The organism is Lawsonella sp. (assembly GCF_011525565.1).
Classification (GTDB): Bacteria; Actinomycetota; Actinomycetes; order Mycobacteriales; family Mycobacteriaceae; genus Lawsonella; species Lawsonella clevelandensis_A.
Genome location: NZ_WVRS01000001.1, coordinates 403,699 through 490,776 on the forward strand (window position 1 = coordinate 403,699; position 87,078 = coordinate 490,776).

At 51.5% G+C, this 87,078-nt stretch carries 77 protein-coding genes, 4 tRNA genes and 2 pseudogenes (1 of these 83 only partly in view); 33 read left to right on the forward strand and 50 right to left on the reverse strand.

Annotated features, from left to right (window positions below):
* Together QZV76_RS01860 and QZV76_RS01865 are read left to right on the forward strand one after the other, a co-directional pair.
* Positions 1-296: the 3' end of a DNA recombination protein RmuC gene (locus QZV76_RS01860; RefSeq protein ID WP_290595529.1), read on the forward strand. The gene continues 814 nt to the left of window position 1, outside the view; the window shows 296 of its 1,110 coding nt (coding positions 815-1,110); its start codon lies beyond the left edge, outside the window; it ends in the stop codon at positions 294-296.
* A 9-nt stretch (positions 297-305) separates the two neighbouring features.
* On the forward strand, positions 306-1,601 hold the full coding sequence (locus QZV76_RS01865; protein WP_290595530.1) for a DUF6542 domain-containing protein: 1,296 nt from the start codon (positions 306-308) through the stop codon (positions 1,599-1,601).
* Positions 1,602-1,604: 3 nt separating this feature from the next.
* On the opposite strand, the gene QZV76_RS01870 is transcribed toward QZV76_RS01865, so the two are convergent.
* Positions 1,605-2,546 (reverse strand): 4-hydroxy-3-methylbut-2-enyl diphosphate reductase, encoded by a 942-nt coding sequence (locus QZV76_RS01870; protein WP_290595531.1) that lies wholly within the window; start codon positions 2,544-2,546, stop codon positions 1,605-1,607.
* A 159-nt stretch (positions 2,547-2,705) separates the two neighbouring features.
* On the opposite strand from QZV76_RS01870, the gene xseA reads away from it, so the two are divergent.
* The 3 genes from xseA (at position 2,706) to glpX (ending at position 5,559) form a co-directional block, all read left to right on the forward strand.
* Positions 2,706-3,953 carry an exodeoxyribonuclease VII large subunit gene (xseA, locus tag QZV76_RS01875; RefSeq protein ID WP_290595673.1) on the forward strand — a complete coding sequence of 416 codons (1,248 nt, stop codon included), beginning with the start codon at positions 2,706-2,708 and terminating at the stop codon, positions 3,951-3,953.
* Between the two features lie 37 nt (positions 3,954-3,990).
* On the forward strand, positions 3,991-4,266 hold the full coding sequence (locus QZV76_RS01880; protein ID WP_290595532.1) for an exodeoxyribonuclease VII small subunit: 276 nt from the start codon (positions 3,991-3,993) through the stop codon (positions 4,264-4,266).
* Between the two features lie 261 nt (positions 4,267-4,527).
* Positions 4,528-5,559, forward strand: a complete 1,032-nt coding sequence (gene glpX, locus QZV76_RS01885) for a class II fructose-bisphosphatase (protein WP_290595533.1) — start codon at positions 4,528-4,530, stop codon at positions 5,557-5,559.
* 20 nt (positions 5,560-5,579) lie between these two features.
* On the opposite strand, the gene QZV76_RS01890 is transcribed toward glpX, so the two are convergent.
* Together QZV76_RS01890 and glyA are read right to left on the reverse strand one after the other, a co-directional pair.
* Positions 5,580-6,536, reverse strand: a complete 957-nt coding sequence (locus QZV76_RS01890) for a LysR family transcriptional regulator substrate-binding protein (protein ID WP_290595534.1) — start codon at positions 6,534-6,536, stop codon at positions 5,580-5,582.
* Positions 6,529-7,839: a serine hydroxymethyltransferase gene (gene glyA, locus QZV76_RS01895; RefSeq protein WP_290595535.1), complete on the reverse strand. Its 1,311-nt coding sequence runs from the start codon at positions 7,837-7,839 to the stop codon at positions 6,529-6,531. Before glyA ends, QZV76_RS01890 begins: the two co-directional genes overlap by 8 nt.
* A 100-nt stretch (positions 7,840-7,939) precedes the next feature.
* Here glyA and coaA point away from each other — a divergent pair, with 100 nt between their 5' ends.
* Positions 7,940-8,872 carry a type I pantothenate kinase gene (gene coaA / locus QZV76_RS01900; RefSeq protein ID WP_290595536.1) on the forward strand — a complete coding sequence of 311 codons (933 nt, stop codon included), beginning with the start codon at positions 7,940-7,942 and terminating at the stop codon, positions 8,870-8,872.
* 12 nt (positions 8,873-8,884) lie between these two features.
* On the opposite strand, the gene QZV76_RS01905 is transcribed toward coaA, so the two are convergent.
* Together QZV76_RS01905 and mca are read right to left on the reverse strand one after the other, a co-directional pair.
* Positions 8,885-9,700, reverse strand: a complete 816-nt coding sequence (locus QZV76_RS01905; protein WP_290595537.1) for an isoprenyl transferase — start codon at positions 9,698-9,700, stop codon at positions 8,885-8,887.
* A gap of 83 nt (positions 9,701-9,783) precedes the next feature.
* The gene (gene mca, locus QZV76_RS01910) at positions 9,784-10,692 is read right to left on the reverse strand and encodes a mycothiol conjugate amidase Mca (protein WP_290595538.1); all 909 of its coding nucleotides are present in this window, start codon (positions 10,690-10,692) and stop codon (positions 9,784-9,786) included.
* A gap of 165 nt (positions 10,693-10,857) precedes the next feature.
* On the opposite strand from mca, the gene greA reads away from it, so the two are divergent.
* Entirely contained in the window at positions 10,858-11,355 is a 498-nt protein-coding gene (gene greA / locus QZV76_RS01915) for a transcription elongation factor GreA (RefSeq protein WP_290595539.1), read from the forward strand.
* Positions 11,356-11,470: 115 nt separating this feature from the next.
* Positions 11,471-13,321: an acyltransferase family protein gene (locus QZV76_RS01920; RefSeq protein ID WP_290595540.1), complete on the forward strand. Its 1,851-nt coding sequence runs from the start codon at positions 11,471-11,473 to the stop codon at positions 13,319-13,321.
* Positions 13,322-13,424: 103 nt separating this feature from the next.
* Here QZV76_RS01920 and QZV76_RS01925 read toward each other — a convergent pair whose 3' ends face one another.
* The 9 genes from QZV76_RS01925 to mfd all read right to left on the reverse strand — a co-directional run bounded on the left by QZV76_RS01925 (position 13,425) and on the right by mfd (position 24,014).
* Complete coding sequence (locus QZV76_RS01925; protein ID WP_290595541.1) at positions 13,425-14,273, reverse strand: Bax inhibitor-1/YccA family protein; 849 nt, start codon at positions 14,271-14,273, stop codon at positions 13,425-13,427.
* Positions 14,274-14,527: 254 nt separating this feature from the next.
* Positions 14,528-14,601: transfer RNA gene (locus QZV76_RS01930), tRNA-Leu, on the reverse strand.
* Positions 14,602-14,624: 23 nt separating this feature from the next.
* The gene (locus QZV76_RS01935; protein ID WP_290595542.1) at positions 14,625-15,626 is read right to left on the reverse strand and encodes a Ppx/GppA phosphatase family protein; all 1,002 of its coding nucleotides are present in this window, start codon (positions 15,624-15,626) and stop codon (positions 14,625-14,627) included.
* 33 nt (positions 15,627-15,659) lie between these two features.
* A complete protein-coding gene (locus QZV76_RS01940; RefSeq protein WP_290595543.1) occupies positions 15,660-16,220 on the reverse strand; it encodes a DUF501 domain-containing protein in 561 nt (186 codons plus the stop codon).
* A 47-nt stretch (positions 16,221-16,267) separates the two neighbouring features.
* Positions 16,268-16,795 carry a septum formation initiator family protein gene (locus QZV76_RS01945; protein WP_290595544.1) on the reverse strand — a complete coding sequence of 176 codons (528 nt, stop codon included), beginning with the start codon at positions 16,793-16,795 and terminating at the stop codon, positions 16,268-16,270.
* 224 nt (positions 16,796-17,019) lie between these two features.
* The gene (gene eno, locus QZV76_RS01950; RefSeq protein ID WP_290595545.1) at positions 17,020-18,297 is read right to left on the reverse strand and encodes a phosphopyruvate hydratase; all 1,278 of its coding nucleotides are present in this window, start codon (positions 18,295-18,297) and stop codon (positions 17,020-17,022) included.
* 206 nt (positions 18,298-18,503) lie between these two features.
* Positions 18,504-19,262, reverse strand: a complete 759-nt coding sequence (locus QZV76_RS01955; protein WP_290595546.1) for a lytic murein transglycosylase — start codon at positions 19,260-19,262, stop codon at positions 18,504-18,506.
* A 134-nt stretch (positions 19,263-19,396) separates the two neighbouring features.
* Positions 19,397-20,302, reverse strand: a complete 906-nt coding sequence (locus tag QZV76_RS01960; RefSeq protein WP_290595547.1) for a MazG nucleotide pyrophosphohydrolase domain-containing protein — start codon at positions 20,300-20,302, stop codon at positions 19,397-19,399.
* On the reverse strand, positions 20,295-24,014 hold the full coding sequence (gene mfd, locus QZV76_RS01965; RefSeq protein ID WP_290595675.1) for a transcription-repair coupling factor: 3,720 nt from the start codon (positions 24,012-24,014) through the stop codon (positions 20,295-20,297). The genes QZV76_RS01960 and mfd overlap by 8 nt, the downstream gene beginning before the upstream one ends.
* A gap of 127 nt (positions 24,015-24,141) precedes the next feature.
* On the opposite strand from mfd, the gene rfbA reads away from it, so the two are divergent.
* On the forward strand, positions 24,142-25,011 hold the full coding sequence (gene rfbA / locus QZV76_RS01970; protein WP_290595548.1) for a glucose-1-phosphate thymidylyltransferase RfbA: 870 nt from the start codon (positions 24,142-24,144) through the stop codon (positions 25,009-25,011).
* A gap of 107 nt (positions 25,012-25,118) precedes the next feature.
* Positions 25,119-25,190, forward strand: a tRNA-Gln gene (locus QZV76_RS01975).
* Between the two features lie 109 nt (positions 25,191-25,299).
* On the opposite strand, the gene epsC is transcribed toward QZV76_RS01975, so the two are convergent.
* Both epsC and cysK read right to left on the reverse strand, forming a co-directional pair.
* Positions 25,300-25,884 (reverse strand): serine O-acetyltransferase EpsC, encoded by a 585-nt coding sequence (gene epsC / locus QZV76_RS01980; protein ID WP_290595549.1) that lies wholly within the window; start codon positions 25,882-25,884, stop codon positions 25,300-25,302.
* A gap of 96 nt (positions 25,885-25,980) precedes the next feature.
* Complete coding sequence (cysK, locus tag QZV76_RS01985) at positions 25,981-26,913, reverse strand: cysteine synthase A (RefSeq protein ID WP_290595550.1); 933 nt, start codon at positions 26,911-26,913, stop codon at positions 25,981-25,983.
* Positions 26,914-27,077: 164 nt separating this feature from the next.
* Between cysK and glmU the strand changes: the two genes are divergently transcribed.
* Both glmU and QZV76_RS01995 read left to right on the forward strand, forming a co-directional pair.
* Complete coding sequence (glmU, locus tag QZV76_RS01990; RefSeq protein WP_290595551.1) at positions 27,078-28,604, forward strand: bifunctional UDP-N-acetylglucosamine diphosphorylase/glucosamine-1-phosphate N-acetyltransferase GlmU; 1,527 nt, start codon at positions 27,078-27,080, stop codon at positions 28,602-28,604.
* A 104-nt stretch (positions 28,605-28,708) separates the two neighbouring features.
* Positions 28,709-29,686: a ribose-phosphate diphosphokinase gene (locus QZV76_RS01995; RefSeq protein ID WP_290595552.1), complete on the forward strand. Its 978-nt coding sequence runs from the start codon at positions 28,709-28,711 to the stop codon at positions 29,684-29,686.
* An 88-nt stretch (positions 29,687-29,774) separates the two neighbouring features.
* On the opposite strand, the gene QZV76_RS02000 is transcribed toward QZV76_RS01995, so the two are convergent.
* Both QZV76_RS02000 and QZV76_RS02005 read right to left on the reverse strand, forming a co-directional pair.
* Entirely contained in the window at positions 29,775-29,969 is a 195-nt protein-coding gene (locus QZV76_RS02000) for a hypothetical protein (RefSeq protein WP_290595553.1), read from the reverse strand.
* Between the two features lie 2 nt (positions 29,970-29,971).
* Positions 29,972-30,166, reverse strand: a complete 195-nt coding sequence (locus QZV76_RS02005) for a hypothetical protein (protein ID WP_290595554.1) — start codon at positions 30,164-30,166, stop codon at positions 29,972-29,974.
* A gap of 264 nt (positions 30,167-30,430) precedes the next feature.
* Here QZV76_RS02005 and QZV76_RS02010 point away from each other — a divergent pair, with 264 nt between their 5' ends.
* The 3 genes from QZV76_RS02010 (at position 30,431) to QZV76_RS02020 (ending at position 33,601) form a co-directional block, all read left to right on the forward strand.
* Positions 30,431-31,063, forward strand: coding sequence for a 50S ribosomal protein L25/general stress protein Ctc (locus QZV76_RS02010; protein WP_290595555.1), 633 nt, complete (start codon positions 30,431-30,433; stop codon positions 31,061-31,063).
* A 183-nt stretch (positions 31,064-31,246) separates the two neighbouring features.
* On the forward strand, positions 31,247-31,867 hold the full coding sequence (pth, locus tag QZV76_RS02015) for an aminoacyl-tRNA hydrolase (protein ID WP_290595556.1): 621 nt from the start codon (positions 31,247-31,249) through the stop codon (positions 31,865-31,867).
* 108 nt (positions 31,868-31,975) lie between these two features.
* Complete coding sequence (locus QZV76_RS02020; RefSeq protein ID WP_290595557.1) at positions 31,976-33,601, forward strand: peptide chain release factor 3; 1,626 nt, start codon at positions 31,976-31,978, stop codon at positions 33,599-33,601.
* 129 nt (positions 33,602-33,730) lie between these two features.
* Here the strand turns inward: QZV76_RS02020 and QZV76_RS02025 are convergent, their stop codons facing one another.
* From QZV76_RS02025 to rsmI, 11 genes and pseudogenes are all read right to left on the reverse strand, one after another.
* Positions 33,731-35,320, reverse strand: coding sequence for an oligopeptide:H+ symporter (locus tag QZV76_RS02025; protein ID WP_290595558.1), 1,590 nt, complete (start codon positions 35,318-35,320; stop codon positions 33,731-33,733).
* A 19-nt stretch (positions 35,321-35,339) separates the two neighbouring features.
* Entirely contained in the window at positions 35,340-36,323 is a 984-nt protein-coding gene (locus QZV76_RS02030; protein ID WP_290595559.1) for a diaminopimelate dehydrogenase, read from the reverse strand.
* Between the two features lie 9 nt (positions 36,324-36,332).
* Positions 36,333-37,450, reverse strand: a pseudogene (locus tag QZV76_RS07490) (enoyl-CoA hydratase/isomerase family protein).
* 152 nt (positions 37,451-37,602) lie between these two features.
* Positions 37,603-39,060 carry an MFS transporter gene (locus QZV76_RS02045; protein WP_290595562.1) on the reverse strand — a complete coding sequence of 486 codons (1,458 nt, stop codon included), beginning with the start codon at positions 39,058-39,060 and terminating at the stop codon, positions 37,603-37,605.
* Positions 39,030-40,874 (reverse strand): ATP-binding cassette domain-containing protein, encoded by a 1,845-nt coding sequence (locus QZV76_RS02050; RefSeq protein WP_290595563.1) that lies wholly within the window; start codon positions 40,872-40,874, stop codon positions 39,030-39,032. Before QZV76_RS02050 ends, QZV76_RS02045 begins: the two co-directional genes overlap by 31 nt.
* A 1-nt stretch (position 40,875) precedes the next feature.
* Positions 40,876-41,817 carry a 4-(cytidine 5'-diphospho)-2-C-methyl-D-erythritol kinase gene (locus QZV76_RS02055; protein WP_290595564.1) on the reverse strand — a complete coding sequence of 314 codons (942 nt, stop codon included), beginning with the start codon at positions 41,815-41,817 and terminating at the stop codon, positions 40,876-40,878.
* Positions 41,818-41,920: 103 nt separating this feature from the next.
* Entirely contained in the window at positions 41,921-42,772 is an 852-nt protein-coding gene (gene rsmA, locus QZV76_RS02060) for a 16S rRNA (adenine(1518)-N(6)/adenine(1519)-N(6))-dimethyltransferase RsmA (protein WP_290595677.1), read from the reverse strand.
* 82 nt (positions 42,773-42,854) lie between these two features.
* The gene (locus QZV76_RS02065; protein ID WP_290595565.1) at positions 42,855-43,997 is read right to left on the reverse strand and encodes a resuscitation-promoting factor; all 1,143 of its coding nucleotides are present in this window, start codon (positions 43,995-43,997) and stop codon (positions 42,855-42,857) included.
* Between the two features lie 148 nt (positions 43,998-44,145).
* Complete coding sequence (locus QZV76_RS02070; RefSeq protein WP_290595566.1) at positions 44,146-44,991, reverse strand: TatD family hydrolase; 846 nt, start codon at positions 44,989-44,991, stop codon at positions 44,146-44,148.
* A gap of 22 nt (positions 44,992-45,013) precedes the next feature.
* Positions 45,014-46,870 carry a methionine--tRNA ligase gene (metG, locus tag QZV76_RS02075; protein WP_290595567.1) on the reverse strand — a complete coding sequence of 619 codons (1,857 nt, stop codon included), beginning with the start codon at positions 46,868-46,870 and terminating at the stop codon, positions 45,014-45,016.
* Positions 46,871-46,942: 72 nt separating this feature from the next.
* The gene (rsmI, locus tag QZV76_RS02080) at positions 46,943-47,824 is read right to left on the reverse strand and encodes a 16S rRNA (cytidine(1402)-2'-O)-methyltransferase (RefSeq protein WP_290595568.1); all 882 of its coding nucleotides are present in this window, start codon (positions 47,822-47,824) and stop codon (positions 46,943-46,945) included.
* 133 nt (positions 47,825-47,957) lie between these two features.
* Here rsmI and QZV76_RS02085 point away from each other — a divergent pair, with 133 nt between their 5' ends.
* Positions 47,958-49,697, forward strand: a complete 1,740-nt coding sequence (locus QZV76_RS02085) for a phospholipid carrier-dependent glycosyltransferase (protein WP_290595569.1) — start codon at positions 47,958-47,960, stop codon at positions 49,695-49,697.
* A 13-nt stretch (positions 49,698-49,710) separates the two neighbouring features.
* On the opposite strand, the gene QZV76_RS02090 is transcribed toward QZV76_RS02085, so the two are convergent.
* The 5 genes from QZV76_RS02090 to QZV76_RS02110 all read right to left on the reverse strand — a co-directional run bounded on the left by QZV76_RS02090 (position 49,711) and on the right by QZV76_RS02110 (position 55,356).
* Positions 49,711-51,060: a metallophosphoesterase gene (locus tag QZV76_RS02090; RefSeq protein ID WP_290595570.1), complete on the reverse strand. Its 1,350-nt coding sequence runs from the start codon at positions 51,058-51,060 to the stop codon at positions 49,711-49,713.
* A 249-nt stretch (positions 51,061-51,309) separates the two neighbouring features.
* Positions 51,310-51,382, reverse strand: a tRNA-Ala gene (locus QZV76_RS02095).
* 71 nt (positions 51,383-51,453) lie between these two features.
* Entirely contained in the window at positions 51,454-52,911 is a 1,458-nt protein-coding gene (gene glpR, locus QZV76_RS02100; RefSeq protein WP_290595571.1) for a gephyrin-like molybdotransferase receptor GlpR, read from the reverse strand.
* Between the two features lie 204 nt (positions 52,912-53,115).
* On the reverse strand, positions 53,116-54,366 hold the full coding sequence (gene glp / locus QZV76_RS02105; RefSeq protein ID WP_290595572.1) for a gephyrin-like molybdotransferase Glp: 1,251 nt from the start codon (positions 54,364-54,366) through the stop codon (positions 53,116-53,118).
* A gap of 54 nt (positions 54,367-54,420) precedes the next feature.
* On the reverse strand, positions 54,421-55,356 hold the full coding sequence (locus tag QZV76_RS02110; protein WP_290595573.1) for a UTP--glucose-1-phosphate uridylyltransferase: 936 nt from the start codon (positions 55,354-55,356) through the stop codon (positions 54,421-54,423).
* A gap of 110 nt (positions 55,357-55,466) precedes the next feature.
* On the opposite strand from QZV76_RS02110, the gene QZV76_RS02115 reads away from it, so the two are divergent.
* The 3 genes and pseudogenes from QZV76_RS02115 (at position 55,467) to QZV76_RS02125 (ending at position 57,428) form a co-directional block, all read left to right on the forward strand.
* Positions 55,467-56,111, forward strand: a complete 645-nt coding sequence (locus QZV76_RS02115) for a 5-formyltetrahydrofolate cyclo-ligase (protein ID WP_290595574.1) — start codon at positions 55,467-55,469, stop codon at positions 56,109-56,111.
* Positions 56,112-56,119: 8 nt separating this feature from the next.
* A pseudogene (locus QZV76_RS02120) lies at positions 56,120-56,296 on the forward strand (FmdB family zinc ribbon protein); the annotation flags it as partial.
* 226 nt (positions 56,297-56,522) lie between these two features.
* On the forward strand, positions 56,523-57,428 hold the full coding sequence (locus QZV76_RS02125) for an SAF domain-containing protein (protein WP_290595575.1): 906 nt from the start codon (positions 56,523-56,525) through the stop codon (positions 57,426-57,428).
* A gap of 28 nt (positions 57,429-57,456) precedes the next feature.
* On the opposite strand, the gene QZV76_RS02130 is transcribed toward QZV76_RS02125, so the two are convergent.
* The 7 genes from QZV76_RS02130 to QZV76_RS02160 form a co-directional block, all read right to left on the reverse strand.
* Positions 57,457-57,717: a hypothetical protein gene (locus QZV76_RS02130; RefSeq protein WP_290595576.1), complete on the reverse strand. Its 261-nt coding sequence runs from the start codon at positions 57,715-57,717 to the stop codon at positions 57,457-57,459.
* Entirely contained in the window at positions 57,717-58,169 is a 453-nt protein-coding gene (locus QZV76_RS02135) for a molybdopterin-binding protein (protein WP_290595679.1), read from the reverse strand. Before QZV76_RS02135 ends, QZV76_RS02130 begins: the two co-directional genes overlap by 1 nt.
* 71 nt (positions 58,170-58,240) lie before the next feature.
* Positions 58,241-59,431: a trypsin-like peptidase domain-containing protein gene (locus QZV76_RS02140; protein ID WP_290595578.1), complete on the reverse strand. Its 1,191-nt coding sequence runs from the start codon at positions 59,429-59,431 to the stop codon at positions 58,241-58,243.
* 79 nt (positions 59,432-59,510) lie between these two features.
* Positions 59,511-60,932 carry a HAMP domain-containing sensor histidine kinase gene (locus tag QZV76_RS02145; RefSeq protein WP_290595580.1) on the reverse strand — a complete coding sequence of 474 codons (1,422 nt, stop codon included), beginning with the start codon at positions 60,930-60,932 and terminating at the stop codon, positions 59,511-59,513.
* Positions 60,933-61,056: 124 nt separating this feature from the next.
* Positions 61,057-61,746, reverse strand: a complete 690-nt coding sequence (locus tag QZV76_RS02150) for a response regulator transcription factor (protein ID WP_290595582.1) — start codon at positions 61,744-61,746, stop codon at positions 61,057-61,059.
* 311 nt (positions 61,747-62,057) lie between these two features.
* Entirely contained in the window at positions 62,058-62,225 is a 168-nt protein-coding gene (gene rpmF / locus QZV76_RS02155) for a 50S ribosomal protein L32 (RefSeq protein ID WP_290595584.1), read from the reverse strand.
* Between the two features lie 33 nt (positions 62,226-62,258).
* Positions 62,259-62,525, reverse strand: a complete 267-nt coding sequence (locus QZV76_RS02160; protein ID WP_290595586.1) for a type B 50S ribosomal protein L31 — start codon at positions 62,523-62,525, stop codon at positions 62,259-62,261.
* Between the two features lie 496 nt (positions 62,526-63,021).
* Here QZV76_RS02160 and rpmB point away from each other — a divergent pair, with 496 nt between their 5' ends.
* From rpmB to QZV76_RS02185, 5 genes are all read left to right on the forward strand, one after another.
* Positions 63,022-63,258 (forward strand): 50S ribosomal protein L28, encoded by a 237-nt coding sequence (gene rpmB, locus QZV76_RS02165; RefSeq protein WP_053961625.1) that lies wholly within the window; start codon positions 63,022-63,024, stop codon positions 63,256-63,258.
* Positions 63,258-63,422: a 50S ribosomal protein L33 gene (gene rpmG / locus QZV76_RS02170; protein WP_290595591.1), complete on the forward strand. Its 165-nt coding sequence runs from the start codon at positions 63,258-63,260 to the stop codon at positions 63,420-63,422. Before rpmB ends, rpmG begins: the two co-directional genes overlap by 1 nt.
* A 2-nt stretch (positions 63,423-63,424) precedes the next feature.
* Positions 63,425-63,730 (forward strand): 30S ribosomal protein S14, encoded by a 306-nt coding sequence (rpsN, locus tag QZV76_RS02175; RefSeq protein WP_290595593.1) that lies wholly within the window; start codon positions 63,425-63,427, stop codon positions 63,728-63,730.
* An 8-nt stretch (positions 63,731-63,738) separates the two neighbouring features.
* Entirely contained in the window at positions 63,739-63,993 is a 255-nt protein-coding gene (gene rpsR, locus QZV76_RS02180; RefSeq protein ID WP_053961628.1) for a 30S ribosomal protein S18, read from the forward strand.
* Between the two features lie 191 nt (positions 63,994-64,184).
* Complete coding sequence (locus tag QZV76_RS02185; protein ID WP_290595595.1) at positions 64,185-65,120, forward strand: AEC family transporter; 936 nt, start codon at positions 64,185-64,187, stop codon at positions 65,118-65,120.
* A 154-nt stretch (positions 65,121-65,274) separates the two neighbouring features.
* Here QZV76_RS02185 and purH read toward each other — a convergent pair whose 3' ends face one another.
* The 5 genes from purH to sucC all read right to left on the reverse strand — a co-directional run bounded on the left by purH (position 65,275) and on the right by sucC (position 71,197).
* Positions 65,275-66,867, reverse strand: coding sequence for a bifunctional phosphoribosylaminoimidazolecarboxamide formyltransferase/IMP cyclohydrolase (purH, locus tag QZV76_RS02190; RefSeq protein WP_290595597.1), 1,593 nt, complete (start codon positions 66,865-66,867; stop codon positions 65,275-65,277).
* 13 nt (positions 66,868-66,880) lie between these two features.
* Positions 66,881-67,516: a phosphoribosylglycinamide formyltransferase gene (gene purN / locus QZV76_RS02195; RefSeq protein ID WP_290595598.1), complete on the reverse strand. Its 636-nt coding sequence runs from the start codon at positions 67,514-67,516 to the stop codon at positions 66,881-66,883.
* A 70-nt stretch (positions 67,517-67,586) separates the two neighbouring features.
* Positions 67,587-69,053 (reverse strand): DUF6350 family protein, encoded by a 1,467-nt coding sequence (locus QZV76_RS02200; protein ID WP_290595600.1) that lies wholly within the window; start codon positions 69,051-69,053, stop codon positions 67,587-67,589.
* Between the two features lie 34 nt (positions 69,054-69,087).
* Entirely contained in the window at positions 69,088-69,990 is a 903-nt protein-coding gene (gene sucD, locus QZV76_RS02205) for a succinate--CoA ligase subunit alpha (protein ID WP_290595602.1), read from the reverse strand.
* Positions 69,991-70,003: 13 nt separating this feature from the next.
* Positions 70,004-71,197, reverse strand: coding sequence for an ADP-forming succinate--CoA ligase subunit beta (gene sucC / locus QZV76_RS02210; RefSeq protein WP_290595604.1), 1,194 nt, complete (start codon positions 71,195-71,197; stop codon positions 70,004-70,006).
* 583 nt (positions 71,198-71,780) lie between these two features.
* Between sucC and QZV76_RS02215 the strand changes: the two genes are divergently transcribed.
* Positions 71,781-72,521: a M23 family metallopeptidase gene (locus QZV76_RS02215; RefSeq protein ID WP_290595607.1), complete on the forward strand. Its 741-nt coding sequence runs from the start codon at positions 71,781-71,783 to the stop codon at positions 72,519-72,521.
* 136 nt (positions 72,522-72,657) lie between these two features.
* Here the strand turns inward: QZV76_RS02215 and pcrA are convergent, their stop codons facing one another.
* Positions 72,658-75,297, reverse strand: a complete 2,640-nt coding sequence (gene pcrA, locus QZV76_RS02220; RefSeq protein WP_290595609.1) for a DNA helicase PcrA — start codon at positions 75,295-75,297, stop codon at positions 72,658-72,660.
* Positions 75,298-75,392: 95 nt separating this feature from the next.
* On the opposite strand from pcrA, the gene QZV76_RS02225 reads away from it, so the two are divergent.
* The 8 genes from QZV76_RS02225 (at position 75,393) to QZV76_RS02260 (ending at position 83,324) form a co-directional block, all read left to right on the forward strand.
* Positions 75,393-75,734, forward strand: a complete 342-nt coding sequence (locus QZV76_RS02225; protein ID WP_290595611.1) for a chorismate mutase — start codon at positions 75,393-75,395, stop codon at positions 75,732-75,734.
* Between the two features lie 86 nt (positions 75,735-75,820).
* A complete protein-coding gene (pgi, locus tag QZV76_RS02230) occupies positions 75,821-77,548 on the forward strand; it encodes a glucose-6-phosphate isomerase (RefSeq protein ID WP_290595613.1) in 1,728 nt (575 codons plus the stop codon).
* 57 nt (positions 77,549-77,605) lie between these two features.
* A complete protein-coding gene (locus tag QZV76_RS02235) occupies positions 77,606-78,361 on the forward strand; it encodes a 3'(2'),5'-bisphosphate nucleotidase CysQ (protein ID WP_290595615.1) in 756 nt (251 codons plus the stop codon).
* Entirely contained in the window at positions 78,358-79,155 is a 798-nt protein-coding gene (locus QZV76_RS02240; protein ID WP_290595617.1) for a thymidylate synthase, read from the forward strand. Before QZV76_RS02235 ends, QZV76_RS02240 begins: the two co-directional genes overlap by 4 nt.
* 2 nt (positions 79,156-79,157) lie before the next feature.
* Entirely contained in the window at positions 79,158-79,670 is a 513-nt protein-coding gene (locus QZV76_RS02245) for a dihydrofolate reductase (RefSeq protein ID WP_290595619.1), read from the forward strand.
* 543 nt (positions 79,671-80,213) lie between these two features.
* Entirely contained in the window at positions 80,214-80,933 is a 720-nt protein-coding gene (locus QZV76_RS02250; RefSeq protein ID WP_290595621.1) for an MspA family porin, read from the forward strand.
* Between the two features lie 94 nt (positions 80,934-81,027).
* The gene (locus tag QZV76_RS02255; protein WP_290595623.1) at positions 81,028-82,353 is read left to right on the forward strand and encodes an MspA family porin; all 1,326 of its coding nucleotides are present in this window, start codon (positions 81,028-81,030) and stop codon (positions 82,351-82,353) included.
* The gene (locus QZV76_RS02260; protein ID WP_290595625.1) at positions 82,350-83,324 is read left to right on the forward strand and encodes a hypothetical protein; all 975 of its coding nucleotides are present in this window, start codon (positions 82,350-82,352) and stop codon (positions 83,322-83,324) included. The genes QZV76_RS02255 and QZV76_RS02260 overlap by 4 nt, the downstream gene beginning before the upstream one ends.
* Positions 83,325-83,443: 119 nt before the next feature.
* On the opposite strand, the gene QZV76_RS02265 is transcribed toward QZV76_RS02260, so the two are convergent.
* The 3 genes from QZV76_RS02265 to QZV76_RS02275 all read right to left on the reverse strand — a co-directional run bounded on the left by QZV76_RS02265 (position 83,444) and on the right by QZV76_RS02275 (position 86,915).
* Entirely contained in the window at positions 83,444-84,025 is a 582-nt protein-coding gene (locus QZV76_RS02265; RefSeq protein WP_290595627.1) for a suppressor of fused domain protein, read from the reverse strand.
* Positions 84,026-84,069: 44 nt separating this feature from the next.
* Positions 84,070-84,142, reverse strand: a tRNA-Arg gene (locus tag QZV76_RS02270).
* Between the two features lie 58 nt (positions 84,143-84,200).
* Positions 84,201-86,915 carry an HAD-IC family P-type ATPase gene (locus tag QZV76_RS02275; protein ID WP_290595629.1) on the reverse strand — a complete coding sequence of 905 codons (2,715 nt, stop codon included), beginning with the start codon at positions 86,913-86,915 and terminating at the stop codon, positions 84,201-84,203.
* Positions 86,916-87,078: the final 163 nt, after the last annotated feature.

Below are 87,078 nucleotides of genomic sequence, written 5' to 3' on the forward strand. Positions count from 1 at the left end.
CACTGACGTGGCAGCACGACACCATCACACAAGAGGCAAAAGAGATTCAAAAACTTGGTTATGAGCTCTATCAGCGTTTAGGAACTGTCATACAACACTTCACTACCTTGGGAGCACAACTTGAGAAGGCCGTGGACTCCTATAATTCGGCACTCGGATCTGTGGAATCGCGACTTGTTGTTACTGCCCGAAAATTAGAAAACTATGGCATTTCTCCTGCTTCTGTAGTAATAAGTCCCGAAGAAATCGACTCTTCTCCGCGTGCAGTTTCGAACAAGTGGGTGTCTTCCCGGTAAAGTTGACCTGTGCTAGTTAACTACCATGCAGATACATCGACACCGGAGAGGAAACGATCACTCATCCGGTCAATTCGTGGTATTCCATGGTGGGGCGTTCTTATTGCCTATCTTGCTGCACTCGTTTTAGGCATGCTTCTCAGCCTTTTTACTAAAGAGCTGGGGATACCATTCGCAGTAGTGTTCATCCTGTGTTCCACAGCATGTGCAGTTTTCGCCGACTGTGATGCGCTGTTCACTGCGACAGTCATGCCGGTTCTTGGGTATGCCATTGCCTATATTGTCTTTTACTCCATCAGTATGCTGGCTTCTGGAGATAAAGGCGGTAGAGCAGCAATTATAAAGATTGGTTTACCGTTTATAAGCGATGTTCCCATTATGCTGGGAGCCTTATGCGTAGCAGCAGTAATTGTTATTACGCGCATAGTAATTACGGGTATTCAACGAGGATGGGACTCGCTGAAAATCGTTGCTTTTTTCACAAAGAAAAAAGACAAAAAGCACTCTGCCGAAACTACGAAATCTGAATCTGCGAAAAAGAAACACTCCCGCTCTACCAGTTCTTCTTCCTCTTCTTCCTTAGCACAGCCAACAACTGCAGCAGATTCAGTAGCTTCTTCACAAACACCCGCCACAGCTCTCGTTCATGAGCATCGTACGACTACTCCGCGCCCACGTCCTATTGCGCATAACCACGATGTCACACTTCCGAGGATTGCTCATTCCCACGGAAACGATCCGCGCATGTATCACCAGCAACCTCGCACCGAGGCTATTGACCGCACTAGCGATGCTGAAATGCGGCGTCGTGCCATACTCGCTGCTGAAGAGCGCCAACGAAAAGCCGTTATTATTGCTGCTAAACGGCAGGGCATAGATCCGCGTGATCCCCGCGTAAAACGCGAAATTGCGCGTCGTATTGCGGCAGTCCGAAGAAGGGCAGCCAATGATGCCTCCGCCCCCCGTCACCCAGTAGCAGGGATGCCCACTACCGGATCCCCTTATCCACGTAATGGTGCCCCACAGCCTTATCCCTCATCGTCTCCGCGAACGCAGCGACATACCCCGCAGCCTCATAGAGATTCCCGGCGCAATAATCCCCAGCGTAATAACTCTCAGTACAACACTCACCAGTACAGTGATCCTCGCCGGGATCCTTACAGCCGGTCCTCTCATAATCGGCCAGGCCACGACTACCCCACCCGCGAGCATCATTCCACCCGTGAACACCAGATGAAAACCCATCGTCATTACGATGGTCAGTACCCCCAGAATAATGGTGGACGGGGACACACCTCGCGTTAGATATTAATTCTGCGATACTTTTCGAATCTCCGGCGGTAGCTGGAAACTCATATCCTCACGTACTGTTTCTACTTCCTCCACCTGGGTGAATCCGCGTTCCTTTAAGGAACTGACAACCTCTTCAACTAATACTTCGGGGACAGAAGCCCCCGAGGTTACCCCTACTGTTTCTGCTTCTGTTAGCCAGGTATCGTCTATTTCATGGGCGTAGTCCACCAAATAGCAGTGCTTAACACCCGACTGTTCCGCAACTTCCCGTAAACGTACGGAGTTGGAAGAGTTTCGCGAACCCACCACAATAACAACATCGCACTGTTCCGCCATGGCTTTCACCGCTCCTTGACGATTCTGTGTGGCGTAGCAAATATCGTCAGATGGCGGATCTGTTATCTCGGGGAAAAGCTCATGGAGCATCGTCACCGTGTCTTTAGTTTCATCCACGCTAAGAGTGGTTTGGGAAAGCCAGACAAGGCTGCTGGGGTCTTTTACAGTGAGGTTTTTAACGTCTGTAGGACCTTCCACAACATAAGTTTGTGTGGGGGCTTCACCAGCGGTACCTTCTACTTCTTCGTGTCCACGGTGGCCGATAAGGATAATTTCTTTACCGTGTTTGGCGAAGCGTCGTGCTTCACCATGTACTTTCTTTACTAGTGGGCATGTTGCATTAATAGTTGTGAGATTTCGTTCCTGCGCTGCTGCCATTACCGATGGTGCAATTCCGTGGGCTGAAAATACGAGAACAGAGCCCTCCGGTACCTCATCCACTTCATTAACGAAGATGGCTCCGGCTTTAGTGAGAGTATCCACTACGTGTCGATTGTGGACAATTTCTTTACGAACATAGACGGGAGCTCCGTAGTGCTGTAGCGCTAATTCAACTGTGTGGACAGCACGATCAACTCCGGCACAGTAGCCGCGGGGCGAAGCAAGCAGAACCTTACGCATTCTTTTAGCCTACGGGTTTATCCCCTACTTTGACACGTTGCCTCACTACAATCGAGAGAAGACGGTAGTAAAGAAATTTTTTATAGACCATAACGCGCTGTTAGGAGATGGCAGATGAGCCAACAGTCAAGTGCTGTATCGGGAGGAAAACCCCAGGCCATGTCTGCTGATCATCCTTATCCGGTGCGGGAAGTTAGCGCTCTTGTAGCATCGTGGATAAACCGTTTGGGGGAAGCCTGGGTGGAGGGAGAAATCACTCAGCTGAAACTACGGCGGCAATCCTACTATTCCTATTTCTCGCTTCGGGATCTGGCAGAGACAGTGTCTTTGCAGGTAACATGCCCTTCTCGCTTGCTTGCGGAGGGAACTATAACGGAGGGTACCCGTGTTATCGTGCATGGCAATTTTGCCCTCTACAAGGGAAACGGCTCCCTTTCTCTACTGGCGAAGGATATTCGCCAGGCGGGCTTGGGGGAATTGTTGGCGCGATTGGAGCGTCTCCGCCAGCAGCTTGCTGCTGAGGGACTTTTTGATACGGAATTAAAACGTCCGCTTCCCTACTTACCGCGCAACATTGGTCTTATTACAGGGCGTAACTCGGCGGCGGAACGGGATGTTTTGTCAGTGGCGCATAGCCGCTGGCCGGAGGCTCATTTCACAGTTCGCTACGCCACAGTGCAGGGTGCGCGATGTGTTCCGGAAGTTGTGGAGCAACTTCGTCTTTTGGATGCGGACCCCTCCGTTGACGTCATCATTATTGCTCGCGGGGGCGGATCCATGGAGGATCTGCTTCCCTTCTCTGACGAGACACTGGTGCGGGCGGTATCACGTGCTACTACTCCCGTCGTTTCCGCCATTGGGCACGAGCCTGATATCCCACTGTTGGATTATGTAGCTGATCTTCGCGCAGCAACTCCCACGGATGCGGCAAAGAAAGTAGTTCCTGATGTGGTGTCTGAGCGAAGCCATATACGGGATTTGCGGGCACGGAATGCCCAAGCATTACGGCAGTGGGTAAGGCGTGAATCTGCGCTAGTGGAAAGTTTTACATCACGCCCGGTAATGGCTTCGCCGGTAACTCTTATTGAGCAGCGTTTGCAGGAAACTGAGCGCGCACGAGAAGAACTCTACCGGCAGATGACGCTCTTCCTCGCTAATGAAGATAATCGCATCGCTACAGCTACCACGCAGCTCACAGCATTGGGACCAATACATACTCTGGCGCGTGGTTACTCAATTGTGCAGATACAGCATCCCGACGGAACAACAGTAGTACTGAACTCTATTAAGGACGCCTCCCCTGGATCACAATTGCGGGTGCGGGCTACTGATGGGGTAGTTAATGCGGCAGTGTTGGGGACCCAGCCGTGTCCTAGTTCTTCCTCTAGTAAAGCTCAAGTCCGATAAGAACAAGTTAGTAAAAACCAGTTAAAGGAGGCTACTGATGGCACAACAGAATGATGATGTGAAGCCCGTTGCTGAACTTAATTATGAAGAAGCTCGGGATGAGTTAGTAGAAACGGTCCGCTGTTTGGAGCAAGGCGGATTGAGCTTAGACGATTCCCTTGCTTTATGGGAACGCGGTGAAGAACTTGGGCAACGTTGCGAGGAGCTTTTAGCAGGCGCGCATAAACGTATCGAGGAAGCACTTGCTACTCATACGGATACTGAGACCATCGGGGACGCTGAAGACACAGTAGACGGTAGCACCGACAACTGATACTGACTAGTGATAGTGACAGTAGTATCACCATTACCAGAAATCCTGATAAATGAGATTTTTACTGAGTTTTTATTAGTGAATACTCGCTCTTTATCGTTCTACTTTTAAGAATATTCTTTATATTCTCACCCTATTCTCGTTTTTTGCCCGAGCTAGTGAAATAATAGGTGTACACATAATTTCTGCTCGTTTTTCTCCCGGTCACTTTTCCGCAACCTTTCCGTGGAGTGAACATTCGCGAAGAAAGGGAACCTTCTTATGCTTTCCTCGTTCATCTCTGATCCCAACAGCCTTGACCGCAATCTCGGCATGGAACTTGTCCGCGTGACAGAAGCGGCCGCCTTGGCTGGAGGACTATGGGCGGGCCGTGGAGACAAGAATGGTGTTGACGGAGCCGCTGTTCGCGCTATGCGTGACACTCTTGACACCGTCAACCTCAGTGGAACTGTCATTATTGGGGAAGGCGAAAAAGATAAAGCCCCCATGCTGGCCAATGGCGAAAAAGTTGGTAATGGCCAAGGCCCCAAAGTTGATGTTGCCGTAGACCCCATCGACGGCACACGCCAATGCGCTGAAGGACGCCCCAATGCTATTTCTGTCATGGCTATTTCTGCAGCGGGAAGCATGTACGACCCCAGCGCCTTCTACTACATGAAGAAAATAGCTACTGACCCAGAAGCAGCAGATGTTATTGATGTCGATGCATCCGTAGAGGACAATATTAGAAACGTCGCACAGGCGAAACAGAAGAGTGTCCGCGACATTACTGTGGTTGTTCTCGACCGTCCCCGCCACGATGATCTACAGGCAGCTATTCGCGAAGCTGGGGCAAAGGTCCGCCTTATTGCCGATGGTGACGTTGCTGGCGCTGTAGCTGCCGCTAAACACGGTAACTCAGTAGACCTCATGATGGGGATTGGTGGAACCCCCGAAGGCGTTATCACCGCAGCCGCTATGCGTTGCCTCGGTGGTGCTATTCAAGGCCGACTATGGCCCAAGACTGATGAAGAGATCGCCCGCGCAGCAACCGGCGAATACGACACTGACAAAGTACTCTACACAAACGATCTCTGCTCCAGTAAAGACTGTTTCTTCTGCGCTACGGGAGTAACTAATGGAGACATGGTGGGAGGAGTATCCTTCCGCGCCCACGGAGCCTACACGCGTTCCCTCGTTATGCGCGGTACCTCGGGAACTATCCGTTTTATTGAAGGCTTCCACCGTTTAGAAAAACTCCAAGCTCTCTCCAGTGAATACGCTCGTGGTTTACCCCAGATTGGATCCCTCTAAATAGAGCGCTTTAACGTCCTTTAACGGCGCTTTCCACGTTTTTGAGCTGCCCGTTTGGCCGCATGACGCGCAGCGATACGCTGCTTACGCTGTTCTTGACTTTGTGCTCGGCTAGCTCGAATCTTTTCTTGGCGTGCCCGTTTACGCGCTTGCTTCGTCGATAGCCCCATATCGTCGCATGTATGCGACACCGCTTGTGTAGCGACACTGGATCGAGACGAATGAGCTCGGCGTCCTCTTAGCATTCCGATGAAATCCTGGATGAGCTCTTCCGAGCAGCCATCTGCACATCCGTCCGTACGATCCTTGAGCCACACTGCACACACCCGTGTGGTTGGTTCCATGTCCAGGAGGCGCACTGTTCCTTCCCCCTGCCCCACAACTTTCACCATGGACTCCGGTAGAACAGCGATACCTGCACCGGATTCTGCATAGGTGACAGCAACTTCTGGCTGTCCTACAGGAACGATGAGATCCCCTTTCCCAACACGCTTGTCAGGTAGATCTGCCAGATCCGCCAGCGTCACTTCGGACACTAGCCCGATATCGTGTCGTTTACGGCCCACGACAACCCAGCGTTCTTGGTAGAGCTCTACAACATGGGTTGTTTCTGTGAGGTCGGGGGGAAGAATAACGTCACCGGCACCGTACGACAGTAACGACAGTGAGGACTCTACTGAGCCCGCTGGCACAGTTGACTCTGCTGAGTCTACGGGCTCTGTTGTCTCTGACAGTACCGTCATGCGTGCGAGCACAATGGACCAGCGGCCGGAACGCAGCCCCTCCCATTGCACGCTAGAGTCCATAAAATCCCATGACGTGGAGACATCGGGACGGTTTTCTTGCCAACGACGCTGCCACTTGTCTGGCTGTACACCCAGGACGCAACCAATGCGCAGAAGCGCCGGGGAAAACTCAGTTTCCGACGGCGCCTCTCCGAGAGTCCTGGTAAAGGGGGATGGATCCTCCTTAGTCAAACATCTTCCAATCTTCTAGACCGTCATACAGCGGTACCTGTTCGCACAGTGCGGTGACGCGGGCGCGTAGTGCGGGCACGTCAGCGTCCTTGCCTTGGGCGAGAGCGGTACCGATAATATCGGCAACTTCCTCGAACTCGGCATCATCAAAACCGCGGGTAGCCAGGGCTGGAGTACCGATACGCAGGCCAGAGGTGACCATCGGCGGGCGGGGATCGAACGGAATAGCGTTGCGGTTGACGGTAATACCAGCTTCGTGCAGAAGATCCTCGGCTACCTGGCCATCCATATCGGATTTACGCAGGTCTACCAGTACGAGGTGGACATCCGTACCACCAGTGAGCACGTCCACACCATTGCTGCGGACATCATCAGCCATAAGGCGATCTGCCAAAATCTTTGCGCCGCGTAGTGTCCGCTCCTGCCGCTCTTTGAACTGTTCAGAAGCAGCAATCTTCAAAGCTGCAGCTTTCGCCGCAATCACATGCATGAGCGGCCCACCCTGCTGACCGGGGAATACATTGGAGTTGATCTTCTTGGCGTACTCCTGTTTGGCAAGAATCATGCCGGAACGCGGACCCGCAAGTGTCTTGTGAACAGTCGTGGAAACCACATCTGCATACGGTACGGGAGACGGGTGCAGCCCTGCTGCCACCAAACCTGCAAAGTGGGCCATATCAACCCACAGTTTGGCACCAACCTCATCGGCGATGGAACGGAATGCCGCAAAATCTTCATGGCGAGGATACGCGGACCAACCAGCCACAATAACCTGCGGACGGCATTCGAGTGCCTTCTCACGCACCTTATCCATGTCGATCATCATGGTGTCTTCTTCAACACCGTAGGAGTAAACGTCATACAACTTACCGGAGAAGTTGAGTTTCATACCGTGTGTCAGGTGGCCACCGTGTGCAAGGTCGAGGCCGAGGAGACGCTCACCGGGCTGCAGGAGCGTGGAAAGAACAGCGGCGTTGGCCTGTGCCCCAGAATGTGGCTGCACGTTCGCGAAATCGGCACCGAAAAGAGACTTGGCGCGGCTACGAGCAATGTCTTCAATAATGTCAACGTTTTCACAGCCACCGTAGTAGCGACGGCCCGGGTAGCCTTCCGCATACTTGTTGGTCAGGATGGAACCCTGCAACTGTAGTACAGCACGTGGAACAAAGTTTTCCGAGGCGATCATTTCAAGGGTGTTGCGCTGGCGGGACAATTCGCCCTGTACAGCATCCAATAGTTCTGGATCCAACTCACTGAGAGGAAGGTAACGCAGGTCCTTAGCCGCAAGATTCTGGTCACTCATTCGGTGGTTCACGCTCCAAAAAGGTGGTTCAGGTGCAGTCTGTTCAATGCACATCTCATTTCCCCAGTTTAGTGGGTTACCCCGACTATAGTTAATAGAGATGTTTCAAGATCATGTACCTAGTCCTTTCCACTGCTTCCCTCGTGAAGACTGGCGTAAACTCCGTAAATCATGGCCGATGGTGCTCACTGAAGATGAACTGGAGTCTATTCGTGGCCTAGGTGACCAGATAGATCTAGATGAGATCGCAAAGATTTATCTGCCACTGTCCCGTCTCCTTTATTTCCAGGTTCGCAATAAGAGCCATCTTTATAACACCTCACAGGAGTTTTTCGGCGATATTTACCAGCAGAAAGAATCCCCTTTCGTTATTGCCATTGCCGGTTCTGTCGCTGTTGGTAAGTCCACTACTGCCCGTGTTCTACAGATTCTTCTGTCCCGGTGGGAAACTCATCCGCGTGTCGATCTTGTTACCACTGATGGGTTCCTCTACCCCACTGCAGTTTTGCAACATCGCGGCATCATGGAGAGAAAAGGCTTCCCCGAATCCTACAATCGGCGTGCCCTCCTGGACTTTCTTTCTGCCGTTAAAAATGGGGAGGATGTAGCGTGTGCCCCTGTTTACGATCACGGAATCTATGACATCATTCCGGGGAAAAAGCAGGAAGTTCGCCAGCCCGATATCCTCATTATTGAGGGACTCAATGTTCTCCAGACTGGTCCGTCCATGATGGTGTCGGACTTCTTCGATTTCTCAATCTATGTTGATGCCGATACTGCAGATATTGAAAAATGGTTCCTCAACCGTATTTTCATGTTGCGCGATACGGCTTTCCAGGATCCTACGAGCTACTACAACCGCTTCACGCATATGCCCGATAGTGATCTGTATGACTACGCGCATGGTGTTTGGCTTCATACAAACCAGAAGAATCTAGAAGAAAACATATTGCCCACAAAGCTACGTGCGGACCTCATTCTTCGTAAGGATGTTAACCACAAGATTCAGCAGGTACTTCTGCGCAAGATCTAGCTATTGTTGGGCTTATTTTCCATAGCGACGGTGGCGGGATGCGAAATCGCGTAGTGCACGCAGGAAATCGACTCGTCGAAATTCTGGCCAGTAGGCGTCAGTAAACCAGATTTCTGAATAGGCGGTCTGCCACAGGAGGAAACCGGATAAACGCTGTTCCCCCGAGGTGCGAATAACAAGATCTGGATCTGGCTGGCCAGATGTATATAGGTGCTCTCCAATGGCTTCTACGGTTACCGCGTCTACAAGATCCTCGGGCTTAGCTCCGCGTGCTATCTCATCGGAGAGTAGAGCCCGCACAGCATCGCATATTTCTTGCCGTCCTCCGTACCCTACTGCCACGTTAACGGTAATCCCCGAGCGGTGTGCAGTGGAGGCCTCTGCATGACGAAGATCCTCCGCAATAGATGCCGGAAGAAGATCCATATGCCCCATCAGGTGAATCCGCCAATTGTGGCCCGGCGCGGCAATTTCTTCTACAACATCACGAATAATGGCGAGGAGTTCATCAAGTTCTTCCGCAGAACGACCAAGATTTTCTGTAGAGAGCAGATAGAGGGTGACGCAGTCGATGCCATCAATCTCACTGCACCACTCCAGCATTTCTACAATTTTCAGAGCACCTGCACGGTGTCCACTCGCAACGTCAGTGAAACCAGCTTCCCGTGCCCAGCGACGATTTCCATCGCACATAACGGCAATGTGGGCGGGCTTGGGTAAAGGCGCAATTGTACGGAGGAGGTGCTGTTCGTAGAGCGGATACAGTACCGCCGCTGCTGTATTCGCTAGGGGATGTCGTAACCAGCGTCGCAGAGCTTTGTTTTTCACTCTTACCAGAGTAACCAACTTCCGCTATATCGTCGCCTTTAGCGAAAGGAAAATATTCAGGCTAGTGCAACACAATATGTCCTTTACAGTAATTCTGGGCGAATTGTCGATGCGTCTATTTCTGTATTCTCGGGAAGTTGTGTAAAAAGTCCTTTTTCTGGCAGTGAAACAGGAACGCGTGTACTTGCTAGTTCAAAATGTTCCCACGGCCAGGCAACCCGTTGAATATCAAGGGGTGCAAAGAAGAAAACACTCGTTGGATCAATCTGTGTAGCATGCGCCTGTAGTGCTTTTTCCCGCTGCGCAAAATAGTCTCCACATTCCACGCAGGTAGTAGCGCGTTCAAAACCTCGTCCTTTATCCTTGCCCCACTTATCTAATAATTCACCGTAGGGGCTAGCAAGGTGACGACGTTGATATTCCTTATCAAAGGCTTTAAACCGTTCACGCGTGAGGTTGCGATCAAAATATATTTTGAATGCTTGCCACGGGCGTCCAGAATCTGGGAATGCTGCCGGATTACCGGCTTCATGCCACGCAATCATGGATACTCGATGTGCCTGAATATGGTCAGGATGCGGGTATCCACCATTTTCGTCATACGTAATAATGACGTGCGGGCGGAACTCGCGAATAAGCCGCACCAATGGTTCGGCAGCCGTGTAGGGGTCGAGGGAAGCGAATGATCCTTCGGGCAGATTAAGGAGTGGATCGCCCTCTGGTAGCCCAGAGTCAACGAATCCTAGCCACCGATGGTGAACACCAAGAATAGAGGCGGATGCTGCCATTTCTTGGATACGTACGTCGTGCAGATGTTCTCTAATGGCGGGATCGGTAATAGTGGGGTTCAGGACGTCACCACGCTCCCCACCCGTTAACGTTGCCACCATTACCGTATGCCCCTCATCGGCATAACGAGCTAGTGTAGCCGCCCCTTTAGATGCTTCATCGTCAGGGTGTGCGTGCACAGCAAGAAGCCGATATTTAGCCATCTTTCCTCTCCTTTAGAGCTAACAATTTCACCATAAGCGTTATTGCAATAATGTGCTCATTTTGCCTACTCCAAAGAAAAACTGCTGATCGCATGGTAGAATCAGGCTAATGCGCGGCCTCACACAGGCCGTGCTTGTTTATTTATTGGAGATGGAGGACCGACTATGACGGAACCCCAAGAGACCTGGCTTACGCAAAAAGCCTACGATCGCTTGCAAAGTGAGCTCAAGGGTCTAATCGAAAACCGCCCCATTCTTGCTGCCGAAATCAATGAACGGCGCGAGGAAGGCGACCTCAAGGAAAACGGTGGCTACCATGCCGCACGCGAACAACAAGGTCAGGAAGAGGCGCGTATTCGTCAGCTCCAAGAACTCCTCGCTAATGTCACTATTGGCGAAGCCCCCACTGAGTCTGGCGTTGCTAGTCTCGGTATGGTTGTCACGGTGTACTACGACGGCGATGAGGATGACGATGAGACTTTCCTGCTCGCTACGCGCGAAGAAGGCGGCCGAGATCCGAATCTGGAAACCTATTCCCCAGACTCTCCTCTTGGTAAAGCCCTCTTGGGTGCCAAGGCCGGCGACACTCGTACATACGATCTGCCCAATGGAAAAACCTGCGAGGTCACTTTAGTCTCAGCTGAGCCTTACCACGAGGATTAACTGAGAATTCTGTACACCACAGAATGACTGAAAGAGTCTGAAGAATACTCGATGATACGCGAAAGCGAGGAGGCCGTATGTCGGCTTTCCTCGCTTTCGCGTTACTATTGACAGCATGACAAAACGACCACAGTCAGCCCGGCTGCGCCGCGTCCCTGGAATTGATGGACTCCGCGGTCTCGCAGTAATAGCTGTGGTCTTGTACCATTTTTTCAAACCAGTATTCCATGGTGGTTTCCTCGGCGTAGATGTTTTCTTCGTCCTTTCTGGTTTCCTGATCACGTCACTACTTATCCGTGAGCAAGCCAGCACTGGCCGAGTCTCACTGAAATATTTTTGGGTGAGACGTGTCCGCCGCATTCTCCCTGCCGCATTTACCGTCATGGCTGTGGTAGCTGCCCTTACACTGTTCACCAAAGGTGATTCACGTGTCGGGCTAGGCTGGCAAATGCTGAGTATCCTCACGTTCTCTAATAACTGGGTACAAATTGCGCAGTCTCACAGTTACTTCGCGGATAGTGCTCCGCAGGTATTCTCCCACTACTGGTCGTTGGCGGTAGAAGAACAGTTCTATGTCATTTGGCCGCTTCTTTTTGTCGCACTGTGTGCGCTAGGCCTGCGACGTAAACACTGTTTGGTAGTAACGGGCTTCCTGGGGATTGTTTCTGCTGTTCTTATGGGAGTATTAGTCCATCCTGGTCTTGATCCCACACGCGTCTACTACGGTACGGATACTCACGCATTCGGCCTGCTTTTGGGCGCCTTTATGGCTTTCTGGATGTCGTCCCAAAATGCTTCACAACTTGCCGATTCATGGCCGAAGTATCAAACCTTTGCCAGATTCCCCCGCCTCATAAGTTTTAATTCTGTTATTGCTCTACTAGGCCTTTGTGTACTTTTTGTCGTTCTCCCCGATACCGGAATTTGGACATACCGCGGCGGAATTGTTCTAGCATCCCTTCTTAGTGGTGTTGTCCTCTACGCTATTGTGCAAGAAATTGGCCCCGCGAACTGGATCTTTAAAAGCCGTGTTCTGCGCTGGCTAGGTGAACGCTCTTTCAGCCTTTACCTTTGGCACTGGCCGCTTATTGTCATGATCTCGGAACCTTTCCGAATGCATGGGCAAAAGCATTCCCTCATCGCTGGGTTTATTGCACTAGCCATTACTGTGCCACTGTCTGCACTCTGGTACCGGTACATTGAGACTCCGTTCCGCCGTAAGGGAGTAGGAGAAACATTCCGTACTCTTTTCTCTCCGCTGGCACATCCTCGGGATGCCAAAGCGTTATTCTCTCGACGGCTCACTGATACAGCCATCATTCTTGCCGTTCTTGTTATGGCGGTAACGTCTGGTGCTACCGCACCGCATAAGACGCGGATTCAGCAGAATCTGGAAGCTATGCGTGTCCAAGGTACGCAGTCGAAGCCGCGGCCAGTACAGCAACGTCAGCATTTACAGCATCGTTCTTTCCCCCGCGGGGACGAGATTACGGCACTGGGAGATTCCGTTATGCTGGCCAGTCTCCATGGGCTCCAGCACGCTTTCCCCGGCATCTACGTTAACGCCGATATTTCCCGCGCATGGCCGTGGGCTCCAGGCTATATTGCCCAGATGAAACGAAACAATACTTTGGGTCATTTCGTTGTACTGGGACTAGGTACTAATGGTCTTGCAACCCCCGGAGAGATTGACCAGATTATTGATGAAATTGGCCCTGACCACATTGTTATTTTGGTAAGTCCTTATGGTGATCGCCCGTGGATGGAAGAATCTCGACAGCAAATCTATGCTGCTGTTCGGGCTCACAAGAATACTTATCTGGCGCGCTGGTATGAGGCTGTAGCAGCTAATCCAACAATTGTGCAGGAGGATGGCATACACCCCGGTGAAGCAGGCGGGAAACTCTACGCTCGGGAAGTCCGCAATGCACTAGAACGCTGGGCACATTACAAGTCCCGTCTATAAAAGGCGAAAGGCTTGCCCTCTAGACAGAGCGCTGCTAGACAGAGCACCCCTAGACAGAGCGCTGAAGGGTACGAGAGTAATAAACTACCGAGCCGGAATGAGATTAGTCTCGGAAGTAAGAGAGAAAACGCAGAATCTCGGTGTAGAGCCAGACAAGAGTGACGGTAAGTCCTAGTGCAATACCCCAGGCGTAGCTGGCTGGCATACCGGAGCGCACTGCTTGATCAGCTGAATCAAAATCACTGAGGAAAGAAGACGCTGCCAGAGCAATACAAATAAGCGAGAAGATTATGGCGACAGGGCCATGGTAAAGACCAAAGTAATCGGGGGTTTTCAGAATAAGGCTAATAAGCTGATTAACAATAATCACAGCGAGGATACCGAACATAGTTCCCGTGAGAATACGGGTGAACTTAGGGGTAACTCGGACAGCCCCAATACGGTACACCACTAGCATCCCAATAAAGACGCCAATTGTTCCGGCTATGGCTCCGAAAATAATACCCATAGCGGGCTGACCGCCCACTTTATACCCGGCGACTATCTGTGAGAAGGCGCCTAACCACATGCCTTCAAAAATAGCATACAGGATGGTGACGGGTGCGGACTGCATTTTTCTACCGAGGGTAGAGATAAGCACCAAAATAAAAGAGGCGACGATGCCGATAAAGGTGAGCGCTGCACTCGCCATTTGGCTCTGTAAGGATATGACAAAACTGATGATGGAGGTAACGACAAGAACGCCTAGTGTAATTCCGGTTTTGGTGACAACATCATCAATGGTGATGGCACGCTCGTATGTTGTCGGCATCTGGCCGGGAACCGAATACTGTTGTTGAAACGGTGCCTGTCCATACTGCGGAGGATAATACGCCTGCTGATTATTTGCTGCAGTATTCTGTTCTCCCCGCTTTACTGCTTCCAACACAGGGTTATTACTGCGTAGGGCCATCGTGTGGATCCTTTCCGGCAATTGCGCGCTGCAATGAGCCCGATTTATCTATCCTATATAACGCTTAATCGTCTTATATAGTTCCTCCCCACTACACAACAGTGAAGTAAATGGTCACTTCTATAGTTCTCTACGAAGGACTACTAAAGAGAAAACGGCACTGTTACACGTGCTTCTGTACTCCCTGGTGTATTAAAAATGACGTATCCAATGACGTATCAAGGGAAGAGAAGCCACGTCACCGCGGGTAAAAGTGCCCCCAGTGGGATTCGAACCCACACTGTGCCGGTTTTAAGCCGGGTGCCTCTGCCGATTGGGCTATGGGGGCAATACTCAGTTGTATGTACGGTTTTACGCACGACGATGAAGTAGACCGTACACCAAACCATCGAGAATGTCGCGTTCGCTAACGACAACCTCAGTAACACCACATACTGAATTCAGTTGTGATGCAAGCTCCTGCACTACAATAGCACCTCCACCGATAACATCCGCACGGCCTGGATGCATGGGGCCAAAATCCATGCGTTGTTCCGGCGTCATCCGAATGAGGTCATCGGTAATGCGCTGCAATTGTGCAAGAGAAAGACAAGAATGATGAATCCTTGCTGCATCATACTTATCTAAGTGTAAAGCCAGAGCCGCAATAGTCGTAAAAGTACCTGCTAAACCAACCCACGTGTGCACAGTATCAACCGCAAGACGGTTAAAAGCTATGTCTAGTTGTTCCCGCACGCATTGACGTGCCGCCGTAATTTCTTCCTCCGTGGGTGGCTGTGAATGCAGATAACGTTCCGTCAGTCTCACACATCCAATGTTGAGTGAGATCGCGTCATCGACATGCGGAAGACCAGAAGAAATATTCTGGGAAGAGGTACCCTGCTCAGTCTCACTCCCTCCTAGTGCGAGCTCTGTTGAACCGCCTCCTAAATCGACAACGAGGAAAGGACCACTACTGCTATGGAGATCTGCAACGGCACCTCCGAAGGAAAGCTGTGCTTCTTCTTCCCCAGAGATAACTTCTGCCTGGCTACCAGGAATAACACGGCTGAGTTCCCGCTGTGTCATAGCGAAGAAATCGTCCCTATTATCAGCATCACGGCTGGCAGAGGTTGCCACCATGCGAACGCATTCAACATTGTGCGTAAGCATAATATCGACGTACTTGGAAAGTGCTTGACGAGTCCGTTCAATAGCGTCTGCATCGAAAACACCATTTTTATCGACGCCCTCCCCCAACCGCACAATTTCCATGCGCCGAGCGACCTCATGAACACACCCATCCTTGTCCTGCTCAACAAGCAGTAGGCGAATAGCGTTCGTGCCACAATCAACGGCCGCAACAGAAGTCATAAGAAGTCCTTCCTACCAGGTGAAATGCCTAACCTAATTCACACCCATATCTGTAAGCGCATCTGTAATCCCCAAATCTGCAAGAGTGGGCCAATCTTTGGGAATAGCTGTACCACGCAGTCCACCCTCATCGGCAGCTCGCGCTACCGCTTCATCGCCAAGAAGGACTACCCCCGGCCCCTCAGAGAGAGCATAGGCCATAAGCACATGTATGCATTTCACACGATCCGGCATACCCCCACCGGAAAAATTTGTCCCCAAATCCTCCATACTATTTCGCTTATCCAAGTAGTGCTGGTGCGCCGCCTGATAATTAGCCTGCAGCTGAGGATCAGTATGGAGGCGCTCAGTCATGTCCTTCATAAGATGGGACGCTTCCATGCGGGAAGCCTGTGCCACTAGACGTGGTTCCGTCAAATAGTAGAGAGTGGGAAACGGGGTACCGTCTGGGAGACGAGGTACAGTCATCACTACAGCGGGTTCCCCATCGGGCGTGCGATAAGAAATAGCAACAACGCCTCGCGGAGTGCGACCCAATTGTTCAGCTACACGGTGCAAATCTGCTTCGCTTGGCAGTTGGGAATGAGTGCTCACTAATACGCCTTACTATAAAAGTTCTACTAATTGTTTTACTGAATGTTCTACTGCGAGTTTTTGTCAACAGGCTCGGGTACAGAGATGCTTCGCCACAGATCGTGATACCACGGACCCGTACCATTGAGGCTAAGGGGAGAAACATCCTCAACACGTTGTTGTGCGTTATCTTTCTCTTTCTTTCCAGGAAGAATAACGCGGAAACCAGTCTCTCCACGCGGTACTAAAAGAAGCCGTTGACGTGCCTGCTCTTCAATAGTTTTCGGGTCATTCTGTACAGCTAGTTGATCTTCTTTACGTTTTATTTCTTTTTCCAGTTGTGCATTCTCTGCCTGCAACGACGCTTTTTCCGTACGCTGCTGGAAATATGTTCGTACCGGAGTAACCAGAGAAACTGCCAGCACTACTATCACAATGCCAACAAGAAGAATGCGGGCTGGTCCCATCCGCGACTCCTGCCACTGTTGCAGGAAACTGCTGTGGCGGTTATCTGGTTCAGTGGACGATCGGGTACGCCAATGGCGGGTGGCAGACTCTGACTCTTTATAGGACTCTTTATAGGATGTGTGCGCCATCGGTCCTCCCTTCACCAGTCCGTAGGCTAGCTATTCAGTTGGCCATTAGCCGGTACTGTCGATAGAGCCAGTAGCCGGGGTCAATAGCCGGTACTCCTTCGTATGAACATTGTCCTATCTACATAGTACGCGGGCACCACCCAGGAATAGGTGATGCCCGCGTAAGATTATGCGTTCCTTCTGTTCTGCATTAGCTAGTGGCAGAACAGTCCGTTACACGATAATTAGGCGTTGAAACGGGGGAAGGCGGCAGCGCCAGCGTACTTGGCGGAGGCACCGAGGCGCTCTTCGATACGGAGGAGCTGGTTGTACTTGGCAACGCGCTCGGAACGAGCAGGAGCACCAGTCTTGATCTGTCCACAGGACAGAGCAACAGCGAGATCAGCAATGGTGGTGTCCTCGGTCTCACCGGAACGGTGGGACATCATGCAAGCGTACTTGGCGCAGTGAGCCATCTGTACAGCGTCGATGGTCTCGGTGAGGGAACCAATCTGGTTGACCTTCACGAGGAGTGCGTTAGCAACGTTCTTCTCAATGCCCTGGGCGAGGCGAGCTGGATTGGTGACGAAGAGGTCGTCGCCGACGAACTGGACCTTGTCGCCGAGTTCAGCGGTGAGCTCTGCCCAGTTATCCCAGTCGTTCTCATCCAGCGGATCCTCGATGGAGACGATCGGGTAGTTAGCGATGAGGTCTTCGTAAACCTTGGTCATCTCGGCAGCGGTGTGGACGCCACGCTCGAAGTGGTAGCCGTCATCCTCGCAGAATTCGGAGGAAGCAACGTCCATAGCAAGGGCAATGTCCTTACCAGCTTTGAAGCCAGCCTTCTCGATGGCGGCAACGATGAGGTCAAGAGCGTCCTTGGTGGAAGCGCAGTCAGGGGCGAAGCCGCCCTCGTCGCCGAGGCCGGTGGAAAGGCCCTTAGCCTTAATGGTGGACTTCAAGGAGTGGTACACCTCAGCACCCCACTGGAGGGATTCTTTGAAGGTGGAGGCACCGATCGGGGCAATCATGAATTCCTGAACGTCAACACCGGTGTCGGCGTGTGCGCCACCGTTGAGGATGTTCATCATTGGGACGGGGAGGAGGTTAGCGGTGGGGCCACCAATGTACTGGAAAAGTTCCAGATCGGCGGACTGGGCAGCAGCCTTGGCAGCGGCCAGGGACACACCGAGGATGGCGTTGGCGCCAACGCGACCCTTGTTAGGAGTGCCATCAACCTCAATCATGGCAGCGTCGATAGCACGCTGGTCAGCAGCATCCAGGGAGAGGACGGCCGGAGCCAGCTCAGAGTTCACAGCGTCGCAGGCCTTCTGGACACCAGCGCCGTTGTAACGGTCACCACCGTCACGGAGCTCTACAGCTTCGTGCTCACCAGTGGAGGCACCGGAAGGAACACCGGCGCGACCGAAAGCACCGTCTTCAAGAACAACTTCAGCTTCAACAGTGGGGTTACCACGGGAGTCGAGAATCTCGCGAGCAATTACTTCAACAATAGCCGCCATTACGGAGGCCCTCCTTTTGTTATGTCTTGATCAACCCGCTGGACTTCTGTGAAAATTTTTCTACGAAAATTCTTCTACACGTGCGGGTATCAGTATCCATTCTCTCACGAATGAACAATTATTACGCTACCCGGAAAACAAGTAATGAGAGAAAAACTACAACATTCTGTGATCTATCTCATTCAATATCTCAAACGGGCTGTTCACTAGAGCTTGCGCATCAGATAATTCCATCGTAAACCCCGCCCTTGCCCATAAGCAGAAGCGGCCCTATACACTGCACGAACATACTTCATAGAGCAGTTGTAACTAAGAATTGCCTGCTGCCACTGCTCGGGAACAGCCAGATCACGATCGTTATGACATAAATAACGCCCCGCGGTAACAGCAGCATCATCAATATTGTCGGGGTTAGCCACGCCGTCACCGTTAGCATCTACCCCAAAATGACGCCATGTTTCCGGAATGAACTGGAAGGGACCCATCGCCACGTCATACTGGCTATTCCCATCTAAGACACCTTTATCTGTGTCGCGAATGCGTTGCGTATCATGCTTCCCATCCAACTGCACCCCCCGAATTTTGTGCGACGTTGTGCCATCAGCACGCACCTGTGCGCCGCCATACGTACCATGCTGGCTTTCAATAAAGGCCAACCCTGCCAACGTTGTCCACTGCAGATGACATTCTGGCATAGTCTGTTTCAACGTTTGTTCAGCATTGCCGTAGGCTCGCAAAGCACGTGCAGAAAACCCAAGTCGAGGAGCCCATTCATGCGACCACTCTTCTAACTGGTCAGATGTTTGTCCAGCTTCATTAATCGCAACATACGGAGCAGGCGCACTCTCCCCCGGTACTTTTGTGTCCAAGTACTTCGTACTGTCCCAGTCCTGGTACACCCAAGCAGCTACACCCAACCCTGCTGCGAAAACAAGAACAAGCAAGACTACGAAGAGCCGACGCACAACTTTCACGTAAAAACTTTCACACTAATTTGTAGAATAAGCATCAATTTGCGCACACCCATCATGCACTGGCTGTACTGACTGCACTAGCCATGCAGACTCTTTCCTAGGGTAACTAATGTCATGAGCCGCATCTACTTACCGCGCAATCGCTGCAAAAACTCCAGAGAAACCTTCCTCACTTTTTCCTCCGCAGAACCTCGACCATCCTTATCAACATCGGTAATTTTGCGAAGTAACAAAGGAATATCCGTTTCACTAACCCCTGCCCGGCGCGCCCGCTTAACAACTTGTGAAGCAAGCGAAAGAGCCGGCTGTGACCGCACAATGCCCACAAACGGAGAACGATTTTCACGCTTTTTCGATGCTTGCCAGAGAGCGTCCTGTTCTGCTGCTGTTGCCGGAAACTGGCCCCCGTTAAAAGCGTACGGCATTCTCCTTTTCAGCTTATCCAGCAGAGAGTTCGCCACATCGTCATAGGTGAAATGGGCATCTCCAGTAGCACTCTCCCCCACTGCAGAGTGGAAGAGTACTTCTAAAAACACGTCGCCTAATTCGGAAACAATGTCTGCTGTGCCAGAATCAGAATCGCGAATGGCGTCCACTAATTCATAGGTTTCTTCCAACAAATAGGGCACTAAGCTCTGGTGTGTCTGCTCGCTTTCCCAGGGACCGTGGCTGCGCACATGCGTCATTACGTGAGCCGCTTCTACCATACTCATACCTGCCGGTAATTCCGCCTTCCGCCAATCCCATTCCGCTGCCTCAGAATCGCACTGTGGATATGCGGCGTCCCAGTCTGCTTTCCCCAAACTGGTAAAAATATAGCGAGTGTTTTCGGGAAGGTGCGGCGCCTCGCTGGGGGTCCACTCTGAATCTGTACGCCGGAGTTCTCCCCAGGCGGTAAGTGTGGGGTAATACTCGGCGATTTCAGCAGAAACAAGACATGCCTCGCCAGCTTGTACGGCAGGTACCATATCTGCTGTCAGTAACCCTGGGAATCTTTCATCGAGCTGCCAGACGGTAATGACATTAGCCATGGGAACGCTTCCTTCGGCGAGACCTGGATGTAGAACGTGACGACGCGGTATCTACCGATGGTACCGACTCTTCTGCATTGTCCTCTACAGATTTTTCTGTAGAAGAGGTGTGCTCGGAGCTTCCGTCAGTATTGTCAGAAGACTCTTCTGGCCGCGGCGGTTCAAGAGAAATACGAGGAATTCCTTTCACTCCGGTAATAAGGTCCGCAACCCACTGGAGAAGATCATCATCGCGGATCCTCTCCCCCGCCAGGTTTTTCCCTCCTACACGAGGTAGCGGCACGGCAACCTGCTGTACTGTAGCGCGGTAGCGGGCCTGCGGATAGAGACGTCGCAACCGTACTTGTTGAGAATCCAGTAACGCCAGTGGCGAAATACGTAGGGTTGATCCGGTGAGCCCAATGTCTGTAATGCCGTGTTGTTGTGCTAGTTGACGAAGCAACGCAACCGAGAAGAGCCGCTGTGTAACGTCCGGTATTGCCCCATAACGGTCTTCTAATTCGGCTGTTACTGCGGCCAGATGAGCACGGTCACCAGCTTGTGCAATCTTTCGGTAAGCCTCTAAACGGAGTCGTTCTCCCTCAATGTAGCTGGCAGGAATATGGGCATCGACTGGCAGTTCTACCCGCACCTCACGGGATACGGGTTGTTCTACTGCCTTGCCATCTGCGGCGGCACGGAAAGCATCCACGGCTTCACCAACAAGCCGCACGTAGAGGTCGAATCCCACCCCGGCAATATGCCCAGATTGTTCCGCCCCCAATACATTTCCGGCGCCGCGTAGTTCCAGATCTTTCATAGCAACGGCCATGCCGGCGCCTAGATCATTATTATGTGCAATTGTTTTCAAGCGGTCATAGGCCACCGTGGTAAGTGGTTTTCCGGCCGGGTAGAGGAAGTAGGCGTAGCCACGTTCGCGTGAACGCCCCACACGGCCACGCAGCTGGTGCATCTGTGAGAGACCGAGGCGGTCGGCATGGTCCACAATGAGCGTATTGGCGTTAGAAATATCGAGTCCTGTTTCCACAATGGTGGTGCACACCAACACATCCCATTCATGGTTCCAGAATCCGTCTACTGTCTGCTCCAGTAATTGCTCCGACATTTGTCCGTGCGCAACGGCAATGCGTGCTTCTGGAACTAACTCTCCTAATTGTGTTGCAACAGCATCAATATCGGATACTTTATTGTGAACGAAGAAAACTTGCCCGTCACGCAAGAGTTCACGGCGGATAGCAGCCGCCACCTGTTTAGGATCGTAGGCGCCCACATAGGTGAGAATAGGTTGACGGTCCTCGGGAGGGGTAAGAATCGTCGACATCTCGCGAATGCCCGCCAAACTCATTTCTAGAGTGCGCGGGATAGGGGTGGCGGAGAGGGTGAGAACATCCACGTGGGTACGTAGGGCTTTGATATGTTCCTTGTGCTCCACCCCAAAACGCTGCTCCTCGTCAACAATGACAAGTCCCAGATTTTTCCACTGCACGCCTGGTTGTAGAAGGCGGTGCGTACCGATAACAATGTCCACAGTACCGTCTCGTAAACCCTCCAGAATTTCCTGTGATTCCGCTGGAGAAGTAAAGCGGGACAACCCCTTCACCGTCACGGGAAAACCGGCCATGCGTTCACTAAAGGTCTCTAAATGTTGTTGCGCCAAAAGTGTGGTGGGTACCAGCACTACAACCTGGGTACCATCCTGTACGGCTTTGAAGGCCGCCCGCATAGCTACTTCAGTTTTTCCGTAGCCAACATCCCCCACCACCACACGGTCCATGGGGGTGGGTTTTTCCATGTCATTTTTTACATCGTCAATGGCATGCAGCTGGTCTTCCGTCTCCACATAGGGGAAGGCGTCTTCCATCTCTTGCTGCCAAGGTGTATCGGGGGCGAATGCATGTCCGGGGGCAGCCTGCCGGGCTGCATAGAGTTGCACTAGTTCACCAGCGATTTCTCGGACGGCTTTACGGGCTTTGCGCTTCGTATTTTTCCAATCCGAGCCACCCATTTTGCTCAGTGCTGGTTGTTCCCCACCCACATAGCGGCTGAGCTGGTCGAGTTGCTCCATGGGAACATAGAGACGGTCGCCGCCCTGTCCACGTTTTGAGGGGGCATATTCGATAACGAGGTACTCGCGGCGGCTGGTCCCCTCCCCTGTTTTAATGGTGCGTTCCGTCATTTCCACAAAACGACCAATGCCATGTTGATCGTGTACCACCAGGTCGCCGGCTTTGAGTGCCAGCGGGTCAACAGCGTTACGACGTTTCGCCACGCGGGAACGTCTACTGCTGACCGTGCCGACGCGGGAACCGGTGAGATCAGGTTCCGAAAGAATGAGGAGTTCTGGAAGCTCCACCCCATTACGACAGTTACCTGCCAGGAAATTCACTTTCCCTACGGCAGGCTGGTAGCCCGGCGCGAGTTGGTGGAGAACAATGTCTCGTTCACGTAGCTGCTGGTGAAGACGCCGATAGGTGGAGGCGGGACCAATGAGAAAGACGGGTTTTTCTGTTCCATCTGTTGTGTGGAGCCGATGGTGTAGTCCCTCAACAAGGTCATTGATGGCAGTGAGGTCACCGCGTGGTGCGGGTGCGGCAGTCCAGGATAGTTCGTGGAGGGGGGAGCCTTGCGGTGCGTCCACGTTGAGCATGCCGGGCGGGTTGAGGACCCACCAGCGTCCGTCGTTATCCAGAGTGTCCTCGTGGACTTCTCGCAGTGTGCGGTAGGCGCCTTGTCCGAGATTGAGAAGGTCAATGGGGGCTTCTCCGCCGTCAGCGGCGTTTTCCCAGGACGCATCGAGGAATTCTGCGCAGGTGCGAGTGAGGTCGGCGGTGCGGGTACGAATTTTTTCTTGGTCACAGACGACGGTAATGGCTCCTGCGGGCAGGAAGCTGGGGAGGAGCTGGAGGTCATCTGGGACGAGTGCGGGAATGAAGGCTTCGCGGCCGGTTACTGGTATGCCGTGGGAGAGTTTGTCGAGCATGTCAGCGATGGCTGTGTAGCCAGCGAGGTCCTGGGAGAGTTTCGCGGCGCGATGCTCCATGTCTTCTGTCATAAGAAGCTCCGAGCATGGGTACATGGCAACCCAGGTGAGGTCAGCGTCGGGGATAGTGCGCTGGTCTGCAACGGCGAAGGTGCGGATGTCAGAGATTTCGTCGCCCCAGAATTCGATGCGCACGGGGTGTTCGGCGGTGGCCGGGAAGATATCGACAATGCCGCCGCGGACAGCGAAATCCCCGCGCCGTGCGACTAGGTCGACGCGTTCGTAGGAGAGGCCGGTCAGAATTGTGGGAAGCTCTGCGAAATCGATTTCTTGGTCAACGTGCAGAATGAAGGGTTCTGTGTGAGCGAGGGAACCTTGCAGGGGTTGGATGAGGGAGCGAGCTGCCGCCACAACAACACGCAATGGGGTGATGGGGCAGTTTTTGTTGGGGTGGTCGGCAAGTTGTAGCCGGTGGAGGACTTCCAGCCGTCGCCCTACGGTGTCAATGGAGGGTGAGAGTCGTTCGTGTGGAAGGGTTTCCCAGCTTGGGAAGTAGGCGACGCCATCGCCTAGGTAGGTAGCGAGTTCGGCGGTGAGTTCTTCGCCTTCGTGACCTGTTGCCGTCACTACAAGGAGGGGTGTGGTTGTTGCGAGACCTGCAAGAATGAGGGGTCGGGCGGCATCAATACTATTGATGGTGAGGTTGCGTTCCGCGCGGGAGGCATCGTTCAGTACTTCTTGGAGGGCAGGATTGTGGAGTGCTAATTCGAGGGGTACACGCCCTAGTGGGGTGTCGTGAGGTGCATCGTGGACGGCGGGAACAGAAGAGTTGGTCACGCTTCTAGCGTAAACTAGAAACATGCGTGGCATCATTTTGGCGGGCGGTACGGGGTCGCGCCTGTTCCCTATGACGATGGCTGTCAGTAAACAATTACTCCCGGTTTATGACAAGCCGATGATCTACTATCCTCTTTCTACCCTAATGTTGGCGGGTATTGAGGATATTCTTATCATTACGACCCCAGTGGATCGCCCCCAGTTTGAGCGTTTGCTGAGTGACGGTAGCCACCTGGGTCTGCGTTTGCAGTATCTTTCGCAGGAGAAGCCGGAGGGGCTTGCCCAGGCGTTCGTATTGGGTGCGGATTTCATTGGCGACGACCATGTGGCGCTTATCTTGGGCGATAACATTTTTTATGGCCCCCGTTTGGGAACTCAGCTGCGCCGGTTTGCGCAGGTTGATGGTGGTGCTGTTTTCGCCTATCAGGTGCGGGAGCCGCAGGCGTATGGTGTGGTTGATTTCGATGCTACGGGCAGGGCGCTATCTATTGAGGAAAAGCCTGCTCACCCACGTTCATCTTTTGCTATTCCTGGCCTGTATTTTTATGACAATTCCGTTATTGAGGTAGCTCGACACCTACAGAAGTCTGCACGCGGCGAGTATGAGATTACGGATGTCAATCGCCACTATTTGGAGGCTGGGAAGCTGCATGTGGAGGTACTGCCGCGCGGTACCTGTTGGATGGATACCGGCACTGTGGATGATCTGATGAGTGCTGGCGACTATGTGCGTGCGGTAGAGCAACGGCAGGGGCAAAAAATTGGGGCTCCGGAGGAAGTTGCCTGGCGGTTGGGGCGTATTGACGATGCGCAATTGCGGGCGCTGGCGTCTGCACAAACCTCCTCTGGCTATGGCGATTACTTGCTAGCCCTGGTCGATGGGGTACACTAAGGAAGCTTCGAAGGCTGATCTTTGAGGCTCGTCGCACACTGTCCTACAGGTAGTACTGTCCCACAGATAGCACTGTCTCACAGGTTAGTGCCGCGATTTTTCCACAATCTCCCGTGGTGTAATAGGCAACACAGCTGGTTTTGGTCCAGCCGTTCTAGGTTCGAGTCCTGGCGGGAGAGCATAACAATAACAGAAAATAATAACGGTGCCCTGCCTGTCTGAGTACAGGCGGGGCACAAACGTATTACATAGTCAACTGTAGGATCCGTACAGTCTAGATATAGATATCTAGATGTAGATAGCGGGATCGATATATTCGGCCGGGTCCACTAAAAGCTCAGTCTGGTTGGCTTGTCGATGCAGCACCTCAGCTGGGATCCCAATAAGAATTGAGTCCGGGGGTGCATCGTGCACCACAACAGCATTGGCACCGATAGCGCAATCGTCACCAATAACGACGGGCCCTAGCACCTTGGCACCGCAGCCTACCTGTACACGGTTACCAATAGTGGGATGGCGTTTCCTTTTGTCCAGTGAGCGTCCACCGAGTGTCACCCCGTGGTACAGCATGACGTCGTCACCTATTTCGGTTGTTTCGCCAATAACAACACCCATACCGTGGTCAATGAAGAAACGCCGGCCAATAGTGGCCCCAGGGTGAATTTCAATGCCGGTAATAGAGCGAGTTATTTGGGACCCCACACGGGCGAGGGGGCGTAGTACGGGGATCTGCCACATAGCGTGAAAAACGCGGTAGGCCCAGATAGCGTGCAAACCGGAGTACACCAGTGCATTTTCTAAGTCGCCTCGTGAAGCGGGGTCATGCGTACGCGCATTCTGTAGGTCTTCACGAATAAGGGCGAGAATATTCACTGGGGTTCCTCACATACAGTCAGAGAAGTTCCGCGCAATAGGGGCGGAACTTCTCTGATCCTATCGTTTTAGATGTAGCGAGAAAAAGATATCTCGTTAATTTCGAATATCGTCGAAGAGAATGGTGGATACGTAGCGCTCACCAAAATCGGGAATAATAACGACGATATTCTTCCCCTTGTTCTCGGGACGAGCCGCAAGCTGTAGTGCAGCATAAAGCGCAGCACCAGCAGAGATACCACCAAGGATGCCTTCCTCCCGTCCGGCCTTACGAGCGGTTGCGACAGCATCATCGTCAGTGACGTCAATAACTTCGTCATATATATCGCGATCCAAAACGTCGGGAACGAAATTGGCTCCCAGGCCCTGGATCTTGTGCGGTCCGGCGTGTCCTTCGGAAAGGAGTGGTGAGGTTGCGGGCTCTACTAGTACTACCTGTACATCCGGGTTAGCTTCCTTAAGGGCCTGCCCTACTCCGGTAAGGGTGCCGCCGGTGCCCACACCTGCTACAAAAATATCCACCTTGCCATCAGTATCGCGGAGAATCTCCTGCGCGGTGGTTTTACGGTGGATATCGGGGTTGGCGGGGTTGGCGAACTGGCTGGCGAGAATGGAGTTAGGGGTGGACTCAACAATTTCCTTTGCACGATCCACTGCCCCCTGCATGCCTGCGGATCCTGGCGTAAGTTCAATCTCCGCACCGAAGGCCTTCAGCATAACCTGTCGTTCTTTCGACATTGTTTCCGGCATTGTCAAAATAACGTGGTAGCCGCGGGCAGCACCCACCATTGCTAGTGCAATACCGGTATTGCCGGATGTTCCCTCAACAATAGTTCCGCCGGGCTTTAGATCTCCGGATTTCTCGGCTGCATCAATAATGGCGCGGCCAATGCGATCTTTTACGGAATTAGCGGGGTTGAAGTACTCAAGTTTTGCGAGAACAGTAGCTCCCGTATTTTTTGTAAGTCGGTTCAGTCGGACGAGTGGAGTGTTACCGATAGTCTCAGTGACGTCATTGTAAATAGCCATGAGGAAGTCCCCTTTTCTTAGAACTTGTTAATGGTCCAACGGACGAACCGTCGGTTCTGATATTTCCATAGTGCTCACTAGTATGCGAGGATGCCGAGTTTCGTTCACTATGACGCAAAGCACGTAAGATGGAATTAATCAGCTTCTCGAGCGCAGAGGGATTTATGTCTAAAACTGCTGCATCGCCTATTACCGTCATCATTCTCGCGGCCGGATTAGGGACGCGAATGAAGTCCTCCACCCCGAAAATGCTCCATAGTTTATGTGGGCGCACAATGCTAGAACATGCTCTTCATGCTGCCGCCGGGGTATCGCCTGACAACATTGTGGTAGTGACGGGTCACCAGCGTGAGCGCGTGCAGCAGGCAGTGCGCCACAGTGTCGGGGACCTTGGATGTCCTGTCCTTACCGCCGTCCAAGAGGAACAAAACGGTACGGGTCATGCCGTCATGTGTGGTCTTTCGGTGCTCCCGGAGGACTTCACCGGCACAATTCTTGTGACTACGTCAGACGTTCCCCTGCTGGATTCTGCCACTCTGCATGATTTGGTAAACGTCCACGACCAGCATCCGCGTCCGGCCGTAACAGTCCTCACCGCCACCGTGCCCAACCCCACTGGCTACGGACGTATCGTCCGCAATGCGAGTGGTGAAGTACTGTCCATCGTTGAAGAAGCAGACGCTAACGAGGACGAAAAAGCTATTACCGAGGTGAACTCGGGTGTTTATGCGTTCGATGCTGCCCAACTGCACCGCTCGCTTGAGCTTCTCGATACCAATAATGAGCAAGGCGAACTTTACCTCACTGACGTTGTGTCTATTGCCCGGCAAGCAGATCGTCCCGTGCGAGCGCACCATCTTGATGATGCCTTCACCGTTGCCGGTGTGAACAACCGCGTACAGTTGGCGGACGTTTCCGCCGAAATGAATCGCCGTATCCTTGTTCATTGGATGCTGGAGGGCGTCACCATTATTGATCCTGCTACTACATGGATTGATGTGGATGTGGAACTGGCACACGACGTTACTATCCTGCCCGGCTGCCAGCTGCATGGCCACACCACGGTGGGTGAAGGATCCACACTTGGCCCCGATTGTTCCCTTACCAATGTGACAATTGGCTGTAACGCTAGTGTTGTGCGCGCTCATGGATCCGATTCTGTTATTGGTGACGGTGCCACAGTAGGTCCCTGGGCGTATCTACGCCCAGGTACACACTTGGGAACTGACTCCAAGATGGGAACATTCACCGAGATGAAGAACGCCACTATTGGCGAAGGCACGAAAGTTCCGCATCTTACCTACGTGGGTGACGCAACCGTTGGCGACTACTCCAACATTGGGGCGTCTAGCGTGTTCGTCAACTATGACGGAGTCAACAAGCACCACACCACAATTGGTTCTCACGTACGCATGGGGTCCGACACCATGTACGTTGCCCCAGTTACTGTGGGGGACGGCGTATATTCCGGGGCGGGAACTGTTATTCGCCACGATGTCCCGGCGGGTGCCCTTACTTATAGCGATGCCCCGCAGCGGATTGTCAACGATTGGGTGCTTCACCATCGTCCGGGTACTGCCGCCGCGGAAGCTGCAGCAAAAGCACAGGAAGATGCTCAGAAAGACACTCAAAAAAATACTAGTGCCGTTGGCAATGACACGAAGGCCGACCAGGATACCGCAAAAAAGTAATATCTTTCACGCTTTCCCCCGTCCTGAAAATTTATCGGGAATGCCTTTTATCCACTAACGTTGAAACTACCCACCACTACCACAAACGAGGATAACGATTCCCTTTGTCCAGTAAACGCAGCACTCAGGAAAAGAACCTCATTCTTATCTCCGGTCGCGCACATCCGGAACTTGCCGAAGAAGTAGCCCAGGAGTTGGGTGTCACTCTCACAAAGACAACTATGCGCAACTTCGCCAACGGAGAGATCTTCGTTCGTTATGAAGAATCTGTGCGTGGCACCGACGCATTCGTCATCCAGAGTTTCCCTGCTCCGCTGAACGAGTGGCTCGTTGAGCTTCTCATCATGATTGACGCGTTGAAGCGTGGCTCTGCCCACCACATCACCGCCATTCTCCCCTTCTACCCCTATGCCCGTCAGGACAAGAAGCACATGGGTCGCGAGCCTATCTCTGCTCGTCTCATTGCGGATCTTCTGAAGGCTGCCGGTGCCGACAGAATCGTCTCCGTGGATCTACACACGGACCAGATTCAGGGATTCTTCGATGGCCCAGTTGACCACATGCATGCCATGGGGCAGTTGGCACAGTACGTCAAAGACAAGTACGGCACCAAGAACATTGTCGTTGTCTCCCCCGATGCCGGTCGTGTGAAGGCCGCGGAAAAGTGGGCTAACATCCTCGATGGTGCTCCCCTGGCCTTCGTCCACAAGACCCGCGACCCCCGCGTCGCGAACCAGATTGTGGCACACCGTGTTATCGGTGATGTGAAGGGCCGTACCTGCGTTCTTATTGACGACATGATTGACACTGGCGGCACTATTGCCGGCGCAGTAAAGGTTCTGAAGGAAGCTGGCGCTGGCGATGTTGTTATCGCCTGCACGCATGGCGTGTTCTCCGATCCTGCTGCTGAGCGTCTCGCTAACTGCGGAGCGAAAGAAGTTATTGCCACCAATACGCTGCCTATTCCGGAAGAGCATTGCTTCGAAAACCTCACAGTCCTGTCCATGGCTCCCCTCCTAGCTGCCACCATTAATGAAATCTTCGATAATGGTTCTGTAACTGCACTGTTTGAAGGTGCCTAGGATAGGGTTCGCAACTCTCTGATACAGATGAATGGGGCTGCTACCAGACGGTAACGTCGGTAGCAGCCCCATTCACGCAATAAGTGGCTTATTTTCCGCTCAGTAGAGCTATATAAGAGGCAGTCAGTAATATCATTCCGAAAACAATAACAGCGATGAATGCTCCAGCTGCAATATCCGCTGATCGTCCTTGGTTAAGAGGATGATCGCGCAGAATGAGGACGGCGGCAACAATACCTAAAATAAGTGCCACAAGCATGACGATAATGCCAACAACACTCATATTTACACCCCTCCTTTAATATCGCCGGTAGCAAAAAAGAGGATAGTTGTGAGAAGTAGCCATACGGCCAGCGCAATTATGCAGGCGATAGTAACATCTCCAGCTTTTCGGTGCCCCGCCCATACCCATATCACGCCGAGTGTGATACCGATAATGGCGAAAACAACCACAAGGGTAATCGTCCATCCCAGTGCCATGCTCTTCTACTTTCTTTTGGAGAGATACCTTAAATAGTACCGAAAATGGTACTGGCTAAGTTGGGAGGATGCGCGCTCGTCAGCTAAACTTATCTCGTTATCTCGGCGAGGGCTAAAGATAAGCCGTTATCGACGCGATAGTGTGGGGTTCTTTACTTCCGCGGTCGTGTTGGGTGCCTTGCCGCGATGGAAAACTTTCTATGCAGCGCTTTTAGCGCGCAACGTTTCGCACGAATTTACCTGAATCTATAAGGAGCTATACCCATGGCACTGAGAACTCTTGCCGCACCCACTCGTACTGAATTTGGTAAAGGTGCTGCCCGCCGTACCCGTCGCGCTGGTAACATTCCCGCCGTTGTTTACGGACACGGTGCCGACCCTATCCACATTGCCATTAACAATCTTGGTTTCCTCGCCATTGTTCGCGAAGAAGGTATTAACGCCGTTATCTCCCTTGATATTGACGGCGAAGAAACCACTGCCCTGGTAAAGTCCATTGCCCAGAATCCACTTACCCGCGAAATTGAGCACGTTGACTTCCTCATCGTTAAGAAGGGCGAAAAGGTTGAGGTTGAGGTGCCGCTGGTTGTCGAAGGCAACGTTGCTTCTGGCGCTATCTTCCTCATTGAGCTCGACGTTCTTAAGGTCAATGCAGACGCCCTCAGCATTCCGGAAGACATCACCATTTCAGTAGAAGGCATGGAAGCTGGCAGCACCATTACTGCCGGCGATGTGAAACTGCCAGAAGGCGTTGAACTCGCCGATGATCCGGAACAGCTCCTCGTCAACGTCACCTTCGAAGAGATTGAAGACACTACCCCCGATACCGGCGAAGAAGAAGCAGAAGCAGCTACTGAAGAAGCTGCTAGCGAAGCTGCCGAGTCTACCGAGGAGTAATTCTCCTTCTCCCCTCCGCATTCAGTGCTGTAAGGGTCTTGTCATAAGGGTCTCACTGGTATTACCGCCAGTGAGACCCTTGTGCTTTTCACAGCACTGCCTTACTGCACACAATGGTCTGCTTGGGAATGGCTCTATCTGGGAATAGCTCTGCCTGCCCAAACGTGCGAGAATAGAAGCATTATGAGTCCTAGTGCGCAGATCCCCGATATTAATACTGTTTCCGGCCCCATACTGATCGCCGGTTTAGGCAATCCCGGGGCACAGTACGAGCTCACCCGACACAATGTGGGGTACATGGCGCTCGACGAGCTCTGCGAACGGACCAGCCCAACCGTCACCCTCTCCCCCAATAAACGCACTAATGCACTGGTAGGGCGCGGCACGCTTAACGGCACGCCTGTTATACTTATGAAATCCCGAACATACATGAATGATTCGGGCCGTGCTATTGCTGCTACTGCACAGTTTTTTAGTGTTCCTGCCACCAACATCATTGTTCTACACGATGATCTTGATCTGGAAGAAAATACGCTGCGTCTAAAACGTGGAGGTGGCGAAGGTGGCCACAATGGTCTGAAATCCATGACACAACATCTCGGGACCAAAGACTATCTACGTGTTCGTATCGGTATTGGTCGTCCACCGGGACGCATGAACCCCGCCGACTATGTGTTAAAGCAGTTCTCGGCACGCGAATGTGAAGATCTGGGAGTCACTATCCAGGAGGCAGCTGATGCCGTCGAGCTTCTTCTCCAGGAAGGTTTAGCATCAACCCAAAATCGTGTTCACTCACGCCATTGATGGTCTGTACCCTACCTGATCTGTCCTGCTTGATCTGCTACGCCACTGCTTATCTAACAATTATCTAGCCAGCCCTCATTTTTCACTACTCTCCAAGGACAAGCCCCCGTGAATGCTCTTTCCCCCGCTGTTGAAGCACGCCGCCGTCGCACTTTCGCCATTATTTCTCACCCGGATGCCGGTAAATCAACACTGACGGAGGCACTCGCCCTACACGCGCACGTCATTAATGAGGCGGGAGCTGTCCATGGTAAAGCGGGGCGTAAAGCCACAGTCTCCGACTGGATGGAGATGGAGCAGGCACGCGGTATTTCTGTCTCCTCTACTGCCCTACAGTTCGAATACCTCCCGCAGGGATCAAAAGGTGCGGAGGGAGACGGGCAGCCCTACGTTATTAACCTTGTTGATACACCCGGCCACTCGGACTTTTCGGAAGACACGTACCGTGTTCTTACCGCCGTTGACGGCGCACTTATGCTGATCGATGCGGCAAAAGGTTTGGAGCCGCAGACCCTGAAACTTTTCCGCGTCTGTAAGTCCCGCAACATTCCCATTATTACTGTCGTGAATAAGTGGGATCGTCCTGGTAAAAGCCCCCTTGAACTGCTTGACGAGATAGCGGAAGAAATTGATCTCACCCCCACCCCTATTTTTTGGCCAGTGGGTATTGCTGGGGATTTTCATGGTCTTGCCCGACTTGATGCCGACGGTATGCCCACGGAATATATTGAGTTCACGCGTACCGCAGGCGGCTCAACTATTGCCCCTGAGGAGCATTTCACGCCGGAGGAAGCAGTACAACAGCAGGGCGATAACTGGACAACCGCGGCAGAGGAATCGACACTGTTGGCGGAGATGGGGCAGGTTCACGATGAGGAACTTTTCCTAGCGGGCGCAACCTCCCCCGTTATTTTCGCCTCCGCTAAGCTCAATTTCGGCGTTCACCAGATTCTTGACAGTATCGTTAACCTGGCGCCGCATCCGGCAGGACGTGAAGACGTTAATGATGTCTTTCACGATCTTGACGATGACTTCTCTGCTGTTATCTTCAAAGTACAGGCCGGCATGGATTCTGCTCACCGTGACCGGCTGGCCTTCATGCGGGTTGTGAGCGGCGAATTTGAGCGCGGCATGGTAGTAACCCACGCCCAGACGCAGAAACCTTTCACCACAAAGTATGCGCTGACAGTATTCGGGCGCGATCGTGAGACTGTAGAGACGGCCTACCCCGGCGACGTCGTGGGCCTTGTTAACGCCTTAGGCCTAGCCCCCGGCGATACTCTCTACAAAGGGAAGAAGGCCCAGTACCCGCCTATTCCTGCTTTCGCACCGGAGCACTTCGCTACGCTACGTGCCGCCTCCCTGTCCAAGTACAAGCAGTTCCGTAAGGCAGTTGATGAGCTGGGTGCGGAAGGTGCTGTACAGATTCTGACCAATGATTTGCGTGGTGAGTCCAACCCGGTGATGGCTGCGGTGGGTGTGCTGCAGTTTGAGGTTGTCCAGGCACGTATGCGGGCAGAGTACAACGTGGAGACTGTCATCGAGAATATTCCTTACACGGTGGCCCGGAAGACTGATGCGGAGTCTGCAGATGAGCTGGGGCGCCAGCGCGGTGTGGAGATCTTTACCCGCCAAGATGGTGAGCTTATTGCTCTTATTAGCGATAAGTGGCGTCTCAACTATCTGCAGAAAGAACTTCCCGATTTAACACTCGATACTCTCATCGCTGATTAAGCACCACCAGCTAATCGGCGTGCTAACCAATACGCATAAGTAATGGGCTGTTGCTTCCTTTTCTCGGAGGCGACAGCCCATTACTGTAAGTTATGCGGATATACGCTATATAGGTACCCGAATAAGGTGTTAGTGAATACCCACCATCTTCTTATCGATCCAGCGGCGTAGCAGGAAGAATACCAAGCTCAGAACCATCGTCACAATTCCCAGAATAAGGAAGTATGTTCCTGTGGAACTGGGGTTATCGACATCCGTCAACTGGGCTAATGAACCAGACGCTGCGGATCCAATAGCGACTGATAGGAAGAAGAGCGCCACCATTTGGCTGTGGAACGCCTTGGGAGCTAACCGTGTCGCCAGGGAATTACCTACTGGGGAAAGGAAAAGCTCACCGATTGTCGCAACAAAGAGGAGGAGCGCGACAGATCCGATGGGAGCTTTATCCATGCGGGCAAAGGGAACAAACACCAGGAAGGATAGCCCGCAGAAGAAGACACCCCATGCGAATTTAGTGGAGCTGTGCGGCTGACGGGTACCGAGCTTCTGCCACAAGGCCGCCATAATAGGTGCGAAAATAATGATGAAAATGGGGTTGATGGACTGCACCACACTTGGCGGCAGTTGGTGCCCAAAGCAGGACAGGTTGAGACGCCGGTCCGCGAACGCTGGCAGAATCGTAAACTGCTGCTGGTAGAGGGACCAGAAAAGAGCGGACGCGATAAACAGCGGAATGAATGCGATAACGCGGGAACGCTCCACCTCAGTGATCTTCTTACTTGTCAATATGACAATGAAGAGACCCACTGCGCAGATGACGGTTAGCACAGTAACCACAGTGGAGAGGTTGTCGAGATTCACCCATCCTATTGCGAATACGCCCCAAATGATGAGGATACCGGCAACAAGACCGATTAGAGACAACCATTTCTGTTTACGCGGTAGCGGGTTGGGAACTTCCCGTCCGGCATTTCCAATAGTGCTCTTCGCTAACAGAAGATACTGCATAAGGCCAATAAACATACCGATAGCGGCAAGTGCGAATGCCCAGTGGAATCCGCCGGCGCGCTGCACAATACCGGTAAGAATAGGTCCAATGAAGGCACCGATATTAATACCCATGTAATACACGGAGAAACCGGCATCTTGGCGAATATCGTTTTCATCGTATAGATCGCCGAGGACGGTCAACGATGCAGCTTTCAATGTTCCAGCACCGAAAGCAATGAATATGAGGCCGACGACAACACCTGTCAGACCGTGTAAAACAGCCAATGAGAGGTGGCCCAACATAATGATGAAGCCTGCACCCACAAGGCTGCGGGCGGCACCAAACCACCGGTCTGATATCCAGGATCCAATAATAGATGCTAGATAAACTAAGCCGCCGTATGCGCCCACAATGGAGTAGGCAATTTCTTTGGAGTAGCCAAGGCCACCGGACGTCACCGAGTAATAGATGTAGAAGGTGAGGATGGCTTGCATGCCGTAGAAGCTGAAGCGCTCCCACATTTCTACTCCGAAGAGATTAGCTAATCCCATTGGGTGGCCGAAAAAGGTACGTGGCTTGCGCTTTTTACGAGATGCCATGGCATCAGCGGTACCAGCAGCGCCAGTGGGGTTAGGTGTAGAGGCAGCGACGGAATCCGTGGCTACTTCCGGAGTAATTACTGAGCAGGCTGTAGAACCTGCTGTAGGAGGGTTGGGATCATCGGACATGTGGAAACCTTATTGATATTTAGAGGAAGTTAGCGCGTAATTCGCCAGCGCTAATAGGAGCGTAGAGGGCTGGGGCAATATCGAGGACGGTACGGCAGCCTCGTTCACCGGCAGCAGCCAGACGCGCGGTGGCACGCGCAGTAGCCGTGAGCATGGATCCTGTAAATTCAGGGTTGGAGTCTAAGGACAGAGTGAAACTATACACCTGGGTGGTATCTTCGCTCGTTTCTCCAGAGCGAATCACCTGACCACCGTGTGGCATAGTGGAGTGATCACGGATAAGTTCTTCTTCACTAATAAACGTAACGGTTGTGTCGTAATCAGCGAAGTAGTTTTCCATGGTAACGATAGCTTTTTCGATGGCGGCTTTATCGGCGCCTTCTTCTGCTACCACGTAGCATTCCCGCAGGTGCTTTTCCCGGGCGCTGAGAGTGGGACGTTCACCCGCTTTAATGCGGTCCACTGCAGTTTGAACAGGCACCGTGTACTGCTTGGCGTCCTTAACACCCGGTATGCGGCGGATAGCGTCAGAGTGGCCTTGTGAGACACCGCGACCCCAGAACGTGTAGGTACTGCCATTGGGGAGGACAGATTCGGCGATAACTCGGTTAATGGAGAAGAGCCCTGGGTCCCAGCCGGAGGAAATGACTGCTACATGGCCATTGTCGTGTGCAACCTTGTCCATGTCAGCATAATGCTCAGGAATTTTGGCGTGAGTGTCGAAGGAGTCCACGGTGTTGAAATAAGCGGTAACAGCTGGGCCTTGTTCCATGAGGTCAGTGGCGGAGCCGCCACAGTTTACACAAACATCAACCTTATCCTTGTAGTCAGGCATATCCTTGATGGATACAGCCTTGCCGGAAACAGTATCTAGCTGTTGCGGATCACGTCGAGTAAAGATGGCGACGAGTTCCATATCGGGGGCGGCTAGTACAGCCTTTTCTACGCCACGACCAAGGTTTCCATAACCATTAATAGCAACGCGGATGGGATTGATAGTCACCGTATTCTCCTAGCATGTATAGAGGGTATCCATATCTACTTCATCTAAAGTAGGAGGATCCCAATTTTTAAAAGCTTTTTTATCAACAAGTTTAGCCCGCACACCATTCCGGAAATCACTGCGATGACATAAATAGCGTGCACCTAAACGGTATTCTTGCTGGACTGCGCTACGAACATTGGCGCACTTACTACTTCTCTCAATAACGAGAAAAGTACCTTGCAAAGCCGTGGGGCTACACCCCTGCATCGCAGAAAGTGCTTCTTGTGCCCACGTGCCATAGCGGTGAGTAGTAATTCCGCTCTGCAGACGTGACATGATCTCCGCTACTGACGAAGCCGAGAAGACTTCGTCAACCTGCTGAATAATCTTTTGCAAACTCGCTTGTTCCACAGGCAGTTGCGCGCGGCGGGAAAGATAGTTCGTAATAGCGGCAGCTGCCGTACCAGGTTCATACTGCAAATGCAGCAACTCTTCTTCGAGAGTAGGGAACTCGTGGGAGGGAACATAATATCCTACAAGTCCGCACCACAGCGCGTCAGCGGCATTCAACCACCGTCCGGTGAGAGCAAGATATCTGCCTAGGGCCTTGTCCGCCTGGCCGTCCTTCCCCCGCAGATGTGGCAAAACCCAACTCATGCCTGCATCAGTGCAGAACCCGAGTCCAGCCTCTGGCATTGCCATCAGGGTTTTTCGCTAACCACCATAAACTGCCCGTTGGCACTAATACCAAGGCCACCACCAATGCAGTAACCGTCAACTAGGGCAATATATGGCTTGGGAAATTCGGAGATAAAAGCGCACAAATCGTACTCGATGGCGAAGAATTCTTCCGCACGAGCAGCATGCCCTTCCTCATAGAGATCGGCTATCTTCCGAACATTGCCGCCGGAGGAAAAGGATTTCTCGCACAGCGATGTCACAAGAACGTAATCAATGCGCGGATCATCGGCTGCCTTGTGAAGGTGGTATCGCATGGCGCGCGCTAATCCTTCGTCGAAGGCGTTGAGCGTGGCACCATTATTGAGTTGTAGATGTAAACAACGCTGAGAGACAGTAGCGCTAATCCGAGCATCAGGTTGATCGACACTTGTCGATCTAGAATATCCATCCTGATCTGCGGTCATCCTTATCCTTTACAATCCTTCACACATTTTCACGTTTTACGCTTTTTATGCTGCCCCAACCATCACTAGGATGCCGCACGGCATCACTGGCAGTGTTATTAAGGTTATGAAGCGCTACTAAAAAGTGGTACTAAAACTGTTTTTTTAACAGTTTACTCCGTAGAGCTATCTGGGACTGAACCGGCACTGGACACACGTACAGGCAATTGCCCAACGTTAGTGCGAGCCGCGGCAATAATACCGAGGATGCTGTAGACAAGTGGCACCAGTGTGAAAGCGAGAATAGCGTGCAGCATACTGCTTTCCACCAATGCTCCAAAAAGCACACCGCCTAATGCCAATGATGTTGATGTTCCCAACTGCTCTGCCATAGAGAGAGAAGCCGAATTGTTACCAATCTCACCAGGCTGCGAAAGTGTCAACACCATTACGCTAGCGAGCGGGTAAGCGACACCAATGCCAAAACCAGCAATCCCCCACCCGACAATAGCAACCGCTAAAGGAACCTGCTGTAACGCCAGTGTAAAAGTAACAACGATACCTGCTGCTCCACTCGCCATTCCTGTTGTCAATATTTTCGTCCGATTAAGATTTTCCGGTAGTCGCGCTTGTAAGAAAGAAGCGATCCCCCACGTCACCGAGCCAGAAGCAACAAGCAGACCCGATTGCGTAGGACCAACATGGCGAAGAGACTGGCCAATAAGGGGAATATAGGACTCCATAGAAAAGTAACAGCCAGCAAGGAAAAGACGCGACGCAATAACTGCGGGTAACCCCTCTCGCATTGTCAGAGTGTGGGGCGGAACAAGTTTGCGGGCAGCCACTATCAGTACTGCCATAATGACAATAACTCCCACCACAACAAGAACAACTTTGCCCTCTTGGATAAGCTCACCTGCTGGCTGTAACACACAAATACACACGGCGATGATAAACGCCCGAAAAACCCTCTCTCGCCACTCTTTACCGGTAAGGTTCTGCTCTGCTGCACCACCATGCGAGCGCATACCAACCAGTGTGATGACCGTGGCGATAACAAAAATGGGAGCGACGCCCCAGAATGCCCACCGCCATCCCACAGTATCCACTAAAAGCCCTGCTATAGCAGGCCCTATAAGAGCAGGCAATATCCAGGACATGGCATTGACGGAAAACATTCTGGCATGCAAATGCGGAGGGAGTTCACGCCCAATAATGACGTAGGAACTCACGTTAACCAGCCCCACACCAATCCCCTGAATAGCGCGTCCTACCAGGAAAAAGGGCATAGTTCGGGCAAAACCTGCGAAGAGGAGACCCGTCATCATAGAAACCGCGCCAACGGTAATGGGGATACGTGGACCCTTTTGGTCCGCCCAGGGACCTGCCAGCAAAATACCAATGATGGAACAGGCAACTGTAATAGCAACTGCTGACGAGTAGGAGCTCATGGCGTTAAGTTCACGAGCCACCGTCGGCATAACAACACTGACGGCAACTACTTCAAACCCAGATGCCACCATATACAGGGCAAGACCGGGAACTATCCATTTGAAGTTTCCGGTTAATAACCCCACGGGTTTTTCCGTCGATGATGGTGTCATTCCAGGGTTTCTGCCTTTTCCAGCCACTCCATCTCCACTTCGCTTATCTCGTCGAGGACACTTTTCAGTTCACGATCGAGGTCGGCTAATAAATCAGTATCAACAGGTGTTGCGCTCGCTGCTGTCGCTAATTTATCGTGCAACTTTTTCTCTTGTGTGCGCAATTTCTCCAGGCTATGTTCTAGCCGTCTCAGGTCTTTCTTCACAGCGCGTTCTTCTGCTGACCCACGCACTAGACCACCGGCGGTAAGCTGCGCTTCCTGCGATGAGGTAGCATCTGCTGCTTCTGCCCCCAATTGCGCTGCCTGCAAACGAGTAGCATTCTCCGCCATCTCTGCTCGACGTTCTAAGTACTGTTCAATTCCACGTGGAAGATTGGTGAGTTTACCGTCGCCGAATAGTGCCCACGTGGAATCACAAATACGTTCAATTAAGTAGCGGTCGTGGGATACCACCACCAATGTTCCTGCCCACTGGTCAAGCAGATCTTCTAACTGTTGGAGAGTATCGATATCTAGATCGTTAGTGGGCTCGTCCAGTAGTAACACATTGGGTTCGTCCATAAGGATACGGGTGAGCTGCAGGCGTCGTCGCTCACCGCCGGAGAGGTCTTTAACTGGGGTACGCTGGCGCGCTGGCTGAAATCCCAAGCGTTCCAATAATTGTGATGCTGTTAGTTCATTTTTTCCGATGGTGACGCGGCCCGCCACATCTTCCACTGCCTGTAGTACAGTGCGGTCGGTGGGGAGGTCATTAAGTTCCTGCTTTAACCATCCAATATGCACAGTAGGGCCTTGCACACGCTTACCTGCGGCAAGTGGATAGTCCCCCGCTAGTGTGCGCAACAACGTGGTTTTACCAGAACCGTTGACGCCCACTAAGCCAATGCGTTCACCCGGCGCCAGCATCCAGTTGAGATGTTCCACGAGGACGTCTCCGCTGGGGCCAACCAGTTTGCCATCAAAGAAATCGATGACGGTTTTCCCCAGCCGTTTAGCCGAGAATTTCATAAGCTCAGCACTGTTACGGGGCTCTGGGACGTCCTCAATCAGCGCTTCGGCGGCTTCAATTCGGTAGCGTGGCTTGGAAGTACGGGCGGGGGCACCGCGACGCAACCAGGCTAGTTCTTTCCGCATGAGGTTTTGTCTGCGTTGTTCGGTGGCAGCTGCTTGGCGGGCGCGTTCCGCACGGGCGAAAACCCAGTCGTTGTAGCCACCGTCGTACATATCGACCTGCCCATCGTGTACTTCCCAGGTGCGGGTTGCGATGGCGTCAAGGAACCAGCGGTCGTGTGTGACAACAACAACTGCGCAATGGCGGGAAAGGAGATGGTCGGCCAACCACTGCACGCCTTCCACATCAAGATGGTTGGTGGGCTCGTCGAGAACGATGAGGTCAAGTTCTTGAATAAGTGCGGCGGCAAGTGCGACACGGCGTTTTTCCCCACCGGAAAGTTGCTCTACGGGCGTATTGAGTCCGAGGTTTCCAATGCCGAGACCAGCCATTGTGGTACGGATACGGGCATCGGAAGCCCACTCATAGGAATCCAGTCCCTGGCTGGCGAGGATCGCTTCCCCCACAGTGGCTCCGGGTGGGAGTGGGGATCGCTGCGTGACGACGGCGAACCGTAGGTTGCTGCGGCGTGAGACGCGCCCGCTATCGGGTTCCTGTAACCCGGTGAGGATCTCGAGGAGGGTTGTTTTTCCTCCTCCGTTGAGGCCGACAATACCGATGCGGTCGGTTTCATTAATACCGAGTGAGACGTGGTCAAGTAATGGCTTTAAGCCATAGCTGAGGGACACATCCTCACAGTTAATGAGGTTAATAGGGGCATTGGGCACGTTAGTTTGCCTGTTCTTCGATAGTGGCGCCGGGGACGGGTCCGAATCCAGTGCGGACGGCATTACAGACACCAGCTCCGGCAAGTTCTGCGGAAACAGCGAGGGCACTGTCAGCATCTTTACAGAGGAAAGCACAAGTAGGGCCAGATCCAGAGACGATACCGGCGAGGGCTCCTGCTTCTTTTCCCACACGGAGGGTGTAGCGAAGCTCGGGGTAAAGGCTGATAGCAGCTGCTTGTAAATCATTGCTGAGGTGGGCAGCGATAGTTGTGAGATCGCCAGCTGCGAGGGCCTGTAAAAGGGTATCTGGGTCTCCCCCCGAGTGTGAGTTCTTGAAGTCCAGTGTGGTGTTCCGCGCATGAAGACGATCGTATTCACGGAATACCGCAGGGGTGGAAAGACCTTTTTTAGCAATGGCCAGCACCCAGTGAAGAGGCGCGCGGTGTAAAACGGGTAGCAGTTGTTCACCCCTACCCTTTCCAAGAGCACTTCCTCCCACCATACAGAAAGGTACGTCGGAGCCAAGTTCTAACGCCATATCGAGAAGAGTCTGTTTTTCTAGCCCTGCTTGAAAGTACTCGTTACAGGCGATGAGGGCGGCTGCTCCATCCGCTGAGCCTCCTGCCATTCCTCCGGCAACCGGAATGTTTTTGTCAATATGTAGGGCTATACCGGGGTGAGCACCACACGCGTCGGCAACCAGTTCGGCAGCTTTCCAGACAAGATTATGAGAGTCGCGGGGGACTTCTTCGGCACTTTCGCCGGAGACTGTGACACAAAGGTGGTCTGCTGTAGAAACAGTGACGGTATCGCGCAGTGATAAGGCACAGAAGACTGTTGTGAGTTCGTGGTAGCCGTCAGAGCGTACGCCATTAACCCCTAGGTGCAGATTCACCTTTCCGGGGGCAGATACGGAAACCGGGGGTCTTACAACGGTGAGCACTCCCCTAGATTACTACGCGTCCTGCATAAAGCGGAGGTTCCAGAACACGATAGGTACACCCGCTCTGCCATGATTCTCTGTCGCAACTCTCTGCAGCAGCTTCCTACAGTAGCGATGCCCCGCATTGTGCTAGCCGCACGTAATCGGCCGCGGTCAGCCTCTCCCCTCGCAATGTTGGATCAATGCCGGCTGCTTTCAGAAGGTGCTCCGCCGCCTCTCCACTACCTGTCAGGGGTTTGAGGGCAGCACGAAGTGTTTTGCGACGCTGCGCGAACGCAGCATCGGTTATTGTCCACACTGCCGCATGTAAGTCGGCATCATAGGGATCCCAGGGAGCAGTTTCCTTCTCGAAGGCAGTAATTCGTACAAGCCCAGAATCAACATTGGGAGCCGGCCAGAAGACATTGCGTCCAATTGCTCCCGCACGCGAGACAGTCCCGTAAAAGTTGGCTTTGACGCTGGGGACACCGTAAATGCGGCTGCCTGGTGTGGCAGCCAATCGATCGGCTACTTCTGCCTGCACCATCACCACTGTAGTCCGCAAGGAGGGGAGAATATCTAGCATGTGTAGCAGTACGGGTACCGCAACGTTATAGGGAAGATTAGCGACGAGCGCAGTGGGGGCGGGGTGGCCTGTGTGAAGAATTTCCTCCGCAGTTACGTGCATAGCGTCTTTGGTAATAACGCGGAGAGAAGCTTCGGGGGCGTGGGATTGAAATGTTGTTGGGAGTTGCTCTGCTAATCGTGGATCGATCTCCACAGCTGTTACTTGGGCGCCGGTTTCTGCTAACGCCAGTGTGAGCGATCCCAGACCTGGACCAATTTCTACGACCGTATCGTGTGGTTTTAGGTGGGCTGCCGCCACAATTCTGCGTACCGTATTGGGGTCGATGACGAAATTCTGGCCGAGGGTTTTGGTGGGACGAATATCTAACGTATCCGCCAACTTACGGATCTCGGGAGCAGTTAATAAGTCAACATGTGGGGTATGGGGAGATTGAAGACTATGGGAAGCATCAGCCACAACTATGCCGCCTTTACCGCAATCCCATACCAGCAGTGCAGGCTGGCCATGCGCCCCATCCTTGGGAATCCCGTACCTTTTCTGCTACTGCAATTTGTTGTTCGCGGGTGGCCAGGTCAGCTCGTGGAGCGTAGGCACGTCCGCCATGTGCTTCCCAGGTTCCTTGCGTGAACTGCAGGCCGCCAAAGAAACCATTGCCATTGTTAATACCCCAGTTACCGCCTGCTTCGCACTGTGCAAGACGGTCCCAGATTTTATCGATCTGCTGGGATCCTACTTTTACTGTGGCCTTACCGGGTTTATCGGTGACGATGCGTTTAATGAGAATCCGTTTAATGACCTTACCGTGTTTATCAAAAACAAGACGCTCAGTGAGAACTGCTTTACCAGGCTTGCCATGTTTAATGACGATGCGAATTCCCTGCAGATGGGTGGGATCCTTAATGATCCTCTCCGTAGGTTTAAGGGAGACAACTCTTTCCCGCACCATATCTCCGTGGCGGATAACCCTAATTTTCATATTGGGGGTCACTGTCGCATTGCGGGAGGGGGTCACTTCGTCCGAGTTACGCAACGGGGTGCCAAGTTTTTCCAAAGCCTCCCGAACGGTGAAGGCTCCTACTTTGACACACATAGGTTTATTGCCAAGATCAGATAGCCAGACAGTCTGCGGCTTAATAGCTTTTACTGTTAAACCACTAGTGGGAATACGTTTTTCAGTTGAGACATTAAGACCGTAGCTAGGGTTAAAATTCTTTACTTCTTTTATCGCGTCTTCTACGGTGTAGGCAGTTGTCTTAATGCTAATTTTTTCTACTTTTTCGTTTTCCTTATTACCTGTCTGAATTTCCAGGTTAAAGGGACGCTGCTTCTGATACGTAATGGTGTCATTACCCGCTACGCGCGTGTCGGAAGAAGGTTTAACAAGGTCCCCCGGCGCCACTGTGTATCCTTGCGCCGCTAGTATGTCTTTGACGGTGTGACTGTATGTATTAACAGTAGATTTTTCACCGTCCACAATGAGTGTGATGGAGCGATGGTAGGCCATGCTGACACCAGCGGAAATCGTCACCGCAACAAGTGCGACGGCAAGCAGAATACGCCACACGGGCTGGACACGGCGGGACGATGCACGGTGCTGACCAGTGTCAGACATAACAGATCTCCTTGGTAACATCTTTCGGAAATACTGGGAGTAGCTACCTGTGGAAGTAACTATCTTGCGCAGTGGTAAGCAGTTGGCGAAATCTCATTCGCACTTTTATAACGATAACGTAACGTTACCAGGTGAAGTGCCTCTAGTACTACTTAACGGGGAACGGTATCCCATACACACGGCAAGCATTACGCGTCGTCAATTCAGCAAAATCCGTGGGGGACATACCAATAACCTCCGCTAGGCGGTAGGCCGTGTACGCCACATATTGCGGTTCATTCTTTGCCCCACGAAAAGGCTCTGGTGTGAGGTACGGCGCATCCGTCTCCACCATGATGCGATCATGCGGGAAAACTTGCACTGCCTCCCGCAACTCCGCATTGGGCTTGAACGTCGTAGACCCTCCAAACGTTGCATAAAAGCCGCGTTCAGCGCAGCGATGCGCCATCTCTACGCCGCTGGAGAAACAGTGAATAATTGTTTTCTCCGGGGCACCCTCATCGTCCAGAATACGAATGAGATCCGCATCCGCGTCACGCGCATGGATCATCACTGGTTTACCGACCTTTTTAGCGAGATCAATATGCCAGCGGAAAAGTTCCTCCTGCTGCACTTGTGTGGCGGTAGTCTCCGGTTCACGCTCAATCCAGTAGTAGTCCAGTCCGCACTCCCCCACTGCAACAACACGCGGATGCTGCACGAGCTCCGCCAGCCGTACCCGTCCCGCTTCATCAATTTCGTGGGCATCCATGGGGTGTTGGGCAAGCGCTGCCCACACGCGACTATCCGACTCCGCCGCCATCAGCGCATTATCCACACTGTTAATGTGGCAGCCTACCGTGACTGCCGCGACAACGCCGACAGCCTCTGCCCGATCCATTAGCTCATGGACGCCTTGCGGGTCAGTCCCGCCGCAGGAATCTAGGTGTGTATGGCCATCAATGAGGGGGAAGAGTGGTTCTGCCGGTACAGGTTCGCGACGCTTCTTACCCATAACGTGCTCCTAAAGCTGGATCCTAATGCTGTACGGATGCCCACTCGGGGCCAGTCTCGCCTAGTTCCGGATCAAGTTTCTGGAAGATGGGCTTCGGCTTCGCCAACGGAGTTCCGGGCACAATCTCATGCCGCTCCCAAGAAGCAAGCTCATTGGCGTAATCACCCATAATGACGGGGTATTCACGGCCCGGCGCGGGAACACCGGCGCCGACGGGGGAAACCGGCATGTCGTCAACAACCTCATGGATTTCTGGCTGTGCAGCCCACACACCTTCGCCACCCAGCTGTTCGAAGATTTTTTGGGATGCGTTCGGCATGAAGGGCGTCATCATGGTGTTGGCGTCTTGGACGGCCTGCAGTGCAGTGTGAAGGACGGTCGCTAGGCGTTCTTCTGCCTCCGCAGCTGCCGCACCGCCTGCTTTTACGTCTTTCGCAATCTTCCAGGGTTCCTGGGCGGCAATGTAGCGGTTAGCGCTGGCCACGTAGTGCATGGCTTCGGTAATGCCGGCTTTGAAGTGCGAGTGCGCCAGATTCATGCCGATAGTCTGGAAGGCCTCTTCGGCTTGTTTCCGCAGTTCCATGTCGGCGTCGGTGAGGGTGCCGGGGGTGGGGATTTTTCCGAAATTCTTGTGTGCCATGGAGACGGTGCGGTTGACGAGGTTACCCCACTCGTTGGCAAGCTCACTGTTCGTGCGGCGTACGTATTCGTCCCAGGTGAAGTCAGTGTCCTGGTTTTCCGGTCCGGCAACCGCAATGAAGTAGCGTAATGCGTCAGGGCCGAAGTCTTTCAGGAAGTCCTTCACATAGATGACGAGGCCGCGAGAGGAGGAGAACTTGGATCCGGACATGGTGAGGTATTCCGAGGACACAACCTCCGTGGGAAGGTTGAGGTTCCCCAGCATGCCGTGTTCGCCCTGCCTACTGCCGTGGCCGTTGTAGGCGAGGAGTTCTGCCGGCCAGATTTGGCTGTGGAAGGTGATGTTGTCTTTACCCATGAAGTAGTAGCTGAGGGCTTCGGGATTGTTCCACCATTTGCGCCACGCATCCGGGTCGCCAATACGGTACGCCCATTCAATGGAGGCAGACAGATATCCCACCACAGCGTCGAACCACACGTATAGACGCTTATCGTTGCGATCCTGCCATCCTTCAATAGGAATAGGAATACCCCAGTCGATATCGCGGCTCATAGCGCGGGGTTTAATATCGTCAAGAATATTGAGGGAGAACTTCAATACGTTGGGACGCCAGTCTTTACGGCCACGCAGCCAGTCCCCCAAAGCGTCTGCTAGCGCGGGGAGGTCAAGGAACCAGTGTTCGGTTTCCACAAACTTGGGGGTTTCCCCATTGATCTTTGACACCGGGTTAATAAGGTCAGACGGATCCAGCTGGTTACCGCAGTTATCGCACTGGTCACCACGAGCACCCTCATATCCACAGATGGGGCAGGTGCCCTCAATGTAGCGGTCAGGTAGGGTGCGGCCAGTGGAGGGGCTGATAGCGCCAGTAGTTTTCTTGGTAAAAAGGTACCCGTTCTTGGCGACGGTGCGGAACATCTCCTGCACTACCGCATAGTGGTTGCGGGTAGTGGTACGGGTGAAAAGATCGTAGGACAAGCCGAGTCCGGCAAGGTCGTTAACAATGACCCGGTTGTAGCGGTCGGCCAGATCGTGGACATTCATGCCTTCCTTGTCTGCTTGGACAAGGAGTGGGGTGCCGTGTTCATCGGTGCCGGACACCATGAGGACGTCGTTTCCCACCATGCGCTGGTAGCGGGAGAAAACGTCGGAGGGGACGCCGAATCCGGAGACGTGGCCGATATGGCGGGGTCCGTTGGCGTACGGCCAGGCAACAGCGGTAAGAACAGGCTTAGTCATGTGTCTCATTCTAGGCAGTGACCGGCTCTAAAGCCTAGTTAGCCCATGGGAAATGGGAGCGCTGGGAAGCTCTCAGAGTTCCCCGCGAGCAGCAACAACCGCCTGGTACAACTCCCGCTTCCGACGACCGTGGCTTTTCGCCACCGCCCCACACGCATCATTGAGGCGAATACCGTCAGAGACCAGTTCCTCCACCTGCCGAATGAGAGTGGCGTCACTGGTGTCGTCATCTTCCGGACTGTCCGGCGCCACTACTACTGTGATTTCGCCGCGCACACCCTCCGCCGCCCAGTCAGCCAACTCCGCTAATGTGCCTCGCCGGCACTCCTCATAGGTTTTCGTGAGTTCCCGGCACACTGCGGCCTGCCGCTCCCCCAACACTTCCGCACCAACCGCCAGCGTATCCGCTAAACGATGCGGGGATTCAAAGAAGATGACGGTGCGCGGCTCGTTTTTTAGACTCTCCCACCAGGCGCGCTGCGGCCCCGGTTTGCGCGGGGCGAAACCGTCAAAGGCGAAACGATCTGCCCCAATGCCGGAGATCGCCAGAGCGGTCAGGGGTGCGCTGGCGCCGGGCAAGCAGGTGACGGGTATACCTTCCGCTACCGCCAGGGACACTACCCGGTAGCCGGGGTCGGATACGGTGGGCATTCCCGCATCGGAAACAACCAGCACGGTAAGACCCTGCTGGAGAAAGTCGATGAGTTGAGGGGCGCGGTCACGCTCATTGTGGTCGTAGTGGGAAAGAACCTTCCCTGTGATGGTGACACCCAGATCCCGTGCCAGCTGATGGGTGCGGCGAGTGTCTTCTGCCGCCACAATATCGGCGGTGGCGAGGGCTGCCCGTAGACGCGGTGTCGCATCACCTCGATTCCCCAGCGGCGTTGCCCCCACAATGAGAGTGCCGGCAGGCGCTACGGGGGAATACACTGTCTCGCTCGGTGGAGTTGTCATGCCACCAGTGTACGCGGCACGGCATAAGCGGTGCAGTATAGGCAGTGCAGTATAGGCAGTGCAGTATAGGCAGCGGCGGGAACCACCCCACGTGGGAAAGCACACGTTGGACGAGGTTAGGTAGGATCGAAGCGTGCCCCCGTCCACCTCCCTGCCCGCGCCCGCGCCTGTATCCGCGAGGAAACGTCCTCTCACTGAGGTTCCTACCTCGCGTGCGTATCATGCGCGTCACCAGGTAGGGATATGGGGTCCGCGGCCTACCCCAAACGCCAGCTCTGTCAGCCCACAGCCTCTCTGGCCAGCCCCTCAACGGGCAACAGATACAACACGGGGATGGATTGTTACCGCCCTTCTTGGTGTTATCGCGGCACTCACTCGCTTTATGGGTTTAGGTGCTCTCTCTGATGACGGCACACCCATCTTCGACGAGAAACACTATGTACCGCAGGCCTGGCAGATGCTTCACAACGGCGGCATGGAGTTCAACCCCGGCTACGGATTGGTCGTGCACCCGCCTTTAGGGAAACACCTGATAGCCCTATCGGAGGCGGTTTTCGGCTACAACCCATGGGGGTGGCGTGTCAGCAGCGCCATCGCCGGCACTATTTGCGTCATTCTTATTGTGCGCATTGGGCGGCGTCTCGCCGGATCCACCTATGCGGGGGCACTCGCCGGGATTCTCCTTATTTGTGACGGCATGTTTACCGTCGTTTCTCGTACAGGGTTGCTCGATATTTTCCTCATCGAATTCGTGCTAGCGGCGCTACTGTGTCTCCTCCACGACCGTGACCAGGTAGAAGACCGCATGGTGACAACGCTGCAGGCAGGAACCACGTTCACCAGCGAGTTCGGCCCCCGCTGGGGATTCCGCTGGTGGCGGTTCAGCGCCGGAGTATTCCTAGGGCTAGCTACTGCGGTTAAATGGTCGGGGCTGTATTTCATTGTGGTTTTTGGCCTTCTGAGCGTGATGTGGGATGTTGCGCTCCGCCGCCGCTACCATGTTTCCCGCCCCTGGGTGGGGACGCTACGCCGCGATACTTTCCCGGCGATCGCCTCCCTCGCCATCATGCCCATTGGCATCTACATTGCCAGCTGGTGGAGTTGGCTACGCGCCGAAAATGCCGTCTACCGGCACGTGGGTGTTTCCCACGCGTGGTGGTCAACCTTTATCCCCCGCAACCTGCAGTCATTGTGGTACTACCACCAGCAAATGTTCACCTTCCACGCCAACCTCACAAACTCCCAGGGATACCACCACCCGTGGGAATCCAAACCGTGGCAGTGGATCGCCAATATCCGCCCTCTGCTGTACTACTATGACACCGGTGTGGAACCCGCCAGCGGACCGCACAGTTGCGGCCCCGACGGCTGCGTCCAGGCAGTACTTCTATTGGGTACATCGGTTATCTGGTGGACGGGGCTCATCATGCTCGTATGGGCAATCCACCAGGTCATTATCAAACACGACCCTCGCTACACCATCATCCTTTGCGGATATGCTGCCGCCTGGCTACCCTGGCTTCTCAACTGGGACAGGCAAATGTACTTCTTCTACGCCTCCGCCCTCGTCCCCTTCATCTGCCTGGGCCTAGCACTCATGCTCGCACAGATAGACGGTTGGGTTCCCAATATACCCACTATTCCCACTGCCACTTCAGGGAATAGGAATAAACCGAGGAAACACGCTCAGCATATATGGAATGTACGGGCGGCATGGCTAACCTGGTGCCGCAACATACACATCGGGCGCGTCATCGTCTGCGCCTTCATGGGGCTCGTTATTGCTAACTATGTTTGGATACTCCCCATCCTCTACGGCGTACCCATCAGCCCCGACCTATGGGACCTTCAACACTGGCTGCCCAGTTGGTAGAAGAAAACACCTGCTACTGTTTACCCGTTCTTCCCGTGGGTACGAACGACTTTGGCATTTCTAGGTAAGCAGGCAGTTTCGAAGGAGTAGTAACAGGTTTTAACGAGGGCTGTCGGCATCGCAGATTGCGTCGTGCAATGTCAAGATAGTCTGGGTCGTTCTCGTCTTTGTGATTGACAACGAACCGGGTGAAACCAGCGAAGCGTTGCGCGAAATCCATGTGCTCGATGAAAGAATCCCGCTCGTTCTGATAATAGAGAACATCCTCATTGACGAGTGTTTTAGCAGGTTTCTTAGCTGCGTAGGGGCTAGCCGCCAGCATTTCCATAGTGTTATGCGTGAAGTCGAACTGGAGGAGCCCTAAGAGCCCATTCCCACCCTCATAAGATTCTTGGTAATCCTGCAAAACATTAACAACAGAATGACCTTTATTATTTTTCGTTACCAGTGTTCCTGACCCAGCATTATGGCCGCATAACGTCAAGAATATTTGGTCATTCTCTTTAATGAAGTCATTCCACAAGTGCTCACCGTAACCCTTAGTGAACTGGATATCACGCTTGTCACCGCCCTTAACAAGGATCTCATGCGTGGTAAGAATAGCAGGCAGAGTAGGATGCGCATCCAAGACTTTTTGAGCCCACCGCAGTACTCGATCACTGGCCTGGTACGCCAACGCCAGAACGAGGAAACTATGCCCTTCAGCACTAAAAATATGGTATTCGGACTCATTATTGAGCTCATTGAAGCGCTCCCGGAAAGTGGGGTTCTTCTGTGCCCGCTCCGCACTGAACCATTTGGAGTAGAAAGGAAGTTCCTTCGTCGCCTTGCTACCACTAAACACAGAAGGTTTCGTCTCAACACCAATTGTGCCGGGGTAATTCACCTTAGACGCACCATAGTCGGCGTATCGCCCAACTTCTTCCGCAAGCTTATTGACTGATCCCCCAACTACTGGAATAGGACCCATATCGTGGTTTCCTGGGAGTACAGAATACGGAACACCGCCCTTTTCCAGGATACTCATGGCGGCATCAGCAGCCTTCCACTGACCCTCATTCACCGAATTATTGACGACATCGCCTAGATGTACAACGAACTTCAGGCCGAAAGCCTTCTTGTTATCTGCTAACCACTGGGTTTGAACTTTATAAGGCTCACTCCCGTATCTATTCATGAAGTGGTGCGATGCTGGGATACTTCCAGCAGATGCGTATTGAGTATCAGGGAAAACACCCATTGTGAAACGAGAAGCCAGCTGAGCAGAGTCAGCGTGGGCAACCGACTGGGCTGGGACAAGTGAGAATGTTGCAATAGTAAGCAGTGCGGAGCACACTACCGACCCTAAAATTTTCGACCTCATAGTCTATAAGCTAGCCCGCATAGATTGTTTTCTATCGACCAGTCTTTTTCTTCTTCATGAATAGAGTGGTAACAGATATCCATATGAGCAATTTTTGTGCCTAGAATGTGCCAACTTTATTCCATAATTGGTCGCAGCGTTCTATTTAGTTCTAGTTGTCATTACTCTAAAAAACACATGTTTAACAGCATAAATAATCATAAATAAAGAAAATCCCTGGTCATTTCTGACCAGGGATTTTGTATTCTGTGGAGCTAAGGGGAATCGAACCCCTGACCTTCTCGATGCGAACGAGACGCGCTACCAACTGCGCTATAGCCCCAGACTTTCCTACTGTACCAGTGTGGGACAGTAGGTTAGAAATTGTGGTCACTGGCCACCAGCAGCGTAGCTCTAGCCGACGTCTCGGTAGTCCCCATCATTGTGAGGTAGTTCGAAGCGGACAATGTCTTGCGCGGCTTCTTCCTCACCCCAGTAGTCCACGCTGCGTTCACCGGAGTACTCGCCCAACGTGTAGGGATCATCGTACTGGTAGTCTGCTTCAGCATCGTCGTAGCGGTACTGCTGCTGTCCTAGCTGCTCCGGCTGTCCTATGCCGGCAGAGTCCGGGTAGCGGGAGGCATTGACGCGTACGCGGCCGAAACGGTCACGCAGGTAGCCGCCTTCATCGTAGGAGAATTCTTCGGCGTGTGTCGCCATGTATTCTTCCATGAATGGGCGGGTATCAAGGTGGTCGAAGAGTGGGTCTCCGTCGTCTATGTCCACTAGCGAGTACTGGCCATAGAAATGGGTGTCAGCAGGCTCTTGTTCTTCTTGGTAGCCGTATTCGGTGCGTTGCGCGCGGGCCCGGCGCATTTGTGCGAGACGGCGTTGGCGTAGCTCGTTGTCTAGGCGCACTTGGCTGCGGAGTGCTGCCAGGTAGAAGGCGATTACACCACACCAGGCTGCGGGGGCGATCCATACTAGCCCACCGAGTACTGCTGCGGCAGCGATCATGGGGATAAGCAGAATAGCAAGAACGAGGAAGATAATGCGGCGACGCTTATATCGTTTCTCTGCGGCTTCTTCTGCAGCAATGGGGTCGTAGCCGCCTCGTCCGCGGCGGCGTTCTGCTTCTGCTATATCGTCGGCGTTAAGAGTGAGCTGTGGGGCAGGTTCGGGGATATTACGGTCAGCTTTTTTAAAGTCAGAGATTTTCTCCGCCAAGCTACTCGTTAGGCGAGACATAGGTTTCTCTTCACTACCATCATCGCTATCCTCACTGTCATCACTAGTAACACTGTTATCACTGGCATTGTCCTCACCAGCACTATTTACACTGACGTTATCGGCACTATCTGCTGTATCGTCAGTGGCCTTGTCAGTAGTCTCTAGTACTTGTTCGGGATTTTGCTCTGCGTGGTAATTGTCAAGGCTTTCGTGCAATAGCTCGGGGGTAATAACAATCTCTTCAGTAGAAGTTTTATGCTCTTCAGCATCAGTAGAGGAGTCTTCTGCTTCCGTAGTTGCTTCGGCAGTTGTCTCTGCGGTGAAGGAGCTAGCGGCGATAATGGCGGGATCAACGGTAAGCCGCTTAGCCTTCCTTAGGAAGTGTCGTTGTGGAGTTTTCTTCTTGGCGGCCGAGTCTTTTTCTACCGAATCGTCTTCTGTGGAGTCGCTATTATCCTCGGCAGGGTGTGGGGAAATTATGCGACGCGGTTTCAGCTTCTTTTCCCCACCACGATGCAGCACTCGGGTTTTGGAAAACGATGCGGAGGCGCGACGAATAGGCTGCTTGGTATTAACGACCATCGGTAGCAATATCAAAAGCCAGACGACTACCAGCAAAATGATAAGAAGTGAGCTGGACACTGTTTAGTCACCTACTCCGCCTGCGTTATGCCACTACGGCATAGTGGAACATACTGGAATTAAATTCAGGACTCCCCCGAATAATTCACTGTATTTCTAGGTTAACCAGCATTTATGGGGTTTCATTTATGACACACCGAAAAACCCATCATTAACGCCGTGATTCACCGTAATTCCCGCTATTAGCGGCAGGCGGCGTATGTTCTAGCGACGCTGCGCTAGGAACATCACATCTACTTCTTCTCCGGTTCGTATCTCCGTAACATCTGGAGGAACAACAATCAGCGCATTTGCTTCTGAAAGGGATGCCAACAAATGCGATGTTGACGGATTAGCACCTGCCAATGCTTGTACCAGGTACTCTCCTGTTGCTTCATCACGCATTAATTGAGCACACAGATATCCGGCACGCCCCTTCATCGAGGTAACAGGAATGATAGTGCGGGCACGAATAATTCTGCGCATGGGGTGGCGTTTACCCAAAGCGATACGAATCATGGGACGCACCATAAGTTCAAACACCAACAGTGCCGATACTGCATTGGAGGGGACGAGGAATGTGGGGATTTGGTCTGCACCTAGCAGACCAAACCCTTGTACGGAACCGGGATGCATGGCTACCCGCTCCACTTCAACTTCGCCTAAGTCCGCTAGTACATTGCGGACATGCTCCGATGCAATACCGCCTACTGCTCCAGCGATAACAACAATTTCAGAGCGTAATAGTTGTGTTTCCACTAACTCTCGAAAAGCGCGTGGTTCTGTTGACACAATTCCAACACGGTGTACCTCCGCGCCTGCCTCCAATGCTGCCGCGGTCAGCGCATAGGAGGCAACGTCGTAGACTTGCCCCTGCCCTGGTATGCGATCCAAGTCCACTAGTTCATTACCGACGCTGATAATAGACACGCGGGGACGTGGGTGAACGAGAACTTTATCCCGCCCTACTGCGGCCAGCAAACCGACCTGTGCTGGTCCCACAATGGTCCCAGCGCGCACAGCAATATCTCCGGGGGTTACATCGTCACCTACTTTACGGACGAAGTCTCCTGGATTTACTCGCCTATTGATAGTGACTCTGGTTTCCCCATTGTCTGTCCATGCCAGTGGTACCACTGCATCGGCGAGAGCTGGCATAGCAGCACCGGTGAAAACACGCACTGTTTGGTCGGGTTGCAGGCGTGTGTGCATTCGGGATCCTGCCGTCACATCTCCTACGACGGGAAGAACAACTCCGTCTTGTGATGGGTCACTTGTTGTAGGAGCATTTTTCACGTCGACGGCACGAACAGCGAAACCATCAATTGCGGCTTGGTCGAAGCCGGGTAGCGGCATTGTTGTTTCTACTTCTTCTGCACACATCAACCCCAGGGAGTCTTGAATAGCCACGCGGACTGGATTGGGGGCAACTGCGGATGCAGTAACTAGGGCTTGCTGTTCCTCTACAGAACGCATTCGTGTCCTCTCAAAAATCTATGTGGCAGTAGCAGTAAGACAGTAGTAGTGCAATTAAACGCTGTCCGGATTATCCGAATTGTCCTGTAGACGCTGCTCGAGCCATTCGCGCAACTCTGGGCCGTAGTTTTCATCGCGTAACGCAAAATCTACAGAGGCGCGAATATAACCGCCTGGATTACCTAAATCGTGCCGTGTACCGCGGTGCACTACAACATGGGTAGGAATTCCTTCAACCGCGCACTTTGCAATAGCGTCAGTCAGTTGTAATTCCCCGCCGGCACCGGGGGTAATTTCTCGCAATGCGGTAAAAATAGAACGATCAAGAATGTAGCGACCAACTGCCGCATAGTGAGACGGAGCATCCTTGGGATCCGGCTTTTCCACCATCCCTTTAACGCGCATGACAGATCCCTCATCGGATTCAATACCGGTAGGTTCAACATCAAATACACCATAACTGGAAATGTCATCGCCGGGAACTTCATAGGCGCACAGGACAGTTCCGCCGAAACGCTCTCGCACTTTAGCCATTTTCTCCAATACGCCAGTGGGCGTTACAAGATCGTCCGGGAGTAAAACGGCAATGCAGTCTTCGTCATCATGTAAATGATGCTCCGCAAGGCTAACAGCGTGACCTAAACCCAGTGGTTTCTCCTGCAGAGCAGACTCCACACGAATAAGACCGGGGGCACGCCGCACCTTGTGCAGCATGACATACTTCCCCTTCTTCTTCAGCTCATCCTCAAGCATGGGATCAGTGTTGAAGTAGGTCATCACACCCGTTTTGCGGTCAGATGTAATGATGACAAGACGATCAGCACCAGCATCGGAAGCCTCTTCCGCAATGAGTTCGATACTGGGCGTGGAGACGACCGGAAGTAGTTCTTTCGGCACTGTTTTCGTCACTGGAAGGAATCGGGTACCCAAACCAGCAGCGGGGATAACAGCCGTGGAGAACACACCACCGCGCGTTTCATTATTAGACATAGCTATAGCCTAGTGGCATAACGGGTAAAGAACTGAAAAAACACTGATATTTACTCAGCCATGTGCAGAAAATAAGATACAGTTTTGAGAACGGTAGAGAGGATAGTGCTGTGTCAAAACCTATGCCGAAAGCTGTGCTAAAAACTGAGTTCCGCGACACTGCACGTGCCTCCCGCGCTGCTCAGTACGGTCAATGGTCACCTGATGAGCGTGTTTTTATTAACGCTTCCCTCACGCAACATTGTTGCTCTCTTGTCCAACAAACTCATGCACAACGCATCTGTGCTTACATTCCTGTCGGCAATGAACCTGGCAACCGCGCATGGTTGGACACCCTCGCGGCACACTGCACCGCCTTATTCCTTCCCCGCAGTGAGGACCACGGACGGCTTACCTGGGGGCTTTTCACAGAATGGGGGGAACTAGAGGAGGGGCGTTTTCATATTCCCCAGCCACGCACATGCATTCCGCATCTTCTCACCACACCGCCCGGCGTGGACCTCATTCTCCTGCCCGCCATTAGCGTTGGTAGAGATGGCAGCCGCATGGGCAAAGGTGCCGGATACTACGACCGCGCACTTGCCGATATTCATACTGCTGTAGCCGCAGGGAATCTTGCTGCCGCACCCGTGCTAGCCGCCATTGTCTACAGTTCAGAACTCGTTGATATTGTTCCCACGGAATCCCATGATGTTCGCATGGACTGGGTTGTCACACCTACCGAATTGCACAATTGTGCCCAACCTAGCGCATAATTAACACCATGCCCACCTACTCGTATACCTGCAAAGATTGCGGATACTCTTTCGACATCTACCAAAGTTTCAGTGATGATGCCCTCACTGTATGCCCCAAGTGCGGCGGTACTTTGAAGAAAGTATACGGGTCAGTTGGAGTGACATTTAAAGGAAGCGGTTTCTACCGCACTGATTCCCGCTCGAATACTGGTAAGAAGTAATTTTTCGTAGCGCAGTTACTGTTATAACGGCATGTTTCCACAAGTACGGTCATTGTGAATAACCCGTATTAGCGCGCACACTCACTCGTAAGTGGAGCTCTCACTACAGCTACTGTACAAGCAGTCAAATTGTTTGTCCTGAGATGGCTATTATGCGCCAGCTATCAGCTGAGTATTTCAGTTGACGGTCCGTAAAGGGTGAGGTCTTATGCCGGAAGAGTCCACTACTAGAAGCGAAGATACTACTCCACTCCCTTTCATCCAGACCATTCCGCAAACCACACAAACCACACAAACCACTGTCCCTACGGACACTATCACTAGCACTACTCCCCCAGCTCACTACAACCAGTACAGTCACTACGACCAGTACGAACAGTATGACGAATACGCTGACTACGACGATTACGTCCAACAACCCACATACGAATATGACTATGAGTGTTTCATACCAGCATTAGAACAAGACGCGAAGCATACTCCTGAAGAAGAACCGCAGCATAAGCACTATAGGGGTAAATGCGGAAGGGTAAAGAACTGGATCATTAGCCATATCCGTGATCTTTCCCGTAAACAGCGGATTTTTGTAGGAATTAGTGCCGTAGCAGTCTTTAGCATCCTTGTTGTAGGGTTATCTGCGCATAATTCCTCTGCTGTGCATGTAGCACGCCTCAACCACGCTATGAATAGTGGAGATGAAATTACTGCCAGTGACGTTGAATGGGTATCTGTTCCCCACTCACTACTACCAAACCATGCTATTACGCAGGAAAACCACGTCATTGGCAAACATCTCATTGGCGATGCTGACGATGGTGAACTTCTCACCTCAGCACGTCTTAGCAGCCCGCACCTTCCCCGGAGATGGAGGGCATTGGAAGTCCCCACTAATGGAACAAATGTCTGGCAGCCCGGACAACACGTCGATGTTGTTGTCACAAGTAAGGAGCGGAACTGGGTCCTCTGCCACGATGCTATTATCCAAGAAAATAATGCACACGCAGGGCAAACGATAAACCGTACCGCTACTACTATTGTGGCGCTTCCTGAAAATGATGCTTATGAGTTAGCACGCCTCGATGATGACGCAGTAGTTACTCTTTTACTGCACTAACTCACGATTCTCTGTTGTACAGTGCGGCCTACGCACTGTAATGCGGGGGTTTCTGGTTACGCAGCCAACTTTCCCATTGTTGGCGTTCTGCTTGTCCTTCTGCCCGGTCACCACATTCGTCTCTACTAAGGGAAGAAAGAGACTCACCGAAAATCTGGTCAAGTGTCGGCCGGGAACTACGTCCTTTAGTTCCTCTAGCTCTCCTAGATCCCTTAGTTCCCATAGTGGATATTCCAGAAGAACAACGGTTCACCTGCCGTTGGGGAGACGATTCTGCCTTATCCGACATTAGTAAATATCCAGGGAAGAGAGCTCATTAATAACATAACGAGCAAGAGGCAGCAGTGTAGCCATCCCATCACGAACAGCAGCCCTGGAGTTGGAAAGGTTAGCCACTAGCGTGGAACCTGAAATACCCACAATGCCACGCGATACGCAAGCATCTTGCGCACCTGCAGATTGTCCAGAAGAACGCAATGCTTCCGCAATACCAGGTAGTGCTCTGTCGATAAGAGGCAATGTCGCTTCTGGGGTATGGTGACGTGGACTTAATCCAACTCCTCCTATGGTAAGAAGAAGATCCACACCGCCTACAACACCGGTTTCAATTGCTTTTCGGATTTGTTCTTCGTCGTTGGGAACGATAACGACACCATCAACATAGAATCCGTCTTCTTCAAGCAGTTCTGTGACAATTGCCGTCAGTGCGTGGGATTCTTCATTCGTATGATCAGCGGTAATGACTGCTAACGCGCGACCAGCATCACCAGGGTTTACATCCACTTTTTCTTGTCCTTTACTAGCTCGACAGATCAATCGCGAGTCCCCACTTTAATATCCACTGTACGCGTGTTACCGCCGCCCTGTTTTTCCACAGTCACTTTAATAACATCGCCAGGTGCCTTTGAACGGACATACGCAACCAAACCATCAACAGGCTCAAGGGCACGTCCGTCAACTTTAGTAATCACTTCACCTTGGCGAAGCCCGGCGCGGTCAGCGGGTCCGCCTGGGGTAACGTCAGCAATCAATGATCCCAAGGGGTTAGTAGAAGGCTTCACTTGTACACCAATTACGGAATGGCTAGCTTTACCGTTCTTCACCAGTTCCGAGGCGATACGTCGAGCTTGATTGACGGGAATGGCGAATCCCAGGCCAATATTGCCGCCGCTTGCTTCACCTGTGTACGGGTTTCCTCCGCCCAGAGAAACAATGGCAGAGTTCACTCCAATAAGTCTTCCGTTCATATCCACTAATGCTCCACCTGAGTTACCGGGGTTAATAGCAGCATCAGTTTGTATGGCGTTCATGACGGTGTCTTGTCCCTCAGAGCGTGGGCCTTGACTACTGGTGTGTACGGGGCGATTAAGCGCCGATATGATGCCCGATGTGACAGTCCCTGTTAGACCTAACGGTGCACCAACTGCAACAACTTCTTGGCCTACCGCCAGATTTTGGGAATTTCCTATTTCAATAGGTCTAATACCGCGCATGCCTTTTACACTTACGACAGCAATATCGGAGAGTGTATCGATCCCCACGAGTTTAGCCTCATACATTTGGTTGCCGTTGGTGACAACGGCCATCTCACGGGCATTATTCACAACATGCGCATTGGTCAGGACGAGGCCGTCACTGGAGAGAATAATGCCAGATCCTGAGGCGCCTTGTGTGCTTGAATATGCCACTTGTATGGAGACGACGGAGGGAAGAACTTTCTCTGCTACTGCTTGTACTGATCCTTGTGGGGCAGGTGGTACTTTTGCGTCTTTATCTGTGGGTGCTTCAAGCGCTGTATCGTTTGGCACATAGTCTGATGACGTATCCTTATCCTTCACCATGTGCGCCCCCAGTACTCCTCCGCCGATACCGAGAAGAAGCGAAATGACCGCACAGAGCACAATAATTAGTGGGAGGCGCGACTTATTTTTGTGCATTGGGTCTGGTGGCATCATGGGGTATTTCTGGAACTGTGGGGTGGGAGAAGACATTGGATAAGTCATGATCTAACTATCTACCGCATTTCTGGAAAAATATATCCTTATACCTTGAAACTTACTGTGAAAATACCATCATGAGAAGTCAAGAAATTCTCATCGCCTCATTATTGTTGCTTGTTATCTGTGGTCCGCCGGGGAGCTCCAATACCATTCGGGTACCACCACGTGGTGATTCTTCAGCCCGCACACTTCCCCCATGCGATTCCATCACCTGTTTCACAATTGCAAGACCCAAACCAGATCCTGGCATTGCGCGCGACTCTACAGACCTATAGAAACGTTCAAAAACGAGTTCGCGTTCATCAGCTGGAATACCTGGTCCTTCATCGTCGACGGTAATCTCAACTCGATCATCATCAATTTGCTGCATCGTCATTGTTACTGTGCCGTTCTCTGGACTCCACTTAGCAGCATTATCGAGGACATTAAGAAATGCTCGAGAGAGACCTCTTTGGTCCCCCATTAAATACCAATCAATAAGATTAAACGTGAACTTTATATCCAGGCGTCGTCGCCGCACTCGATCAATAACTCCATCGAGTATTTCGCCGAGGTCAATAGGCTCTACAACGGAATGCTGCGAATCTTCACGAGCGAGGTCAACTAAATCGGTTACCAGGTTGGTTAATTCTTCCAACTGGCTCATGACATCGTGTTCAAGATCGGCAATATCGTCAGGTGTAATGGTGTCTGAGGGGTTCTTAGAAGCCATCATAAGGAGCTCTATGTTAGTCCGGAGACTGGTGAGTGGAGTTTTCAGCTCATGCCCAGCATCGGCTACTAATTGACTCTGCCGTTCCCGAGACTCCTGCAAAGATTTCAGCATTTCGTTGAAGGACTCGGTAAGCCGTGCCAGCTCGTCAGATCCGTACACAGGCAGTGGGGTGAGGTCGTCGGTACGCGCAATACGCTCCGTACCATCAATGAGGAGCTGCACCGGCACAAGACTAGTGCGTGCTACGGCCCATCCAGACAACATGGCAAGGAGAGTACCAATACCCGCCATAATGGCGAATACAGAAGCCATATGGCTTGTCATGGTCTGTAATGAAGAAAGATTCTGAGCTAGGACGAGAGTCCAGTCATTGATTCCCGTTGTGGTGGTGAGGATAAGACGATTGTGCTCTTTCCTCTGCGAATACGTAGTTTTTCCATGAATGACATCAAGGTCTGATTGGCCTAGCGAAATATGATCTGATCCCCGCTGGACTTCTAACGATCCATTCCCTTCTTCACTACCCTTCTGATTGTGAAGCGGATGAACCACCATGAAGTACAACCCAGGATTACGAAGTCGTGAGACCCTGATATCAGTCTCAAGTTCGCATTTTTCCAAACGGTGCAGGAAATCCTGATCAGAAAGTAATTCCGTAGCTTGATCTTCTAGAGTTCGTTCAGCACTACTTAGTAAAGACCGAGAAGCAACCCAGTATCCCACAAAAGAAGTAACGGCGATAGCAACGAAAACCATTGCGGCAGAGAGCAAAGCAATAGTCCAACTCATCTTGATACGAAAGACGAGAGGCGGTTTACTCCCCTTATTTTCCTGCCATGAGGCCGCTCTATCTATTTGTTTCTTTCCCCACGTGGGATGTTTTCTCCTCGGCAATGCTTATCCTTGCTTATCCTTAGCCTTTATGATCACGCATTACATAACCAACGCCGCGAACCGTATGGATAAGGCGCTCTTCACCAGCAGACTCAGTCTTGCGCCGCAGATAACCAATATAAACTCCTAGAGCATTACCAGAAGTTGGGAATGAATATCCCCATAATTCCTCCAAAATACGGTTACGGCTAAGCACACGCCGTGGGTTGGAGATAAGAAGCTCTAATAATGCGAACTCGGTACGGGTGAGAGAGATCGGGCGGTCACCACGATACACTTCACGAGTAACGGGGTTAAGAGAAAGATCCGCAAAAACTAAATTCTCAGTTTCTTCTTCTCCCCCATCGCGGCCTGTACGACGCAGAAGTGCGCGCAACCTAGCAAGCAGTTCCTCAAGAGCAAAAGGCTTGGGCAAATAATCATCTGCGCCAGCATCAAGACCAGCTACACGCTCAGAAATAGCGTCTCGCGCCGTCAACATCAGAATTGGCATATCGTCGCCTCGGTTACGAAGCTCTCGGCACACTTGAAGCCCATCTATCTGTGGCATCATGACGTCAAGGATCATGCCATCTAGCTGTTGCTGGTTAATAATATTGAGAGCTTGCTCCCCATTCTCTGCTAGAACTACTGAGTAGCCATTAAATGTGAGAGATCGCCGTAATGACTCCCGTACAGCTTCATCATCATCAACAACTAGAATTTTCATGGTCTATATATCCCTTAATAATCGGCTTTTCTTTTCACATCATTGTATATATTGCATTCAGCAAGTCCCTTGATGAAAAAGATACTCATCTTACCGTGTTATTAAATCCTATCAGCCTAAACCAATTGGCATCTGCGAGTACGTGGAGTAAGTACTACTCTTTCTCAAAGTAATAAATCCTATAGAAATAGATGAGGAAGAGGGCCACAGTCTAAACTGTGGCCCTCTTCCTTAGGGATCGAATCAAGCTATCAGGTTGTAACTTTTACTGATAGTAGGTGGCCACGCACGTTACACGTGGTCCATTCATATCAGTCGAGGTCAACCAGGCCGAGCTTAGCGGCCTTCACCAGACGGCGCGGAACAGCGGTAGTCTGGCCATCGATCTTAACATTGTCCAGTGCGGCATTATCGACCTTCCACTGGGAGCGGCGCGAATGAGTGTTCGCGCGCGACTTACGGAACTTAGGAGTTGCCATGTTCAGGTCCTTATCTAGATAAAGAAGCGCGAACTACTTCTTGGATGCTTTGGGAATACGCTTACCGTAGCGACGCTGGAATTTCTCAACGCGACCGGCGGTATCCATAACGCGCTGAGCTCCTGTCCAGAACGGATGAGACTCGGAGGTCACGTCCACGACGAGCAACGGGTAGGTATTGCCATCCTCCCACTCAATGGTGCGATCCGAGGTAGCAGTGGAGCGGGTGATGAACTTGGTACCGGTGCTCGCATCCTGGAAAACCACCGGGTGGTAGTCGGGGTGAATATCCTTCTTCATTGATCGTCCCTTGTAGATGATGTTTAGTGGTCTAGCTATACCGCGAACCTAACCCCAGCTGCATTGCTGATAACAGAGAGCTGACGATAGTTGGCCATCCTCAACAACAAATGTTCTGAGGGCCTCGCGGCGTATTTGCAGCTTCTACGAGATATCTCGCAAAACGTGCGACTGCCCAATACTACTAGCGAAATGTACGAGAAAGAAAATCGACGTCTTTCAACAATCATCTAAGTATAATGGTGTCCTGCGGGTTTCTCCAATTTGCTAATAACGAGCTTGCTAGCAACGAACACGCAGTTTCCGCTACTTCTCCACACGTATTTTTGTGATCTGCTTGGCGAAAATGCCCGAATACACTCAAATTGCCAAAAGCGGATTTTCCGGGTAGCGTAGATGCCTGCTGTTGTCTATACGTATGTCAGCGCCCACCCCGGTTCTTCCGACCGTCCAATCGGATGCCGAATAAGGATGGGCGGAAGGAGAAAGAACGCCAATGTCGGCGCATTGCCAAGTAACGGGACGGAAGCCGAGTTTCGGCAAGTCCGTTTCGCACTCGCACCGGCGCACTAATCGTCGGTGGAACCCGAACATTCAGCGGCGTCGTTACTACCTCCCCTCGGAGGACCGCTACGTCACCCTTTCAGTCTCCACAAAAGGCATCAAGACCATCGATCGTGATGGAATCGAGGCCGTTGTGGCTCGTCTGCGCGCACAGGGAGAACGTATCTAATGGCACGTAACGAAATTCGCCCTATTGTTAAATTGAAGTCCACGGCTGGTACTGGTTACACCTATGTAACCCGCAAGAACCGCCGCAATGATCCCGATCGTCTCGTTATTAAGAAGTACGATCCGGTTGTCCGTAAACATGTTGAATTCCGCGAGGAGCGATAGAAATGGCTAAGAAGTCCAAGATCGCTAAAAACGAGCAGCGTAAAGCTATGGTTGCCCGCTACGCGGAACGCCGTCAGGAATTGAAGCACATCATTTCCTCCCCCAATAGCTCTGATGAAGAGCGCATGGAAGCACAGTTCAAACTGAACAAGATGCCACGTGACGCCAGCCCAATTCGCGTTCGCAACCGCGACTCCGCTGATGGTCGTCCCCGCGGCTACCTACGCAAGTTTGGTGTGTCCCGTGTTCGTCTCCGCAAGATGGCTCACGATGGTGAGCTACCTGGTATCAGCAAGTCGAGTTGGTGAGGTAACAGATGGCTATGAAGCGCAACTACAATAAGAAACACCGCGCTGAGCAGGGTCGTCGCCCTAAGAAGAACCCTCTCGTCGCCGCAGGTGTTGAGCATGTTGATTACAAAGATGTCAACCTGCTTCGTCAGTTCATCTCTGATCGCGGCAAGATCCGCAGCCGTCGCGTCACTGGTCTCACTCCTCAGCAGCAGCGTGAAGTTGCTGTCGCAGTGAAGAACGCTCGCGAAATGGCTCTTCTTCCGTTTACCAGTCGCTAAACCGGCGTGAACTGATACGTTTTAAACAGCAGAAGGTGGCCGTACCTGTTAGGGGTACGGCCACCTTCTTCTTTGTGTAGTTTTGTGCAGTCATTATCTAGAATCGGTAACTGAAGCACGCATGTGCATCCTCCTGCTGCCCCTCTACTGCCTCCCCTAACCCCTGTTAACTCGTTGAAAGGATAAGACCGATGCTTGGCGTCCTCCACGGTTTTGGAGTTATCGCTATCATCATCGCCATCGGTTACCTGCTTGGCCGGCTGAGAATCCTCTCCGAAGAGATGGCACGAGGGCTAAACAATATCTGCTTCTGGATTGCGACGCCATCACTTCTTTTCGACACCCTTATTAAAGCGGATCTCAAATCCGTATTCTCAGTGCACCTTAGCGTGGCTGTCTTCGCTAATGCAGTAACGTCGCTACTCTTTATCCTTATTTCTTACCTATGGTTAAAACGCAAGCCAGCAGAACTGGTTATAGGTGGTCTTGCTGCCGGTTATGTGAATTCAGCTAACCTAGGCATTCCCATCGCTCTGTATGTCATTCATGACACTACTGCCTTCGTCCCCATCTTGCTCTTCCAAACTATTCTGTTGTGTCCCTTAACACTCTCCCTATTGGACTATCTTGTCCTTGACCATTCAGAGCAGAAAACATGGGAAAGGCTACTACAGCCGTTAAAGAATCCTATGGTGATCTTTGGCCTTGCAGGTCTTATTTTCGCTCTCGGGCATTGGACACCTCCCACTATTGTGAGCGAACCCCTACATCTCATTGGCCAAACAGCAGTCCCCTGTGGACTCCTTGGTTTTGGACACTCTTTTTACGGGGTAAAAGTGATGGAAAAAGGCATTACTCCCCGACGTGATGTTGCCTTAGCTGTCACTTTAAAATCGGTTGTTATGCCTTTTATTGCGTGGTTATTCGGCCGCTTTGCCCTGCATCTTGACCCTCAAACACTTTTCGCCGTCTGCGTGTGTGCAGCCCTTCCCACTGCAGTAAACGTCTATATTTTTGCCACGCGCTATAACACTGCACGCTACCTAGCACGCGACGCCGGTTTTCTTTCCACTATCCTTGCGATACCCGTCATCCTTATTATTTCTGCTCTCCTCTTACCCACGTAAAATCCGTATCTCCACACAATACGTATAAGAAATCCCCGCCACCCATGTACTGAGTATTAAACCCAGTGCTAGTGGGTGGCGGGAACCGTCCTAACTATCTGAGCACTTTTGTACAGTACGCTTTCAAAGCGCAGTGCTCTTGTAACAGTGCTTTTTAGTGTGCGAAGTGACGGCAGCCTGTCAGATACATTGTGATACCTGCTGCTTGAGCAGCCTCAATGACCTCATTGTCACGGATAGAACCACCAGGCTGGACAACAGCTTTCACACCAGCTTTCGCAAGTACCTCAAAGCCATCGGCGAAGGGGAAGAACGCATCGGATGCGGCGACGGATCCTACAACTCGATCTCCAGCGCGCTCCACCGCCAATTTAGCGGCATCTACACGGTTAACCTGCCCCATACCAACGCCAACTGTCGCTCCTTCCTTAGCCACTAAGATGGCATTGGATTTAACCGACCGGCACGTACGCCACGCGAACTCCAGATCCCGCAGTGTTGCTTCATCGGCAGGCTCACCGGAGGCTAGCGTCCAATTCTTAGCATAGTCGCCGTCAACGTCCACACGGTCGCGTTCCATGCAGAGTAGACCACCCGTAACCTGGCGGAAGTCGTAGAACGGTGCGTCAAACTCGGGAACTTCCATAATGCGGAGATTCTTCTTCTGGGAAAGAATTTCCACAGCACCGTCTTCATAGGAGGGGGCAAGAATTGCCTCGGTAAAGACGTTCACAACTTCCTTGGCCATCTCGCAGGAGACCTCCGTATTGGAAGCAATAATGCCACCAAAAGCAGAAACGGGATCGCAAGCGTGCGCCTTCCGGTATGCGTCAGCAACAGACTGGTCAGAGATCGCAATACCGCAGGGGTTAGCGTGCTTGATGACGGCGACGCAAATACCGTCATGGTCGTGGGCGGAACGCCAGGCGGCATCGGCATCCATGTAGTTGTTGTAGCTCATGGCTTTACCGTGCAGTTGCTTCGCCTGGGCGATACCAGGGTGGGCATTATCCAAGTACAGCGCTGCTGACTGATGCGGGTTCTCGCCGTAGCGGAGGACATTACCGCGCACAAAAGTGGCACCTTCCCATACCGGAAATTCTGCTTCGCGCTTTTCTTCTTCAGTCTGGGCGGCGGCAGCGGCTTTCTTCCCGAGTTGCTCACCGAACCAGGACGCCACAGCAACATCATAGGAGGCAGTGTGGCGGAATGCGTCAGCAGCAAGTTCAGTACGTTGCTCCAGCGTAAAGCCGCCTTCCTTCACAGCGGTAAGAACATCACTGTAGCGGGACGGGTCAACGACAACCGCAACCGAGGGGTGGTTCTTTGCAGCAGCGCGAACCATGGAGGGGCCACCTATATCGATCTGTTCCACACAAGCGTCGAAGGGCGCGCCGGAGGCAACTGTTGCTTCAAAGGGGTAAAGGTTGACGATAACGAGCTGGAAGGCTTCCACACCGAGTTCGGCGAGTTGCTGCATGTGCTCGTCTTTTCGGGTATCTGCCAAGATACCGGCATGGACACGTGGGTGGAGGGTCTTGACGCGTCCCTCGAGGCATTCCGGGAAACCCGTCAATTCGTCAACGGGGGTGACGGGAACGCCGGCATCAGAGATACGGCTAGCAGTGGAGCCGGTAGAGACGATCTCTACACCAGCCTCATGTAGCCCTTTGGCGAGTTCTTCAAGTCCGGTTTTGTCATAGACACTGACTAGAGCGCGCTTAATCGGCTTACGAGAATCAGACACTGATTTCCTTCTTCTACTGTGATTGTTGGATACGGGTCACACGGGCTGATGGACCGTCTGTGGCGATATCCGCGATAACTTCGCAGAGTAAACGCCTTTCCACAATTTTGATGCGGTCGTGGAGAGCCTCGACAGTATCGTCGGGCAGTACAGGAACCGGCTCTTGTGCAAGTAGTGGGCCGGTATCGACACCTTCGTCAACAAGGTGAATGGAGGAGCCGGTGTATTTCACACCGTAGGCAAGAGCATCTTCCACCGCATGTGCGCCTTTAAAAGCTGGCAGCAAAGCAGGATGGGTATTAATGAACCGGCCCCCGAAATCTTTAAGAACATTTTTCCCGGCAATGCGCATAAAACCGGCAGAAACAATAAGATCTGGCTGATAGCGCGCAATGGTTGTGGCGAGTGCTTCATCCCATTCCGCGCGATTAGCATAATCGGAAAAATTGACGAGGAACGTCTCGATACCAGCTGATTCGGCTCGAGTCAGTCCTTCACAGGGACGGTCAGCCCCCACAGCTACAATTTCTGCGGGATAGTGAGGATCGCGAGTTGCTTCCACTACAGCGTTCATCAGAGAGCCAACACCAGACACAAGGATGACCAGGCGTAGCTTGGTTGTAGAGGCTACAACATCCACGACAGACACTCCGAATACTCACTCACTGGGAATAGGAATAGTGTAACCCGTCACACTCTATTTTCCCTACCCCTATCACTTAAGAAGAAGTATTTATAGAGTTATTATCGGTACCGTCTGCATCATCTACAGACTCTGACATCTCGTCTGACTCTCCAGCATCACTGTTTTCTACAGTATCTGCGCTCTCACTGTTTTCTGATGTATCAGAGTCAGATGTGTCAGTGTTCTCATCCGGCTCAGTTACGTCTGATCCGTCTTTTTCTTCTGACTTTTCTTCAGATACGTCCTCTTCTACATCGTCACTCTCATCGTCACGCTCATCGACAGCGCGTTTCTTCGCACGACGTTGACTGTGTGCAGCTTTAATACTGGCAAACCCCTCCCCACGTTGTACGAATACGGTAACCGAGCCAAGAATTCCGATCCAGGCGGCCAGAATAAGACCCGTTAACCCTTCTGACATGCGCACGGAACCCATCACTCCAATTTCCCCTCCGGCAAGCCAAGCGCCAAGCGCTGCGCATGCTGCTGTGGTGGGGGTAGCGAATGCAATTGCTTTGAGACGGTCTTGTACAGTTTCTCCGGGGGTACGGCACGCCACTACTATTGCTGCAGCAATGGGAATAGTGAGGAAGATAAGCCACCACGTTTGCGCTTCATCCTGTGGAAGCGCAGCAAAAAGAGGGAATGCCGGTAATTTGTCGAGATGTGTGGCGTAGAGACTCGTCTGGAAAAGACCAACGTGAATACCTCCTCCGGACAATATGGTGGCCGCAGCAACCATCATGTTGGGAAGGTAGAGAAGGCTAAATACTCCAAATCCTGCAATACCGGCGGCAGAATTACCGTAATTTAGTACCTGCCCAATGAGGTTCCAATGGGCAATTAAAGCGACAACGCTAGCAATAGATCCTGCCATGAGCATGGCACAAAGGAATTGCTCTGTCACCCAAAAACCGGCCTTCCCCCAGCTGGGAAAAGTATCTCGAGCATGCGGAATGAGGTATAAAACGTGCTCCCGTAAACCAATAGTTATACCCACAAGCGTGATGAAGAAGACCATGCCAACCATCACACCTGCGTGTGGCGGCTGAATGAACACTATGCCACGCATACCCCACATACCTCCCCAGCCAATTCCCGCGAAAATGAGAGGAATAAGAATGGAGAGAAGGCTAAAGAGCTGCGTATCCGCAGGTATATCATCAGCGATAAATCGACGAGCTACCCACGCAAGGAACACAATATAGAGGAGGGTAGGTAAGAGTGGGAGAAAACCCATAACAGTTACGAACCCGGTTGGTCCAATACCTGTAAAAGGTACGTGGAATACTGCCATCCACAGTGAAAGAGTTAATGGCCACCAGTGGGGTGAATCCATATCGGTCACTGCCACGGTAATACCAGCCACAACCATAGCAACAACAAGTAGAGCTACTGACGGAAGCAGTGCCGGAACGATAACTCCTCTACGCCCACGAAAAATACTCAATACGTGTGCGCTCCGAGGGTGAGTAGATTCACCAGTTTCACTACTGGCCACAAGCCTCTCCTCCTCGGTAGACAGTATGAGTCACCTATTTATTATGCAGGCTTGCATACACTTCGCGTGTTAGACGGGCAGTCTCTGAAGGAGTTTTGCCTACTTTTACGCCGACGGCTTCAAGAGCATCCTTTTTGGCCTGTGCTGTTCCTGAGGATCCCGAAACGATAGCTCCGGCATGCCCCATAGTTTTCCCTTCAGGAGCAGTGAATCCGGCAACGTAGCCAATAACTGGCTTCGTGATATGGGTCTTAATGTATTCTGCGGCTTTTTCTTCCGCATCTCCACCAATCTCGCCGATCATGACGATGAGTTCTGTATCCGGATCATCTTCAAAAGCTTGTAAAGCATCAATGTGAGTAGTGCCGGGAATAGGATCGCCACCAATGCCAAGAGCTGTTGAAATGCCAATTTCTGAAACATCCGCCATCAGCTGGTAGGTAAGAGTACCGGATTTAGAGACAAGACCGATGGGGCCAGATGAGGAAATTCCATCAGGAATAATGCCGATATTTGTCTCTTCCGGGGTAATAATACCGGGACAGTTAGGACCGATGATGCGAGTCTTTTGTCCATGATTAACGTTATGCGCCCAGGCAACAGCAGCGTCATGCACCGGAATACCCTCAGTAATGGTAACAAGGACAGGAATTTCTGCGTCAATAGCTTCTATCATGGCGCTTTTAGCGTGAAACGCAGGCACGAAAACAACTGACACATTAGCGCCGGTAGCTGCCATAGCTTCTTTAACTGTTCCAAAAACGGGAATGTCTTTATTGACGTTATCGAAATGGACAATAGCTCCAGCTTTTCGCGGGTTCACTCCAGCCACAATAGTGGTGCCGGCAGCAAGCATACGGGCAGTATGTCGCATTCCTTCATGGCCTGTCATTCCTTGTACGACCACGCGACTATTTTTGTTGACGAAAATCGACATAAGAGCTTCTCCCCTACTTTCCCGCGCTAGCGTGGGCGCTGCGCTCAGCAACAATGCGCGCTACTTTTTGAGCTCCGCCATCCATATCAGTCGCCGTCGTGATGAGCGGATGATGCACACTATTGAGAATCTCTTGTGCAGCAGCCACCTCGTTACCATCAAGCCTTACAACAAGTGGTTTAGTGAAGGTATTCCCCAACTGTTTAAGGGCGCTAAGAATGCCGTTGGCCACCTCTACACAAGAAGTGATGCCCCCAAAGACATTCACAAAAACGGCTTCTACCTGTGGGTCTTCCATAATAATTCGGAGGCCAGACTCCATGACGGAGGCAGATGCTCCACCACCAATATCAAGGAAATTCGCGGGTTTAACATTGCCATAGCGTTCCCCTGCATAAGCTACGACATCGAGAGTGGACATAACCAGACCAGCACCATTACCGATAATGCCAACATTCCCATCGAGTTTGACATAGTGCAGACCAACTTCTTTAGCCGCTAATTCGCATGGATCAGCATGGGAATTGTCGCGATAATCTGCGAAAATGTCGCGGTGACGCTTTTCTGCATTATCGTCGAGCGTCATTTTGCCATCGATAGCGAGAACACGATTATCCACTGTTCTTACAAGGGGATTAACTTCTACCAAGCTGGCATCAGTTTCTGTAAATACGTGGTAAAGCTTTTCAATACTGTCTGCTGCAGTATCCAGAATGTCGTCAGGTAAATGACCACGTTTGGCAATTTCGCGTGCCATAGCGCGGTCAACGCCCTTCTCCGGATCAATAGGAACTTTAGCGAGAGCTCCTGGACGTTCCTTAGCTACAGTCTCGATATCCATGCCCCCCGCTACTGAACACATCGCTAAGAAACGACGATGGGAGCGATCGATAAGAAATGAGATGTAGTATTCCTCCGCAATATCAACGCCTGGGTCAATGAGGACCTTATCAACGCGGTGCCCTTTAATATCCATACCAAGAATTAAGGCAGCGTAAGAGGTAACGTCTTCCCGCGTCCGCGCGAGCTTCACTCCACCTGCTTTGCCACGGCCCCCCACTTTTACCTGAGCTTTAATAACTACAGGGAGATCCATTGAGGCTGCTGCTACTGCCGCTTCTGCTGGAGTAGTTACCACGCTACCGCGGAGTGTAGGAACTCCATATCTATCGAAGAGTTCTTTCGCTTGATGTTCGTAAAGGTCCATTCATTCATCGTTTCTTGCTCGGAGGTGGGACACGCGCAAGAAAAACAATCGTTCCCTACCTTGATGACTATTACCGATTCAAGGGCACTTGTATAGCAGTTTACGAGGAAACTACTGGAAAGACAGTCTGAATTGCAGAAGTACCACGTAATATCGATTCACAACCAGATGGGAAAACATACAGAAACTTTATAATTAAGAAACATTAATTTTCTTTACTGTGAACAATAATGAAATTATTTTCCATGCCTAAAATACTCCTCATAATCCTACAAAATCGCTTTTATCTGCCCATATACCGCAAATAACGGTTTTAAAACCGCTCCATTAAATAAGCGATAAATGTCACAAACCGGAGTTCACTCAACACACAGAAACTTTTGTTGTAACAACTTTCGTTATCATCTAATCTAGTAAACATTGGCTAATAAAAAGACTGCGGATCTTTACGGTGAACACACTTGTGGACACCGCCCGTGAGCCCGTCTGCAATGCTGACCGTGAACACCACCAGTGAATACTGAAACAGTATGCGGGCCACTATGCAGACCGTTATACAAGATCGTTTAAGAAGGGAATGCTTGTGAGCAACGAGCGCAAGAGTGAAGACGCTGAAGCTATGAAGCTTCCCCGTCACCGCGCCTCAGCTAAGTCCATCTCAGGTGGCGCTGCTGGCACTGTAGGCACCGTCGCCGTTGCTCTGGCAGCTGGCGCTATTACAACTGCTGGCGTTACTTCCGCACTTGCCTCCAACAACACAAGTGTCCGTCACGATCCCATCGAACTAGCCAATAACGTCATCGAACAAGACTCTTCCCTTACCCCTGTTATTGCCAGCGCTACTGACACTGATGCACTCGCAGGGTTCACTAGCCAGTTAAAGGTTGCCGGTACTGCGCAGCACCACCGTATGGCAGCGGAATTGGCATCTCGCCAGCCCACTGTTGTACTTCCTGCTGTCGGTATTATTACCTCTGGTTTTGGTCCGCGCTGGGGTTCTTTCCACGGCGGTATTGATATTGCTAATGCAGCAGGAACCCCCATTCACGCTATTGCTGACGGTGTCGTTATCGACTCTGGTCCAGCTGCTGGCTATGGCAACTGGATCCGTATCCGTCACAACAACGGCGCTATCTCTGTGTACGGCCACATGTATGATCTCTTCGTTTCTAAGGGAGAGAAAGTTAAAGCTGGGCAGAAAATTGCGGGTATGGGCTCTGCTGGTTTCTCCACCGGCACTCATCTCCATTTTGAGATTTGGCCTGATGGTGCACGTAAAGTTGATCCCCTTCGCTGGCTCGCCCGCTTCGGACTCCACTTCTAATACTTCTTCTACTTAATAAAAACGTACTTGCTGTGTAGAGGTTGTCCCTACAGATTTCACTCTGTAGGGACAACCTTTACGCATACCTCTATATGCACTGATTGTTATTGTTTTTATCCAGATTCTTCCTCGTCTACTAGAGCTTCTCGATAGGCGCGGCCACTAGCATAAGACGCACAACACCCGAGGATCCGAAGTCCACTAATGCAGTAGTACTAGGCCCTGTGCCCGATACTTCCATAACCTTCCCCAAGCCGTACTTGTCGTGTACTACCCGATCCCCTTTCTCCACACTAATAAGGGAGGTTCTACGCGGACTTGCTGTCTTCGGTGCAATCCGACGAGTTTCGACGGGGCTACCCCACCGCTTTTGTACATCACCATAACGACCACTACGGGATTTATCCCCACGTCCGCTGTGGTTCGCACGATTACTGCGGGATCCCCACGACTGTCCAGAACGGCTACTAGAACCCCAGGAACGGCCAGACGAGCCGTAACTCCAATCATCGTCATCGGCGATTTCTGGGGCTTCTCTCGATACGTTCAGAAGGTCTGCAGGAATCTCATCGAGAAAACGGGACTGCGGATTCGACTGTGGTTGTCCCCAACTTGAGCGAACAACAGCTCTCGTAAGGTACAGTTTCCGCTTCGCTCGAGTAATTCCTACATACGCCAGCCGACGCTCCTCCGAAAGCTCATTATCGTCCGCTAACGCTCGCATATGCGGGAACATACCTTCTTCCCAGCCTGTAACAAACACAACGGGGAACTCCAGGCCTTTCGCAGAGTGCAGCGTCATAAGCGTAATCATGCCGTCGTTCTCATCGGGGATCCGGTCGGTATCCGAGGCAAGGGAAACGCGTTCTAGGAAAGCGGCCAGTGACCCTGGTTCAGCTAGCCCCTCTGTTCCCTCATCAATAGTCTCTTTACTAACTCCATCAGCATTACTGTCGTCAAAACTCTCTTCCAGTGCTCGCAGGGACGCCGCGTCAGCAGAGAACTCATGTGCAACTGAAACAAGTTCTTTCAGGTTATCGAGACGAGACTGATCTTGCGAGTCATTAGAACCCTCCAGACTTGCTCGATAGCCAGAACGGTCAATGACCATTTCAACGATCTCACCAAGATCAGGCAGCGATCCTTCTCCCGCTGTATGATCCCTCCCTGCAATATGGTGCTGAATATCAGTCATAAGCTCAACAAAGCTAGCAATTGATTTCTCTGCACGGGAATTAAGGAAAGGAACAACACCCTCTTTTGCTCGACAACATGCCTCCCATAGGGAAATTCCTTGCTGTTCCGCAAAAACCGCAAGACAACTAATAGCTCTATCACCAATACCACGACGTGGTGTGTTGATAATTCGACGCAGACTCACGGTATCTGCTGGGTTCTCTAATACCTTGAGGTAAGCCACGATATCTCGCACTTCCATTCGCTCATAGAAGCGCGTACCGCCAACAACTTTGTACGGTAAACCAGTACGAATGAAAGCATCTTCTAGAGGACGTGACCCGTTATTCGTTCGATAGAAAATCGCTATATCGCTATAGGACACGCCTTCATCATGCAGTTTGTCGATCTCATTGCCGATAAACCGAGCTTCATCATGCTCGTTATCCGCAACATAAAGATCAATAAGAGGACCATCTCCAGCATCTGTCCAGAGATTCTTTTTTCGGCGTCCCTCATTGTTATCGATGACAGCGTTAGCAGCCGACAGAATATTCTGAGTTGAACGGTAATTCTGCTCCAGAAGAATAGTGGTCGCATTCGTAAAATCACGCTCAAACTCCACAATGTTGCGGATAGTGGCGCCTCGGAATGCGTAAATGGACTGGTCTGCGTCACCTACAACGCATAACTCAGCTGGCTCAACACCATTGGTCCCATCACCCACTAGCGCTCGAACCAGCATGTATTGGGCATGGTTCGTATCCTGATACTCGTCAACTAAAACATGCCGGAAACGCCGCTGATAATACTGCGCAATATTCGGGTGGGATTCTAGCAGCGCAACCGTTTCCCCAATAAGATCATCAAAATCGAAAGCGTTAGCTGCTCTTAAACGTGCCTGATAGAGACCATAAACCTCGGCAGCTACTTTATCGAAGTGTCCCTCGGGTGCATCGGCGGCAGCGGCCTCCGGATCGATAAGTTCGTTCTTCCAATGAGAAATACGATTCGCTAAAACCTTAGGGGCATACTTCTTGGAATCTAGGTTAAGCTCCTTGATGATCATAGCCAGTAAACGTTTAGAATCATCCGCATCATAAATAGTGAAGCTACTATTCACGACATCTAGTTCTGCAGCTTGTGCACGAAGAATGCGCACACACATGGAGTGGAATGTGGACACCCACATGTAATTCGCTTCTGCGCCAACAATCTGTTGAACGCGCTCCCGCATTTCTGCTGCGGCTTTATTGGTGAAGGTAATCGCTAAAATTTGCGATGCCCGTACCGGTTGAGTTGCCAATACATAGGCAATACGTCGTGTAAGAACGGTAGTTTTTCCAGAACCTGCCCCGGCCACAATAAGCAATGGTGTACCACTATGCCGAACAGCTTGCTGTTGTTGTGGGTTAAGCCCCTCTAACAACTGGTCTGCATTCTGCTGCTGAAAACCTCGCAAGACTGTTTGTGCTCTATTTAATTGCGCAGTATCCGATTGCACAGTATCTAATTGCGCAGTATTGAATTCAGCCACGGTTGCGTCATCAAAGAGCTGAGGGGACTGGGGAGGCTTTGGGTCAGTAATCATATCGCTCATAACGTCCTCCAATTTAGTGGAACATCGCCTTATTGTTGTGATCCGACCGTATTGTGTAGGCCGAGACATTTGTATTTACGTGGAATAATAAGGGTATGGCGAATACTACTCATGCACCGCAGGACTCGAGTTCTTCTCGTAAGGAATCGGATAAGCGTTTGCACAGTGATCCAACTGGCGCTACCGATGAATTAAGTGCGGCAGAGATTAATGAACTTCGCCAAGAGATCGATCACCTCGATCATGTCATTTTGGAAGCTATTCAACGTCGTACTGAAATTTCTCGAAGAATTGGCCAAACGAGAAAAAAGAGCGGCGGTCCACGTCTTGTTCACAATCGTGAGCTTAAAGTCATTGAGCGGTTCAACGCACTTGGTAAAGAAGGCCATCAGTTAGCTTTGTTGCTGCTTCGTCTTGGACGCGGCCCGTTAGGCTAGTTACATTTGTCCTTGCAATACAATCTGTTTCGATTAAGTTCTGAAACTTTATAGCACAACGTTCAACACGTAATGGAGAAATAATAATGACCGATGTCACTCCCATCGATATCACTACTACTCCCGCGTGGAATGACCTGCTTGCTCATTTCGCCACTGTGAAAGATCTTCACCTCCGTGATATCTTCCAGGCCGATCCGCAACGTGGCACTGAACTCACGTACCAGGTGGGCGACCTCACTGTCGATCTCTCCAAGAACCGCGTCACTCGCGAAACACTGAAGAAACTTATCGCAGTTGCCGAAGCTGCCCAGATACCAGCTAAACGCGATGCCATGTTCGCCGGTGAACACATTAACTGCACTGAAAACCGCGCCGTACTCCATACCGCACTACGACTCCCTCGCGATGCGGAACTCGTTGTTGATGGACAAAACATTGTGGCGGACGTCCACGACGTCCTTGACCGCATGCATACCTTCACCGACTCCCTCCGCAATAAAGAATGGAAGGGATACACCGGCAAGAACATCACGACAGTTGTCAACATTGGTATCGGCGGCTCAGACCTAGGCCCTGTCATGGTGAACCTAGCACTGCGTCACTACCAGGATGCCGGTATCTCCGCACGCTACGTTTCCAACGTTGATCCCGCCGACCTTGTCGCTAAAACCGCCGATCTTAATCCAGAAGAGACCCTCTTCATCATTGCCTCTAAGACCTTCACCACGCAGGAAACCATGACCAATGCCGCAGCAGCACGTCACTGGCTCATGTCCGGACTGCAGAACATTACCGGCAGTGAGGTAAGCGACGATGCTATTGCACGACACTTCGTCGCTGTTTCCACCAACGCGGAAAAAGTCTCCGCCTTCGGTATCGATACCCAAAACATGTTCGGTTTCTGGGACTGGGTCGGTGGACGCTATTCTGTCGATTCCGCTATTGGTCTGTCCGTTATGACAGTGGCCGGCTACGACAACTTTATGCGCTTCCTTGACGGCTTCCACACGATGGATGAACACTTCCGTACCGCTCCGCTAGCGGAAAACGTGCCAGTTCTCATGGGTCTATTAGGCGTATGGTATTCCGATTCTCACCTCTTTAATGCCGACTCTAAAGCCGTTCTCCCCTACGTCCAGGATCTCAGCCGCTTCCCGGCCTACCTGCAGCAACTCACCATGGAATCCAATGGTAAGTCTGTTCGTGTCGATGGCAGCCCCGTTACTACCTCCACCGGAGAAATCTATTGGGGTGAACCTGGAACTAATGGTCAGCACGCTTTCTACCAGCTACTGCATCAGGGCACCCGTCTTGTTCCTACCGACTTTATCGCTGTTGCACAACCACTCGATGATCTCCCCACAGCTGACGGCACCGGCTCCATGCATGACCTCCTCATGAGCAACTTCTTCGCACAGACCAAGGTTCTTGCTTTTGGTAAGACTGCTGCAGAGATTGCTGCCGAGGGGACCCCTGCAGAACTGGTCAACCACAAGGTCATGCCAGGAAATCGGCCATCCACGTCTATTCTGGCTACTCGTCTTACTCCTGAGGTTGTTGGTTCTCTCATCGCACTCTATGAACATATTGTCTTCGTCCAGGGCATGATTTATTCGGTCAATCCCTACGATCAGTGGGGTGTGGAGCTTGGCAAGAAGCAAGCTGGTGACCTCCTCCCCTTCATTACCGGTGATACAGCTGTGCCATCTGTTTCCACAACAGATGCAGGAGTTACCCCCTCTGGAATGGATTCTTCTACTGCAGCTCTTATCTCTCGCTATCGTTCTCTCCGTGCTGATGCACGGAAGTAACATCACTTACCTCCTATTCTCACTAGACTGAGAATTAGGCTACTGAAGGAATTAGCAATGAGTCTCAAACTTGATGATGTAACTCTTGCACAGCGTATTGCTGCTGGTGCTGGAGATATTCTTAAAGGTGTCCGTTCCGGCGGTTTATTGCGTGGGCATGAACTTGGAGCTGCCGGCGATGAGCTTGCTCAGCATTGGATTGCGTCCGTCCTTGCTGCACATCGCCCTGATGATGGCATGCTTTCGGAAGAAGCTCCCGATGAGGTAGAAGAGCGCCTGTCCAAAGATCGTGTCTGGATTATTGATCCGCTCGATGGCACGCGAGAATTCTCCAATGGCCGTCTCGATTGGGCCGTTCATATCTCCATGGTAGAGAATGGCACGCCTGTGGTTGCGGCTGTCGCTATGCCAGACCTTAACCGCGTATGGCATACGTCTAATGTACGAGCGGTAAAGGGTCCCTATGCTAAGAGGATCGTCATTTCTCGTACTCGCCCTCCGGCATGTGCTGATTATGTTGCGCATGCGCTGGGATCTGAATTGCATCCTATGGGTTCTGCTGGCGCTAAGGGAATGTCTGTTCTTTTAGGAGACGCTGACGCTTATATTCACTCTGGTGGACAGTATGAATGGGATTCCTGCGCTCCGGTGGGAGTAGCTCTGGCAGCGGGTCTCCATTGCTCACGCCTAGATGGTTCCCCACTGGTGTATAACCAGGAAGATACCTACCTTCCTGACCTCCTTATTTGTCGTAAAGAAATTGCTGGAGATATCTTAAAGGCCGTTGCCGAATTTGAGGCTAGTAACAAATGATCCCTACGCCCTACGAAGATTTACTCCGCGAAGTACTCAATAATGGTGCTCCTAAAGCGGATCGCACAGGAACCGGTACACGGAGTATTTTTGGGGCGCAGCTGCGTTATCACCTAGACGATGGTTTTCCCCTCATTACGACAAAGCGGGTTCACATGAAATCCGTTGTCTATGAGTTGTTATGGTTCCTGCAGGGCAATACCAATGTGAAATGGCTGCAGGAGCATGGCGTCTCTATCTGGAATGAATGGGCCGACGAAAATGGCGATTTAGGCCCTATTTATGGAGCACAGTGGCGTTCTTGGCCAACACCTAATGGCGAGACTCTTGACCAGATCAGCGCATCATTGGAACTTTTACGAACTGATCCAGACTCACGCCGTAATATTGTTTCAGCCTGGAACGTGTCTGACTTACCCCGCATGGCTCTTTACCCTTGCCATACTCTGTTCCAGTTTTATGTCGTAAACAATAAACTCAGCTGTCAGCTGTACCAGCGCTCTGCAGATCTGTTCCTAGGTGTCCCCTTCAATATCGCCAGCTATGCTCTACTCACCCATATGACGGCACAGCAAGCTGGGTTAGGTGTGGGAGACTTCATCTGGACAGGTGGAGATTGTCATATTTATAACAACCATATTGATCAGGTAACGGAACAGCTTTCGCGAGCACCTTATCCGTATCCCACGCTTGAATTACACAAGGCTGACAGTATTTTTGACTACCAGTATGACGACATTACTATCGTCAACTATCAGCACCATCCGGCTATTAAAGCTCCCGTGGCGGTGTAATAGTGATCGGTCTTATCTGGGCTCAGTCCACTAATGGATGGATTGGGAAGAACGGTACTATGCCATGGCACGTACCCGAGGACTTGGCTCACTTCAAGCACATCACTGGTTCAGATCCAGTGGTGATGGGTCGTACTACCTGGGATTCCCTCAATCCACGCTTCAAGCCTCTTCCGGGTCGTCATAATATTGTCCTTACCCGCAATACAGAGTGGTCTGCCGAGGGAGCGATCACAGCCCACTCTCCTCTAGAAGCATTGGAAACTGCTGAAGGATTGACACACGACGGTGACTTTTGGGTTATTGGTGGATCACATGTCTACCATGAGTTTATGCCGATTGCTCATCGCTGTGAGATCACGGAACTAGATCTTATTGTGTCGGGGGGCGATGCCGCAGCACCACGGCTTGATTCAGAAATTTGGCAGGAGATTGCTGCTACACAGTGGGAACTTTCCAGTAGCGGAATTCGCTACCGTTTTCTTACTTATGATCGGGTTTCTTTGAGTAAGTAGTTGAGCACGATATTCGGTTGACGACATCCAGCAGAGTCTTTTTATGAGGCCTTTATGAGGATAAGGAAGATCCGTTCAGCCACCGATATCTGAATCGAAAAACTCATCTATATAAAAATTGACAAATATTTTTGATTTATTTAAAAACATTTTTTTACTAGTACTTGCCAAAAAAGCGCCTACTGACGCAATTACTGAATACACACAGACTAATAAATAGTTAGAATCAATATATTCAAATAATTCAGTTTATTTTCTAAATAATTCTTAATAACAACATCGACGGCATTTTTAATCAGTTATTCGCACTACTGTCGTAACGAAAAAACATATGGAGCATGTCTGTCATGATTAACGAAATATGAACACAATAAATAAGTGAAATGCAGGGATTTTCTAGAAAAATTGATATGGAAACAAAAATACATTTCTTGTATTTTTAATTCCAACAAAAATGTCATTTCCTATTTTGTTATTCTGAAAAGTGAGTGTTTACTAAGAGGCGAACATTCACTTCCTGTACCTTCACCCCAAGGAGTTTTCATGAAGCTTCGCCGTTTTACGGCCTCCACCTTGGCCGCCATCACCATTATCGGTGCATCCTTCGCGACAGCTAACGCTATCCCGATTCGTAAGGCTGGAGCTGACTACACCACTACCACCGAGGATAACCTCACTCTCAACATCAAGCGTACGAACGAAAAATTTGATGTAAAGCTACCGGATAACCTCTCCATCCTTTCCCATCAGACTTTCCTCGATACTAAAGGTCTTGCCACCATTGAGGGTGCCACCGGTAAGGCTGTCGATGCCCACATCATGATCGGTTATCAGCTTGGCTGCATGATCGATGTCTCTGAAGGACAGACGATTCAGTTTGGTGCTCCTAAACTCACCACGAGCCGTGAACTACAGCACGCCATCAACATCATGCCAGGCATTAAAGGTGAAGGCAGCGCAGATGGTGGCGGCGGCGAAATCAGCGGTATCGGTCACACCACCACTCTTACCCCCAAGCACAACCTCGAGATTCCTCTGGGACCGGATGTAAAATTCAACCTGAAACCAGGACAGATTATTACTTTCCTCGTTGCAGAAAAGGACGTTAAGGGCAATAAAGGTGCTCTACGCTACGTCGGAGAGCCTATCAATGTTGATGGCTGCCTAGGATTCGCCTCTGTGCGCTCCTTCGTCACTCTGTGGACTAAAGCTCCCATCGAAGATTCCAAGATCACCACGTGGGGCAGGGTCACCCGTTTCTAAAAGCCAAGCGGATACGGTCAGTTTAGTTGCACCGTTCTCACTCTTACAATGCCCCCTTTTGTAGTGAGAACAACTGACTGTATCCGCATTCTTCTTGCTTGATTGGACGACCATGCTGCAACGTAATTCTTTATCATTACTCCTCGCTGCCAGCCTTCTGTGTACAAGTGTCGCCACCAGTCCTTCTGCTTTCGCAGCATCCTCTACGAATAACTCAGGCGGATCTCGTCAAACTATGACAGATACTGCCATTAAGAAGTCACGCAACAGTTATTCCGTTCCAGATGTACAGCGTACGGTTACCACAGAGGACGGTGAAAAAGTTACTTTAGCGAAGAAGAATGAGCGCTTGTACCGTACTGCTCCGTTAAACCACAACGCTTTTACGCATGAAGTACGAGTGAGCTTACAAGGACTCGCTACTGTGACGGGCGCCCCCGAGAGCTCCGCGCATACACTGGCAGTGGGCTACATTATGGGCTGCCAAATTGATGCTTCTCGACCTGGCAAACTAGAGGTGTCAGTGCCCATACAAATTAGTCCCTTTATTCCTGTCCTTGGGCGGGAAGGCGACTATAGCACTCCCGATTTTAAGACGACCGGCAAATCTTTTGGCCTCAATCTATTGCGGCCAAAACTATGGCACGGCTACGCGAAGAACATAACTCTTAGTAAGAATGTTACTTTTGGCGTTAACATAAGGCCTGGCCATATCAGTAAGGTTTCGCTGGCTAGCTTCTCTTTCCACGGTAATCGTACAAGCTGGGCAGACCTTCGTGACGTACACTTGTTCGTTGATGGGTGCCCCGGTAACGTTTCGCTACGCTCGTATGTCGAATACCAGGATGGTGTCGATAATCTTGGTAGCGATCCAACGTCTACCTCAAAATCTAAAAATGGTGCTAAAGCACAGCAACCTACTCCTGCTGGTAAGCCTAAGAAGGCTCCAGGTGCCAAAAGAATGAGTGCTGGCAAGAAAATGCTAGCGAAAGTTCTTACCCCCTCTCGCGTCAATCCAGACCGTACTACTGAACCCAGTAGCGGCAAAAAGGATGGCACTAGTGCACAGTCAGCAGCTAAAACACCTCGTGACAAGTCACGAGAAAAAGCTGAGGACGCAAGTACACAGGCACTCGCTTCGGTTGGACATCCTGCTGGAGCAAAAGCCAACCAGGAGAATAAGCACCAGAGTTCTCAACAGATCGAAGGGCTTAAATTCACTATTCACGGTGCTGTACGGTGGATGTCCACGCTACTCCCACAGACGGATCTTCCTACCGATAATAGGAATCGTCATAAAGAGATTCATAATAAGGTGTGGCGACCAATTAACAAGTACATTAGACGCGTTATTGTGACGCTTACTAAGCCCTCTGCGTCGGCCGGAACACCGTCTCCTAAGGGGAAGAGCCTGTCATGACTATAACTCCTCGTCCTCGCTATACTATTCGACGCGGTTCTCGTGCAGCTTTAGCGCTGGCTGTTACTACAGGAATTCTTTGTAGTAGTGCGCCAGCTGCTCAAGCTGAATCACTCGTTGGTCCAGCGGCTTTCCAGAATGGAGTCAGCTCGCGCGCTGTTGATATAGATGGTTTACTTCCAACTTTCTTGCAACGACACGTTAGGTTTGACAACCAGAAACGGACATTCATTAACCCTGAGAAGGGCAAAGTACAGTCCATTATTCGGAACAGCGGTTTTCATAATTCTTCTGCTCTCTTCGGATTACACCGAAATGGCGACATCACGCTGGAAGTAAGCACTCGTGTGGATCCTTCCTATGCAGTTGCCTACTACTATGCAGGCGTGCAATTCGGTTGCTTCGAAGGAGTAGGGAATCCCCAAGTTCGTACTGTTGTCGATGACAATACGAAGATAGTCGTTAATGGAAAATGGAAGTCCAAGGCAAGTACCTATCCCATTACTGACTGGTTAAAACAGACAGCAATTACTGCTTACAAAGGTGCAATTGCTGGTGCAGAATGTGGTGCTAGCGAAGGTCCCGGCTGTGCTGAGCTAGCAAAATGGGCAGCGACGGAAGTACCAAAGGAAGTTGTTGATACTCTCGACTTGCCACGTGTTTTCACTAACTACCGCACAAAAGACAGCAGAATGGAGCTAAAGACCAAGGTTACTCGTACATTCTCTGTGAATGTTACGGGTGGTCAGACATCCATCGTTCCTTTCTACTTTGTCCGGTATAGCCCCGGTTGGAACACTATTCGTATAACGAATATGCACTTGCGTAGTGCAGGGTGTGTAGGCCCCGCCTACCTACGTCCTTTCGTTGTCACTTTAGGCCGTACTAAGTCCGGGAACTATGTGAACTACCAGCTTATTGGTAATTCATACCCCTTCTACCCCAATAAGATGTTCCGCATGGGTTTCTAATTCTTCACCCACTAAGACACAACAACCGTGTGCCCCAGTAATGCTACTGAGTATTACTGGGGCACACGTTATTTCAGTTTCTTACCTTTTATCTGTACTTCTCATTACGTCTTCTGACGCTAACACGATGATAGACGTCCCCAGTCTGATGGATCGATATCGAAACGATGGAAAAGTCTCTCCTCAAACTTCTTCCATCCTTCTTTAAGAATGAACTTCTCTTCACTTGGTCCAATGGGGAAAATCCACACCATTGCCACAGGCCCGTATTCGGTATTACATGTGGGGAAATCTGTATCAAACATCTTCGGCATGGATGCATACACTGCGTGTACACCAGCCTCTGGCGGTAATGGACCAATAACCTGCCCACGGAGTATCGGAGTAGCTGTAGTATCAATAGCTTCCGCTACTGCCCCCATAACACGCTCTGCCTCAAAACGATCTTGTGGATCGCAGAGCGTAAATAATTCCAAACGCAGCTTATGATGCGTCTGTGGAGACACTAGGGGGACAAAACTAAGGCCTACCGTCCACACGGATACAAGTCGTTTAGCCTTATACGAGACTGGCATTCGCGACAGTTTACGAGAGGGGACTTCTGAAAATACGACAGTCCAGTGCGCATGTCGAGACCCCGGCACAGAACCGCGAATACGGCCCAGCCTCTCTTCCATATGAGCAATGACTGCTGGTTCCATTCCCTACCTTCTCGTCCTAGCGTATGCCGGTACGGGGATGTAAGTGCCCCAGATAGGATTCGAACCTACGACACCTTCTTTAGGAGAGAAGTGCTCTATCCCCTGAGCTACTGGGGCTCAGTTGTTTTCTACTTTAATAGACGAATCAATAAGTCTGTTATTACCAATCTGAATTTTAATGACCTGAACGCTCTTGAGCCGCCTTTTTTACGTCAAGAGCATGTTGCTCTTCCTCAAAACGTGTATGCGTTCGTTCCCACACGAACTGCCGCTCACCTTTCAGTACTCCAGCTATCCACCAGAAGATCTCTACCAATATGGCCCCACAGACGCCTGCTAACAATCCCCACTTCATTAACTCTCCATTAGTTGCATCCAAGAAAAATAGATGAGCAGTAAAGGGCCATAGGAAAATAAGTGGGTACATCGCAGCTGATAATACAACCAGAAGGATTTTCCACCACTGCAAAGGCCGAGCAACCACGCACAATACCCATGTAGCAGTAACGATAAGCGCCGACAAAGTAGCGGTCGATATTTGTGTCTGTAGTGTATCCGAGATGACACCATTAGCGTCCTTGTAGACACTACGAAGCACCATATATGTAGTGAAAGAAACGGCACTAATAATTACTCCGGATGGTACTGCAAGCCACAGTACACGCTGTACAAAGTGGCTTTTAGCACGAGCATTATTAGGTGCTAGCGATAGAAGGAAGGCGGGAATACCAATTGTGAACCAGCCAGTAATCGTGACATGGATAGGTTGGAAAGGAAACGGCACACTGGCAAACACGACGAAAAGAGCCAATAGTACGGAATAAACCGTTTTAGTGAGGAAGAGATTAGCTACTCGCTCAATATTGCCGATAACTCGACGCCCCTCCCCTACTACAGATGGCAGTGTGGCAAAACGGTTATCTAGAAGGACTATTTGTGCCACTGATCGGGCCGCTGATGCCCCCGAGCCCATAGCTACCCCAATATCAGCATGTTTAAGCGCTAAGACGTCGTTAACGCCATCACCTGTCATTGCGACAGTGTGTCCGTTATGCTGCAGTGCCTGCACCATTAAACGTTTCTGTTCGGGAGTAACCCGTCCAAAAACTGTATGGCTTTCAACATCTTTGGCAAACTTTACTGTTTCTTGAGAGTACTCATTGCGCCGCTCTTTTCCCCTCTCCTTATCACGACTGTCCGAATAACTATTGTCCGGAATTTTAGGAAGTGAACGGGCATCCAGAGGCGCATCAGCAGCAACCATATTAAGTTCTCGTGCAACTGCACCCACAGAATTCGCATTATCGCCAGAAACAACTTTGGCGTCTACACCCTCATGCTGAAAATAGTCGAGGGTATCAGCAGCGTCCGAACGAACCGACTGCTGTAGAACAACTAAAGCCGCTGGAGTAACAATGCCAGCAGAAACAAAATCGTCCGCTGGCGTATGCGCCAAATCTTCTACGGGCTTAGAGGAGCGAGCAAGTAACAGAACCCGCATACCGGTAGAACCAACTTCGTCAGCAGTAGAAGCCGCTTGTGAGCCGGGTTGAGCAAGGACATCAGAGGCTCCAAGCATCCATTCACCCTGTTTTCCAAACCCCATTGCTGACCATTTTTTATCTGAAGAAAATGGGACACAACTAGTGCGAACCCATTCTTCGGATATCATTGCCGCATTGTTATCACGAGACTTCGCCCAGTCTGCAATAGCCCGCATTGAATCATTAGGGTGCTCATCCCCCACTGCCATAGCGATAAGCGCTTGCTGCGCCATATCTGCCAATTTTTTGTCATCCGCGACAGTATCCACAGGGATAATTTCTTTGAACGTCATAGTGTTATTCGTTAACGTGCCAGTTTTATCTGTACACACCACATCAACACGGGCTAGCCCCTCAATAGCAGGGAGCTCCTGAACAAGACACTGTTTTTCCCCTAACCGAATAACACCTACGAAAAAAGCAATCGACGTCATCAGCACCAGTCCTTCTGGAACCATAGGGACTAATGCAGCAGTCATAGAAAGCACCGACTCTTTCCACGGCTTACCTGTTTGACAAAGCTGAGTATAAATAGTCGCTAATCCAGTGGGAATGAGCAACCACGTAATAACTTTAAGAATCTTATTGATCCCCGACATGAGCTGAGAATTAGTAAGGCTAAACTGTGATGCCTCGGCGGCAAGTTTCGCTGCATAAGCATCAGTTCCTACTCTTGTCGCCTGATAAACCCCACTACCGGAGACAACAAAGCTCCCCGAAAGAACAACGTCACCAGAATCTTTATGAACCGGATCGTTCTCTCCCGTAAGAAGAGACTCATCCACATCGAGTGCTTGTGCAGAAAGTATTTCACCATCGACAACAATCTGCTCACCAGGAGACAAGACGATGAGATCCCCTTCGACCAGATCCGTAGCTGGTATCTCCACTGCCGTAGAGTTTTCTTGCTGCAGTGTATCGTCTGTGCTGCTCTCTGCAGGACTATCTGCAGCGGACTGAGTAGAGGACTCTGTACTGCGACGCTGCACAGTTGGTTTTGTTTGCCCCACTATTGACAACTTGTCGAGCATTCGTTTCGCCCGGATCTCTTGGATAATGCCAATAGCTGAGTTCGCGATAATCAAAAGGCCGAAGGCAGCATTAATGATGGAACCTGTGCACAGCACAATGACAAACAGCACACCAAGCATGGCATTAATTCTGGTAAATACATTTGCCCGAATTATTTCTCCGACACTACGCCCGGCGCGAACCTGATGATCATTACCTTTCCCTGCCGCACGTATCTCGTGGACTTGCGCCTCTGTTAATCCTCCTGCTGGGGTATGCTCCACTCCGTCGGGAATAGCGGCGAGAGTAGCAGCGGAAAGTTTCTGATCAGTCATGGGTGCCTTTTTACCTCTAAAAAGAGGTGTTTTCTCGGGGAAAGCCAGCAGTGTAATTCACTAATGCTTTTAGCCTAATTGATTTCTACAGATAATGGTGGGGCCTATAAATTCACATTTAGCGCTCTAACAGTCATAATGTGAATGTGACTAGTCAAGATTC

What these genes read in the sequence shown, in the direction of transcription:
- rpsN (WP_290595593.1), top strand. Translation starts at nt 63,425, where the DNA reads ATGGCTAAGAAGTCCAAGATCGCTAAAAACGAGCAGCGTAAAGCTATG.
- eno (WP_290595545.1), bottom strand. Translation starts at nt 18,297, where the DNA reads ATGGCGGCTATTGTTGAAGTAATTGCTCGCGAGATTCTCGACTCCCGT.
- xseA (WP_290595673.1), top strand. Translation starts at nt 2,706, where the DNA reads ATGTCTGCTGATCATCCTTATCCGGTGCGGGAAGTTAGCGCTCTTGTA.
- QZV76_RS02110 (WP_290595573.1), bottom strand. Translation starts at nt 55,356, where the DNA reads ATGTCTAATAATGAAACGCGCGGTGGTGTGTTCTCCACGGCTGTTATC.
- glpX (WP_290595533.1), top strand. Translation starts at nt 4,528, where the DNA reads ATGCTTTCCTCGTTCATCTCTGATCCCAACAGCCTTGACCGCAATCTC.
- QZV76_RS02250 (WP_290595621.1), top strand. Translation starts at nt 80,214, where the DNA reads ATGAAGCTTCGCCGTTTTACGGCCTCCACCTTGGCCGCCATCACCATT.
- QZV76_RS02025 (WP_290595558.1), bottom strand. Translation starts at nt 35,320, where the DNA reads ATGTCCGATGATCCCAACCCTCCTACAGCAGGTTCTACAGCCTGCTCA.
- glyA (WP_290595535.1), bottom strand. Translation starts at nt 7,839, where the DNA reads ATGAGTGACCAGAATCTTGCGGCTAAGGACCTGCGTTACCTTCCTCTC.
- sucD (WP_290595602.1), bottom strand. Translation starts at nt 69,990, where the DNA reads ATGTCGATTTTCGTCAACAAAAATAGTCGCGTGGTCGTACAAGGAATG.
- sucC (WP_290595604.1), bottom strand. Translation starts at nt 71,197, where the DNA reads ATGGACCTTTACGAACATCAAGCGAAAGAACTCTTCGATAGATATGGA.
- QZV76_RS01960 (WP_290595547.1), bottom strand. Translation starts at nt 20,302, where the DNA reads ATGGCTAATGTCATTACCGTCTGGCAGCTCGATGAAAGATTCCCAGGG.
- glmU (WP_290595551.1), top strand. Translation starts at nt 27,078, where the DNA reads ATGTCTAAAACTGCTGCATCGCCTATTACCGTCATCATTCTCGCGGCC.
- pth (WP_290595556.1), top strand. Translation starts at nt 31,247, where the DNA reads ATGAGTCCTAGTGCGCAGATCCCCGATATTAATACTGTTTCCGGCCCC.
- QZV76_RS02225 (WP_290595611.1), top strand. Translation starts at nt 75,393, where the DNA reads ATGGCGAATACTACTCATGCACCGCAGGACTCGAGTTCTTCTCGTAAG.
- QZV76_RS02140 (WP_290595578.1), bottom strand. Translation starts at nt 59,431, where the DNA reads ATGACTTATCCAATGTCTTCTCCCACCCCACAGTTCCAGAAATACCCC.
- QZV76_RS02145 (WP_290595580.1), bottom strand. Translation starts at nt 60,932, where the DNA reads ATGAGTTGGACTATTGCTTTGCTCTCTGCCGCAATGGTTTTCGTTGCT.
- QZV76_RS02005 (WP_290595554.1), bottom strand. Translation starts at nt 30,166, where the DNA reads ATGGCACTGGGATGGACGATTACCCTTGTGGTTGTTTTCGCCATTATC.
- QZV76_RS02260 (WP_290595625.1), top strand. Translation starts at nt 82,350, where the DNA reads ATGACTATAACTCCTCGTCCTCGCTATACTATTCGACGCGGTTCTCGT.
- coaA (WP_290595536.1), top strand. Translation starts at nt 7,940, where the DNA reads ATGTTTCAAGATCATGTACCTAGTCCTTTCCACTGCTTCCCTCGTGAA.
- QZV76_RS02185 (WP_290595595.1), top strand. Translation starts at nt 64,185, where the DNA reads ATGCTTGGCGTCCTCCACGGTTTTGGAGTTATCGCTATCATCATCGCC.
- mca (WP_290595538.1), bottom strand. Translation starts at nt 10,692, where the DNA reads ATGGCTAAATATCGGCTTCTTGCTGTGCACGCACACCCTGACGATGAA.
- metG (WP_290595567.1), bottom strand. Translation starts at nt 46,870, where the DNA reads ATGACTAAGCCTGTTCTTACCGCTGTTGCCTGGCCGTACGCCAACGGA.
- QZV76_RS01925 (WP_290595541.1), bottom strand. Translation starts at nt 14,273, where the DNA reads ATGGCCCTACGCAGTAATAACCCTGTGTTGGAAGCAGTAAAGCGGGGA.
- QZV76_RS02275 (WP_290595629.1), bottom strand. Translation starts at nt 86,915, where the DNA reads ATGACTGATCAGAAACTTTCCGCTGCTACTCTCGCCGCTATTCCCGAC.
- QZV76_RS02265 (WP_290595627.1), bottom strand. Translation starts at nt 84,025, where the DNA reads ATGGAACCAGCAGTCATTGCTCATATGGAAGAGAGGCTGGGCCGTATT.
- QZV76_RS02000 (WP_290595553.1), bottom strand. Translation starts at nt 29,969, where the DNA reads ATGAGTGTTGTTGGCATTATCGTCATGCTTGTGGCACTTATTTTAGGT.
- rpmB (WP_053961625.1), top strand. Translation starts at nt 63,022, where the DNA reads ATGTCGGCGCATTGCCAAGTAACGGGACGGAAGCCGAGTTTCGGCAAG.
- QZV76_RS02090 (WP_290595570.1), bottom strand. Translation starts at nt 51,060, where the DNA reads ATGAGGTCGAAAATTTTAGGGTCGGTAGTGTGCTCCGCACTGCTTACT.
- QZV76_RS02160 (WP_290595586.1), bottom strand. Translation starts at nt 62,525, where the DNA reads ATGAAGAAGGATATTCACCCCGACTACCACCCGGTGGTTTTCCAGGAT.
- greA (WP_290595539.1), top strand. Translation starts at nt 10,858, where the DNA reads ATGACGGAACCCCAAGAGACCTGGCTTACGCAAAAAGCCTACGATCGC.
- pcrA (WP_290595609.1), bottom strand. Translation starts at nt 75,297, where the DNA reads ATGAGCGATATGATTACTGACCCAAAGCCTCCCCAGTCCCCTCAGCTC.
- rfbA (WP_290595548.1), top strand. Translation starts at nt 24,142, where the DNA reads ATGCGTGGCATCATTTTGGCGGGCGGTACGGGGTCGCGCCTGTTCCCT.
- rpmF (WP_290595584.1), bottom strand. Translation starts at nt 62,225, where the DNA reads ATGGCAACTCCTAAGTTCCGTAAGTCGCGCGCGAACACTCATTCGCGC.
- cysK (WP_290595550.1), bottom strand. Translation starts at nt 26,913, where the DNA reads ATGGCTATTTACAATGACGTCACTGAGACTATCGGTAACACTCCACTC.
- QZV76_RS02235 (WP_290595615.1), top strand. Translation starts at nt 77,606, where the DNA reads ATGAGTCTCAAACTTGATGATGTAACTCTTGCACAGCGTATTGCTGCT.
- rpsR (WP_053961628.1), top strand. Translation starts at nt 63,739, where the DNA reads ATGGCTATGAAGCGCAACTACAATAAGAAACACCGCGCTGAGCAGGGT.
- pgi (WP_290595613.1), top strand. Translation starts at nt 75,821, where the DNA reads ATGACCGATGTCACTCCCATCGATATCACTACTACTCCCGCGTGGAAT.
- QZV76_RS02240 (WP_290595617.1), top strand. Translation starts at nt 78,358, where the DNA reads ATGATCCCTACGCCCTACGAAGATTTACTCCGCGAAGTACTCAATAAT.
- QZV76_RS02070 (WP_290595566.1), bottom strand. Translation starts at nt 44,991, where the DNA reads ATGGGTAAGAAGCGTCGCGAACCTGTACCGGCAGAACCACTCTTCCCC.
- QZV76_RS02010 (WP_290595555.1), top strand. Translation starts at nt 30,431, where the DNA reads ATGGCACTGAGAACTCTTGCCGCACCCACTCGTACTGAATTTGGTAAA.
- glp (WP_290595572.1), bottom strand. Translation starts at nt 54,366, where the DNA reads ATGCGTTCTGTAGAGGAACAGCAAGCCCTAGTTACTGCATCCGCAGTT.
- QZV76_RS01945 (WP_290595544.1), bottom strand. Translation starts at nt 16,795, where the DNA reads ATGGCGCACACATCCTATAAAGAGTCCTATAAAGAGTCAGAGTCTGCC.
- QZV76_RS01935 (WP_290595542.1), bottom strand. Translation starts at nt 15,626, where the DNA reads ATGACTTCTGTTGCGGCCGTTGATTGTGGCACGAACGCTATTCGCCTA.
- QZV76_RS02065 (WP_290595565.1), bottom strand. Translation starts at nt 43,997, where the DNA reads ATGTCTGACACTGGTCAGCACCGTGCATCGTCCCGCCGTGTCCAGCCC.
- rpmG (WP_290595591.1), top strand. Translation starts at nt 63,258, where the DNA reads ATGGCACGTAACGAAATTCGCCCTATTGTTAAATTGAAGTCCACGGCT.
- QZV76_RS01920 (WP_290595540.1), top strand. Translation starts at nt 11,471, where the DNA reads ATGACAAAACGACCACAGTCAGCCCGGCTGCGCCGCGTCCCTGGAATT.
- QZV76_RS02130 (WP_290595576.1), bottom strand. Translation starts at nt 57,717, where the DNA reads ATGTCGGATAAGGCAGAATCGTCTCCCCAACGGCAGGTGAACCGTTGT.
- QZV76_RS02150 (WP_290595582.1), bottom strand. Translation starts at nt 61,746, where the DNA reads ATGAAAATTCTAGTTGTTGATGATGATGAAGCTGTACGGGAGTCATTA.
- QZV76_RS01870 (WP_290595531.1), bottom strand. Translation starts at nt 2,546, where the DNA reads ATGCGTAAGGTTCTGCTTGCTTCGCCCCGCGGCTACTGTGCCGGAGTT.
- QZV76_RS01880 (WP_290595532.1), top strand. Translation starts at nt 3,991, where the DNA reads ATGGCACAACAGAATGATGATGTGAAGCCCGTTGCTGAACTTAATTAT.
- QZV76_RS02125 (WP_290595575.1), top strand. Translation starts at nt 56,523, where the DNA reads ATGCCGGAAGAGTCCACTACTAGAAGCGAAGATACTACTCCACTCCCT.
- rsmI (WP_290595568.1), bottom strand. Translation starts at nt 47,824, where the DNA reads ATGACAACTCCACCGAGCGAGACAGTGTATTCCCCCGTAGCGCCTGCC.